105 protein-coding genes, 1 other RNA gene and 1 riboswitch (2 of these 107 running past the window's edge) are annotated in these 112,705 nt (G+C 62.3%); of the genes, 68 read left to right on the top strand and 38 right to left on the bottom strand.

The genetic code is table 11. The features are described 5' to 3' along the window. Positions 1 to 1,175, top strand: partial view of a dihydroxy-acid dehydratase gene (ilvD, locus tag AACH87_RS13660; protein WP_338795009.1) — the 3' portion only. It extends 685 nt beyond the left edge of the window; the window shows 1,175 of its 1,860 coding nt (coding positions 686–1,860); its start codon lies beyond the left edge, outside the window; the stop codon is at positions 1,173 to 1,175. Positions 1,176 to 1,413: 238 nt separating this feature from the next. Here the strand turns inward: ilvD and bfr are convergent, their stop codons facing one another. Continuing rightward, positions 1,414 to 1,890 carry a bacterioferritin gene (gene bfr, locus AACH87_RS13655; RefSeq protein ID WP_338795007.1) on the bottom strand — a complete coding sequence of 159 codons (477 nt, stop codon included), beginning with the start codon at positions 1,888 to 1,890 and terminating at the stop codon, positions 1,414 to 1,416. A 200-nt stretch (positions 1,891 to 2,090) separates the two neighbouring features. On the opposite strand from bfr, the gene lgt reads away from it, so the two are divergent. The 8 genes from lgt (at position 2,091) to AACH87_RS13615 (ending at position 11,355) form a co-directional block, all read left to right on the top strand. After that, complete coding sequence (gene lgt, locus AACH87_RS13650) at positions 2,091 to 2,912, top strand: prolipoprotein diacylglyceryl transferase (RefSeq protein ID WP_338795006.1); 822 nt, start codon at positions 2,091 to 2,093, stop codon at positions 2,910 to 2,912. Between the two features lie 293 nt (positions 2,913 to 3,205). Beyond that, positions 3,206 to 3,874: a GntR family transcriptional regulator gene (locus AACH87_RS13645; protein ID WP_338795005.1), complete on the top strand. Its 669-nt coding sequence runs from the start codon at positions 3,206 to 3,208 to the stop codon at positions 3,872 to 3,874. Next, the gene (locus AACH87_RS13640) at positions 3,871 to 5,370 is read left to right on the top strand and encodes a malonyl-CoA decarboxylase (RefSeq protein WP_338795004.1); all 1,500 of its coding nucleotides are present in this window, start codon (positions 3,871 to 3,873) and stop codon (positions 5,368 to 5,370) included. Before AACH87_RS13645 ends, AACH87_RS13640 begins: the two co-directional genes overlap by 4 nt. Positions 5,371 to 5,508: 138 nt before the next feature. Continuing rightward, entirely contained in the window at positions 5,509 to 6,507 is a 999-nt protein-coding gene (locus AACH87_RS13635; RefSeq protein WP_338795002.1) for a tripartite tricarboxylate transporter substrate binding protein, read from the top strand. Between the two features lie 141 nt (positions 6,508 to 6,648). Next, positions 6,649 to 7,452 (top strand): enoyl-CoA hydratase/isomerase family protein, encoded by an 804-nt coding sequence (locus AACH87_RS13630; protein ID WP_338795001.1) that lies wholly within the window; start codon positions 6,649 to 6,651, stop codon positions 7,450 to 7,452. Between the two features lie 76 nt (positions 7,453 to 7,528). Further along, positions 7,529 to 9,082 (top strand): malonyl-CoA synthase, encoded by a 1,554-nt coding sequence (locus AACH87_RS13625; RefSeq protein ID WP_338795000.1) that lies wholly within the window; start codon positions 7,529 to 7,531, stop codon positions 9,080 to 9,082. A 505-nt stretch (positions 9,083 to 9,587) separates the two neighbouring features. Further along, positions 9,588 to 10,664 carry a Shedu immune nuclease family protein gene (locus AACH87_RS13620; protein WP_338794998.1) on the top strand — a complete coding sequence of 359 codons (1,077 nt, stop codon included), beginning with the start codon at positions 9,588 to 9,590 and terminating at the stop codon, positions 10,662 to 10,664. A 250-nt stretch (positions 10,665 to 10,914) separates the two neighbouring features. Then, positions 10,915 to 11,355, top strand: coding sequence for a hypothetical protein (locus tag AACH87_RS13615; protein WP_338794997.1), 441 nt, complete (start codon positions 10,915 to 10,917; stop codon positions 11,353 to 11,355). A gap of 137 nt (positions 11,356 to 11,492) precedes the next feature. Here AACH87_RS13615 and AACH87_RS13610 read toward each other — a convergent pair whose 3' ends face one another. Further along, positions 11,493 to 12,500 carry a LysR substrate-binding domain-containing protein gene (locus AACH87_RS13610; protein ID WP_338794996.1) on the bottom strand — a complete coding sequence of 336 codons (1,008 nt, stop codon included), beginning with the start codon at positions 12,498 to 12,500 and terminating at the stop codon, positions 11,493 to 11,495. Between the two features lie 237 nt (positions 12,501 to 12,737). On the opposite strand from AACH87_RS13610, the gene AACH87_RS13605 reads away from it, so the two are divergent. The 6 genes from AACH87_RS13605 to AACH87_RS13580 all read left to right on the top strand — a co-directional run bounded on the left by AACH87_RS13605 (position 12,738) and on the right by AACH87_RS13580 (position 18,567). Next, entirely contained in the window at positions 12,738 to 13,970 is a 1,233-nt protein-coding gene (locus tag AACH87_RS13605; protein WP_338794995.1) for an amidohydrolase family protein, read from the top strand. 30 nt (positions 13,971 to 14,000) lie between these two features. Next, a complete protein-coding gene (locus AACH87_RS13600) occupies positions 14,001 to 15,221 on the top strand; it encodes an ABC transporter substrate-binding protein (protein ID WP_338794993.1) in 1,221 nt (406 codons plus the stop codon). A 96-nt stretch (positions 15,222 to 15,317) separates the two neighbouring features. Further along, positions 15,318 to 16,193, top strand: coding sequence for a branched-chain amino acid ABC transporter permease (locus AACH87_RS13595; protein WP_338794992.1), 876 nt, complete (start codon positions 15,318 to 15,320; stop codon positions 16,191 to 16,193). 12 nt (positions 16,194 to 16,205) lie between these two features. Beyond that, positions 16,206 to 17,096 (top strand): branched-chain amino acid ABC transporter permease, encoded by an 891-nt coding sequence (locus tag AACH87_RS13590; protein ID WP_338794991.1) that lies wholly within the window; start codon positions 16,206 to 16,208, stop codon positions 17,094 to 17,096. Next, positions 17,093 to 17,857 carry an ABC transporter ATP-binding protein gene (locus AACH87_RS13585; RefSeq protein ID WP_338794990.1) on the top strand — a complete coding sequence of 255 codons (765 nt, stop codon included), beginning with the start codon at positions 17,093 to 17,095 and terminating at the stop codon, positions 17,855 to 17,857. Before AACH87_RS13590 ends, AACH87_RS13585 begins: the two co-directional genes overlap by 4 nt. Continuing rightward, on the top strand, positions 17,854 to 18,567 hold the full coding sequence (locus AACH87_RS13580; protein WP_108625129.1) for an ABC transporter ATP-binding protein: 714 nt from the start codon (positions 17,854 to 17,856) through the stop codon (positions 18,565 to 18,567). Before AACH87_RS13585 ends, AACH87_RS13580 begins: the two co-directional genes overlap by 4 nt. A gap of 170 nt (positions 18,568 to 18,737) precedes the next feature. Here AACH87_RS13580 and AACH87_RS13575 read toward each other — a convergent pair whose 3' ends face one another. Next, a complete protein-coding gene (locus AACH87_RS13575) occupies positions 18,738 to 19,181 on the bottom strand; it encodes a universal stress protein (protein WP_338794989.1) in 444 nt (147 codons plus the stop codon). A 101-nt stretch (positions 19,182 to 19,282) separates the two neighbouring features. Here AACH87_RS13575 and AACH87_RS13570 point away from each other — a divergent pair, with 101 nt between their 5' ends. The 9 genes from AACH87_RS13570 to AACH87_RS13530 all read left to right on the top strand — a co-directional run bounded on the left by AACH87_RS13570 (position 19,283) and on the right by AACH87_RS13530 (position 27,437). Further along, complete coding sequence (locus AACH87_RS13570; RefSeq protein ID WP_338794988.1) at positions 19,283 to 21,823, top strand: cation-translocating P-type ATPase; 2,541 nt, start codon at positions 19,283 to 19,285, stop codon at positions 21,821 to 21,823. After that, positions 21,823 to 21,960, top strand: a complete 138-nt coding sequence (gene ccoS / locus AACH87_RS13565; RefSeq protein ID WP_338794987.1) for a cbb3-type cytochrome oxidase assembly protein CcoS — start codon at positions 21,823 to 21,825, stop codon at positions 21,958 to 21,960. The genes AACH87_RS13570 and ccoS overlap by 1 nt, the downstream gene beginning before the upstream one ends. Before the next feature lie 64 nt (positions 21,961 to 22,024). After that, a complete protein-coding gene (gene ccoN / locus AACH87_RS13560; protein WP_338794985.1) occupies positions 22,025 to 23,464 on the top strand; it encodes a cytochrome-c oxidase, cbb3-type subunit I in 1,440 nt (479 codons plus the stop codon). A gap of 16 nt (positions 23,465 to 23,480) precedes the next feature. Next, positions 23,481 to 24,113: a cytochrome-c oxidase, cbb3-type subunit II gene (ccoO, locus tag AACH87_RS13555; protein WP_338794984.1), complete on the top strand. Its 633-nt coding sequence runs from the start codon at positions 23,481 to 23,483 to the stop codon at positions 24,111 to 24,113. A gap of 12 nt (positions 24,114 to 24,125) precedes the next feature. Further along, positions 24,126 to 24,263 carry a cbb3-type cytochrome c oxidase subunit 3 gene (locus AACH87_RS13550; protein WP_121455861.1) on the top strand — a complete coding sequence of 46 codons (138 nt, stop codon included), beginning with the start codon at positions 24,126 to 24,128 and terminating at the stop codon, positions 24,261 to 24,263. A 24-nt stretch (positions 24,264 to 24,287) separates the two neighbouring features. Next, complete coding sequence (gene ccoP, locus AACH87_RS13545; protein ID WP_338794983.1) at positions 24,288 to 25,196, top strand: cytochrome-c oxidase, cbb3-type subunit III; 909 nt, start codon at positions 24,288 to 24,290, stop codon at positions 25,194 to 25,196. A gap of 107 nt (positions 25,197 to 25,303) precedes the next feature. Beyond that, on the top strand, positions 25,304 to 26,755 hold the full coding sequence (gene ccoG / locus AACH87_RS13540) for a cytochrome c oxidase accessory protein CcoG (RefSeq protein WP_338794982.1): 1,452 nt from the start codon (positions 25,304 to 25,306) through the stop codon (positions 26,753 to 26,755). Positions 26,756 to 26,800: 45 nt separating this feature from the next. Further along, a complete protein-coding gene (locus AACH87_RS13535) occupies positions 26,801 to 27,076 on the top strand; it encodes a FixH family protein (protein ID WP_338794981.1) in 276 nt (91 codons plus the stop codon). A gap of 67 nt (positions 27,077 to 27,143) precedes the next feature. Further along, positions 27,144 to 27,437, top strand: coding sequence for a hypothetical protein (locus tag AACH87_RS13530; protein ID WP_338794980.1), 294 nt, complete (start codon positions 27,144 to 27,146; stop codon positions 27,435 to 27,437). An 81-nt stretch (positions 27,438 to 27,518) separates the two neighbouring features. Here AACH87_RS13530 and fnr read toward each other — a convergent pair whose 3' ends face one another. Next, the gene (gene fnr, locus AACH87_RS13525) at positions 27,519 to 28,241 is read right to left on the bottom strand and encodes a fumarate/nitrate reduction transcriptional regulator Fnr (RefSeq protein WP_338798959.1); all 723 of its coding nucleotides are present in this window, start codon (positions 28,239 to 28,241) and stop codon (positions 27,519 to 27,521) included. Between the two features lie 189 nt (positions 28,242 to 28,430). Between fnr and hemN the strand changes: the two genes are divergently transcribed. The 4 genes from hemN (at position 28,431) to AACH87_RS13505 (ending at position 34,586) form a co-directional block, all read left to right on the top strand. Continuing rightward, positions 28,431 to 29,813, top strand: coding sequence for an oxygen-independent coproporphyrinogen III oxidase (gene hemN, locus AACH87_RS13520; RefSeq protein ID WP_338794979.1), 1,383 nt, complete (start codon positions 28,431 to 28,433; stop codon positions 29,811 to 29,813). A gap of 3 nt (positions 29,814 to 29,816) precedes the next feature. Further along, a complete protein-coding gene (locus AACH87_RS13515; RefSeq protein WP_338794978.1) occupies positions 29,817 to 30,548 on the top strand; it encodes a sulfite exporter TauE/SafE family protein in 732 nt (243 codons plus the stop codon). A gap of 310 nt (positions 30,549 to 30,858) precedes the next feature. Then, positions 30,859 to 32,178, top strand: coding sequence for a DUF3391 domain-containing protein (locus AACH87_RS13510; protein WP_338794976.1), 1,320 nt, complete (start codon positions 30,859 to 30,861; stop codon positions 32,176 to 32,178). 32 nt (positions 32,179 to 32,210) lie between these two features. Continuing rightward, positions 32,211 to 34,586 carry an EAL domain-containing protein gene (locus AACH87_RS13505; protein WP_338798958.1) on the top strand — a complete coding sequence of 792 codons (2,376 nt, stop codon included), beginning with the start codon at positions 32,211 to 32,213 and terminating at the stop codon, positions 34,584 to 34,586. A 74-nt stretch (positions 34,587 to 34,660) separates the two neighbouring features. Here AACH87_RS13505 and AACH87_RS13500 read toward each other — a convergent pair whose 3' ends face one another. From AACH87_RS13500 to AACH87_RS13490, 3 genes are all read right to left on the bottom strand, one after another. Further along, positions 34,661 to 35,476: a sulfite exporter TauE/SafE family protein gene (locus AACH87_RS13500; RefSeq protein WP_338794974.1), complete on the bottom strand. Its 816-nt coding sequence runs from the start codon at positions 35,474 to 35,476 to the stop codon at positions 34,661 to 34,663. A 357-nt stretch (positions 35,477 to 35,833) separates the two neighbouring features. Then, positions 35,834 to 36,190 carry a cell division protein ZapA gene (locus tag AACH87_RS13495; protein ID WP_338794973.1) on the bottom strand — a complete coding sequence of 119 codons (357 nt, stop codon included), beginning with the start codon at positions 36,188 to 36,190 and terminating at the stop codon, positions 35,834 to 35,836. Then, a complete protein-coding gene (locus tag AACH87_RS13490) occupies positions 36,187 to 36,423 on the bottom strand; it encodes a DUF904 domain-containing protein (protein WP_338794972.1) in 237 nt (78 codons plus the stop codon). The genes AACH87_RS13495 and AACH87_RS13490 overlap by 4 nt, the downstream gene beginning before the upstream one ends. Before the next feature lie 334 nt (positions 36,424 to 36,757). After that, positions 36,758 to 36,998: riboswitch (cobalamin riboswitch) on the top strand. A gap of 84 nt (positions 36,999 to 37,082) precedes the next feature. Here AACH87_RS13490 and AACH87_RS13485 point away from each other — a divergent pair. From AACH87_RS13485 to bluB, 8 genes are read left to right on the top strand one after another with little or no spacing between them, the layout of a single operon-like run. Beyond that, positions 37,083 to 38,972, top strand: a complete 1,890-nt coding sequence (locus tag AACH87_RS13485; RefSeq protein ID WP_338798957.1) for a TonB-dependent receptor — start codon at positions 37,083 to 37,085, stop codon at positions 38,970 to 38,972. Further along, a complete protein-coding gene (locus AACH87_RS13480) occupies positions 38,969 to 40,354 on the top strand; it encodes a cobyrinate a,c-diamide synthase (protein ID WP_338794971.1) in 1,386 nt (461 codons plus the stop codon). The genes AACH87_RS13485 and AACH87_RS13480 overlap by 4 nt, the downstream gene beginning before the upstream one ends. 8 nt (positions 40,355 to 40,362) lie before the next feature. Continuing rightward, on the top strand, positions 40,363 to 40,956 hold the full coding sequence (gene cobU, locus AACH87_RS13475) for a bifunctional adenosylcobinamide kinase/adenosylcobinamide-phosphate guanylyltransferase (protein WP_338794970.1): 594 nt from the start codon (positions 40,363 to 40,365) through the stop codon (positions 40,954 to 40,956). Further along, a complete protein-coding gene (locus AACH87_RS13470; protein WP_338794969.1) occupies positions 40,953 to 41,939 on the top strand; it encodes a helical backbone metal receptor in 987 nt (328 codons plus the stop codon). Before cobU ends, AACH87_RS13470 begins: the two co-directional genes overlap by 4 nt. 43 nt (positions 41,940 to 41,982) lie before the next feature. Then, positions 41,983 to 43,020, top strand: coding sequence for an iron ABC transporter permease (locus AACH87_RS13465; RefSeq protein WP_338798956.1), 1,038 nt, complete (start codon positions 41,983 to 41,985; stop codon positions 43,018 to 43,020). 44 nt (positions 43,021 to 43,064) lie between these two features. Continuing rightward, positions 43,065 to 43,859, top strand: coding sequence for an ABC transporter ATP-binding protein (locus tag AACH87_RS13460; protein ID WP_338798955.1), 795 nt, complete (start codon positions 43,065 to 43,067; stop codon positions 43,857 to 43,859). Beyond that, a complete protein-coding gene (cobO, locus tag AACH87_RS13455; protein ID WP_338794968.1) occupies positions 43,849 to 44,418 on the top strand; it encodes a cob(I)yrinic acid a,c-diamide adenosyltransferase in 570 nt (189 codons plus the stop codon). Before AACH87_RS13460 ends, cobO begins: the two co-directional genes overlap by 11 nt. A gap of 17 nt (positions 44,419 to 44,435) precedes the next feature. Next, a complete protein-coding gene (gene bluB / locus AACH87_RS13450) occupies positions 44,436 to 45,140 on the top strand; it encodes a 5,6-dimethylbenzimidazole synthase (protein ID WP_338794966.1) in 705 nt (234 codons plus the stop codon). A 43-nt stretch (positions 45,141 to 45,183) separates the two neighbouring features. Here bluB and AACH87_RS13445 read toward each other — a convergent pair whose 3' ends face one another. From AACH87_RS13445 to AACH87_RS13425, 5 genes are all read right to left on the bottom strand, one after another. Beyond that, entirely contained in the window at positions 45,184 to 46,047 is an 864-nt protein-coding gene (locus AACH87_RS13445) for a TIGR00730 family Rossman fold protein (RefSeq protein WP_338794965.1), read from the bottom strand. 92 nt (positions 46,048 to 46,139) lie between these two features. Further along, positions 46,140 to 46,523 (bottom strand): fluoride efflux transporter CrcB, encoded by a 384-nt coding sequence (crcB, locus tag AACH87_RS13440; RefSeq protein ID WP_338794964.1) that lies wholly within the window; start codon positions 46,521 to 46,523, stop codon positions 46,140 to 46,142. A 64-nt stretch (positions 46,524 to 46,587) separates the two neighbouring features. Continuing rightward, positions 46,588 to 47,892 (bottom strand): TRAP transporter large permease subunit, encoded by a 1,305-nt coding sequence (locus AACH87_RS13435; protein ID WP_338794963.1) that lies wholly within the window; start codon positions 47,890 to 47,892, stop codon positions 46,588 to 46,590. 15 nt (positions 47,893 to 47,907) lie between these two features. Further along, positions 47,908 to 48,417, bottom strand: coding sequence for a TRAP transporter small permease (locus tag AACH87_RS13430; RefSeq protein WP_338794962.1), 510 nt, complete (start codon positions 48,415 to 48,417; stop codon positions 47,908 to 47,910). 10 nt (positions 48,418 to 48,427) lie between these two features. Continuing rightward, complete coding sequence (locus AACH87_RS13425; protein ID WP_338794961.1) at positions 48,428 to 49,411, bottom strand: TRAP transporter substrate-binding protein; 984 nt, start codon at positions 49,409 to 49,411, stop codon at positions 48,428 to 48,430. Between the two features lie 176 nt (positions 49,412 to 49,587). Here AACH87_RS13425 and AACH87_RS13420 point away from each other — a divergent pair, with 176 nt between their 5' ends. The 3 genes from AACH87_RS13420 (at position 49,588) to AACH87_RS13410 (ending at position 55,016) form a co-directional block, all read left to right on the top strand. Next, positions 49,588 to 50,136 carry a winged helix DNA-binding protein gene (locus tag AACH87_RS13420; RefSeq protein WP_338794960.1) on the top strand — a complete coding sequence of 183 codons (549 nt, stop codon included), beginning with the start codon at positions 49,588 to 49,590 and terminating at the stop codon, positions 50,134 to 50,136. A 39-nt stretch (positions 50,137 to 50,175) separates the two neighbouring features. Beyond that, on the top strand, positions 50,176 to 51,177 hold the full coding sequence (locus AACH87_RS13415; protein ID WP_338794959.1) for a TRAP transporter substrate-binding protein: 1,002 nt from the start codon (positions 50,176 to 50,178) through the stop codon (positions 51,175 to 51,177). Between the two features lie 164 nt (positions 51,178 to 51,341). Beyond that, positions 51,342 to 55,016: a hydantoinase B/oxoprolinase family protein gene (locus tag AACH87_RS13410; protein WP_338794958.1), complete on the top strand. Its 3,675-nt coding sequence runs from the start codon at positions 51,342 to 51,344 to the stop codon at positions 55,014 to 55,016. A gap of 111 nt (positions 55,017 to 55,127) precedes the next feature. Here the strand turns inward: AACH87_RS13410 and mnhG are convergent, their stop codons facing one another. From mnhG to gyrA, 16 genes are all read right to left on the bottom strand, one after another. Continuing rightward, the gene (mnhG, locus tag AACH87_RS13405) at positions 55,128 to 55,505 is read right to left on the bottom strand and encodes a monovalent cation/H(+) antiporter subunit G (protein ID WP_338794957.1); all 378 of its coding nucleotides are present in this window, start codon (positions 55,503 to 55,505) and stop codon (positions 55,128 to 55,130) included. Then, positions 55,502 to 55,780 (bottom strand): K+/H+ antiporter subunit F, encoded by a 279-nt coding sequence (locus tag AACH87_RS13400; protein ID WP_338794956.1) that lies wholly within the window; start codon positions 55,778 to 55,780, stop codon positions 55,502 to 55,504. The genes mnhG and AACH87_RS13400 overlap by 4 nt, the downstream gene beginning before the upstream one ends. Then, positions 55,777 to 56,268, bottom strand: coding sequence for a Na+/H+ antiporter subunit E (locus tag AACH87_RS13395; protein WP_338798954.1), 492 nt, complete (start codon positions 56,266 to 56,268; stop codon positions 55,777 to 55,779). The genes AACH87_RS13400 and AACH87_RS13395 overlap by 4 nt, the downstream gene beginning before the upstream one ends. Before the next feature lie 8 nt (positions 56,269 to 56,276). Continuing rightward, positions 56,277 to 58,031: a monovalent cation/H+ antiporter subunit D gene (locus tag AACH87_RS13390; protein ID WP_338794955.1), complete on the bottom strand. Its 1,755-nt coding sequence runs from the start codon at positions 58,029 to 58,031 to the stop codon at positions 56,277 to 56,279. Further along, complete coding sequence (locus AACH87_RS13385; RefSeq protein WP_338794954.1) at positions 58,028 to 58,414, bottom strand: Na+/H+ antiporter subunit C; 387 nt, start codon at positions 58,412 to 58,414, stop codon at positions 58,028 to 58,030. The genes AACH87_RS13390 and AACH87_RS13385 overlap by 4 nt, the downstream gene beginning before the upstream one ends. Further along, on the bottom strand, positions 58,414 to 61,434 hold the full coding sequence (locus AACH87_RS13380) for a monovalent cation/H+ antiporter subunit A (RefSeq protein WP_338794953.1): 3,021 nt from the start codon (positions 61,432 to 61,434) through the stop codon (positions 58,414 to 58,416). The genes AACH87_RS13385 and AACH87_RS13380 overlap by 1 nt, the downstream gene beginning before the upstream one ends. 95 nt (positions 61,435 to 61,529) lie before the next feature. Further along, a complete protein-coding gene (locus AACH87_RS13375; RefSeq protein WP_338794952.1) occupies positions 61,530 to 61,859 on the bottom strand; it encodes a helix-hairpin-helix domain-containing protein in 330 nt (109 codons plus the stop codon). Positions 61,860 to 61,870: 11 nt separating this feature from the next. Beyond that, positions 61,871 to 63,028: a lipopolysaccharide assembly protein LapB gene (gene lapB, locus AACH87_RS13370; RefSeq protein ID WP_338794951.1), complete on the bottom strand. Its 1,158-nt coding sequence runs from the start codon at positions 63,026 to 63,028 to the stop codon at positions 61,871 to 61,873. Beyond that, a complete protein-coding gene (locus AACH87_RS13365; protein WP_338794950.1) occupies positions 63,018 to 63,341 on the bottom strand; it encodes a LapA family protein in 324 nt (107 codons plus the stop codon). The genes lapB and AACH87_RS13365 overlap by 11 nt, the downstream gene beginning before the upstream one ends. Positions 63,342 to 63,609: 268 nt before the next feature. After that, positions 63,610 to 63,930: an integration host factor subunit beta gene (locus AACH87_RS13360; RefSeq protein WP_338794949.1), complete on the bottom strand. Its 321-nt coding sequence runs from the start codon at positions 63,928 to 63,930 to the stop codon at positions 63,610 to 63,612. A gap of 122 nt (positions 63,931 to 64,052) precedes the next feature. After that, positions 64,053 to 65,753 carry a 30S ribosomal protein S1 gene (gene rpsA / locus AACH87_RS13355; RefSeq protein ID WP_338794948.1) on the bottom strand — a complete coding sequence of 567 codons (1,701 nt, stop codon included), beginning with the start codon at positions 65,751 to 65,753 and terminating at the stop codon, positions 64,053 to 64,055. A gap of 161 nt (positions 65,754 to 65,914) precedes the next feature. Continuing rightward, positions 65,915 to 67,945 (bottom strand): bifunctional 3-phosphoshikimate 1-carboxyvinyltransferase/cytidylate kinase, encoded by a 2,031-nt coding sequence (locus AACH87_RS13350; protein ID WP_338794947.1) that lies wholly within the window; start codon positions 67,943 to 67,945, stop codon positions 65,915 to 65,917. Next, positions 67,946 to 68,830, bottom strand: coding sequence for a prephenate dehydrogenase/arogenate dehydrogenase family protein (locus tag AACH87_RS13345; protein WP_338794946.1), 885 nt, complete (start codon positions 68,828 to 68,830; stop codon positions 67,946 to 67,948). Between the two features lie 12 nt (positions 68,831 to 68,842). Beyond that, positions 68,843 to 69,940, bottom strand: coding sequence for a prephenate dehydratase (pheA, locus tag AACH87_RS13340; protein WP_338794945.1), 1,098 nt, complete (start codon positions 69,938 to 69,940; stop codon positions 68,843 to 68,845). Between the two features lie 22 nt (positions 69,941 to 69,962). Further along, entirely contained in the window at positions 69,963 to 71,072 is a 1,110-nt protein-coding gene (serC, locus tag AACH87_RS13335) for a 3-phosphoserine/phosphohydroxythreonine transaminase (protein WP_338794944.1), read from the bottom strand. Between the two features lie 121 nt (positions 71,073 to 71,193). Then, positions 71,194 to 73,851: a DNA gyrase subunit A gene (gene gyrA / locus AACH87_RS13330; protein WP_338794943.1), complete on the bottom strand. Its 2,658-nt coding sequence runs from the start codon at positions 73,849 to 73,851 to the stop codon at positions 71,194 to 71,196. 223 nt (positions 73,852 to 74,074) lie between these two features. Between gyrA and ompA the strand changes: the two genes are divergently transcribed. From ompA to ssrA, 4 genes are all read left to right on the top strand, one after another. Next, entirely contained in the window at positions 74,075 to 74,719 is a 645-nt protein-coding gene (gene ompA / locus AACH87_RS13325; RefSeq protein ID WP_338794942.1) for an outer membrane protein OmpA, read from the top strand. A gap of 140 nt (positions 74,720 to 74,859) precedes the next feature. Next, positions 74,860 to 75,570: a bifunctional 2-polyprenyl-6-hydroxyphenol methylase/3-demethylubiquinol 3-O-methyltransferase UbiG gene (ubiG, locus tag AACH87_RS13320; protein WP_338794941.1), complete on the top strand. Its 711-nt coding sequence runs from the start codon at positions 74,860 to 74,862 to the stop codon at positions 75,568 to 75,570. A 9-nt stretch (positions 75,571 to 75,579) separates the two neighbouring features. Further along, positions 75,580 to 76,245 carry an HAD-IA family hydrolase gene (locus AACH87_RS13315; protein WP_338794940.1) on the top strand — a complete coding sequence of 222 codons (666 nt, stop codon included), beginning with the start codon at positions 75,580 to 75,582 and terminating at the stop codon, positions 76,243 to 76,245. Positions 76,246 to 76,257: 12 nt separating this feature from the next. After that, positions 76,258 to 76,644, top strand: a transfer-messenger RNA (tmRNA) gene (gene ssrA, locus AACH87_RS13310). Between the two features lie 265 nt (positions 76,645 to 76,909). Here the strand turns inward: ssrA and AACH87_RS13305 are convergent. Next, on the bottom strand, positions 76,910 to 77,458 hold the full coding sequence (locus AACH87_RS13305) for a phasin family protein (protein ID WP_338794939.1): 549 nt from the start codon (positions 77,456 to 77,458) through the stop codon (positions 76,910 to 76,912). Positions 77,459 to 77,655: 197 nt separating this feature from the next. On the opposite strand from AACH87_RS13305, the gene AACH87_RS13300 reads away from it, so the two are divergent. From AACH87_RS13300 to AACH87_RS13215, 18 genes are all read left to right on the top strand, one after another. After that, on the top strand, positions 77,656 to 78,612 hold the full coding sequence (locus AACH87_RS13300) for a histone deacetylase (RefSeq protein WP_338794938.1): 957 nt from the start codon (positions 77,656 to 77,658) through the stop codon (positions 78,610 to 78,612). Between the two features lie 7 nt (positions 78,613 to 78,619). Continuing rightward, complete coding sequence (locus AACH87_RS13295) at positions 78,620 to 79,084, top strand: thioesterase family protein (protein WP_338794937.1); 465 nt, start codon at positions 78,620 to 78,622, stop codon at positions 79,082 to 79,084. Positions 79,085 to 79,355: 271 nt separating this feature from the next. Beyond that, positions 79,356 to 80,585 carry a nicotinate phosphoribosyltransferase gene (gene pncB / locus AACH87_RS13290; protein WP_338794936.1) on the top strand — a complete coding sequence of 410 codons (1,230 nt, stop codon included), beginning with the start codon at positions 79,356 to 79,358 and terminating at the stop codon, positions 80,583 to 80,585. Positions 80,586 to 80,676: 91 nt separating this feature from the next. After that, entirely contained in the window at positions 80,677 to 82,095 is a 1,419-nt protein-coding gene (locus AACH87_RS13285) for a sodium:proton antiporter (RefSeq protein WP_338794935.1), read from the top strand. Positions 82,096 to 82,270: 175 nt separating this feature from the next. Then, positions 82,271 to 83,260: a D-glycerate dehydrogenase gene (locus tag AACH87_RS13280; protein ID WP_338794934.1), complete on the top strand. Its 990-nt coding sequence runs from the start codon at positions 82,271 to 82,273 to the stop codon at positions 83,258 to 83,260. Between the two features lie 76 nt (positions 83,261 to 83,336). Then, positions 83,337 to 85,187: a DNA recombination protein RmuC gene (rmuC, locus tag AACH87_RS13275; RefSeq protein WP_338794933.1), complete on the top strand. Its 1,851-nt coding sequence runs from the start codon at positions 83,337 to 83,339 to the stop codon at positions 85,185 to 85,187. Beyond that, the gene (locus AACH87_RS13270; protein WP_338794932.1) at positions 85,184 to 86,368 is read left to right on the top strand and encodes an MFS transporter; all 1,185 of its coding nucleotides are present in this window, start codon (positions 85,184 to 85,186) and stop codon (positions 86,366 to 86,368) included. The genes rmuC and AACH87_RS13270 overlap by 4 nt, the downstream gene beginning before the upstream one ends. A 5-nt stretch (positions 86,369 to 86,373) precedes the next feature. Next, positions 86,374 to 87,393: an adenosylcobinamide-phosphate synthase CbiB gene (cbiB, locus tag AACH87_RS13265; protein ID WP_338798953.1), complete on the top strand. Its 1,020-nt coding sequence runs from the start codon at positions 86,374 to 86,376 to the stop codon at positions 87,391 to 87,393. Beyond that, positions 87,386 to 88,483 (top strand): aminotransferase class I/II-fold pyridoxal phosphate-dependent enzyme, encoded by a 1,098-nt coding sequence (locus AACH87_RS13260; protein WP_338794931.1) that lies wholly within the window; start codon positions 87,386 to 87,388, stop codon positions 88,481 to 88,483. The genes cbiB and AACH87_RS13260 overlap by 8 nt, the downstream gene beginning before the upstream one ends. Before the next feature lie 63 nt (positions 88,484 to 88,546). Next, positions 88,547 to 90,031, top strand: coding sequence for a cobyric acid synthase (locus AACH87_RS13255; RefSeq protein WP_338798952.1), 1,485 nt, complete (start codon positions 88,547 to 88,549; stop codon positions 90,029 to 90,031). 76 nt (positions 90,032 to 90,107) lie between these two features. Further along, on the top strand, positions 90,108 to 91,169 hold the full coding sequence (gene cobT / locus AACH87_RS13250) for a nicotinate-nucleotide--dimethylbenzimidazole phosphoribosyltransferase (protein ID WP_338794930.1): 1,062 nt from the start codon (positions 90,108 to 90,110) through the stop codon (positions 91,167 to 91,169). Between the two features lie 200 nt (positions 91,170 to 91,369). Continuing rightward, positions 91,370 to 92,266: an alpha/beta fold hydrolase gene (locus tag AACH87_RS13245; protein ID WP_338794929.1), complete on the top strand. Its 897-nt coding sequence runs from the start codon at positions 91,370 to 91,372 to the stop codon at positions 92,264 to 92,266. A gap of 178 nt (positions 92,267 to 92,444) precedes the next feature. Then, a complete protein-coding gene (locus tag AACH87_RS13240) occupies positions 92,445 to 93,527 on the top strand; it encodes an ABC transporter ATP-binding protein (RefSeq protein ID WP_338794928.1) in 1,083 nt (360 codons plus the stop codon). A gap of 60 nt (positions 93,528 to 93,587) precedes the next feature. Next, positions 93,588 to 94,901 carry a PotD/PotF family extracellular solute-binding protein gene (locus AACH87_RS13235; protein WP_338794927.1) on the top strand — a complete coding sequence of 438 codons (1,314 nt, stop codon included), beginning with the start codon at positions 93,588 to 93,590 and terminating at the stop codon, positions 94,899 to 94,901. A gap of 179 nt (positions 94,902 to 95,080) precedes the next feature. Next, positions 95,081 to 95,995, top strand: coding sequence for an ABC transporter permease (locus tag AACH87_RS13230; protein ID WP_338794926.1), 915 nt, complete (start codon positions 95,081 to 95,083; stop codon positions 95,993 to 95,995). Between the two features lies 1 nt (position 95,996). Continuing rightward, positions 95,997 to 96,890, top strand: a complete 894-nt coding sequence (locus AACH87_RS13225) for an ABC transporter permease (protein WP_338794925.1) — start codon at positions 95,997 to 95,999, stop codon at positions 96,888 to 96,890. 13 nt (positions 96,891 to 96,903) lie between these two features. Further along, the gene (locus AACH87_RS13220; RefSeq protein WP_338794924.1) at positions 96,904 to 97,668 is read left to right on the top strand and encodes a GntR family transcriptional regulator; all 765 of its coding nucleotides are present in this window, start codon (positions 96,904 to 96,906) and stop codon (positions 97,666 to 97,668) included. 23 nt (positions 97,669 to 97,691) lie between these two features. Further along, positions 97,692 to 98,438, top strand: a complete 747-nt coding sequence (locus AACH87_RS13215) for an aspartate/glutamate racemase family protein (RefSeq protein WP_338794923.1) — start codon at positions 97,692 to 97,694, stop codon at positions 98,436 to 98,438. Between the two features lie 147 nt (positions 98,439 to 98,585). On the opposite strand, the gene nth is transcribed toward AACH87_RS13215, so the two are convergent. Then, complete coding sequence (nth, locus tag AACH87_RS13210; RefSeq protein WP_338794922.1) at positions 98,586 to 99,224, bottom strand: endonuclease III; 639 nt, start codon at positions 99,222 to 99,224, stop codon at positions 98,586 to 98,588. A gap of 215 nt (positions 99,225 to 99,439) precedes the next feature. On the opposite strand from nth, the gene AACH87_RS13205 reads away from it, so the two are divergent. From AACH87_RS13205 to AACH87_RS13195, 3 genes are all read left to right on the top strand, one after another. Continuing rightward, positions 99,440 to 100,417 (top strand): tripartite tricarboxylate transporter substrate binding protein, encoded by a 978-nt coding sequence (locus tag AACH87_RS13205; RefSeq protein ID WP_338794921.1) that lies wholly within the window; start codon positions 99,440 to 99,442, stop codon positions 100,415 to 100,417. 121 nt (positions 100,418 to 100,538) lie between these two features. Next, positions 100,539 to 101,729, top strand: a complete 1,191-nt coding sequence (locus AACH87_RS13200; RefSeq protein ID WP_338794920.1) for a PLP-dependent aminotransferase family protein — start codon at positions 100,539 to 100,541, stop codon at positions 101,727 to 101,729. 3 nt (positions 101,730 to 101,732) lie between these two features. Beyond that, complete coding sequence (locus tag AACH87_RS13195) at positions 101,733 to 101,960, top strand: SlyX family protein (RefSeq protein ID WP_338794919.1); 228 nt, start codon at positions 101,733 to 101,735, stop codon at positions 101,958 to 101,960. A gap of 85 nt (positions 101,961 to 102,045) precedes the next feature. On the opposite strand, the gene AACH87_RS13190 is transcribed toward AACH87_RS13195, so the two are convergent. Continuing rightward, positions 102,046 to 103,287 (bottom strand): sensor domain-containing diguanylate cyclase, encoded by a 1,242-nt coding sequence (locus tag AACH87_RS13190; protein WP_338794918.1) that lies wholly within the window; start codon positions 103,285 to 103,287, stop codon positions 102,046 to 102,048. 208 nt (positions 103,288 to 103,495) lie between these two features. Further along, positions 103,496 to 104,758: a DEAD/DEAH box helicase gene (locus AACH87_RS13185; RefSeq protein WP_338794917.1), complete on the bottom strand. Its 1,263-nt coding sequence runs from the start codon at positions 104,756 to 104,758 to the stop codon at positions 103,496 to 103,498. Positions 104,759 to 104,929: 171 nt separating this feature from the next. On the opposite strand from AACH87_RS13185, the gene AACH87_RS13180 reads away from it, so the two are divergent. Genes AACH87_RS13180 through AACH87_RS13170 form a run of 3 tightly spaced genes read left to right on the top strand, consistent with a single transcriptional unit; the run spans position 104,930 to position 105,991 of the window. Further along, entirely contained in the window at positions 104,930 to 105,385 is a 456-nt protein-coding gene (locus AACH87_RS13180; protein ID WP_338794916.1) for a DUF2721 domain-containing protein, read from the top strand. A gap of 2 nt (positions 105,386 to 105,387) precedes the next feature. Then, positions 105,388 to 105,759 (top strand): translation initiation factor Sui1, encoded by a 372-nt coding sequence (locus tag AACH87_RS13175; protein WP_338794915.1) that lies wholly within the window; start codon positions 105,388 to 105,390, stop codon positions 105,757 to 105,759. Between the two features lie 19 nt (positions 105,760 to 105,778). Continuing rightward, a complete protein-coding gene (locus AACH87_RS13170) occupies positions 105,779 to 105,991 on the top strand; it encodes a DUF3820 family protein (protein ID WP_338798950.1) in 213 nt (70 codons plus the stop codon). Between the two features lie 130 nt (positions 105,992 to 106,121). Here the strand turns inward: AACH87_RS13170 and AACH87_RS13165 are convergent, their stop codons facing one another. Both AACH87_RS13165 and ytfE read right to left on the bottom strand, forming a co-directional pair. Beyond that, positions 106,122 to 106,547, bottom strand: a complete 426-nt coding sequence (locus AACH87_RS13165; RefSeq protein ID WP_338794914.1) for a group III truncated hemoglobin — start codon at positions 106,545 to 106,547, stop codon at positions 106,122 to 106,124. A gap of 17 nt (positions 106,548 to 106,564) precedes the next feature. Beyond that, positions 106,565 to 107,290, bottom strand: coding sequence for an iron-sulfur cluster repair protein YtfE (gene ytfE / locus AACH87_RS13160; protein ID WP_338794912.1), 726 nt, complete (start codon positions 107,288 to 107,290; stop codon positions 106,565 to 106,567). Between the two features lie 90 nt (positions 107,291 to 107,380). On the opposite strand from ytfE, the gene AACH87_RS13155 reads away from it, so the two are divergent. Beyond that, entirely contained in the window at positions 107,381 to 107,866 is a 486-nt protein-coding gene (locus AACH87_RS13155; RefSeq protein ID WP_338794911.1) for an Rrf2 family transcriptional regulator, read from the top strand. Positions 107,867 to 107,968: 102 nt separating this feature from the next. Here the strand turns inward: AACH87_RS13155 and serB are convergent, their stop codons facing one another. From serB to mfd, 4 genes are all read right to left on the bottom strand, one after another. Beyond that, positions 107,969 to 108,682 carry a phosphoserine phosphatase SerB gene (gene serB, locus AACH87_RS13150; protein ID WP_338794910.1) on the bottom strand — a complete coding sequence of 238 codons (714 nt, stop codon included), beginning with the start codon at positions 108,680 to 108,682 and terminating at the stop codon, positions 107,969 to 107,971. Positions 108,683 to 108,765: 83 nt separating this feature from the next. Next, positions 108,766 to 108,954, bottom strand: coding sequence for a DUF3149 domain-containing protein (locus tag AACH87_RS13145; RefSeq protein WP_338794909.1), 189 nt, complete (start codon positions 108,952 to 108,954; stop codon positions 108,766 to 108,768). 117 nt (positions 108,955 to 109,071) lie between these two features. Further along, positions 109,072 to 109,740 (bottom strand): energy-coupling factor ABC transporter permease, encoded by a 669-nt coding sequence (locus AACH87_RS13140; RefSeq protein WP_338794907.1) that lies wholly within the window; start codon positions 109,738 to 109,740, stop codon positions 109,072 to 109,074. A gap of 14 nt (positions 109,741 to 109,754) precedes the next feature. Further along, on the bottom strand, positions 109,755 to 112,705 hold the 3' portion of the coding sequence (gene mfd / locus AACH87_RS13135; protein ID WP_338794905.1) for a transcription-repair coupling factor. Its footprint extends 535 nt past the window's final position; 2,951 of the gene's 3,486 nt are visible here — the last part of the coding sequence; its start codon lies off the right edge, out of view; the stop codon is at positions 109,755 to 109,757.

Here is a 112,705-nt window from a genome sequence, read left to right as displayed (position 1 = left end):
CTACCCACGCAGACCGTGAACAGCTCTTCAAGCGCGCAGGCCGCCTGGCGGTGGAACTGTGCAAGCGCTACTACGAAGAAGAGGACGCCACTGTGCTGCCGCGCTCCATGGGCTTCAAGGCCTTTGAGAACGCCATGACGCTGGACATCGCCATGGGCGGCTCCACCAACACCATCCTGCACATCCTGGCCATTGCGCAAGAGGCCGAGATCAACTTCACCATGGCGGACATCGACCGCCTGTCGCGTTCGGTGCCCCAGCTGTGCAAGGTGGCACCCAACACCAACAAGTACCACATCGAAGACGTGCACCGTGCAGGCGGCATCTACGGCATCCTGGGCGAGCTGGACCGTGCGGGCAAGCTGCACACCGATGTGCCCACCGTGCACAGCAAGAGCCTGAAGGAAGCGCTGGACGCGTGGGACATCAAGCGCAACCCGTCTGATGCGGTGAAGACCTTCTACATGGCGGGCCCCGCAGGCATCCCCACCCAGGTGGCGTTCAGCCAGAGCACCCGCTGGCCCAGCCTGGATACCGACCGTGCCGAAGGCTGCATCCGCGCCTACGAACACGCTTTCTCGAAGGAAGGCGGCTTGGCCGTGCTGACTGGCAACATCGCCAAGGACGGCTGTGTGGTCAAAACAGCGGGCGTGGACGAATCCATCCTGGTGTTTGAAGGCCCCGCCCACGTTGTCGAGTCGCAGGACGAAGCCGTGGCCAACATCCTGGCTGACAAGGTCAAGGCAGGCGATGTGGTGATCGTGCGCTATGAAGGCCCCAAGGGCGGCCCCGGCATGCAAGAGATGCTGTACCCCACCAGCTACATCAAGTCCAAAGGCCTGGGCAAAGCCTGCGCGCTGCTGACAGATGGCCGCTTCTCTGGCGGCACATCGGGCCTGTCCATCGGCCACTGCTCGCCTGAGGCGGCTGCCGGTGGTGCCATCGGCCTGGTGAAGAACGGTGACCGCATCCGCATCGACATCCCTAACCGCAGCATCAACGTGCTGGTGTCTGACGAAGAACTGGCCAAGCGCCGCGCCGAGCAGGACGCCAAGGGCTGGAAGCCCGCACAGCCACGTTCACGCAAGGTGTCCGCCGCACTCAAGGCCTACGCCAAGCTGGTCATGTCGGCCGACAAGGGCGCTGTGCGCGATCTGTCGTTGCTGGACGACTGAGAGGCTCGCTCTCGGCAGTCATAGGCTCCAGCCATCGCCACCAGCGCAGCGGCGCACTTGTGGTGGCTTGGCTGGATGCACTGACCCAATGCAAAAGGCCGCCAGGCATCACTGCCTGGCGGCCTTTTTTTATGGTTTTGCTATGGATTCAATAGCTGCTTGCGCTTGATTGGAGGGTGCCAGAGCACGATTTGACCAAAACCTGCGAAGAGGTCGGGTGTGCCTGGGCTCAGGCCCTTCAGGCCGCAGTTCGCGACTGGCTCTGCAGGTAGTTGGGCAAGCCCATCTTCTCAATCAGTCCCAGTTGCTTTTCCAGCCAGTAGGCGTGGTCTTCCTCGGTATCGCGCAACTGGGCCAGCAGCAGGTCGCGGCTCACGTAGTCGCGCACGCTCTCGCACAGCTCCATGCCTTTTTGCAGGGCATCGCGCACTTCGTATTCCACAGCCAGGTCTTTTTGCAGCATCTCCACCACCGTGGTACCGGGGGTAAAGGGGTGGGGGCGCATATCAGGCATGCCACCCAAAAACAGGATGCGGCGCAGCAGGGCGTCAGCGTGCTGGGTTTCCTCCTGCATTTCGTGGTCCAGGCGCTCGTACATCTTCACCAGGCCCTGGTCTTCGTAGATGCGGGAATGGATGAAATACTGGTCGCGCGCTGCCAGTTCGCCGCGCAGCAGGTTCTTGAAATATTCGATGACTTGTGGGTTTCCCTGCATGGTGATTCCGTTCTTGTAAGGGGGCGAGTATCGCGCCTGCCGCTGGGGTTATGGACCATAACCCCGCATCTCACTCTGCATGCGAACCGGCATCATTAGCGCTTGCGTTGCTATCACTTTGATGGCATTGCGACCGGCGTATGCGCAATCCCAGTGCGAGAACAGAAGTTTCATGCGTTGCGGGCACAATACCGCCCACCATGCTGACTTACCCCCACATTGATCCCGTTGCCCTGCAGTTGGGCCCTGTCGCCATCCACTGGTATGGCATTACCTACCTGGTGGCCTTCGGGCTGTTCATGTTTCTGGGAACACGGCGGCTGCGGCATGAGCCGTTTGCCTCGATGTCTGGCGCGCAGGCGTGGAGCCGCCGCGATGTGGAAGACATCCTTTTTCTGGGGGTGGCGGGCGTCGTCATCGGGGGCCGCTTGGGCTACTGCCTGTTTTACAAGCCCGGCTACTACCTTACCCACCCGCTGGAGATTTTTGCGGTGTGGCAGGGCGGCATGGCGTTCCACGGCGGCCTGCTGGGGGTGATTGCCGCCATGCTGTGGTTTGCCCATTCGCGCAAACGCCCCTGGCTGCAAGTGGCTGACTTTGTAGCGCCTTGCGTGCCCACCGGGCTGGCTGCAGGGCGGGTCGGCAACTTCATCAACGGCGAACTGTGGGGCCGCTTTGCCAGCCCCGATCTGCCCTGGGGCATGGTGTTTGCGCACAGTGGTTCCCTGCAGCCGCGCCACCCTTCGCAGGTGTACCAGTTCTTGATGGAGGGGCTGCTGCTCTTCGTGCTGCTGTGGCTGTATGCGCGACGTGAACGCAAGCAGGGCCAAGTCGCTGCCGCCTTCCTGGTTGGCTACGGAGTGTTTCGCTTCATTGCCGAATACTTCCGCGAGCCTGACAGTTTCCTGGGCCTGCTCTCGCTGGGCATGAGCATGGGCCAGTGGCTGTGCGTGCCCATGGTGGCCGCAGGCATCGCACTGTGGGTGTGGGCGCAACGCCAGCCCGCCACCAAGACCGCCTGAGCTTTTGCTCCTGAAAATATAGCTGCCAGCGCTTGCTGTTCAAGCGCTGGCAGCTTTTTTTATGGGTGAATGAAACGAGGATGCCAAGCCTGTGGGGGAATGCACGCGCCCCGTGCCCGTTGCGCTCAGGCCGCAAATCCCCGTGGAGAAGGTGCGGTCTAGGGGTTTCCACCTTGTGATTTCCCATAATTATGAGAAATTACGGCTCATGCGGTGCCCGGTTCGCCCGTGCCTCAGGTGCAAAGCAGCCCGGTGCAGTCCAGCGTTTTCACACTTCAGGAGCAGCCCTTTCCATGCGTTCGGTTCCTAACTCCCTGCACGATGAAGTCGCCTCGCGGCTGCGCGAGCAGATTTTTGGTGGCGTGTTGCCGCCCGGGAGTTTTGTGGACGAAGTGGCCTTGTGCGAGCGGCTGGAAATCTCGCGCACCCCGCTGCGTGAGGCGCTGAAGGTGTTGGTGGCCGAAGGCCTGCTGCGCCACGAGCCGCGCCGGGGCTGCTTTGTGGCCGAGGTCACCGAGCGCGATCTGGACGAGATTTTTCCTGTCATCGCCTTGCTGGAAGGGCGCGCCGCGCACGAGGCCACCCTCAAGGCGGGCAGTGCCGATGTGGCTGCGCTGGAGGCCCTGCACCTGCGCCTGCAGCAGTGCGCGCAGGAAGGGCGCATTACCGATTACTACGAAACCAATCACACCATCCACGAGGCCTTCATCACCCTGGCCGACAACCGCTGGCTGGCCCAGGTGATTGGTGACTTGCGCAAGATCCTGCGCCTGGCCCGCCTGCAGCAACTGCATGCCCCTGGTCGCCTGCAGCACAGCCTGCAAGAGCATCTGGCCGTGTTTGCCGCACTCAAGGCAGGCAACGGCAGTGCGGCTGAAGAGGCCATGCGCAACCACCTTCTGCGCCAGCGCGATGCGCTGCGCGATGTTGCCCGTAACCACCAATCGAGGTTGACCCCATGAACAGCACCGCCGAATGGATCTCACGCAGTGTGTCCCGCCTGCGCGCTGCAGCACCTGCAGCCCAGAAAGAGGGCGGCAAGGGCCCTGACAAGCTGGCGCGCGTCAGCGCCGACAAATCGGGTGTGACCGATGTGGTCGCCAAAGTGGCCGCGCCCCGGCCCACCCACGAGCGGCTGCAGGCCACCCTCCGGCGCGGGCAAGAGGCCTTGTCGCCCCGCGCGCTGCGCAAGCTGCTGGCCGACCTTCAGGCCGTGGTGGCCCCCCAGGTGAGCGAGGTGGAAGGTGGCAGGCGCGCGCAGGCCGTGGCCCAGTGGTACGCCGAGGCAGGCGCAGAAGAGCGGCGCGACATGTGGCTGCTGCTGTGCGAACAGTTCACGCCCGATGCCGACAAGGTCAAAACCGCCCGCCAGCGCTACGAAGCCGCTGCAGGCACGGCAGACGAAGGGCAGGCCGAAATCTCGCTGCGCCGTGCGCTGGTTTCGCCACGCACCCGGCTGCTGCAGCGCTTTGCCGTGTTCCCGGACGGCATGCGTTTTCTGGTGGACCTGCGTGCCGAACTGCTGCCCCTGCTCAAAAGCGACAAGCGCCTGCTGGCGCTGGACGCCGAGCTGGAGCACCTGTTTTCCACCTGGTTTGACGTGGCTTTTCTGGAGCTGCGCCGCCTGTCGTGGGATTCGCCCGCGTCGCTGCTCGAAAAGCTCATCAAGTACGAGGCCGTGCACGACATCCGCAGCTGGGCCGACCTGAAAAACCGGCTGGACAGCGACCGCCGCTGCTACGGCTTCTTCCACCCCCGTCTGCCCAACGAGCCGCTGATTTTTGTGGAGGTGGCGTTGCTCGACAAAATCTCCTCCAGCATCACCCCCTTGCTGGACGAGGCCGCCGCGCCCGCAGACATTGCCCGCGCTACCACTGCCATCTTCTACTCCATCAGCAACACCCAGACGGGCCTGCGCGGCGTGAGCTTTGGCGACTCGCTCATCAAGCATGTAGTGGAAACGCTGACGCAGGAGTTTCCGCGCCTGCGCACCTTTGCCACGCTCTCGCCCATCCCGGGCTTCCGCGCGTGGCTGTCCAAGCATGCCGGTGCCATGCTGGAGCGGCTGGACGAAAAACGCCTGGCCGAACTGGGCCGGGCGGTGGGGTTTGAGCCGCCCCAGGCCACGCATTTTCTGGGCGCGCTGGAAAAGCCTCTGGAGCTGGACGCCAAATCGCCCGTGCGGCAGATGCTGCTCGAATGCGCCGCCCATTACCTGGGCCGCGAGTTGCAGGAAGGCAAGCCGGTGGACGCCGTGGCGCGCTTTCACCTGGGTAACGGTGCCAGGGTAGAGCGGTTGAACTGGGCGGGTGATCCCTCTACCAAAGGTTTGAAACAATCGTATGGTCTGATGGTGAACTATCTGTACGACCTGAAGCGCATCGACAAGCACCGCAGCCTGCTTGCGCAGGGCAAGGTGCCCGTGTCGGGAGACATCGACAGCCTTTGCCGCAGTTAACATTTTGTGCAGGCAACCCCTCTGCCATGGCTGGGTTGCCATTGATGATTTCAGTGTTTTTCAGCATCGGTCGGCGCTATCCAGCGCTTCTCAGGGACGGACTTTCCTACTTTTCATAACGACGACAGGAGACAAGGAATGACGAGAGACAACGATTTGCAGCGCCGCAGCCTGCTGCGCATGGCCGCAGGCTCCAGCCTCGGTTTGCTGGGTGCTGGCACGGCCTGGGCACAGGCCTCAGCCTGGCCCACCAAGCCGGTCACGCTGGTGGTGCCATTCCCGGCAGGTGGGGGCACCGATGCGTTTGCACGGCCGCTGTCTGCCCAGTTCTCCAAGTCCACCGGCAAGATGCTGGTCATTGACAACCGCGGTGGCGCGGGCGGCACCGTCGGGGCCAGCTTTGCAGCCAAGGCCGCGCCAGACGGCTACACCCTCTTCATGGGCGGTGTGCACCACTCCATCGCCCCGGCCATGTACCCCAAGCTCGATTACGACATCGAGAAAGACTTCATCCCCTTGGCCCTGCTGGCCCGCGTGCCCCAGGTGCTGGTGGTCAACCCCAAGATTCCGTCTGCCAACTTCAAGCAGTTTCTCGACCACGTCAAAAAGAACCCCGCCAAGCTCAACTACGGCTCTGCGGGCGCAGGCACATCGCACCACCTGGCGGGCGAGCTGTTCAAGCTGCAAACGGGCACCTTCATCACCCACATTCCGTACCGCGGCGCGGGCCCCGCGCTGCAAGACCTGATTGCCGGCAACGTGGACATGATGTTCGACGGTCTGGGCTCCTCAGCCACCCACATCAAGGGCGGGCGCATCAAGGCGCTGCTGGTGTCGGGCACCAAGCGCAACCCCGCCTTCCCCGATGTGCCCTGCGCCGCCGAAGTGGGCCTGCCCGACTACACCGTCAGCACCTGGTACGGCCTGTGGGCCCCCAAGGGCACACCCGCCGATGTGCAGACCCGCATCGTGGATGAAATCAAGCGCCTGGGCACGGCCGAGGAACTCAAGACCATCTGGGCCAGCAACGGTGCCGACTACGGCGGCATGACGCAGCCGCAGTTTGCCGCCTTCGTCAGCAGCGAGGTCAAGCGCTGGTCTGAGGTGGTCAAGGCCTCGGGCGCAAAACTTGACTGACCCCCTGAGACGCTTCGCGCCTTCCCCCTGAAGGGGGACGCCACCCGTGGCCTGGCAGAGCCAGTTCCACAGTGGCCATGGCGATGGTGCTGCGCCGGTTTTTGCTGCCAATGGACTTTGCAAACGTGATGGGCTTCGAATATGACAGGTGAGGTGGTAACGCATGTCGGTGAGGGCGGTGTGGTGCATGTCACCCTGCGCCACACCGGGCGGCTCAATGCCATGTCCCGGCCCATGTGGCGGCAACTGCGTGCGGTGTTTGAAGACCTGCAGCGCCGCCCCGATGCGCGCTGCGTGGTGATCGCAGGCGAGGGCAGTGCTTTTTGCGCCGGGGGCGATATCTCCGAATACCCCGGCTTTCGCTTTGACGCCGCTGCCCTGCGCGACTTTCACGAAAACGATGTGTGGGGCGGGTTGAATGCCATGCTCCAGTGCGACGTGCCCATCGTGGCCGCCATCAGCGGTGCGTGCATGGGCGCGGGGGTTGAGATTGCCAGTTGCTGCGATGTGCGCGTGGCCGGGCAATCGGCCCGCTTTGGGGCTCCCATCGCCAAGCTCGGCTTTCCCATGGCCCCGCGGGAGGCCCAACTGGTGGCAGGCGCGGTAGGCGAAACCGTGGCCCGCCAGATGCTGCTGGAAGCCGCCACCTTCAGCGCGGCAGACCTGCTGGCCCGGGGCTTCCTCAGCCGCGTGGTGGGCGATGAAGCCGTGGCGGCAGAGGCCCTGGCCAGCGCCACCCGCATCGCCGCCCTGGCACCCCAGGCCGCCCGCCTCAACAAGCAGACGCTGCGGGCATTAAAAACACATGTAGCGCCCGTCGATAAAGCGCAGGCAGCTATCGAAACGATAGTGCATGCTGCTGCCGACCCCTATGCCTACGCAGCCAGCGCCGAGCACCGCGAAGGCATTACCGCCTTTCTGGAAAAGCGGCCGCCCCGGTTTTAAGGCGCTTCATGCAAGCCTCTCTGATTTCTTCACCGTTCACCTCTCAACCGCTCACCTTCGTTACTCCTGAATAGCCATGAGCCAACACAACCTCTTCAGCGCCCTGCGCGCAGCCTTCCCGTCTGACCTGGACAGCACCGCCGTAGAAACCACCGCCGCAGACGGCACGCCGCTGTACTACACCTGGCGTGACCTGGACCGCGCCAGCGCCCGCATCGCCAACCTGCTCGCATCGCTCAAGCTGCCCGAAGGCAGCCGCATTGCCGTGCAGGTGGAAAAGTCTGTCGAAGCCATGGCGCTGTATCTGGCCACGCTGCGCGCGGGCTACGTGTTCTTGCCCCTCAACACCGCCTACCAAAGCGCCGAGATCGAGTACTTCATCGGCAACGCCGAGCCCGCCGTGGTGGTGTGCAGCCCCGGCAACTTTGGCTGGGTCAGCAAAATCGCCTTCACCCTGGGCACGCAGCATGTGTTCACCCTGGGTGACGACCGCACCGGCAGCCTGCTCGAGCGTGCCACCCACCACAGCGATGAGCACACCCCTGCTGTGAAGGCCTCCGACGACCTGGCCGCCATCCTCTACACCAGCGGCACCACCGGCCGCAGCAAGGGCGCCATGCTCACGCACGGCAACATGCTGAGCAACGCTGTGATGCTCAAAGAATACTGGGGCTGGAAGAAGGGGGACGTGCTCATCCACGCGCTGCCCATCTTCCACGTCCACGGCCTGTTTGTCGCCATCCACGGCGCGCTCATCAACGGCAGCAAGATGATCTGGATGGCCAAGTTCGACTCCAAGGCCGTCATCGCCGCCATGCCCCGCGCCACAGTGTTCATGGGCGTGCCCACGCTGTATGTGCGCATGCTGGCCGAGGCAGGCTTGAACAAACAGGCCGTGAAGAACATGCGCCTGTTCATCGCAGGCTCTGCGCCGCTGCTCATCGAAACCTTCAAGGAATGGCAGCAACGCACCGGCCACACCATTCTGGAACGCTACGGCATGAGCGAAACCATCATGCTCACCAGCAACCCCTACAGCGCTGACAAGCGCTACAAGGGCCAGGACGAACGCCGTGGCGGCACCGTCGGCTTCCCCCTGCCGGGTGTCAGCCTGCGCGTGCAGGGCGACGACGGCAAAGACCTGCCCGTGGGCGAGATCGGCGGCATCCAGGTCAAGGGCCCCAACGTGTTCAAGGGCTACTGGCGCATGCCTGAGAAGACGGCGGAAGAGTTCACCAAAGACGGCTACTTCAAGACCGGCGACGTGGGCAAGGTCGATGAACGCGGCTACGTCCACATCGTGGGCCGCAGCAAAGACCTGATCATCAGCGGCGGCTACAACGTCTACCCCGCAGAGATCGAGGGCTACATCAACGAAATGCCCGGCGTGGCCGAAAGCGCGCTGGTCGGCGTGCCGCACCCAGACTTTGGCGAAGTGGGCGTGGCCGTAGTCATTGCCAAGCCCGGCGCCCAGCTGGATGCCGATGCCATCGTGGCCCAGCTCAAGTCACAGCTGGCCAACTTCAAGATTCCGAAGAAGTGTTTCGTCGTGGCTGAATTGCCGCGCAACACGATGGGGAAGGTGCAGAAGAATTTGCTGCGGGATCAGTACAAGGGGTTGTTTGCTTGAATGTAAGGCCGGCATCCGGTCCCGCTTTGGCGGGGCTTGATCAGCGCAAACACCGGAATGCATCCATCCGCGAAATTTTAGGTTTGCCTAAAAATGGGGAGGTGCATAATGTCAGGAAAGTATTCGTGTCGAAATACGTTATCAGGCCTCTGTTGATTTGACTGTCGTCGTCTAAATCTAGTTAGCGTTAAAAATTATTTGAGGAACATATGTCTCATATGTGCTGATTCAATCATCCGCGTTGCTCAAGCGGCTGGAGGTCCAATCGTTATTGGCGAAAGTTTGAGTGCAGATTCAGTTATTCGCGTTATTCAAAGCACCGCTGCTCCAGTTACTGTCAAGGCTGGCGGGAGATCCGCAGATTCACTCATTCGTATTGTCCAAGCAGGTGGCAAACGCGTAACCATCGACTTCAGCTAAAGCATTAAATCTTTGGTACTGCTGCTAAACCGTCGCTCAAGCCGAACCGCATACTGCAGGCGGCTTACTTTGTTAGTTATACGTCATGAAAATACTCGATATAGTCCATAGCTTCCACGATGGAAAAAACCGCGTCAGTCGCGGATTGTGCAGAGTACGTTCATTTGTTGGCCAATCTGGCACTACGGTCTTGCTAACCGATCTTGGTGATAAGAACGACGGTCAGTCAGTGACGAATGCTGTTGAGACAGTCATAGATTCGCTTCTCCGCCAAGGTCTTGTTCTGGAGCCCGCGATCTTCATTGAACACTACGAGCGCGACACTCCTCTATCCGACACTTTCGACAGGATCACACTGCATCCCAAAACGGATTGGTCGAAGCTGTCGCGCGATGAAGCGCTAGCAATGTTGGGGTGCGATCCAACTGAACTGGATGACAGAAGTGTCTTGAACAGAAGAATAGTTGAGCAGGCGGACAGCCTAAGATTTCAGAGAAATCCATTCGTAGATTCAAGATTCACAGACAGCAATGAGGTCATTGCCCGTAAGTTAAAAATTAACGCGGGCATGATATCGAAAAGCAGCATTGAAACATTGATTCAGTCGGGTGCCGGAGAGCAAGAAATTCAGCGGCTCTTAAAAACTGATCTCTCAATTTTTGGAGAAGCCTATGCGAAGCCGGACGATGAATACATTTGCTTCTCAGAATACCCCGTTGCTGACGGATCAGTTGACTTTGTCGTATTTACTGGTCGGTCAAGGATGGACATTGTCCTGATAGAGGTGAAGGGATCGGAGTTCAACCTTATTAACTCGAATCACTACAAAGAGTTTAATCACAAAGTTCTTGAGGCAGCCGGCCAAATTCGTACTCGTCTTGGTGTTATCTATCGCTCCCTTGATTCATTTCGAAAGGAAGCGCATCAAATTCGCGCTCGCGCAGAGAAAGGCGAGAAGATTCATAACGCGTTGCTTGGCCCCTACTTCAAACTTCATGTTGATCCAGATAAGGACATAAATATTAGAACCGTGGTGATCGGTGGTCGCACACAGAACGATCTCGAAGAAAGTGCGAAACGGCAGGACTACGAGAGTAGGTTTACTCCGCCAATAAGGATTGAGTCTTGGGACACTTGGTTAAGGCGGTTGCAGAGAGCGTGACGTATAACTCGACAGTCAACCGGACCTGAAGTATGGCTGGGGTTCGGTCTTGCCTTTTGTCACACGTTCTAAGAGCGAACAATCCCAAGGCCTGTGGTCCGGCCCCAAGGCTGTCCGGTTGGCCGATTTTCCGTTTTAGCTCTGATCAAAGATGACAGCAAAACATTGTCCGTAGCGTCAGATGCGGTACACCAAATGTCGTCGGTGGTAATGTGAAATTGGTCTATTCCAGCCTCGTCAGACCTCTCCAATGAATCGCCGCATCCTCGCCATCCCCCTCGCAATCGCCTTGGCCGTGATCATTGGTGCATCCCTTGCCCCTGTCTTTCTGACTCCTCCAACCACCCCATGTGCCTACCTCAGCACACCGGTGCGGTTCCTCAAAATTGACAGCCGCCCCGTGCAAGTAGGCCGAGGCATTCGCCAGTTCACTGGTCAGTTTCCGGTTGTGGAGTACAGCTACGTTGTCTCCGGCAAGAGCTACACCAGCACCCGAATGTTTTGCAGAGACAGCGAGAGCTTCAAGGTGGAATGGTCCAAGGTCGACCGCTTCTTTCACGATGCTGAAAACGGCGCGGAGGTGGTGGCGTGGTTTGCACCCTCATCGCCAGAGTCGGCGTGCATTTCCATCAATGCGGAGTTTGATTACTCCGTGGTGTCCGGCACCTCGTCTCAATGCAGGGCCCAGTGAGGCCTGTCTTGGCTGCTGGATGCAAAAGTCAGTTGCTATTTAATTGATAGCTGCTTGCGCTTTATCTATAAGCGCTAGAGCCATATTTTATAAAAGCTGTTTGCTCAACGCCCGGCGCTACCATCGCGCTGGCTCAGTCAACCCGCCATGGCTGCAGCCGTGGTGGTGGCGTTGGCACTGCTTGCCCCTTGCTGCGGCGCGCAAAAAATGCAGCCCGACCCAGCCTCTGCAGTCGCAGGCGCAGCAGCCCCTTCCGCATGGTTGCAGCAATGCTCCAGCCACCCGGCCACCAGCCGGTACACCGACAAATTGGTGCGGGCCGTGGGCGCGCACAGGTAGTAGCCCAGCGGGCTGTCAAAGCGGTCTTTCAGGGGCTCGACCAGCGTGCCTGCCTGCAGTTCGTCTTCCACCAGGCAGGTGGGCACGATGCCCACGCCAAAGCCTGAAACGGCGGCGCGGATGATGAGCGAGTAGAGGTTGAAGCCTGGCCCGAAGCGGCTGGCGCTGGTGTCCAGGCCGTTCGCTTCCATCCAGTCTTGCCAGGCCAGGGGCACTTCGATGTGTTGCAGCAGCGTGGCGCGCAGCAGGTCTTGCGGGGTGCGCAGGGGCAGGGCGTCGCGCAGTTGGGGGCTGCAGACGATGCTGGTTTCTTTGCCAATCAGGTAGCGCGCATTGGCGCTGGGCCAGTTGCCGTAGCCGTACTGGATGGCGGCGTCGAACTCGTGCGGCGTCGCAAAGTCGTGCGCGTGCTGGTAGCGCACAAAGTTCAGCGACACCTGCGGCAGCGTGCGCTTGAAGTGCCCCAGGCGCGGAAACAGCCACTGCGCAGCAAACGTGGGCGGCACCGACAGGTTGAGCGAGCCGCCATCGCCCCCGTACGACATGAGCTGTGCCGTGGCCGATTCCAGCGCGGCCATGGCGGGGCGGGTGGCGTTGAGGTAGGTGGCGCCCGCCTCGGTCAGCTCCAGCCCGGTGGCCTTGCGGATGAACAGCTTCTGGCCCAGGTAGTCCTCCAGCGCGGCAATGTGGCGGCTGATGGCGCTTTGCGTCACGCACAGCTCGCGCGCGGCCATGGTGAAAGCGAGGTGCTTGGCGGCAGAGTGAAAGGCGTTCAGCTCTGAAATCGTGGGGCAGAGGCGGCGCATAGGGTTATCCCTCGGTATGAGTAGTACTCATGGGTGGGTGAGATTTTAGGCGTTGCGGCCAAGGGCGATTGGCCTGATAAATGCATCTTGTGACATATCGATGTCATGGATTTGCCTCTGAGGGATGGTGCGTTGCACCAGTTTGAGGCCATGACATTCGCGCCCTGAAACCCGTGGCTTGCATTTTGTGGGCCATGAGTATTCCGGAAGTCCTTCGACACCTTCTTGACCTTGCTCATGACCACTTTGTTGATTGAAAACAGCCGCGTTCTGGATGTGCATGCCCTGACATTGCGCGCGGGCCTGTCCGTTCTGGTGCAGGACGGGCGCATTGCTGCGGTGGGTGCCAACCTGCAGGTGCCCGAGGGCACCACCACGCTCGACGCCAAGGGCATGACGCTGATGCCCGGCCTGATCGATTGCCATGTGCATGTGGTGGCCTCGTCGTTCAACCTGGGCACCGTGGCCAAGATGCCCAATGTGTTCACCATGCTGCGCTCGCTGCCCATCATGAAGGGCATGCTCGACCGTGGCTTCACCACCGTGCGCGATGCGGGCGGTGCCGATTGGTCTCTGGCCGAGGCGGTGCGCACAGGGCTGGTGCAGGGGCCGCGCATCTTCCCTTCGGGCAAGGCGCTGTCGCAAACCGGTGGGCATGCGGACTTTCGCCAGCGCAACGATGACCTGGATGTGTGCTCGTGCGCGTACAAGCTGGGCAACATTGGCCGCGTGGTGGACGGGGTGGACGCCTGCCGCCTGGCGGTGCGCGAAGAAATCCTGAAGGGCGCCACGCAGATCAAGGTGATGGCATCGGGCGGCGTGGCCTCGCCCAACGACCCGATTGGCAACCTGGGCTACTCCGAAGCCGAGCTGCGCGCCATTGTGGAAGAGGCCTCCAACGCCAACACCTACGTGATGGCGCACGCCTACACGCCCCGCGCCATTGCCCGCGCCGTGCGCTGCGGCGTGCGCACCATTGAGCACGGCAATCTGGTAGATGCGCCCACGGCCGAACTCATGGCCGAGCTGGGTGCCTTCATGGTGCCCACGCTCATCACCTATGAAGGCCTGGCCAACGAGGGCGAGCGCTATGGCCTGCCTGCTGCGTCCGTCGCCAAGATCGACAGCGTGCGCGGGCAGGGCAAAGAGGCGATCAAGATTTTGGCCAAGGCGGGCGTGAAGATGGGCCTGGGCAGCGACCTGCTGGCCGAAACGCATTACCTGCAGTCTGACGAGTTGCGCCTGCGCGCCGAGATTCTGGGCAACGGCCCGGTGCTGCAGCAGGCCACGCTGATTGGCGCGGAGATTCTGGGCCAGCAAGGCCAGCTGGGCGAGATCACTGCGGGTGCCATTGCCGACCTGCTGCTGGTCGATGGCGACCCGCTCGCCGACATCGCCTGCCTGCTGGGCCAGGGCGAGCACATCCGCGCCATCGTCAAGGACGGCGCTTTCGTCAAGAACACCCTCTGAATTCCAACCCTGACCTGACCGGAGATCACCATGCAACGTAGAAATTTCGTCAAGCTCGGCGGTGCCGCAGCGGCTCTGCAGCTCCTTCCCTCCATCGGCTTCAGCCAGCAGGGCGATGTGTTCCGCATCGGCTCGCTCACGCCCATCACCGGCGCAGGCAGCCCTTACGGCCCGGGCATGCAGCAGGCCATTCGCATGGCGGTGGACGAGGTCAACGCCGCTGGCGGTGCCGGTGGCCGCAAGCTGGAGCTGTACACCGAAGACGACCAGACCAAGCCCGACGCCGCCGTGCTGGCAGCCAAGAAGCTGATCGAGGTGAACAAGGTGCAGGCGGTGCTGGGCACCTGGGCATCGGGCGTGACGCTGGCGGTGATGCCGCTGACGGATGCCGCAGGCATCATCCAGATGAACGTGTCGGGCGCGCCCACCATCTCTACGCTGGACACGAAGGACCTGGTGTGGCGCTTTCAGGCCACCAACGACCGCTTTGGCGCGGCCTTTGCCGAGATCTGCACCAAGCGCGGCTTCAAGCGCCCTGCCACCATGGCGTTCAACAACGCATCGGGCCTGGGCAATGTGGAAGGCTTTACCAAAGCCTGGGAAAAGCGCGGCGGCAAGGTGGCGGCACACGTTACGTACGAACCCAACCGCCCCAGCTACCGCAGCGAGCTGCAGAAAATTCTGGCCGCCAAGCCTGATGTGATCGTGATGGGCTCGTACCTGCCCGACACCACCATCATCCTGCGCGAGTGGTTCCAGTCGGGCGCGGATACCAAGTGGATCATTCCCGGTTGGGCTGCCAACCCCGATCTGGTCAAGGCCCTGGGTGCAGAGGTGTGCGAAGGCATTATTTCGGTGGACACCGTGTCCAACGAAAAGAGCGCTTCGTATGCGCAGTTTGACGCAGCTTTCACCAAGGCCACCGGCAAGGCGGCATCCACCAACATCTACGCCGCCATGGCGTACGACATGGTGATCTCGCTGGCCCTGGCCATGGAGGCTGCGGGCCCCAAGGCCACGGTGGAGCAGATCAACGCAAAGATGCGCGATGTCTCCAACGCGCCCGGCACGGCCGTGTTCACCTTTGCCGAAGGCAAGGCGCAACTGGCCAAGAAGGCCAAGGTGAACTACGAAGGCGCATCGAGCAAGCTGGACTTTGACAAGGCGGGCGATGTGACGCCGGACTTTGGCGTGTTCGTCATCGAAAAGGGCCAGCTGGTGCGGCGCGACGTGGTGTCCATCACGATGTAATCAACGTGCCCGGCGTGCCGCAGGGGCGGGTGCCGGGCTTTGTATTTTTTTGACGGCGCAGGGCAACCACATGCGAGATGTGCACGGAATGACGCAATGACCTGGATCGATTTTGTAAACCTGCTGATCAATGGATTGATCGAAGGCCTGGTGGTGGCATTGCCCGCGCTGGCCATGACCCTGGTGATGGGCGTCAACCGTTTTCCGAACGCCGCTGCGGGCGACATGATGACCACGGGGGCCTATGCCGCCGTGGCCGTGCAGTTGCTGACGGGCTGGCCGCTGTGGGTGGCTGCGCTGGGCAGCATGGTGATCACAGCCATGGTGTCGGCGGGCTCGTACCAGCTGATTTTTCGCAAGCTGGCCGGGCGGCCCATGGTGTCGTCCATGCTGGCGGCCATTGGCCTCGGGTTTTTGCTGCGCAGCCTGATTGGCTTTTTTGCCGGGCACGACCAGCGCACGTTTGACTTGCCCCTGGTGCGCGCCTGGAACTTTGGCGGCATCCGTGTTTTGCCTACCGATCTGGCGATTGCCGCCGTGGCGGCAGCGTGTCTGCTGGTGGTGTTTGTGCTGATCTACCGCACCAGCTTTGGCCGCCAGTTGCGCGCCGTGGCCGACAGTGCGGATCTGGCACGCGCCAGCGGCATCCGCGCTGGCGGGCTCATGCTGAGCCTGTGGCTGCTGGTGGGGGCGTTGTCATCACTGGGCGGCGTGCTGCTGGGCATGAAGGCCGTGGTCAGCCCCGAGATGGGATGGGAGAGTTTGATTCCCGCCTTTGCGGCCATGGTGCTGGGCGGCATTGGCAGCCCGGTGGGCGCAGTGCTGGGCGCGCTGCTGCTGTGTGTGGCGCAAGAGCTGGCGGTGCCGCTGATGGGGCCGTCGTACAAGCTGGTGCTGTCGTTTGTGGTGCTGGCGCTGGTGCTGCTGGTGCGCCCGGCAGGCATCATGGGCCGCGTGCAACTGGTGCGGTAAGGAGTCCGATTCATGATTGCTTACCTCTGTGCCATTGGCATCGTTGCCCTCATTTACTGCCTGTTGGCGCTGGGGCTGAACCTGCAGTTCGGCCTGACCCGGCTGGTCAACTTTGGCGTGGTGGCGTTCTTTGCCGTGGGCGCCTACACCTCGGGCCTGTTGGCGCTGCAAGGCGTGCCGCTGGTGCTGTGCTTTGTGGCGGCGGGCGTGCTGGCTGGTGTGCTGGCGCTGCCCATCGGCTTGCTGTCGCTGCGCCTGCGGGATGACTACCTGGCTATCGTCACGCTGGGTTTTTCGGAAGCGGTGCGCATTTCCATCCAGCAAGAAAGCTGGCTCACCAAGGGGGTGCAGGGCCTGCCGGGCCTGCCCAAGCTGTTTGCATCGTGGGGCAGTGGTGTGTCAGACGTGGCGATTTTTGCCACGCTGCTGGCGCTGGTCGCCCTGGTGGCCTGGGGCACGGTGCGCCTGGCGGCCAGCCCGTTTGGCCGCTTGCTCAAAGCCATTGGCGATGACGAAGCCGCCTTGTCTGCGCTGGGCAAAGACCCGGCCTGGTTCAAGGTGCAGGTGTTCATGCTGGGGGCTGCGTTGGCCGGGCTGGCGGGGGCGTTTTATGCGCACTTCATCACCTTCATCACGCCAGAGCAGTTCATTCCGCTCATCACCTTTTATGTGTGGATGGGGCTGGTGATGGGCGGCTCGGGCACCGTGCGCGGCGCGGTGTTTGGTTCGCTGCTGCTCATGGTGTTTCTGGAAGGCTCGCGCTTTGCCAAAGACTGGGTGCCGGGTGTGTCTGAAGTCGGCATGGCCAGCCTGCGTTTGGCGGCGGTGGGCCTGGCGCTGATTCTGGTCACGCTGTACAAGCCCAACGGCCTGTTCGGTGGCTCGGCAGGGAGTGCCAAATGACAACGATGCTGAAAGTCGATGCCGTCACGCGGCAATTCGGGGGCTTCAAGGCGGTGGACGGTGTGTCGCTGCAACTGGGGGCGGGCGAGATTCTGGGCATTGCAGGCACCAACGGTGCGGGCAAGAGCACGCTGTTTGCGGCCATTGCCGGGCAGCAGCCCGCGGATGCAGGGCAGATCCAGTTTGATGGGCAGGACATCACGCGCATCCCGCCGTACCGCCGCGCGCGGCTGGGGCTGGTGCGCACGTTCCAGATCCCGCGTGAGTTCAAGAGCCTTACGGTGCACGAAAACCTGATGGCCGCAGCTGCCAACCCGCAGGGGGAGCGGCTGCTGAACGCCTTCTTCCAAACCCGCGCCCGCCGCGAGCATGAGGCACAGCTCTCCATCAAGGCCGACCGCATCCTGCAGTTTTTGAACCTGGCGCGGGTGCGCGATGTGAAGGCGGGTGGCCTCTCGGGCGGGCAGAAGAAGCTGGTGGAGCTGGGCCGGGTGCTGATGCTGGACCCGCGCTGCATCTTGCTGGACGAGCCGTTTGCCGGGGTCAACCCGGTGTTGATCGAAGAGATTTGCGACCGCGTGCGCGAGCTGAACGGGCAGGGCATTGCCTTCATCGTGATTGAGCACCACCTGCAGGCGCTCAAGTCGCTGTCGCACCGCATGATCGTGATGGACCGGGGTGCGATTCTGGCCGAGGGCGACCCGCACACCGTGCTGGACGACCCGCGCGTGCAGGAAGCCTACATGGGAGGGGTGGTATGAGCGGCGCAGACAACTTGCTGCAGATCGCGCAGTTGCGTGGCGGGTATTCCGAGGTGGACATCATCCACGGCATTGACCTGGCCGTGGCACCGGGCGAGATCGTGACGATTGCGGGCACCAACGGCGCGGGCAAATCCACGCTGGTGAAGGCGTTGCTGGGCTTGCTGCCACGGGTGGCGGGCACCATCCACCTGGGCGGGCGCGACATCACGGCCTTGTCGGCCGAAGACCGCTTTGACGCCGGGCTGGCCTATGTGCCGCAGGTGGCGAACGTGTTCCCGTCGCTCACCGTGCGCGAGAACCTGCAGGTGGTGCGGGGCGTGAAGCACCTCAAGCAGCGCATGGACGAGGTGCTGGCGGACTTTCCCGCGCTGGTGGAGCGCCTGCCGCAGCCCGCCAGCAACCTCTCCGGCGGCGAGCGCCAGCAACTGGCCTTTGCCCGCGCCCTCATGCCGTCGCCGCGCATCATGGTGCTGGACGAACCCACGGCAGCGCTGGCGCCTTCGCTGGTGGGCAAGGTGTTTGACATGGTGCAGAAGCTGCCTGCTGCAGGCGTGGCGGTGCTGATGGTGGAGCAGCGCGCACGCCAGGCGCTGCAGATCAGCCAGCAGGGCTACATCCTGGACCAGGGGCGCTGCGTGCTGCAGGGCCCGGCGCAGGGGCTGCTGGCCGATGAGCGCATGGCGCAGTTGTATCTGGGCAACCATTGACTGCGCCAAGAACCTGCTCAAAGGCCCGCGTAGCGTGCTGCCACTGCGCGCGTGTGGCGAGACCGCGACGTCCATAAAAAAACCGAGCAGACAATCGTCTGCTCGGTTTTTGCTATGTATTTGATAGCTGCTTGCGCTTTATTGATAAGCGCTACAAGGCTTTTGAGGCCTTAACGCAGCACCAGCACAGGAATGTGCGAATGCGTCAGCACATGCTGGGTTTCGCTGCCCAGCAGCAGGCGCTTGAGGCCCTTGCGGCCGTGCGATGCCATCACGATCAAGTCGCACTTGTGCTTTTTGGCTGCGGCAATCACGGCCTCGGCCACCATGTCGGACTTGGCCGTCACGGCTTTCACCGTCACGCCATGTTCAGTGCCCTTGGCCTTCACCGCATCTACCAGGGCCTGGGCTGCATCGCCCCACTGGCCTTCGATGCGCTTGATATCGCCCGCGTCCACGGGCAGGCCACCTTCAAAGTAGCTGCGGGGGTAGCGGGGCACCACCTTGAGTGCGACGACCGAGGCGCCAGTCAGTGCGGCCAGGGAAAGGCCACTGTCCACGGCTTTGTCCGAGAGGGGAGAGCCGTCGGTTGCGATCAGGATGCGTTTGTACATGAAGTGCTCCTCAAAGTGATGGAACAAGCTTAGGATGCATCATCTTTTCGGACTTGATCCAGGTCAATAAGCATGTCACGTTGCACGGATAGGCTTGAACCATGTCAATGTTTCGCTCCGGTGCGCCGGAACCTCTGGTGACGGTTGCTGCCGACACGCATTCCGCCGACACCCTGTCTGAGCCGTCGGAGCAGGTGTCTGCGGCTGCCACGCTGCTGGATGATCCGCAGGAGTGGCTGGGGTTTGGCAGGCCCTGCACGCCAGCGGGCCAGGCCATAGAGCTGCCCGCGGGCACAGACCCCGCCAGCTCAACCTGGGATTCGCATGTGGTGCTGGACGGCATGCATTGCGCAGCGTGCGCGCTGACCATTGAGGATGCCCTCAAAGCCGTACCCGGTGTGCTGGAGGCAGACGTGAGTGCCGCCACCCGCCGTGCCCGCGTGGTGTGGCAGCCGGGGCGCGTGTTGCCCTCGCAGTGGATGGCCGCTGTGGCCCAAGCCGGGTACCGCGCCATGCCCGCCATGGACGCCTTTGTGCGCAACCAGCGGCAGACCGAAAGCCGGCGCGCCCTGTGGCGCTGGCTGGTAGCCGGGTTCTGCATGATGCAGGTGATGATGTACGCATGGCCCGCCTACGTGGCGCAGCCCGGCGACTTGTCGCAAGAGATGGAGACCCTGCTGCGCTGGGCGTCGTGGGTCATCTCTCTGCCCGTCATCTTTTTTGCCTGCGGGCCTTTCTTCAGCAGTGCGCTGCGCGACGTGCGCCTGCGGCGCGTGAGTATGGACCTGCCCGTGGCACTGGGCATGGGCATCACCTTTGTGGTGAGTACCGCGGGCACGTTTGACCCCAACGGCATTTTTGGGCGCGAGGTGTATTTCGACTCGCTCACCATGTTTGTCTTCTTTTTGCTGACGGGCCGCTGGCTGGAATTGCGGCTGCGCGACCGGACTGCCGGAGCGCTGGAGGCCGTGCTCAACCGCTTGCCCGATAGCGTGGAGCGCTTGCAGCCGGACGGCAGCTTTGCCCGCGTGGCGGTGCGGCGGGTGGCGGTGGGCGACACGGTGCGCGTGCTGCCCGGCGAGGCCTTCCCCGCAGACGGCCACATCACCCGTGGCAACACCCAGGTGGACGAAGCGCTGCTCACCGGCGAATCCACCCCCGTGCAACGCGGCGAGGGCAGTGGGGTGACGGCAGGCAGCTACAACCTGCAGGCCCCTGTGGAAGTGCGGGTGGACGGCGTGGGGGCGCAGACGCGGTTCGCTCAGATCGTGGCCCTGATGGAAAGCGCCGCGCTGCAAAAGCCCCGGCTGGCCCAACTGGCTGACCGCATTGCCCGGCCGTTTCTGGTCGCTGTGTTGCTGGCGGCCATCGCTGCAGCCGCCTGGTGGTGGCCCAAGGATCCTGGTCATGCGCTGATGGTGGCGGTGGCTGTGCTGATCGTGACCTGCCCCTGTGCGCTCTCGCTCGCCACCCCGGTGGCCATGCTTACGGCTGCGGGCACCCTGGCCCGCAGTGGTGTGCTGGTGCGCAACCTGCAAGGCCTGGAGGCGCTGGCGCAAGTGGATACGGTGGTGTTCGACAAAACGGGCACCCTGACCCGTGATGCCATGGCCCTGCAAACCGTGCAGGTGGCGCCTGGGGTGGATGGTGGTTGGGACCAGCAGACCGCACTGGCAGTGGCGGCGGCGCTGGGACAGCATTCGCTGCACCCCGCCTCGCGTGCTTTGGCTACGGCGGCCCAGGCTTGCGCTGCAGATGTGGGGCGCTGGGTGGTGGAGGATGTGAAAGAGGAGGCGGGCCTGGGCCTGTGTGCCCGTGTGCTGGACCGCTCGGGGTCAATGCAGCCCCGCCTGCTGCGCCTGGGGTCTGCCTTGCACACGGGTGCTGTGCCTCAACAGCGTGCCTCGGATTCAGCCGCTACCGGGGCTGACGCAGCCCTGTGGGTCATGCTGGCAGAGCAGGGCAGTGACGGGCGCATGGGCGAGCTGGCTCGCTTTGGCCTAGTGGAGGATTTGCGCGCAGAGGCGGCAGAGGTCGTCCGCTCTCTGGCCCATGCTGGCATTGCAGTGCAAATGCTGTCGGGCGACCGGCCCGAGGCGGTGCAGCGTGTCGCGGCGCAGGCGGGCATTGCCCAGGCGCGTGGTGCATGCACGCCGCAGGACAAACTGGTCGCGCTGCAGGGCCTGCAGTCGGCAGGCCGCCATGTGGCCATGGTGGGCGATGGGCTGAACGACGGCCCCGTCATGGCAGGTGCCCATGTGTCTTTTGCTTTTGGCCGCGCAGTGCCTCTTGCGCGTGCCCGGGCTGATTTTGTGGTGCTGGGCGACAGCCTGGCGCTGGTGCCACAGGCCGTGCTGCTGGCACGCAAGACGCTTGCTATCGTGCGGCAGAACCTGTGGTGGGCCGCTGGCTACAACGCGCTTTGCGTGCCCTTGGCTGTGGTGGGCTGGATGCCTGCGTGGCTGGCCGGGCTGGGCATGGCGCTGAGCTCTTTGCTCGTGGTGCTGAATGCGGCTCGGCTTTCCGTGGGGCTGCCCCCAGCAATACCGGGTGCACAGGGCACTCCGTCTTCCTCGTCAGCAACTGGCGTGTCTGCGCTGGCAACTGCTGCCCCTTCTCTCAACACCGTGGAGCCTGCCTGATGGACATCCTTTACCTACTCATTCCGTTGTCTGTGGTGCTGGTGCTTTTGATCCTGGCGGGCCTGTGGTGGGCGGTGTACCGCGGGCAGTTCGAAAGCGTGGAGCAAGAGGGGGAGCGGATTCTCCGGGACGGTTGACTTTCGTCAATAACCGCAAGGCTGGTCTGGTTAAAACTTGTATCGCAATACAAAGAGGTGCCCGATGGATTTTCCAAAAACAAATACTGCGCACTACAACGACACTGTTGTGCGGCAGTTTTCTATCATGGCCGTGGTGTGGGGGGTAGTGGGCATGCTGGTGGGCGTCATCATCGCCGCCCAGCTGGCCTGGCCTGAACTCAACCTCGGCATTCCGTGGCTCAGCTATGGCCGCTTGCGTCCTCTGCATACCAATGCAGTGATCTTCGCGTTTGGCGGCTGTGCGCTGTTTGCCACCAGCTACTACGTGGTGCAACGCACCAGCCAGGTCCGGTTGTTTGCGCCCGCGCTGGCCTCCTTTACTTTCTGGGGCTGGCAGCTGGTCATTCTTGCTGCGGTCATCAGCTTGCCGCTGGGCTATACATCGGGCAAGGAATACGCTGAGCTTGAGTGGCCTATCGACATCCTGATCACTCTGGTGTGGGTGTCCTACGCCATCGTGTTCTTCGGCACGGTGGGTACGCGCAAGGTCAAGCACATTTACGTAGCCAACTGGTTCTTCGGCGCGTTCATCCTGGCCGTGGCCATCCTGCACCTGGTCAACAGTGCTGCAGTGCCTGCTGGCTTCATGAAGAGCTACTCTGCCTACGCCGGTGTGCAAGACGCCATGGTGCAATGGTGGTACGGCCACAATGCCGTGGGCTTCTTCTTGACCGCTGGTTTCCTGGGCATGATGTACTACTTCATCCCCAAGCAGGCTGGCCGCCCCGTGTACTCGTATCGCCTGTCGATCGTGCACTTCTGGGCCCTGATCTTCACTTACATGTGGGCAGGTCCTCACCATCTGCACTACACCGCGCTGCCTGACTGGACCCAGTCCGTCGGCATGGTGTTCTCTCTGATCCTGCTGGCCCCCAGCTGGGGCGGCATGATCAACGGGATCATGACCCTGTCGGGCGCATGGCACAAGCTGCGCGACGATCCTATCCTGCGCTTCCTGATCGTGTCGCTGTCGTTCTACGGCATGTCCACGTTCGAAGGTCCGATGATGTCCATCAAGACCGTGAACGCACTGAGCCACTACACCGACTGGACTGTGGGCCACGTGCACTCTGGTGCCCTGGGCTGGGTGGGGCTGATCTCCATGGGCTCGCTGTACTACCTGGTGCCCCGTCTGTTTGGCCGCGAAAAGATGCACTCCATCAAGGCGATTGAGCTGCACTTCTGGATGGCCACGATCGGCATCGTGCTGTACATCGCTGCGATGTGGATTGCCGGTGTGATGCAAGGCCTGATGTGGCGCGCTGTGAACCCTGACGGCACGCTCACCTACACCTTTGTCGAGAGCGTGAAGGCTACTTACCCCTTCTACGTGATCCGTGTGGCTGGCGGTCTGCTCTACCTGGGCGGCATGCTGGTGATGGCATGGAACGTGTGGGCCACTGCAATCTCTGGCCGTTCGGTCAAGGTGGCGATTCCCGCTGTGAACGCAGCCCACGCCTGAGCCTCAAGGAGCGAACATGTCTCAAAACAACAACCAAGCTGCGGCCGGTTTCTCCCACGAGAAGATTGAAACCAACAACTTCCTGATGATCGTGCTGATTCTGCTGGTGATCGCCATTGGTGGTCTGGTGGAAATCGTGCCCCTGTTCTTCCAGAAGTCCACCACTGAGGCTGTAAAGGGCGTGGAGCCCTACACCGCAGTGCAGCTGATGGGCCGCGATGTGTACATCCGCGAGGGTTGCTACAACTGCCACTCGCAGATGATCCGCCCCTTCCGCGCTGAAACCCTGCGCTATGGGCACTACTCGGTAGCTGGTGAATTCGTGTACGACCACCCCTTCCAGTGGGGCTCCAAGCGTACTGGTCCCGATCTGCACCGTGTGGGCGGCAAGTACAGCGATGAATGGCATCGCATCCACTTGACCAACCCCCGCGATGTGGTGCCAGAGTCCAACATGCCCGCCTACCCATGGCTGGAGAAGACTGCGGTCAACCCATCCGATGTGGCGCCTCGCATGAAGGCTCTGCGTGTTGTGGGCGTGCCTTACACCGACGAGCAGATTGCTGCCGCCGCTGAAGAGGTCAAGGGCAAGACGGAGCTGGATGCACTGATTGCCTACCTGCAGGTCATGGGCCGCGCGCTCAAGTAAAGGAGAGCAGCAATGGACATCACCACCATGCGCATTGTGGCCACGTTGGCCTCCATGGCCTGCTTCATTGGCATCTGGGTGTGGGCCTACATGGGCCGCAACCGTGCCAAGTTTGATGAAGCTGCTCGCTTGCCGTTTGAGCAAGAATGAACTCCACCAGAATGAGAGAAACCCATGAGTGACTTCACCAGCAATTTCTGGTCGGTCTTTGTGACCGCGCTGACCTTGGTCGGCATCATTGGTTGTGCCTTGCTGCTTTGGATGGCAGGGCGCAAGAAGGTTGTGGCAACCGCCGACAACACTACAGGCCATGTCTGGGACGAAGACCTGGTTGAGATGAACAACCCCCTGCCACGCTGGTGGGTGTGGCTGTTCGTCATCACCATCATCTTTGGCCTGGGTTACCTGGCGGCATATCCTGGTCTGGGCAGCTCTGCTGGCAAGCTGGGCTGGAGCCAGAAGGGTGAGTACGAGGCTGAAGTGGCAAAGGCCAACAAGGAGCTGGAGCCTCTGTACGCACGCTTTGCTGCCATGACGCCCGAAAGCATCGCTGCAGACCCACAAGCCAAGGCGATTGGCGAGCGCCTGTTCATGAACAACTGCGCGCAGTGCCACGGATCTGACGCTCGCGGCAGCAAGGGTTTTCCTAACCTGACAGACAACGACTGGCTCCACGGTGGCACACCCGACAAGATCTTGGAAACCCTGCAAAAGGGCCGTATCGGCAACATGCCTCCCATGGCTGCAGCTGTGGGTTCGCCTGAAGACGTCCGCAACCTTGCGCACTATGTGCTGAGCTTGTCTGGCAGCCCCCACGACTCTCTGCGGGCCTCGCTGGGCAAGTCCAAGTTCACTGCCTGTGCTGCCTGCCACGGCATGGACGGCAAGGGTAACCAGGCACTGGGTGCACCCAACCTCACCGACGATATCTGGCTGCATGGCTGGGGTGAGGGTGCCATCACCGCCATGATCAACAACGGCAAGGTCAACCAGATGCCCGCACAGGCAGAGAAGCTGACCGAGTCGCAGATCAAGGTACTGGCCTCGTATGTCTGGGGTTTATCCAACAACAAGGCGCCTTGATATGACAGGCAGGGCGGTTCCCTCGGGCACCGCCCTTTTGCCTTTTGTGCTGTGCAATCTGTAATTCGTTCTCGTTTGAAGTTTCCATCCGTTAGAAGAGCGCGCTTATGAATCCCCCCAGCGAGTCCCCTCGCAAGGTAATTCCCATCGCTCCCGCCCCGGCCGACAGTGCTGAGGGCAGCAGCCAGGTTGAGATCATCTCCCTGTACGAGGCGCAAAAGAAGATCTACCCGCGCTCTATCAGCGGCATGTTTTCACGGTGGCGCTGGGCCATGGTGCTTCTCACCCAGCTGGTCTTTTACGGCTTGCCCTGGCTGGAGTGGGGGCAGCGCCAGATGGTGCTGTTCGACCTGGGCGCCAGGCGCTTCTATATTTTTGGATTGGTGCTGTACCCGCAGGACTTTATCTACCTGACGGGCTTGCTCATCATCTCGGCCCTGTCGCTGTTTCTGTTCACGGCGGTAGCGGGGCGCTTGTGGTGCGGTTTCGCATGCCCACAGACGGTGTATACCGAGATATTCATGTGGATTGAGCACAAGATCGAAGGGGATCGCAGTGCACGGCTGCGTCTGGATGGCGGGCCATGGAATTTTGAAAAAATCCGCAAGAAGTTCTTCAAGCAGACCGTGTGGATTGCTGTGGCCTTGTGGACTGGGTTCACGTTTGTGGGCTACTTTGTGCCGATCCGTGAACTGGGTGCAGAGCTGCTCGCCTTTCAGGGCAGCTGGCAGATTTTTTGGGTTTTCTTCTACAGCTTTGCCACCTACGGGAACGCAGGCTTCATGCGGGAGCAGGTCTGCAAGTACATGTGTCCTTATGCCCGCTTTCAGAGCGCGATGTTTGACAAGGACACCCTCATCGTCAGCTATGACGTGGAGCGTGGTGAACCGCGTGGTCCTCGCGGCAAGAATGTGGACCACAAGGCCAAGGGTTTGGGCGATTGCATTGACTGCACGCTGTGCGTGCAAGTGTGCCCGACCGGCATTGATATCCGCAAGGGGCTGCAGTACGAATGCATAGGCTGCGGCCTGTGTGTGGATGCCTGCAACACCGTGATGGACAAGGTGAAGTACCCCCGCGGGCTGATCCGTTTCACGACCCAGAACGGGGTGGTCAAGCGTTGGACTCAATCCCAGATCCTGCGCCGTGTTCTGCGTCCTCGGGTATTGATTTACAGCGCTGTGCTGGTGGCTTTGTGTGTGGCGATGCTGGCCAGCTTGGTAATGCGCACCCCGCTGAAGGTGGACGTGGTGCGCGACCGTGCGGCCTTGTCGCGCATCGTGGCAGGGGGTAAGCTGGAAAACGTCTACCGTATCCAGATCATGAATGCCACTGAGGCGCCACAGCGCTATCGCATTGGCGCCAAGGGGCTGGAAGGCTTGGAAGTGGCCTCTGAGACAGAGGTGGAGATCGAGCCCGCCCAGTCGCGCTGGGTGGCTGTGCGGCTCCAGGTGCCTTATGGCTCTGCCTCGCCCGGCTCCCATCCGATCACGGTAGAGATTGGTGCTGAAAGTGGTGCCCACGTGGCAGAGAAAACAGTATTTTTGGTTCCCAGGTAAGCAGCGGAGCTTAGGCTTGCAAGCCTGAATGTGAAGGAGATGAATATGTCAGCAGTTTCTTCGGCAGCCCCTTCGGGTTCGGCACCTTGGTGGAAGTTTGGCCACGTCTGGCTCGTGCTGGCAGGGCCAGCATTGGTGGTCGTTGCCGGGTTTGTTACGCTGTGGATTGCCATGTCCAGGCCCGATCCGGTGGTGGCAGAGGACTACTACCAGCAAGGCATCGATATCAACAAGACGCTGGAGAAGGCAGACCCCAGCATGTTGCCTGCCGTGAAGGGCCGAAACCACGCGCTAACCCCCTTGAAGGACCAGCCGCGCTGAGTTAAGTTGGTCCCGATGCTCTTTGTGAAGAGCTCAGCCTGAAGCCAAGCAGCAAGGAGACAGAACGATGTGGACGCAACGCCTGATGTGGATTGCATGGCCCGCCTTCCTGGTGGCGGGCGGCCTGGAGATGCTGGTATTTGCCTTGGTGGACCCGGAGGATCTGCACTGGTTTGGTCACCCTCTGGGGCTGTCGCGCAGTGGTGTTTACACGGTCGTTTTTTTTGCGTTCTGGATACTCACCATGGTTTCCAGTGCGTTGACGACACTGCTGGCCATGTCGCCGTTTGAATTGAATCGCTGCCCTGTACCTGAGCACGATCGCCCGGACGACTGCCGCAAGACGCCTTCCTGCTCTTGATAACAAAAATCCCTTCCGCGTTGCGATAACGGGGAAGGGATTGTGTGTTGAACGCAGCTGGTTACTGCTCCGTCAGTGGGCCTAGTGGCAGGCCTGCTGGTTGTTGACAATGCGTCGCAAGGCGTCGGTGTCGAGAATCCTGACGTGACGCTGTCGCACTTCCACAGTGCCTTCTTCCACAAATTTGGAGAAAGTGCGGCTGACAGTTTCAAGCTTCAAACCCAGATAGCTGCCAATCTCTTCACGCGTCATGCGCAGCACCAGTTCAGACTGGGAAAACCCGCGCGCATGCAGGCGCTGCACCAGATTCAGCAAAAAGGCCGCAAGGCGCTCTTCAGCACGCATGCTGCCCAGCAGCAGCATTACCCCGTGTTCGCGAACGATTTCGCGGCTCATGATCTTGTGGACGTGGTGCTGCAGGGCAGTCACTTCGCGCGACAGCTCTTCAATGCGGTCAAACGGCATGACGCACACTTCAGCGTCTTCCAGTGCCACGGCATCGCAGGTGTGGTGTTCATTCACGATGCCATCGAGACCAATGATTTCACCAGCCATCTGGAACCCGGTCACCTGATCGCGGCCATCTTCCGTCGCCACGCAGGTTTTGAAAAAGCCCGTGCGAATGGCATACAGCGATGTGAACGCCTCACCATTGCGAAAAAGGGTGCCGCCACGCTTGACCTTGCGGCGCACTGCGACCACCTCGTCGATGCGCTGGAGCTGTTCTTCGTTCAGGCCGACAGGCATACAAAGTTCTCGCAGATTGCAGTTTGAGCAAGCGACTTTGATGGTGAGCGGATTCATGGCACAGATACCTGGATGTAGTTCGGACATATCGTGCCCGACGAGGGAGGCCGGCATGCCTCGGTCTGCGAGTAGTAGCAGATGATATGCATCAAATTGTCGCTCCAGTGGAGATCGTTTCACTTGATGCAGGTCAAGGACGCAAAAAGAAGGCTGCGGCACAGTAAGCCAGTACGCAAGGATATCCCCATGACCGCAGTAACCCCAGAACTACTCACCCGGTTTGATGTGCCGGGCCCCCGATACACCTCCTACCCCACGGCGGACCGTTTCGTGGAGGCTTTCGGGCAGGAGGACTACACGCTGGCCCTCGCACAGCGGGGGCTGGGTACCGGTGCCAAGGCGATGCCACTGTCTTTGTATGTGCACATTCCTTTTTGCGAGTCGCTATGCTACTACTGCGCCTGCAACAAGATCATTACCAAACACCATGATCGCGCCGATGTTTATCTGCGGTACCTGAGCCGGGAAATTGACCTGCACACGGCCCAGTGTGGTGTAGGGCAGGTGGTCAGCCAGCTGCATCTGGGGGGCGGCACTCCAACGTTCCTTTCCGACGTTGGGCTGCGTGAGTTGATGTCCATGCTCAAGCGCAGCTTTACCCTTGCGCCAGGCGGTGAGTATTCGATTGAGGTGGACCCCCGCACTGTCAACGCCGACAGGTTGGCTTTGCTGGCTGAACTGGGCTTCAATCGGCTGAGTTTCGGTGTGCAGGATTTCGATGCAGAAGTGCAGAAGGCTGTGCACCGGGTGCAGCCTGCCGAGCAGGTGTTTGCCTTGGTCGAGTCTGCACGATCCATCGGCTTCGACTCCATCAACGTCGATCTGATTTACGGCTTGCCGCGGCAAACTCCTGAGTCATTTGATCGCACGCTGAAGCAGATTGCACAGCTGCGCCCTGACCGCATCGCGTTGTACGCCTACGCCCATTTGCCCGAGCGCTTCAAACCCCAACGGCGCATCATCTCAGCGGAACTGCCAACAGCAGGCGCCAAGGTGTCCATGCTGGCCCGCTCGCTGGACGCGTTTCTGGAGGCCGGTTACGTCTATGTGGGGATGGATCACTTTGCCCTGCCTACAGATGCCCTTGCAATTGCCAAGCGCCAGGGGCGCCTGCATCGCAACTTTCAGGGTTACAGCACGCAGCCAGACTGCGACCTGATTGGCCTGGGGGTATCGGCGATTGGCCGGGTGGGGGCCACCTACAGCCAGAACGCCAAGACTCTGGAAGAGTATTACGACTACCTCGATCAAGGGCGCTTGCCCGTGGTGCGTGGTCTTGCGCTGAACCGTGATGACTTGGTGCGGCGCGCCGCCATCATGGCCTTGATGTGCCAGGGCGAGCTGTTGATTGAGCCCATGGAGCAGGCATGGCTGATCGATTTCCGTCGCTATTTCGCTGCGGAACTTGAGCGCCTAGAGGAGATGCAGGACCAGGGACTGGTGGAGCTGGGTGATGAGGGGGTGCGGGTCACCTCCATGGGATGGTTTTTCGTTCGTGGCATTGCCATGGTTTTTGACCGCTATCTGCAGGCCGATCGCACACGTGCACGGTTTTCGCGCATCATCTGATTCATGCTGACTACCGTTGCCTGGACTGCACTGATCATGGGCCTTGCTGGGGGCGGGCATTGTGTTGCGATGTGCTCAGCTCCCTGTGCGGCAGTCACGGGTGCGGGGCAGGGAGTAAAGCCGGTTGCCGGGGCAGAGCAGTCTGTGGTCTGGCAAATGCACCGCACGCGCCAGGTGTGGGTTCGCCCCCTCACTTTTCATGTGGGGCGGCTGGCCGGATATGCCTCGATGGGGGCGCTGGCCGCTTGGGCGATGGAAAGCCTCGCCTGGGTCTCCCAGCAATCCATGGCGCTGCGGCCCGTGTGGACCTTGATGCATGTGGCAGTGCTGGGCTGGGGACTGATGATGATGGTGCAATCTCGTCAGCCTGTGTGGGTGGAACAGGCCGGTCGTGCCGTGTGGAGCAAGGTGGGCCCTTGGGTCGGAAGCCCTGGCGGGGCAGCCACTGCAGGGGCCCTTTGGGCTCTCATGCCTTGTGGCCTGCTTTATTCGGCATTGCTGGTAGCTGCACTCAGTGGAGGTTCTGCACAGGGTGCCTTGACCATGGCTTTTTTTGCTCTGGGCAGCGGGGTGTGGTTGGCGGGCGGGCCGCTGGTTTGGAAGTGGGCCCAGGGACATCTGCGTGCTTTGCGAGGTCAGTGGGGCACCCGTATCAGCGGCGGGCTTTTGTGTGGCGTAGCCGTGTGGGCTTTGTGGATGGATCTGGTCTACAAGCCCTCCCTCTGGTGCCGTTGATCCGGCTTTGACCACGCTGCTTTGGGGCTGGCCCGGACAGTGCAAAGCTGTTGATCCGGCACGTTGTTTTTTTGCACGCTTACAAAGTGCTCGGCCCGGGCTGGTGCGTAGCTAAATGTTGTGTTTTGAGTGCAGTTGTTGCATTCGCTGCTTGGCGCTACCGTGTAGTTCTGATCAACAACGGGTGCGCGGGGCACACCTGAATAAGTGCAGCAGTCGCTCACATCATCGGTGAGCAGGGGAGAACTGGTGATAATGGTCTCTCACAAATGTCGCTCTATTGTTACTCCCCCCTCCTGCTCGTCGTGTCGTGAACACCGCTGTTCTTATCGATATCAGCCAGCTGCGCATTGGCATGTACATCCAGCTCGATTTGGGCTGGATGCATCATCCTTTTCCGGTCAGCAGCTTCAGAGTCGGGTCCGCGGAACAGATCGCGACTTTGCGTGAGCTGGGTCTTAGTCAGATCAAGTACATACCTAAAAAAAGCGACCCCGAGTTCAGGGATGGCATCCCTGCATCAGCAATCTCTGCAGCTCCCTCTCCTCAAGACGCCATCAGCGAAGCGAATGCTGGCGCTGTAACTGCGCAGGAAAAGCCCCAGCCAGACAACGCTGCGCTTCGTCGTCGGGCTTTGTTGGCCGCCCAGAATGTATCCCTTGAGGCATGTGACCGAAGATTCCGGCTCGCAACCCGCCAATATGTGGCTTTGGAAAAGCTGGTTGGTGACCAGCCCCAGGTAGCCTATGCGGAAGGCGAGGCTCTGGTATCGGAATGCGTGGCGGACCTGCTGGAAAACGGTGATTCAGCCATCCGCTTGTTGTCTGAGGGCGTCGGAGAGCCTGGGGCCTTGCATCAGATCAATGTGATGGTGCTCAGCCTGCTGCTCGGCAAGGCACTCGGCATGAAAAGCGAGGAGTTGCATGACCTGGGGGCCGCTGCTTTGCTGCACGACATCGGCAAGGTAGGAATGCCTCTGCAGCTGGCTTATGCATCACCTACGATGACTTTGGCCGAGCGTTCGCGTTATGAAAGTCATGTGGCGGCCTCTGTAGCGCTGGCGACGCGAATGGGGTGGAGCAAGCAGGTGCTGGCCACCATTGCGCAACACCATGAAATGGTGGATGGCTCAGGCTTTCCGCTGCGCCGTGGTGCCAAAGAGCTGGACCGTGCGAGTCAGGTTGTGGCGCTGGTGAACCATTACGATCGCATGTGCAGCCCCGCCGGAGGTGGTGGCAGCACGCCCCACGAAACCCTCTCCATCATTTTTGCGCAGCACAAGGCGCGGTTTGACTCCGTGGTGCTGGGGGCTTTCATCCGCATGATGGGCGTATATCCCCCCGGTTCTGTGGTGCAGCTGGTCAATGACCGCTATGCGATTGTTGTATCGGTGAACTCCTCGCGCCCGTTGCGGCCCCGTGTCATCGTGCACGATTCCCGCGTTCCCAAAGACGAAGCCCCTATCCTGGATCTGGAGACGGTTCCGGAGTTGGGCATCCGTCGCAGTCTCAAGCCTTCGCAGCTACCCCGCGATGCGCTGGACTATCTGTCTCCGCGCAAGCGTATCTGCTACTTTTTTGAGCGAGCTGTCGGCACTGAAACAGTTGAGGCAGAGGTTCGTCCGTCGTGAACTACCCGCTGCCCCAGCCTTGGCTGGATGCAATGCTGGAGGCCGTCTGCCTCGTCGATGAGAAATCCCTGTGCGTCATTGCTGCAAACCGGGCGGCCCAGGCGCTGCTTGCGATGCCTGAGTGTGAGCTTGTAGGGGCAGGTGTTCAGCAGTTGTTTGCGACGCCCCAGGACCTTGCATTTTGGGCGCAGCCGGTCGATGTGATTGCCGAGGGGATTCATTCAGATACCCGTATCTTGCGTGCTGACGGTACGTTGCTACATGTGGAGCGCAGGGTATCGCGTATCCAGTTGCCAGAGGGGGGCACTGCATTTCTGTTGGCCATGCTGGACCGATCTTCGCAGCACGCCACGGAACGTGAGCTGGAAACCTTGCTGTCTGAGCTGCGTGCAACCCTGGACTCTGCAGCTGACGGCATGCTGGTTTGTGCCATGGATGGGAGCATCCGCGCTTTCAACCAGCGGCTGGTGAAGCTATGGCGTATTCCTGCAAACTTGCTGACCCATCGCGATGACCCCGCCGTGTTCGCCCACATGGCGGATCAGGTTCGCGATCTTTCTGCCTACGCGGACAGACTGGCGCAGATCATGGCGGATCCCGTGAATGAAAGCGTCGATGTTCTGGAGTTGTCCACTGGGGTCGTACTTGAGCGGCGATCTGTACCGCAATTCATCCGTGGCCTGCCATTAGGGCGCGTCTACTCGTTTCGCGACATCACGCGGCAGACAGAGGCGCAGGCAAGCCTCAAGCTGGCAGCCAGGGTGTTCGAATCCAGCCTGGATGCGATCTTTATTGCGGACAGCCAGCACAACGTCCTGCGCATGAATCCTGGTTGCGCAAAACTCATGGGCGTCGAAATGGGGGCCTACGACGGGGCTCCCACAGAATCCTTGTTCCTTGCAGATACCCGAGGGAATCTGATGGACCGGGTGTTGCCTACGTGGAAAGAGACTGGCTTCTGGGAAGGGGAGCTGTGGCTGCCTCGTTTGAATGCAGAGCCGTGTGCAGTTCAGCTGTCATGGGTGGCCTTGCACGATGAGGCTGGGCGTGTCATGCAGAGCATCGGATTCATGCGCGACTTGACTGCGCAACATGCGGCGCAGAAACGCATTGAAGAACTGGCCTACAGCGATGCTCTCACCGGTCTTCCCAACCGCCTGATGCTCAGCAAAAGGGTGGAAGAGGCGATTGCCTCGACTCAGGGCCGTGAAGTGGAGTTTTCCATTCTGTTCCTGGATCTGGACCGCTTCAAAATCATCAATGACTCTCTGGGGCATCCCTTCGGGGATCGGGTGCTGCGCCTGGTGGCCGAAAGGCTGCAGACTTGTTTGCGCCAGACGGATCTGCTGTGCAGGCTGGGCGGCGATGAGTTCGTCATCTACCTGCATGAAGGCTCCGCCAGTGTTGCCGAAGCCGTGTGCCGTCGCATCCTTGATGAAATGCTCAGGCCGTTTCGCTTGGACGAAATGGGATTCTCCATCCAGTGCAGCATTGGTATTGCCCTGTTCCCGGCTGATGGTGCAGGGCTGGATGACCTCATCCAGCAGGCAGACACGGCGATGTACCGGGTCAAAGATCGGGGACGGGGAAGCTATGGTTTCTACCAGCCTGCGATGAACGCCGATTTGCTCTCCCGCATGCGGCTGGAGCATTCCATGCGGCAGGCGCTGGGGTTGGGGCAGATGTCCCTGCACTACCAGCCACAGGTAGAGATCACCACAGGCCGCATTACGGGAGCGGAAGCTTTGATCCGCTGGCACGACCCCGAAGCTGGCTATGTATCGCCAGCTACGTTCATTCCGCTCGCGGAGGAGTCCGGCTATATCGTCACGCTAGGGGCCTGGGTGATGGAGCAGGCCATCCAGGAGGCGTCACGCTGGCAGCGCTCGGGGTCTCCTGTCGTGGTTTCTGTCAACGTTTCTGCCCTGGAGTTTCGTCAGCCTGATTTTGTTGACCGGCTGGTCAACCTCTTGTCGGCATATGCATTGCCCGCCACCTTGCTCGAACTGGAACTGACCGAGAGCATCCTGTTGCAGGATGCCCTGGAGACCGAGCAACGCTTGCATAGCCTTGCCAGGTTGGGGGTCAGCATGGCGATTGATGACTTTGGGACAGGCTATTCCAGCCTGGGGTATCTCAAGAAGCTGCCTATTCACAAACTCAAGGTAGACCAGTCTTTCGTCAAGGGTCTGCCGGGCGACAGTGGTGACCGTGCCATCGTGAGTGCGGTGGTCAGCATGGGGCATGCACTGGGCATTCAAGTGGTGGCTGAAGGCGTGGAAACCACAGAGCAGAAAGCCATGTTGCAGCAACTGGGCTGCGATCATTTCCAGGGCTTTCTGTGCTCCGCCGCGTTACCTGCAGAGGCGTTCAGTGCCCTGCTCAAAGATGCCCTTGTAAGGACGTAGCGCGGACGGATTGAACATTCGGCGGGAGATGCCCGTATGTGCCGGTGGAGACATAAGTCGGGGACATAAGCCCATCAGGCCGTCATGACCCCTTTCCAGAACATGTAGGCCGCCAAGGCAAAAAGCAGGCTGGCGAACACGCGTTTGAGCTTTTTGACAGGAAGGTTGTGAGCCGCTTTCGCTCCCAAAGGCGCGGTGAGCACACTGCAAGTGGCAATCACACCCAACGCCGGCAACCACAGATAACCCAGCGAACCGGCGGGCAGATCGGCAACCGACTGCCCGCCCACCACATAGCCCACCACATTGGCCAGTGCGATGGGAAAACCCAGTGCTGCACTGGTTGCCACCGCGTTATGAATGGGGACGTTGCACCATGTCATGAAGGGCACGCTGACAAAGCCCCCTCCTGCACCCACCAGCCCTGAAAGAAAACCAATCACGCCCCCGGCGCCCAACTGGCCTGCTGTGCCTGGCATCTGGCGGCTGGGCGCGGGCTTCTTGTCCAGAAACATTTGCGTGGCAGAGAAGCTGACGAACAGGCCAAAGAAGACTGCCAGGAAAGAGCCTTTGAGCAGTGCGAACACGCCCAGACTTGCTGCAAACCCGCCGAGCACAATGCCCGGTGCAAGCTTGGTCACGATGTCCCAGCGAACCGCTCCGCGCTTGTGGTGTGCGCGGACGCTGGATACCGAGGTGAACACGATGGTGGCCATGGATGTGGCAATCGCCATCTTCACTGCCAGGTCTGGGGCAACCTGTCTGGCACCGAGGATGTATGTGAGGAAAGGCACCAGCAGCATGCCTCCGCCAATACCCAGCAACCCTGCCAGAAAACCCGTGCACAGGCCCAGTGCGCCCAGTTCAATGATCAAGAGGGGATCGAGCATGGCAGACCTGCAGAGGCTGAGGGAACTGCTGCCGCAGAACTGACGGATGCAGGGGCAGCAATGGATGAAATAAGGTGTCTGCGGACGCCACCGGACCGGCATCCTGAACCGGGGGTTCAGGTGGGCGAGGGCAGTCTGACGTTGGGTTCATCTGACGCGAGACGATCACGCTCATCAGGCGATGTACCAAGCCCGTGCTCAGTGAGCATTGGTTCAAGGAAATATAAAGCCCGGCAACGCCGCAGACGTTGCCATTGTAGGTCTTTCACAGGGCGGGTGGCGGCAAAATCTGCGTTGACCGTGCAGGCTTTGTGAACGCCGTGTCTTGCGCCAGCACCCGCCTTTGCGGGAGCCGGTTCAGAGCAACTGGCCGTCTTGCTCCAGCGCTTGGTCCAGGCGCGCCAACAAGGAGTCGAGCCGCGCCTGTTCCTCTGCACTTGGCGTGGACGTCACGGCACCGGGGTTGAACTGCGCTGCTGCCGCAGGCGAAGGCGCTGCCGCCAGGGCCGCAGCGTCCCGGTCCGCAATTTCGAAGGCCAGATTCAAGGCCGCCAGCACGGCGATGCGTTCACGGGCCCGCACCTTGCCTGCGTCGCGGATGCGGGTCATGGCCGTGTCCACCCTTTCCACGGCGTCGAGAAGGCGAGACTCTTGTCCCTCCGGACAGGCCAGCAGGTAGCTTTGCTGGAGGATCTGCACCTCGATCTGCTTCATTCAGGGTCCTTGGGTGTGAGGGGGGCTGGCGCTGTGGACGAGGGCAGGCGCTCCAGCAGCGCATCCACGCGCGCACGCGCGGCATTCAGGCGCGACTTGAGCGAGTCCCGTTCCTGGGTGAGGGTGCGCACCTGATCGGACAGCAACGCATTGGTGCGCTGCAATTCAGCGTGTCGCAACAGCAGGCGCTCAACACGCTCTGCGATCTGATCGGTGGTGGAGGGTTCTGCCATACAACCCTCGATTGTAGAGTCGTCCGTTTCCAGCCGTACCCATCGAGGCCCTAAGAACCTGTTCAAAATCTTTTTGGGGATCGCATTGGAGTGCAATCGGGATGAGTGGATGCAACGGATGCGCCGCATGGGCTCGTGCCCATGCAAGCAGCCGGGGCGTCCAATCGCCCAATTTCACTCCAACCCTTCGGGCAAGTGGCTTGCCGGGCGGTCTGCGTTGTTGCACCGCTTGCCAATAGCACGGGCTATTGGCGGCGCGCTGCGCCTAGCAGCCCATCCCCTAGCCGGGCGCCCGGCAAGACACTTGTGCGACCCCAAAAAGATCTTGAACAGGTTCTAGAATCGGCGAGTTGGTGCTCGCAGACTGGTTCACAGGCTGCAGTTCAACGGGAAGCAGGAAGGTTTGCCCGCACCATGGGATGCCCGGCCTGCGCTGCCCCCGCAACGGTCAGCGGACGGATCGATTGATCCTCTCTTCACACATCACGCCACTGGGTGCCTTGAACAAGCGTCTGGGAAGGCGGTGGAGGGTGTTTCCGCCAGCCCGGATACCGGCCAACACGGTGGCTGCGTCGATGCAATGCATCACAGCGCAGCCGTATCACCCACATGCTGGCGGGGAGGCCGGCACGGGTTGTTTGTCGTTTGTGTTTCCCATGATGAAGTTCTCTACACCTTGCGTTCGCACCCAGGTGCTTCCGTCCCTGCGTCCCTTGTGGTTCGCCCTGGCATCTGCGGGGCTGTGCGCAGCGTCCCTGACTGTCCACGCCCAGAACGTTTCCGAAACAGTCCAACTGGCTCAAAACCTGCGTTCGCCATCGATGTCTGAAATGGTGGTGGCTGCTACACGCACCGAGCAGCCATTGTCTGACCTGGTGGCGGATGTCTCCATCGTGGACCGTGACAGCATCGAGCGCAGCGGTGCCACTGGTCTTGGCGATTTGCTGGCCCGTCTGCCTGGGGTAGAGATGTCCCGCAATGGTGGCCCAGGCACGACCACCAGCCTGTTCCTGCGTGGCGCTGAAACCCGCTTTACTGCTGTCTACATCGATGGCGTGCGCATGGATTCGCAATCCACCGGCGGCGCCGCCTGGGAGACGATTCCACTCGGGTTGATTGACCGCATCGAAGTGCTGCGGGGGCCTGCTGGCGCGGTTTACGGGTCTGACGCCATGGGTGGGGTGATCCAGATTTTTACCAAGCGTGGCGAAAAGGGCGTCGCGCCTTTCGTTTCCGTGGGTGTGGGTAACCGTGCCACCACCAAGCTGGAAGCCGGTGTGAGTGGCGCCAGCGGCACGGTGGACTACTCGCTGGGGCTCATGCGCGACGAAAGCGATGGCTTCAATGCCCGACCCGTTGCAGGCCAGAACCCCGACAAGGACGGTTACCGCAACACGGCCGGCAATGCACGCCTCGGTCTGCAATTGAACTCGGCCCACAGGCTTGAAGGCTCGCTTATGGTGGGCGACACCAACAGCGGATACGACAGCGGCCTGGGCAAGGATGACCGCAACCTGCACACCATGCACGCACTGGGTCTGAACTGGCTCGCGCAGTGGAGCACTGCTTACAAGACCCGCCTGAGCATCACCGACTCGCGCGACAAGTACGAAACAACACCCACGGTCTACCTGTCGGATACCCGCCTGCGCGGCTATCTGTTCCAGAACGAATGGCGCCAGGGCGCGCACCTGATCACCGCGGCTTTGGAGCGCCGTGAAGACCACCTGGAGAACAAGCCCATCGACCGCGATCGTTCGCAAAACGCACTGGCTTTGGGTTATGGCTTCAATGCGGGGGGGCACACCATCCACGTCAATGCCCGGCATGACGATGACAGCGAGTTTGGTGGCAAGAACACCGGCAGCGTAGCCTATGGCTACGCCATCACGCCCCAGTGGCGTGCTACGGCCTCGGTGGGCACGGCCTTCCGTGCGCCCACGTTGTACCAGCGCTTCAGCCAGTACGGCGTTGCCTCGCTGCGGCCAGAGTCTGCGCGCAATGCGGAACTGGGCTTGCGTTACGCGCAGGGGGACAGCAGCTTGTCGGCCGTGGCCTATCGCAACCGCGTTACCAACCTGATCAGCTTTGTGGGCGCATCGGCATGCTCGCCGCTGCAAACTCAGGGCTGCTACGCCAACACCGCCCGTGCCGAATACAAGGGCGTGACGCTGGCAGCGTCGCACCGTATCGGCACCGTGCAACTGCACGGCTCGCTTGACCTGCAGCGCCCGCGTGATCTGGACACAGGCAAGCAACTGGCCCGCCGTGCCAAGCACCACGGCACCTTCGGGGCAGACACGGTGATCGCTGGCTGGACGCTGGGGGCCGAAGTGCAGGCGTCGGGCCGCCGCTATGACACGGTGGCCAATACCAACGTGCTGGGTGGCTACACCCTGATCAACCTGTATGCCAGCACCCGCATTGCGCGCGACTACACCTTGCTGGCCCGCGTGGACAACCTGACCGACAAGGACTACCAGCTGGCCCGCACTTACGCCACCCCCGGCCGCACGCTGTTTGTGGGCCTGAAGTGGGCACCGCAGTGACATCCTCCGCTCCTTTGCAGGCCGCTGCCCGCTGCCCCGCCTTGTTGATTGCCGCCCCGGCCTCGGGGCAGGGCAAGACCACGGTGACGGCCGCGCTGGCGCGCTTGCATACGCGCCGGGGCCTGCGCGTGCAGGTCTTCAAGTGCGGGCCGGATTTTCTGGACCCGCACTGGCATCAGCTCGCGAGCGGCCAGCCAGTGCACCAGCTCGATCTGTGGATGAACGGCGAGGCCGACTGTCGCCAGCGTCTGTATGCCGCAGCGCAGAGCAACGACCTCATCCTCATCGAAGGTGTGATGGGGCTGTTCGACGGCACCCCCAGCGCGGCTGACCTGGCCCAGCACTTTGGCGTGCCGGTGCTGGCGGTGGTGGACGCATCGGCCATGGCGGGCACCTTTGGCGCGCTGGCCTTTGGCCTGCAGCATTACCGCCCTGGCATGCCCTGGGCGGGCGTGTTGGCCAACCGCGTGGGCAGCGAGCGCCATGCGCAGATGCTGCGCGACGGCCTGCGCGACAGCGCCGATTGGATGGGCGCACTGATGCGCGTGAGCCACGGCGATGCCGCCCCTGCCAGCAAAAAAGGCGCAGCCCTGCTGCCCGAACGCCACCTGGGCCTGGTGGCTGCGCATGAATTGGCCGACAGCGCCCAGCGGCTGGACGCCGCCGCCGATGCACTCGCTGCCACCCCGCTGGGCCAGATGAGCCCGCAAGACCTGCAGCGCTGGGCGGTGGATTTCCCTGCACCAGAAGACATTCAGCATGTGTCGCCCTTGCTGCAGGGCCGCACCGTGGCGGTGGGGCGCGATGCCGCGTTCTGCTTTACCTACGCCGCCAACCTGCAGACGCTGGAGCAACTGGGCGCGCGCGTGGTGTTCTTCTCTCCGCTGGATGACGCTGCCTTGCCCGACTGCGACGCCGTATGGCTGCCCGGCGGCTATCCCGAACTGCACGCCGACCGCATTGCCGCCAACACCGGCATGAAGGCCAGCCTGATGGCCCATGTGCTGCAGCGCAAGCCACTATGGGCCGAGTGCGGCGGCATGATGGCGCTGTTCGAATCCATCACCCATACCGATGGCACCCAGCATCCTGTCTGGGGCCTGCTGCCCGGCCACGTCACCGTACACCCACGGCTGGCAGCGCTGGGCCCTCAACAACTGGTGGTAGACGGGCACACCCTGCGCGGGCACACCTTCCACTACTCCACTGCGCAAAGCGATGCCCCGGTGGTGGCGCGCACCTCGCGGCCTGATGAGCCCGTGGCAGCCGATGCGGGTGAGGCGCTGTACCGCCTGGGCAGCATCCACGCCAGCTACTTCCACGCATGGTTCCCGTCCAGCCCCGTCGCTGTGGCGCGCCTGCTGGGTGGAGTGGCTGCGTGAGCCCTGCCATGCCAAACAGCGAATCAGAGCTGATCCTGGGCGGCCAGAAAAGCGGCAAGTCCCGCCGTGCCGAGCTGCTGGCGCGTGACTGGCTGGCCCAATCACCCGCGCACGGCGCTGTGCTGATCGCCACCGCCCAACCGTGGGACGACGAGATGCGCGAGCGCATTGCCCGCCACCAGCGCGACCGGGCCGAGCGCGTGCCCGGCCTGCAAACACTGGAAGAACCCCGCGACCTGGCCGCCGCCCTGGCCCGGCACAGCACCGCACATACGCTGGTGGTGGTGGACTGCCTTACGCTGTGGCTGACCAACTGGCTCATGCCTGCGGGCGACGACGCGCTGGATTCAACACAAAAAAAGGCTCTAGCGCTGGATTGGAAAGCGCAGGCAGCTCACTTTTTGATAGCAATCGAAAGGGCTCCTGGCCCCGTGGTGCTAGTGGGCAACGAGATTGGCCTGGGCGTCATCCCCATGGGCCGCGAAGTGCGCGCCTTTGTCGATGCGCTTGGCGTGCTCAACCAGCAGGTGGCGCAGGTGTGTGACCGCGTCACGCTCATGGCGGCCGGCCTGCCCCTGACTTTGAAAGAACCTTTGCCATGAAACCCACCCCCGTGCGCCGCATCCTGATGGTGCTGGCCATTGTGCTGTTGCTGCTGGTGCTCATGGTGTCGTTGGCCCGTGCGCAAGGGTCATCTCAGGGGGCGTCGTCTGCGGTCAGCACCGCTGTGCGCGTGACGGACGACCGGGGCCGCACCATCACCTTGCCCCGGCCGCCCCAGCGCATCGTGAGCCTGCTGCCCTCGCTCACCGAAACCATTTGCGCGCTCGATCAATGCCACCGTCTGGTGGGCACTGACCGCTACTCCAACCACCCCGCCAGCGTGCAAAAGCTGCCCAAGGTGGGTGGCGGGCTGGACCCGAGCATCGAATCTGTGGTGGCGCTGCGTCCCGATGTGGTGGTGATGTCTGTCTCGTCCCGCGCGGGCGAGCGGCTGGAGGCACTGGGCATTCCCGTCGTCACGCTGGAGCCCAAAACCCACGCGGATGTGCAGCGCGTGCTGGTCAAAATGGCCCAGCTGCTGGGGCAACCCGACGATGCGGCGCACAAGGTGTGGCGCGTGATTGATGCTGCCGTGTCGGCCGCCGCCCAAAGCCTGTTGCCGGAGGCCCGCAACGCGCGGGTCTACTTTGAAGTGAGCCGGGGGCCGTATGGCGCGGGTGAGTCCTCGTTCATCGGCGAGACGCTCACGCGCCTGGGTGTCAAGAACGTCATTCCCGCATCGCTGGGGCCGTTTCCGCGCCTGAACCCCGAGTTTGTGGTGCGCGCCAACCCCGACCTCATCATGATGGGCAACCGCAGCATGCAGGCCGCTGCGTCCTACCCCGGCTGGAACACCCTGCAGGCCGTGCGCCTGCAGCGCCTGTGTGTGTACGGGCCTGAAGAATCTGACGCCGTGGTGCGCCCCGGCCCGCGCATGGCCGAGGCTGCGCGCATCATGGCCCAGTGCATCAACGACAAGATGGCCCGCAAGGCGCCCGCTGCGCCATCGACCCTGCCTCAGGCTTCCAGCCCCAAGCCTTGAATATTCGCCCATGAGCCCGCTTCCCGATCCCGCCATGGCCGACATGCCCACGCGCAGCGCCACCGCCCACACACGTCTCACCACCCCGCGCCAGCGCGCAGCGTGGCTGCTGCTGGCGCTGGCCGTGCTCACGGTGCTGCTCACCGCCCTGGGGGCCAGCGTGGGCAGCACGGGTTTTGACAGCGTGCTGCGCCTGGCTGACGACCCCATGGCCGCCCGCATCGTGTGGGACATTCGCCTGCCGCGCAGCCTGGGGGCCTGGCTGGCAGGCGCACTGCTAGGCTTGTCGGGCGCGGTGGCGCAAGGCCTGTTCCGCAACCCGCTGGCCGAGCCGTTTTTGCTGGGCAGCGCCTCGGGCGCATCGCTGGGCGTAGCTTCCGCCCTGGCTCTGTTTGGTGTGGCCCCCGCCACCGCGTGGCTGGCCAAGCTGGGGCTGACGGGGGCTGCTTTTGTGGGCGCCGTCGTGGCGGTGCTGCTCACGCTGCAACTGGCGCGTGGGGTGCAGCACACGCTGCGCCTGCTGCTGGCCGGGGTCATCGTAGGCGTGGTGCTGGGCGCTATCAAAGACCTCATCACCCTGGCATCCCCCGACATCATTGCCGCCATGCAGGGCTTCAACCTGGGCAGCGCAGGCTTTATCGGCTGGGCGTCCTGCGTGCTGATGCTGCTGGCGTGGTGCGTGTGCATGGCCGGGGCCTGGGTGTTCAGCCGTGCGCTGGATGGCCTGAGCCTGGGCGAATCCACCGCTGCCAGCCTGGGCTTGCCGCTGGTGCCCATGCGCGTGGCGCTGGTGGCCGTGCTGGCTCTGTCTACCGGCACGGCGGTGGCGCAGACGGGGCTTATTGCCTTTGTGGGCCTGGCCGCGCCGCATCTGGTGCGATCCATGGTCAAGGTCACCCACGCGTGGCTGGTGCTGCTGGCCAGCCTGATGGGCGGCGTGCTGCTGCTGGGGGCTGATGTGCTGGCACGCTGGGTGATTGCGCCGCAAGAGCTGCCTGTGGGTGTGCTCACCGCCGTGCTGGGTGGCGGCTACCTGCTGTGGCTGATGCACCGGCGCACGGGGCAGGGGGGCGTGCTGTGAGTTCGGTACATGCTCCTGAGTTGATAGCTATCTATGCCCATCAGATGGGCGCTAGCGTAGGGCCATGCCCTGTGCTGCAAGACATCCATCTGCCCCTGCTGGCCGGATGCTGGACGAGCATCGTCGGCCCCAACGGCGCGGGCAAATCCACCTTGCTGCGCGCGCTGGCGGGGCTGATGCCGCACACCGGCACCGTGCGCCTGCTCGGGCGCGACCTGGCCGACTGGCCCCGGCGCGACAAGGCGCGGGCCCTGTCGTGGCTGGGGCAGAACGAGGCTGCGGCGGATGACCTCACGGTGTACGACGTGGCCATGCTGGGCCGCCTGCCGCACCAGCCCTGGCTGGCCCCGCCCAGCGCGGCCGACCATGCCGCCGTAGAGCAAGCCCTGCGCGCCACCCACGCGTGGGACTGGCGCCAGCGCACGCTGGGGGGCTTGTCGGGTGGCGAGCGCCAGCGCGTGCTGCTGGCCCGTGCCCTGGCCGTGCAGGCCCAGGTGCTGCTGATGGACGAACCCCTGGCCAACCTGGACCCTCCGCACCAGGCCGACTGGCTGCTGCTGGTGCGCGCCCTGGTGGCCGAGGGCAAGACGGTGGTGAGCGTGCTGCACGAGGTATCGATGGCGCTGCAGGCCGACCATGTGACCGTGCTGGCGCGTGGCCGCGTGGTGCACCACGGCGCAGCGGCCGACCCTGCCACCCACCGCGCTGTCGAACGCGTGTTTGACCGCCGCATTGCCATCCACAGCGTGGCCGGGCAATGGATGGCGCTGCCGCAGTTGCACGCCACGCCCGCACGGCCTCCTAACGATCTGAACGAGAACCCAACCGATGCAAATTGAAGCCGCACCTACCGAAAAACGCTACGAAAAGCCCGAAGGCGAACGCCGTGGTCTCATCATCGTCAACACCGGCGACGGCAAGGGCAAAAGCACGGCCGCCTTTGGTCTGGCCCTGCGCGCCCATGGCCGGGGCAAGGCCGTCAAGATCTACCAGTTCATGAAAGTGCCCACCGCCCGCTTTGGCGAGCACCGCATGTTCGAGAAGATCGGCATCCCCATCGAAGGTCTGGGCGATGGCTTCAGCTGGAAGAGCCAGGACCTGGAACATTCCGCCCAACTGGCTCGCGACGGCTGGGAGAAGGCCCGCGCCACCATCATGGGCGGCGAGCACTTCTTGGTGGTGCTGGACGAGATCACCTACCCGCTGATTTACGGCTGGCTGCCCCTGGAAGGTGTGCTGCAAACCCTGCGCGACCGGCCCAAGGACGTGCACGTGGTGCTCACCGGCCGCCGCTGCCCCGAAGAGATCATCGAGCTGGCCGACACGGTGACCGAGATGAAACTCATCAAGCACGCCTTCCAGGCCGGGGTGCCAGCGCAGCGCGGTATTGAAGACTGAACCTGCGGACGGCGTGCATGCCCGCGACTGAACCCTCCACCACCACCGTGGCCGCCCAGCCCTACACCGAGGCCGAGCGCCGTGCGGTGTACCGCGCCATTGACGAGCGGCGCGACATGCGCCACTTTGCGGGCGGGGTTGTCGCGCCCGAGGTGCTGCAACGGCTGCTGCGGGCGGCACACCATGCACCCAGCGTGGGCTTCATGCAGCCGTGGCGCTTTGTCCGCATTACGCGGCCTGTACTGCGCCAGCAATTGCATGAGGTGGTAGAGGCTGAACGCCTGCTCACCGCCGATGCCCTGGGCATGCGGCGCGAGGAGTTCATGCGGCTCAAGGTACAAGGCGTGCTCGACGCGGCCGAGCTGCTGGTGGTGGCCCTGGCCGATGGGCGCGAGGCCCACATCTTTGGCCGCCGCACCTTGCCGCGCATGGATCTGGCGTCTGCCGCCTGCGCCATCCAGAACCTGTGGCTGGCTGCCCGCGCCGAAGGGCTGGGCATGGGCTGGGTGTCGATTTTTGACCCGGCTGCCGTGGCCGCCCTGGTGGGCATGCCTGCAGGGGCCGAGCCCATCGCTTTGCTGTGCCTGGGGCCGGTACACGGCTTTTACGAAGAGCCCATGCTCCAGCAAGAGCGCTGGGCCCAGCGTGCGCCCCTGGGCGATGTGGTGTTTGACGACGCTTGGGGCGTTGCGTCGTCCGTAATTGCAGCAGCGCAGGGCTAGACCCTGGGCTGAGTCCGGCCCATGTGCCGCACAGCGGCGGCGCTCAGAGCTGGTAGAACGCCTTGATGTAGTCCCAGGCTTCCTGCGGGTCGTCCGTGTAGTGGAAGAGCTTGAGGTCTTGCGCCGAGATGGTGCCTTCTTCGACCAGCGCTTCGAAGTTGATGAGCTTCTTCCAGAACGCGGTGCCGCACAGCACGATGGGCACGGGCTTGGCCTTGCCGGTTTGCACCAGGGTCAGCACTTCAAACAGCTCGTCCAGCGTGCCAAAGCCACCGGGGAAGGCGACCAGCGCCTTGGCGCGCATCATGAAGTGCATCTTGCGCAGCGCGAAGTAGTGGAACTTGAAGCACAGCGAGGGCGTGATGTAGGGGTTACCGCTCTGCTCGTGGGGCAGGGCAATGTTCAGGCCCACGTTCAGCGCGCCTTCATCGTGTGCGCCGCGATTGGCGGCTTCCATGATGCCGGGGCCGCCGCCGGTGCAGATGTACAGGCGCTCGGACTCGGGCTTGCCATTGCTGTATTGCGCCACCAAGCGTGAGAACTGGCGGGCCAGGTCGTAGTGCTGTGCGTTGCGTACGGCCTGCTTGGCGCGGGCAATCAGCGCGGTGTCGCCACTGGCTTCGGCATCAGCCAGTTGCTTTTGCGCGGCCTCGGGGTCGACAAATCGGGCGCTGCCAAACACGACCACGGTGTTTTCAATGCCCTGGTCGGCCTGACCCAGGTCGGGCTTGAGCATTTCCAGCTGAAAGCGGATGCCCCGCGTCTCGCGGCGAAAGAGGAACTCGGGGTCGGCAAACGCCATGCGGTAGGCGTCAGAGTGCAGCGGGTTGCCGTTGGTAGCGTGGGTGTGCAGTTCGGCCCAGGCATCGGCCAGGCGGCGTTCGTTGAGTTGGGTGTTGGCTTCCATGGTTTTTCTTCCGGGTGATCGGTTTTGCAGGCTGCGCCGCAAATGCAAAGGAAAGTGTGGTGTGAGTCAAATCATGCTCTGGCGCTTATTCATCAAGCGCGAGAAGCTATTAAAAATGTAGCGTTATGCATGCCGATGACGGTGAGCAGCAGCGAGCCCAACAGATGCACAGCGGTGGTGCCCAAGGCCAGCAGGTAGCGCTGCTGCTGCAGCATGCCTACGACTTCTGCGGAGAAGCTGGAGAACGTGGTGAGTGCGCCCAGAAAGCCTGTGACCAGCGCCAGACGCCAGGCCGGATCCAGCTGTGGCAGGGCCTGGAACACCGCAACACACACACCGATGAGGTAGCCGCCAATGAGGTTGGCCGCGAGGGTACCCCAGGGAATCAGCCCACCAGGGTTGAGCCACAGGCCCAGTTGCCAGCGGGCCAGCGCGCCCACACATGCCCCGGCGCAGATCGAAATAACTTGCCACATGCCGTCACTGTAGCAGTGCGGCATGGGGCATTGGTGACAGCCTGACGGTATCGCGCAATATCTGTCAGCGCGCAGCCATTTGCTGTGGCAGCCACGTCACGATGCCAGGAAAAACGTAGATCAAGGCCACAGCACCGCACATGAGCAGGAACATGGGCATGGCAACTTTCGCAATCCAGGGCAGCTGGCGTCCGGTCATGCCCTGCAGCACGAACAGGTTGAAGCCGACCGGGGGGGTGATCTGCGCCATCTCGACCACCAGCACGATGAAGATGCCGAACCAGATGGTGTCGATGTCAGCGGCCTGCACCGTGGGCATGAGCACGCCCATGGTCAGCACGACCATGGAGATGCCATCCAGAAAACAACCCAGCACGATGTAGAAAATGGCCAGCGCAATGATGAGTTGCGCCTGGTTCAGCCCCAGCGATGCAATCCACTCGGCCAGATGGCGGGGCAGGCCGATGTAGCCCATGGCCAGGGTCAGGAAGGCGGCCCCGGCCAGGATGAGCGCAATCATGCAGTACAGGCGCGTGGCACCCATCAGCGATTCCTTGAAGGCGCTCCAGCTCATGGATCCCTGCACAGCCGACAGCACCAGCGAGCCCACCACGCCCACGGCGGCGGCTTCCGTTGCGGTTGCAAAGCCGGTGTAGATGCTGCCCAGCACCGCTGCGATGAGCAGCACCACGGGGATCAGGCTGCGCGATTCCGAGAGCTTTTGCATGAAGCTCATGCGCACATCCGCAGCGGGCACCTGCTCAGGATGGCGCAGCGCCCAGACCATGATGTAGCCCGAGAACAGGGCTGCCAGCAGAATGCCGGGCAGCACGCCTGCAATGAACAGCTGCGAGATGGAAACCTCTGCCGAGACGCCATACACGATCATGATGATGGACGGCGGAATCAGCAGCCCCAGCGTGCTGGCCCCGGCCAGCGTGCCCACCACCATGTGCTCGGGGTAGCCACGCCGCGTCAGCTCTGGCAGGGTCATCTTGCCAATGGTGGCGCAGGTGGCGGCGCTGGAGCCCGACACGGCGGCAAAGATGGTGCAGCCCACCACATTGGTATGGAGCAAGCGCCCAGGCAGGCTTTGCACCCAGGGGGCCAGACCCTTGAACATGTCTTGCGACAGCCGGGTGCGAAAAAGGATTTCACCCATCCAGATGAACAGGGGCAGGGCCGTAAGAGTCCAGCTGGAGGCACTGCCCCAGATGGTGACGGCCATGGCATCGCCTGCAGGGCGCGCAGAAAAGAGCTGCATGCCTATCCAGGCAACGCCTGAGAGCGTGAGCCCGATCCAGACGCCGCTGCCCAGGATCAGGAACAGCGAGAGCACCAGCAGGCCGGTAATGGCGATATCACTCATGGTGTGCAATCCGTGTCATTCGTTGCGCAAGGCTTCGCTGCTCTGGCTGGCCTCGCGCCGTCCCAGAATTTCCAGCACCAGTTCGTCGAGAAATGCGATGGCGAGAACCACGGTGCCCAGGCCCATGGCGATCTGCGGAATCCACAGCGGAGTCGCGTCGGAGCTGGTGGAGATGTCATTGAACTCGTAGGACTGCCAGGCCAGCTTGCAGCTGTAGATGGCAAACAGCAGGGACAGCAATGTCGCAATGGCCAATGCCCAGATTTCAAAGGCCCGCTTCAGGCCACCCTTCAGTGCATTGAGCAGCAGCGTGACGCGGATGTGCTCGCCGCGCTTGAGCGTGTGCGCCAGGGCGAGAAAGCCTGATGCAGCCATCAGGTAGCCCGCATAGGCGTCGGTGCCGGGCACATGAAAGTGCAGCTGGCGGCTGACGATGGACAGCAGCACCATGCCCAGCAAGCCCACCATGAAAAGCGCCGCCAGGGCGGCGGCGCTGTTGTAAATGAAGTCCAGCAGACGGCGCATGGCGTCGTTCTTACTTGCGGTAGGCGTCGACCAGTGCCTTGCCTTCAGGACCGGCTTTTTCCAGCCATTCCTTGAGCATTGCATCACCCACCTTGGCCATATCGGCCTTGAGGGCTGCAGGAGGCGTCTCAATGCTCATGCCATTGGCCTTGAGCTTGGCGATGGTGTCTGTGTTGACCTTGGCGCTTTGGGCCCAGCCACGGGCCTCTGCATCTGCCGCTGCCTTGAGCAACGCCTCTTGCGATGCCTTGTCCAGCGCGTCGAAGGCCTTCTTGTTCACCATCACGGCGTTCTTGGGCAGCCAGGCCTGTGTGTCGTAGTAGTACTTGAGGCTTTCGTACAGCTTGCTGTCTACGCCGGTGGCCCCTGATGTCATGGTGGCTTCAATCACGCCGGTGGCCAGGGCTTGCGACAGCTCTGCCTGCTGCACGGTGACTGGCTGCGCGCCCACCAGCTCGGCAATGCGTGCCGTGGCCGGGCTGTATGCGCGCCATTTGATGCCTTTGAGGTCAGCCGCGTTGGCCAGCGGCTTCTTGGTGAAGATGCCTTGCGGAGGCCATGGCACCGAGTACAGCAGCTTCATGCCCTGGTCGGCCAGCTTCTTTTCCAGAAAAGGCTTCTGGGCGTTGTAGAGCTTGCGGGAGGCGTCGTAGCTGTCGGCCAGAAAGGGCAGGCCATCGGCACCGAAAAGCTGCCATTCGTTCTGGAAGTTGGCCAGCAGGATTTCACCCATCTGGGCCTGGCCCCCTTGCACGGCACGCTTGATTTCAGGGGCCTTGAACAGTGCAGCGTTGGCATGCAGCGTGATCTTGAATTTGCCGCCGGTAGCCTTATCCACGTCACTGACCAGCTGCGCGAGGTTTTCGGTATGGAAGTTGGTAGCTGGGTAGGCGGTGGCCAGATCCCACTTGGTCTGTGCCGATACCGAGCTGAACGACAGACCGCAAGCGAGAGCCACCCCGAAGGTGGTGACGGAAAAGGTGCGACGCTTCATGGAAGATCTCCGTGAGGTTGGGTCAATGAAAAGTGACGAGTGACTGTATCGGATGCACCCATGGTCGGGCTAGGTGTTTTGCCTGAACGTTGACAAATTGACGTCAATTTATTGCCAACGTGCCTACAATGAAACGGCATGCACATCTTGTGCCAGAACGATGACGAGGGGGTCTCATGCCAGCCAAGCCAGCCGCCACAGCCAAACTCCAGCCTCGCGCGCAGCCCAAGCCCATCGTCTCTTCGGCCCACCTGGTATCTGATCGCAGTGCCGAGATGAGCGAGTTCGAGTTTGGTCTCATCGTGGCGGGCAACGCCTTTCACCGCTGGGTGGTGCACTGCATGTCTGCCGCGGGACTCAAAGATCTGACGCCCCTGGATGTGTTGGTGCTGCACCACGTTACGCACCGTGCGCGGGACAAGCGGCTGGCCGATATCTGCTTCATCATGAATGTGGAAGACACCCACCTGGTGAACTACTCGCTCAAAAAGCTTCAGGGGCTGGCCGTGGTGGCATCACGCAAGAACGGCAAGGAAGTGACTTATGCAGCGACGGACCTGGGGCGCGCCTACGTGCAGCGCTACAGGGATATCCGTGAGTCGTGCCTGATTGACGCATTGAACGCAGACGATGCACTGAACAAGGACATTGGTGAGCTGGCCCGATTGCTGCGTGTGCTCTCGGGCATGTATGACCAGGCCGCTCGTTCAGCTGCATCGCTGTGAGAGAACGGTTTCTTTTTTTATTGATCCGGGAGTTGAAGAATGCAAAGACGTGATTGGATGGGGGCTCTGGGAGGAGCTGCTGCACTGGGTGCCGTGGGCGGATTGGCTGCGGGGGATGCTCGCGCTGCCACCCAGTGGAAGCTGGCCACCGGCTACAAGCCCGAAACCCTGCATACGCAGAACATCGAGCAGTTTGCGCGCGAGGTGGAGAAGGCTTCCTCGGGTGATTTGAAGATCACCGTGCACCCGAACAACAGCCTGGTCAAACTGCCAGAGATTCTGGGCGCGGTGCAGGCCGGGAAGGCCGAGGCAGGCGAGATGCTGATGTCTGCGATGGTGAAAGATGTGCCTTTGGCAGGGGCTGATTCGGTTCCCTTCATCGTGTCCACCTACAAGGATGCACGCCGCCTGTGGCATTACCAAGCCCCATTGCTGGAAAAGGCCCTGCTGGACAAGGGCTTGGTGCCGTTGTATGCCGTGCCCTGGCCGCCGCAAGGCTTGTTCACGGTCAAGCCCGTGCGCAACAAGTCGGACTTTCAGGGCCTCAAGATGCGGACCTACAACGCCACCACCGTGCGCATCGCAGAGATGCTGGGCGCGCAGCCCGTGGATGTGGCTACCGCAGACATCCCCAAGGCGCTGGCATCGGGTCAGATCGATTCCATGATCACCTCCTCGCTCACAGGGGTGGAGAGCCAGATCTGGACACACACCAAGTACTACTACGAGCTCAATGCCTGGATTCCCAAGAACCTGGTCTTTGTGCAGAAGAAGGCGTTGGACGCGTTGTCGCCCGCCACACGCAAGGCCGTACTGGATGCCGCCAAGGCGGCGGATGAAAGAGGGTGGTCCCTCAGCGAGGCTGCGCTGAAAGCTTCCGTCAACGAGCTGAAAAGCCACGGCATGACCATTGACCGCATCACGCCAGAGCTGGCCAAGGACATCAACCGTTTTGGCGAGCGATTCTCGCGGGAGTGGGTGCAGACCGTGGGGAATGATGCGACCCGGCTCTTTGTTCCTTTCTACACCCAGTCGCAATAAGAGCGGCGATCACAACCCGTTTGGCTTCTTCGTTCTGTACGGTGGCACGTGCCGTACTGCCTGTGACGGAATACCTGGGCGGGGCCGTCTGGCTGGGTTGTGTGAGCTGCTCTCCTATCGACCTGGCCACCGCACTTCACCGCACTCACTAGCGCATCATGAGCATGACCCGTTCCTCAGAGACTGCTTCTTCATCCTCCACGCCATCACATCGCGATCAACGTTGGCAGTTCTGGATCGACCGGGGCGGCACCTTCACCGATGTGGTGGGCAAGCGGCCTGACGGTACGCTGGTCACGCACAAGCTGCTGTCCGAGAACCCTGAGCAGTACAAGGACGCGGCCGTGGCCGGCATTCGCCACCTGCTGGGCCTGAAGCCCGGCGAGCCCGTGACGCCTGACTTGGTGGAGTGCGTGAAGATGGGCACCACGGTGGCCACCAACGCGCTGCTGGAGCGCAAGGGCGAACCCACGCTGCTCATCACCACGCAGGGCTTCAAGGACGCGCTGCGCATTGCGTACCAAAACCGTCCGCGTTTGTTTGACCGCCACATCGTGCTGCCCGAGCTGCTGTACGAGCGCGTGGTCGAGGCGCAGGAACGCATGGGTGCGCACGGTGAAGTGATCGAGCCGCTGGACGAAGCGCACCTCAAGGAGCGCCTGTGGGCCGCGTACGACGCAGGCCTGCGCAGCGCAGCCATTGTGTTCATGCACGGCTACCGCTATACCGCGCACGAAGAGGCGGCGGCCCGCATCGCGCGGCAGATTGGCTTCACGCAGGTGAGCGCATCGCACGCCACCAGCCCCATGATGAAGCTGGTGAGCCGCGGCGACACCACGGTGGTCGATGCCTACCTGTCACCCATCCTGCGCCGTTATGTGGACCAGGTGGCGAGCGAAATGCCGGGCGTGAAGTTGTTCTTTATGCAGTCGTCGGGTGGGCTGACCGATGCCCAGGTGTTCCAGGGCAAGGACGCGATTTTGAGCGGCCCGGCGGGCGGCATCGTCGGCATGGCGCGCACCGCCGGGTTGGCGGGGCACGACAAGGTCATAGGCTTTGACATGGGCGGCACTAGCACCGATGTGAGCCACTACGCCGGCGAGTTTGAGCGCGAGTTCGAGACTCAGGTGGCGGGCGTGCGCATGCGCGCCCCCATGATGAGCATCCACACCGTGGCGGCGGGTGGGGGCTCCATCCTCGGGTTTGACGGCGCACGCTTTCGCGTCGGCCCCGAAAGCGCGGGCGCCAACCCCGGCCCCGCCAGCTACCGCCGGGGCGGCCCGCTGGCCGTGACCGATGCGAACGTGATGGTGGGCAAGATCCAGCCCGCGCATTTCCCCAAGGTGTTTGGCCACGCGGCCAACGAGGCGCTGGATGGTGATGCGGTGGCGCAGAAATTTGGCGACCTGGCCTCGCAAACGGGCCGCAGCGCCGAGGACGTGGCCCACGGCTTTATCCAGATCGCCGTGCAGCAGATGGCCAACGCCATCAAAAAAATCAGCGTCGCGCGCGGCTATGACGTGACGCGCTACACGCTGCAGTGTTTTGGCGGCGCGGGCGGCCAGCACGCGTGTTTGGTGGCTGATGCGCTGGGCATGACGCGCGTGTTTGTGCATCCGCTGGCGGGCGTGCTCAGTGCCTACGGCATGGGGCTGGCCGACCAGAACGTGATCCGCGAACAGGCCGTGGAAACGAAGCTGGTGCCTGAGGCACTCGCGGGCATCGAGGCCACGCTGGATCAACTTGCCACCACCGCCCGCACCGAGCTGGAGCGCCAGCAGGTGGGCGCAGGCACAGCCGTGGTGCACCGCCGCGTGCATGTGCGCTACGAGGGCAGCGACTCGGCGCTCATCGTGCCGTTCGGCTCGTTGGCCGAGATCACCGCTGGCTTTGAAGCGGCCTACCGCCAGCGCTTTGCCTTCCTCATGCAAGGCAAAGGCCTGATGGTGGAAGCGGTCTCCGTCGAAGCCGTGGTGCCCGGCGATGCTCCCGAGGAGTCACGTCATACCCTGCAGCCCGCGCGCGAGGTGCCGCGCCGCAGCACCGTGCGCATGTACACCGGTGGTGTGGACGGCGTGCCCGCCTGGCACGACGCGGCGCTGGTGGTGCGCGAGGACCTGCGCCCCGGCGATGTGATCCTCGGCCCGGCCATCATTGCCGAGAAGAACGCCACAACAATAGTCGAGCCCGGCTGGGAGGCCGCGCTGACCGACCTGGACCACCTGCTGCTCAACCGCCGCGTGGCCCGCGCCGTGCAGCATGCCGTGGGCACCACGGTGGACCCGGTGCTGCTGGAGGTGTTCAACAACCTGTTCATGAACATTGCCGAGCAGATGGGCCTGCAGCTGCAGAACACGGCGTACTCGGTGAACATCAAAGAGCGGCTGGACTTCAGCTGCGCGTTGTTCGATGCCGAGGGCAACCTGATCGCTAACGCGCCCCATATGCCGGTGCACCTGGGATCCATGGGCGAGAGCATCAAGACCGTGATCCGCGAGAACGCAGGCCGCATGCAGCCCGGCGACGTGTTCGTGCTCAACGACCCGTACCACGGTGGCACGCACCTGCCGGACATCACCGTCATCACGCCGGTCTACATCGCCGATGAAGCGACACCCACGTTCTATGTGGGCAGCCGGGGCCACCACGCGGATGTGGGCGGCACCACGCCGGGGTCGATGCCGCCGTTCTCCACGCGCATCGAAGAAGAGGGCGTGCAGATCAACAACGTGAAGCTGGTGGAGCGCGGCGTGCTGCGCGAGGCGGAGATGGTTGCGCTGCTGGAGAGCGGCGAATACCCATCACGCAACCCGCAGCAGAACATGGCGGACTTGCGTGCGCAGATCGCAGCGAACGAGAAGGGCCAGCAGGAGCTGCGCCGTATGGTGGGCGAGTTTGGCCTTGACGTGGTGCAGGCCTACATGCGCCATGTGCAGGACAACGCCGAGGAATCCGTGCGCCGCGTCATCACGCGGTTGAAGGATGGCAGCTTCACGCTGCCGCTGGACAACGGCGCGCAGATCAGCGTGGCCGTGAAGGTGGATGCCACCAGCCGCAGTGCCACCATCGACTTCACCGGCACCAGCCCGCAGCAGACCAACAACTTCAACGCGCCCACGGCGGTGTGCATGGCGGCGGTGCTGTACGTGTTCCGCACTCTGGTAGATGACGACATTCCGCTGAATGCCGGGTGCCTCAAGCCGCTCAACGTCATCATCCCCCCCGGCAGCATGCTCAACCCGAATCCGCAGGCCTCGGTGGTGGCGGGCAATGTGGAGACCTCCACCTGCATCACCAACGCGCTGTACGGCGCGCTAGGTCTGATGGCGGCGGGGCAGTGCACCATGAACAACTTCACCTTTGGCAGCACGCGCTACCAGTACTACGAGACCATTTCGGGCGGCAGCGGCGCGGGCGGCGTGTGGGATGCGAACGGGCAACTGGCGGGCGGTTTTGACGGCACCAGCGTCGTGCAGTGCCACATGACCAACTCACGCCTCACGGACCCCGAGGTGCTGGAGTTCCGCTTTCCGGTGCGGCTGGAGGGCTATGCCATCCGCAAGGGCTCGGGCGGGGCGGGGCGGTGGAGAGGCGGCGACGGCGGCGTGCGCCGCGTGCGCTTTCTGGAGCCGATGACGGCCAGCATTCTCTCCAACGGACGGCAGCAGCCAGCTTTTGGCATGGCCGGGGGGCTCCCTGGCGCGGTGGGGGTGAACAAGGTGGTACGCAGCGATGGGCGCACGGAGCTGCTGGGCCACATCGGGCAGGTCGAGATGCAGCCCGGCGACGTGTTTGAGATCCATACGCCGGGTGGCGGCGGGTTTGGTTCTCTTGGATAAATGCCAATAGAAATGGCTGCTAGCGCTTATGAATAAAGAGCAAGCAGCTATGGAAAATGTAGCATTAGGAGTGTGAGGATTTGCGTGAAGGCAGCCCGCGCTGTCGCCGCGTCAGATGCTCTTTTGGGGGCTGTCCTGTGGCGTGCTCAGGCTCGGGGGCACGTTGCGCCCCGCTTGCCGGGCTCTGAACAGCGCAGCGCGCATGAGGAAGATGGTGGATACGGGCACCGTCATGGCGACGAACAGGGCAATGAGGATGGCGTGCAACGCCACCTCGCCGCTGGCTACCGAGAAGTACAGCACGGTGGCGTGCATGATGCACCAGCACCCCATGGTGGCGATGATGGAAGGGGTGTGTACCCGTTCAAAAAAGGTGCGCAGGCGCAGCAAGCCCAAGGACCCCAGCAGCGCCAATGCAGCGCCCAGCAGCACCAGGGCGGCTACCACCACCTCCAGCCACAGGGGCAGCGCCGAGACTTCACCCGTCATTCGATCACCTCGCCACGCAGCAGAAATTTGGCCATGGCCATGGTGCCCACAAAGCTCAGCAGTGCGAGCAAAAGTGCGGCTTCAAAGTAATTCTTGCTGCCATACAGCAGCCCTAGCACCAGCATGAGCAGCATGCCGTTGAGTGCCATGCAGTCCAGCGCCAGCACGCGGTCCTGGGCGGAGGGGCCCTTCAGCACGCGCACCAGGGCGCATGCCATGGCCAGCACCAGCAGGACGAGGGCCAGTGGCAGGGCCCATTGCAGAACAGGGGTCATTCAAAGATCTCCATCAGCGGGCGTTCGTACCGCTGCTTGATATGGGCCGTGATGGCGGCGGCATCGTCCAGTTCCAGCACATGCAGCAGGAGCACGCTGCGGTCCAGCGCCAGCTCTGCCCAGGCGGTTCCGGGGGTGATGCAGACAATGGTGGCCAGCAGCGCCAGCGCGTTCGGGTCGCGCACATCCAGCGGGATGTGTACAAACCCCGAGGGGTGCCGCCGCCGATGGGGAGCCAGCAACAGACGCGCAACGGCGAGGTTGGACTGCACGGTGTCCGCCATCACCGTGAGTGCCAGCCGCAGCAGTGCGCCGGGGCGACGCACCCGCACCGGCAGCGGGCGCAGGCCCGCCGTGACGTGGGGAATGGCCAGTGCCAGCAGCGTGCCCAGCAGCAGGTGCCCGGCACTGAGCGAGCGGTTCAGCAGCAGCCACACGCCTAAAAGGGCCACCGAGAGAAGGGGGGCACGCACGAGCCTGCGCAGCAAGGGCTTCTTCATGGCTGCCCCTCCTGCAGGGAGGGGGCATTAGGCAGCGTGGGCCTGGCTGGCGCAGCAGAGGGGCCCGCTGCGGCGGGTGCTGGCACGGGGCGGGCAGACATCACGGCATCCATGTACAGCCTGGGCTGGTGCAAGGCGTCTGCCGCAGCCTGGGTGAAGCGCAGCACAGAACCTGCCTGAAACGCCAGTGCTCCGCACAGCAGCAGCAGGGCTGCCACGGGTACGCCTTCCAGCACCAAGAGCTTGGGGGCTGCCCGGTCATGCGCAGACCAGAAGTGCAGAATGCCTGCCCGGGTGAGCGCTACCAGCCCCAGCAGGCCCGATGTGACCAGGGTGGCGATCACCGTCCAACCCACCAACCCGGGCCCTGCGGAGGCCGCGCCCAGGCCCAAGGGGTTGAGCAAGGCGTGGATCATGGCGAACTTGCCCACGAACCCGGGCAGCGGGGGCAGTCCGGTGATGACCAGCGTGCAGGCAATGAAGGACAGCCCCAGAAAAGCTGCTGCGGCGGGAATAACTTCGCCTGCCAGACCTTCTTCCCTGTCGTCCAGATTCAACTTTTCCTGGAGGACCAGGTCTGGCGAAAGGAAGGGGGCGTCATCCGTGCGGGCGTGCGGAGCCAGATGCAGGCCGTCATTGCGCCAGCGTTCGAGCAGGTCGGTCAGCATGAACAATGCACTGACAGCCAGTGTGGAGCTGAGCAGGTAGTACAGCAGCCCAGCCGTCAGAGGGCTTTGCCCCAGCCCCGTGGCCGCCAGCAGCGTGCCAGACGACACAATGGCCGCAAAGCCCGCCAGATAGCCCAGCCGCTGTGAGCCCAGCATGCCTACGGTACCAAACACCACCGTGACCAAGCCGCCTGCGACCAGCCAGGCGCTGCCAAACTGGGCTGAAGCTCCGGCGTCGGCACTGAACAGCAGCGTCCACAGCCGCAGGATCACGTAGACCCCCACCTTGGTCATGAGTGCAAACAGGGCCCCGACCGGGGCCGTGGCGGCGCTGTAGGCGGGAACCAGCCAGAAGTTCAGGGGCCAGACCGCCGCCTTGATCAGAAAGGCCACGCCCAGAATGGCGCAGGCGGCATGCAGCAGGCCGCGGTCGCTGGCGGCCACGTCCGCAATGCTGCGCGCCAGGTCGGCCATGTTGAGGGTGCCGGTGATGCCGTACAGCATGGATACGCCGATCAGGAACAGCGAAGACGCTGCCAGATTGATGGCGATGTAGTGCAGCCCCGCGGCGACGCGAGGACGCCCGGACCCATGCAGCAGCAGCCCGTAGGAAGCGGCCAGCATGATCTCGAAGAAAACGAAGAGATTGAACAGGTCGGCTGTGAGAAAAGCCCCCGCCAGACCCATGAGCTGCAGTTGGAACAGCGGGTGAAAGTGCACCCCGGCCCGGTGCCAGCGGGCGCTGGCATAAAGGGCTGCAGCCAGGGCCACACACGAGCACAGCACCAGCATCATGGCCGAGAGCCGATCCAGCGCCAGCACGATGCCAAAGGGCGCGGGCCAGTTGCCCGGCAGGTAGATGCCCAGCCCGCCAGGCACACCCGATTTGTGTGTGATAAACAGCAGCAGACCTGCGATGACCAGCCCCAACAGGGTAGAGCCCAGGTTGAGCAGGATTTTGAGCCGCTGCTTTTCCTCACGCAGCAACAGCATCAGACCTGCGGTGAGCAAGGGTAAAACGATGGGGGCCAGGATGAGGTGCGGCATCCAGTGTGCGGCCAGGTAGGCGGTCAGCGTACTCATGGCGTTCCCTGGTGCGAGTCTTGCCAGTCTGGCGCATCCTTGGCGCGGGTGCCGTCTACATGGTCGGTGCCCGTCATACCGCGTGAGGCCAGCAGCACCACGAGAAACAGCGCTGTCATCGCAAAACCGATCACGATGGCGGTCAGCGTGAGCGCTTGTGGCATGGGGTCGGCATAGTGGGCCAGGTCCTGGGGAAGGCCGGGTTGCAGCACGGGTTCCTTGTCAATCGCAAGGCCCAGGCGGCCCATGCTGAAGATGAACAGGTTGACTGCGTACGACAGCAACGACAGGCCCATGATGACCTGGAAGGTACGGGGGCGCAGCAACAGCCACACGCCCGAGCCTGTGAGCACGCCGATGGCGAGGGCAAGAACGATTTCCATCACTGGGCTCCTTGGTGTGGTTGCGGCTGTTGCGGCCGTTTGGCTGTTTGCGCTGGGGTTGCCGTGGAGGCAGATGCATTCAGCCGTGTGGCGGTATCGGTATCTTCCGGTGCGAGGGCCTCCTCCATCGCGCGTTGGTGAAAACGGTGGCTGCGCACCGACTGGTGGGCAATGGCCGTGAGGATGAGCAGCGTGGAGCCCACCACCAGGGTGAATACGCCGATGTCGAAGAACAACGCGCTGGCGATGTGCAGATCGCCCACCCAAGGAAGGTGCAGGTGGGCGGTGTGGCTGGTAAGGAACGGATAGCCAAACCACAGCGAGCCGATGCCCGTTGCCAAGGCCACCAGCATGCCTGCGCCAATCCAGCGCCGGGGATAGAGCGGAAGGTGCGCCTCCACCCAGGTGGTGCCTGACACGATGTATTGCAGCAGCAGCGCTACCGAGAACACCAGCCCGGCCACGAAGCCGCCACCGGGCTCGTTGTGCCCACGCATGAAGAGGTAGACAGCGACCAGTGTCGCAAACGGCAGCAGCAGCCGGACCAGCACGGCAGGCACCGTCAGGTAGCCAATGGCGGTATCTGCCACCTGGCGTGGGTGTGCAAGGTCGGTCGCCACATCGGCAGGCAGGGCGCGTTGCTGGGGGGGCAGGTCCATCACCTCGCGGGCAGGCCTGAAGCGCCGCAGCAGGGCATAGACCGTGAGCGCGACGATGCCGAGCACGATGATCTCGCCAAAGGTGTCAAAGCCACGGAAGTCCACAAGCATCACATTGACCACATTGGTGCCGCCGCCCTCGGTGAGTGCGCGTTCCAGAAAGAACGTGGACGTGCTTTCAGGGAAGGGCCTGCGCATCATGGCCAGCGAGAGCAGGGCCATGCCCCCGCCTGCAATCAACGCTACCGCCAGGTCACGCCAGCGGCGCAAGCGGGTCTGATATCCCTGTGCCCTGGCTGGGGGGCGCAGGCTTTCATCGCGCTTGGGGAGCCAGCGCAGGCCCAGCAGGATGAGGATGGTGGTGACTACCTCCACCACGATCTGTGTCAGCGCGAGATCAGGGGCAGAGAACCAGAGGAAGGTGATGCACACGCACAGCCCGGTGGCCCCCAGCAGTGCCAGTGCGGCCAGGCGGTGGTACTTGGCTTGCCAGGCGCCTGCCAGCGCACTGATGCCGCCGGCAATCCACAGCAAGGCAAAAGTGGGTGACAGGGGGAGCCCGACCCGCTCCCCCAGGTGCAGACCACGCAACCACAGCGGCCAGGTGCTTGCAACCACCGCCGCGCACACCAGCCACAGCATTTGCCATTGCAGCCGCTGCGTGCCCAGCGCTCTGCGCGCGCCTCGGCCTGCCCAGCTGACGCGGGTGAGCCAGCTCTCGAAAAGTTGCTTGCCACTCAGGTGCCGCATCAGCGGGGGAGCATCGACCCTGCCGTGTGCGCGCTGGTTGCGCAGCAGCAGGTACAGGGCCGTGCCTCCAGCCAAGGCAATCAAGCTCATGATCAGGGGCTTGTTGACCCCGTGCCAGATGGCCAGGCTGTACGTGGGCAAATCCCCCCCCACCACAGGTCGGGCAGCGGTTGCCAGGTAGCTGCCCACGGACCAGGCGGGCAGTGTGCCCACCACCACGCAGGCCAGCACCAGCAGCTCCACAGGCACCCGCATCCAGTGGGGGGGCTCATGCGGGGTGTGGGGGAGGTCGGTGGCAGCGGGGCCCCAGAAAACATCCACGGTAAAGCGCAGCGAGTAGGCCACACTGAACATGCCTGCCACAGTGGCCGCCACGGGCAGCAGCCATTGCAGCCAGGGCGTGGCATCGACCAGCACAGCCTCCGCAAAGAACATTTCCTTGGAGAGAAACCCGTTGAGCAGTGGCACACCCGCCATTGCAGCGCTGGCCACCATTGCCAATGTGGAGGTCATGGGCATCATGCGCCGCAGCCCGGAAAGCCGCCGAATATCCCGGGTGCCGCTTTCATGATCGATGAGGCCCGCAGCCATGAACAAAGACGCCTTGAAGGTGGCGTGGTTCATGATGTGAAACACCGCCGCCACGGCCGCCAGAGGACTGTTGAGGCCCAGCAGCAGCGTGATCAGCCCCAGGTGCGAGATGGTGGAGTAGGCCAGCAGGCCCTTGAGGTCGTTCTGGAACATGGCGGCATACCCGCCAATGAGCAGAGTGAGGAGACCCGCACCGCCCACGATCCAGAACCAGGGCTCGGTGCCGCTGAGCACAGGCCAGAGTCGTGCCAGCAGAAACACCCCCGCTTTCACCATGGTGGCTGAGTGCAGGTACGCCGAGACCGGCGTGGGCGCGGCCATGGCGTGGGGCAACCAGAAGTGGAAAGGAAACTGGGCGCTCTTCGTCAGCGCCCCCAGCAGGATGAGGACCAGTGCAGTCAGGTACAGCGGATGGGCCTGCACTTTGGTGGCCGATGCCAAGACCTTTTCCAGCTCATAGCTGCCAACCATGTGCCCCAGCACCAGCATGCCAGCCAGCATGCACAGCCCGCCTGTTGCCGTCACTGTCAGCGCCATGCGCGCGCCACGCCGGGCATCTTTGCGGTGATGCGAGTAGCCAATGAGCAGGAATGAAAACAGGCTGGTCAGCTCCCAGAACAGTGCCAACTGGATCAGGTTGCCCGACAACACTACCCCGACCATGGCACCCATGAACGCCAGGAAAAATGAAAAGAAGCGCGGAACCGGGTCTGCCGCCGACATGTAGTAGCGGGCATACAGCACCACCAGACTGCCCACGCCCAGCACCAGCATGGAGAACATCCATGCGAACCCATCCATCCGCAACACCAGATTCAGCCCCAACTGGGGAATCCAGACCAGAGTCTGCGAGGGGATATGGCCCGCAGCTACCTCTGGAAAGTACAGGGCAACCTGAACAGTGCAGAACACCGCAATCAGGCCCGCCAGGGTGGACTCGGTATTGCGGGCGTTGGTGGGCAGCACTGCGGCGAGCAGGCTGCCAATGAAGGGAAGGAGGACGAGGGTGATCAGGGGCATGTGCAACCCATTCTAGGGCGCTGACCCGTTGATACCCCTTATTCACGCAGGGGTGTTTGTGCCTTTTTGCCAGAGCATCGCTTGTGTTGCGGTGTTCACGGCGCAGATGTTGCGTCTTCCAGGCCTGTGGGTGCTTTTGTTTGAAAAGGGGATCCCTGCACGGTGAGGCCGCCATCCGAGAACTTCGAGGCGGTGCGTGCGCGAATGCCTTTGACGCGCTGCATCAGGTCCTGCCAGTCTTTGAAAGGCCCTCGGGCACGTTCGTTCAGGATTTTTTCTGACAGCCCCGGACCGATGCCCAGAATACTGTTGAGTTCAGCCTCGTTGGCCTGGTTGACTTCTACGGCTGCATGCGCATGGAGTGCACTGAAGGCTGCGAACAGGGCTGCGACTAGCCACCGCTGGAGCGTCCAGTTTCTTGGCATACGGCGCTGTCTCACAGTTCCTCGACCCGGCGGGCTGGATAGCTGTCCCAGGTCTGGCAGCCGGGGCATTGCCAGAAGTGCTGGCGTGCTTCAAAGCCGCAGGCAGCGCATCGGTAACGGGTCAAGGGCTTGACGGCATGGTCCAGCGCCCGTTGGATTTGCGGGTGGAATTGTTCGTGTTCCAGCTTCTCTTCTGCCAACCACTTGGCTGCAGCGACAAGGGAGCGTTCCTTGTCCAGATGCTGAACATAGCGCTGGCGTGCCGTGGCTTGCAATGAAGGCTGTGCGTTTTCTAGCGCGACGATGCTTTCAAGAACATCCAGACTGGGGGAGTGGGTGTAATGAGACAGTAAAAGCTGGTGAACTTCTTCCCGCCTGGACGATGCGTTTGCGGCTTCCACCATCAGCGCAGATGCCAGGGGCAGGGCAGCGGGGTTGCGCTCGCCCATGGCGCGCAAGGTGCTGAGCACAGCATCATGCTGCCCCATGAGTTGAAAAAGCCGAGCCAGCTCGATGCGGGGGCGGGCTGCATCGGGGGCGGCAGCCACGGCTTGTTCCAGCAGGGCTTTGGCTCCGGGTCGGTCGCCTTGCGCGCTCAGTGCAAGAGCTTGCTCGCACAGGTAATGAGCCTGCCTTGTACTGAAGTCACCTTGGTCGGCGCCGTGCATTTTGCTGGCGATGGCTGCAGCGTGTTCCCAGTCGCGAGAGCGCTCATAAATGGCCAGCAGGGCAAGGCGGGCTTGCGCCTCGTAGGCTGTGTCTTCCAGGCGATTGAGTGCGTCTTCTGCGCGATCCAGAAGCCCGGCTTTGAGGAAATCCAGCGCCAGCGCGTGTTGGGCGCGGTCACGGTCAGACGTGCTCAGGTCGCCCCGTGACAGCAGGTGTTCGTGCACCCGAACAGCCCGGTCGTATTCGCCTCTGCGACGGAAAAGGTTGCCCAGGGCAAAGTGCAGTTCAGAGGTATCCGGATCGTTCTGGACGGCTTCAATGAAGGCATCAATGGCCTGGTCCTGCTGCTCGTTGAGCAGGAAGTTCAGGCCTTTGAAATATGCCTTGGGAGCGCTGCGGTTTTCCGCACGCAGTTGCCGCAAATCCAGCCGGGAGGCCAGCCAGCCCAGCACAAAAGCCAGGGGCAGGCCCAGCAGCATCCAGGTGGGATCAAATTCCATGGACGGGAGGGTAGTCGTTGGTGGGGGAGGGCGGGGTGCCAGGGCCAGAAGTCTCTGGAGTCTTGGGGTCAGGCGTCTGAATCTGCTGTTGCGCCTTCAGGGCCAGGCTGCGATGCCGCCACCAGCGGGGCACCATGCCCAGCACGCCAGTCACCAAACCCGCCGCAAATGCCGTCAGCACTACCAGCACCAGCGGCGCACGCCATTGCGTTCCGAAGAAGAAGTGAACCGTAGCGTCTTGCTGGTTGTTCAGCGCAAACGCAAACAAGGTAAAGAAAATGGCCGCCTTGAGCAGCCACAGGAGGTATTTCATGGTATCCCCGATGGTGGGGCGATTCTAAGAGCTTGTACGCGCTGTGTCGGTGCGTTGCATGGGAGCGGCGTGTAGCGCCATGTGCGGCTCACGTTGTTGCGGTAGACCTGTCGAGCCATATGCCCTTATGTGGGGCTGCAGCCCATCTGTAAAGCGCAAGCTGCTATGAAAAGTGAAGCGCTTCTGGGTGTGCTGGAGCTCTTATGTGAGCAGTCAACATGTGGGAGAAAGGCAGCACTTTGTGCCCTGACCGCTTTTGCTGAAATCTTCAGCCCTTCAGTTCCATCTCCGCAGTGCGCTGGTCCACAGACTCTCGCAGCGCTTTGCCGGGTTTGAAATGGGGAACGCGCTTTTCCGGAATGGCCACGGCTTCGCCGCTGCGGGGGTTTCGACCCATGCGAGGGGGACGGTGATTGACCGAAAAGCTTCCGAAGCCGCGTATTTCGATACGGTGCCCTTTGACCAGTGCATCACTGACCGCATCCAGAATGGTCTTCACGGCGAACTCGGCATCCTTGTGGGTGAGTTGGCTGAAGCGTGCGGCCAGCTCTTCCACCAAATCAGATCGGGTCATGGAGTCTTGGGACATGGCTGAATCAACAAGAAAGGGCGCACAAGAAACCCGATAGGCGAGCTACTGAAACTTCGCTCGCGTACCGGGCGCTCATGCGCCCATTGCTTTACTGACCGGTAACCCGGTCAGCTACTGGCTTACTTTTCGGAATTGTCCAGCTTGGCGCGCAGCAGGGCGCCCAGGCTAGTCGTACCGGCGCTTTCGCGAGCCGACTGTTGCGACAAGGTAGACATTGCTTCTTGCTGGTCTGCCATGTCCTTGGCCTTGATCGACAACTGGATGTTGCGGGTCTTGCGATCCACGTTCACCACCACGGCAGTGACTTCGTCGCCTTCCTTCAGCACGTTGCGAGCATCTTCCACGCGGTCGCGGGAGATTTCGGAAGCGCGCAGGTAGCCAACGATGTCATCGCCCAGGTCGATTTCAGCGCCACGAGCGTCCACAGTCTTGACCTTGCCGGTCACTGTCTGGCCCTTGTCGTTCACGGTCACGAAGGTCGTGAATGGGTCGCCGTCGAGTTGCTTGATACCCAGGGAGATGCGCTCACGGTCCACGTCCACAGCCAGAACGATGGCTTCGACTTCCTGGCCCTTCTTGTAGTTGCGCACGGCGGATTCGCCGGGCTCGTTCCAGGACAGGTCGGACAGGTGCACCAGGCCGTCGATACCGGCAGCCAGACCCACGAACACGCCGAAGTCGGTGATGGACTTGATGGGGCCCTTCACGCGGTCGCCGCGCTTGGTTTCCTGTGCAAACTCTTGCCATGGGTTGGCCTTGCACTGCTTCATGCCCAGGCTGATGCGGCGCTTGTCTTCGTCGATCTCGAGGACCATGACTTCGACTTCGTCACCCAGCGACACGAGCTTGGAAGGAGCGATGTTCTTGTTGGTCCAGTCCATTTCGGAGACGTGCACCAGACCTTCGATACCTGGCTCCAGCTCGACGAACGCGCCGTAGTCGGCAATGTTCGTGATCTTGCCGAACAGGCGGGTACCTTGTGGGTAGCGGCGGTTCACGCCCATCCATGGGTCGTCGCCCATTTGCTTCAGACCCAGAGACACGCGGTTCTTCTCGGTGTCGAACTTCAGGATCTTGGCAGTGATTTCCTGGCCAGCGGTCACCACTTCGGAGGGGTGACGCACGCGGCGCCATGCCATGTCGGTGATGTGCAGCAGGCCGTCGATGCCGCCCAGGTCCACGAACGCACCGTATTCGGTGATGTTCTTGACCACGCCCTGAACGATGGAGCCTTCCTTCAGGGTTTCCATCAGCTTGGCGCGCTCTTCGCCCATGGAGGCTTCCACCACAGCGCGGCGGCTCAGCACCACGTTGTTGCGCTTGCGGTCCAGCTTGATGACCTTGAATTCCATGGTCTTGTTTTCGTACGGCGTCAGATCCTTGATCGGACGGGTATCGATCAGCGAACCGGGCAGGAATGCGCGGATGCCGTTGACCAGGACAGTCAGACCGCCCTTGACCTTGCCGCTGGTTGTGCCAGTGACGAACTCGCCAGATTCCAGGGCCTTTTCCAGGCTCATCCAGGAAGCCAGACGCTTTGCGGTGTCACGCGACAGGATGGTGTCGCCGTAACCGTTTTCGATGGAGCCGATGGCCACCGAAACGAAGTCACCGACTTGGACTTCGACTTCGCCCTTGTCATTCTTGAACTCTTCCAGCGGCACGTAGGCTTCAGACTTGAGGCCAGCGTTGACCACGACGAAGTTGTGTTCCACGCGCACGACTTCGGCGGTGATCACTTCGCCTGGGCGCATTTCCGTACGCTGCAGGGATTCTTCAAAAAGGGCGGCAAAAGATTCGGACATGTGTTTCCTTGCCACAAACAGGATTCCGATAGCACTATTGCTATCGTTTTTATAGCTGCTTGCGGTGGTTTTGTGCGGCAAAGCCGCGGTTTAAGTTAAAAGAACCATGCTGCCGATGCACTGACGCGCGAGGTGGGCTGCATGGGCCTGTTCGCCTGGGCTGGGCCCCAGGCTCATCAGCCGTGCCCGAGCTGGGCAAAAGGCTGACGCTCTAGCCACCAGGTCAGCACCTGATCGACGGCTTGTTCAATCGTCAATGAGGAGTTGTCCAGGACCAAAGCATCTTGTGCGGGCTTAAGAGGAGCGACGCTGCGGGTACTGTCCCGTGCATCACGTGCTTCCAGATCCGCACGAAGGTCATCAATATTAGCTTGAAAACCCTTTGAAATCAACTGTTTATAGCGTCGCTCCGCTCTGCATGCTGCGCTGGCGGTCAAAAACACCTTGAGGGGAGCCTCCGGGAAGATCACGGTACCCATGTCCCGTCCATCCGCTACCAATCCAGGCAGGCGCTGGAAGCTATGCTGAAGATCCACCAGAGCCGCACGAACTGCAGGCAATGCAGACACGCGCGAGGCATTCATCCCTGCATCTTCCGTGCGGATGGCCTCGGTGACGTTGGTGTCACCCAGGAAAATCTGCCCGCCAGCAAACCGCACTGGCAAGGTCCGCGCCAGATCGGCAATGCGGGTTTCATGGGCTGTATCGATTTGCAGGCCAGCCTGTAGTGCCGCGTAGGCCGTAATGCGGTACATCGCGCCAGAGTCCAGAAACCCATAGCCCAGCCTCCGTGCCAATTCAGCAGCCACCGTACCTTTGCCGGATGCGGTGGGGCCGTCAATGCAGATCACCGGAATGCGCGAAGTCGGTAGCTTTGCAGTGCTGAAAAAAGCTTCGAAATAGTCGGGGAAGGTTTTTGCCACACATTTCGGGTCTTCAATGCGAACCGGTAACCTGGCCGGATTGAAGGTTGCGAGAGAGAAGCACATGGCAACCCGGTGGTCGTCATAGGTGTGGATGCTCGCGGCTTTCCAGTCTTCTGTTTGTGCGGGGGGGGTGACCTGGATGAAGTCCTCACCCTCGATCACGGTGGCCCCCAGCTTGCGCAACTCCTTGGCCATGGCGGCAATGCGGTCCGTTTCCTTCACGCGCCAGCTGGCAATGTTGCGCAGTGTTGTCGTACCTTCTGCGTACAAAGCCATCACTGCCAAGGTCATGGCGGCATCCGGGATGTGATTGCAGTCCAGATCAATCGCCTTGAGGGGCCACGCACCGCGCTGCACTTTCAGCCAGTTGGGGCCCCCGGTGACCTGGGCCCCCATGGCTTGGGCTGCTTCCACAAATCGGATGTCACCCTGGATGGATTGGAGTCCTACACCCTGAATGGTGATGCTTTCCCCATGCTCAGCGTTGGAAGCAATGGCTCCGAGTGCAATGAAGTAGCTTGCCGATGAAGCATCGGCCTCGACATGGATGGTGCCGGGCGACTGGTATCGGCTGCCGGCAGGAATGGTGAAGCGTTGCCAGTTGTCATTGCTGACATGGATGCCAAAGCGCTCAAGCAATTGCAATGTGATGGCAATGTAGGGCTTGGAAATCAGTGCGCCTACAACTTCGATATGTATGGCGCTTTGCGATGCGACCAAAGGTAGCGCCATCAGAAGCGCAGTCAGAAACTGGCTCGAGACGTCCCCACGCACCTGGATGGGTTTATCCAGAGCCAGCGCAGGTACACCCTGGACATGCGCGATGCGCAGGGGCGGGTAGCCCGGGTTGCCCAGATACTCAATCTGGCAGCCCAGCTGGCGCAATGCATCCACCAGATCGCCGATGGGGCGTTCGTGCATGCGAGGCACACCTGACAATTCAAACTGCCCACCCAGCAGTGACAGCGCTGCCGTCAGCGGGCGCATGGCGGTACCCGCATTGCCCATGAACAAGGCGCTTGGCGAGTTCGGTGTGCGTCCACCGAGTCCGGTGATATGGACCGTGCTGCCTTCTTCCTTCACGCCGCACCCGATCTGGCGCAAACCATCCAGCATGACCCGTGTGTCGTCGGATGCGAGCACATCGTGCACTGTGGTGGTTCCCACGCTCAAAGCTGCAAGCAGCAAAACCCGGTTGGAAATGCTCTTGGAGCCTGGCAAGAGCACTTCGCCCCCCGCTGCGTCCAGAGCGGGGATGTCTAAGAAAGCTGTGGTGAACATTTAACGTGGTTTGGAAGTGCGCTGGGCACCCATGCGCCAATGGGCGCGGGTTTCGCTGGCAAGGGTCAGCATGTCCTCAAGGGCCTGGGAGTTGCCCGTGGAAATGGCTTGCTCAAATTGAGCCAGCGTTTGCTGGAACAATTTCGATTGCGCCAAGAGTTCTTCGCGGTTGGCCAACATGATGTCGCGCCACATCTTGGGCTCACCTGCAGCGATGCGGGTGAAATCACGAAACCCTGGGCCTGCCAGTGACAGGAACTCGTCTCCCTCAGGTTGACCAGTCAGGCTGTTCATCATGGCAAACGCCAGCAGATGCGGAAGATGGCTGACGGCTGCGAATGCACCGTCGTGTGACTCTGGCGACATGGTGCTGACACGACATCCCAGTGCCTGCCACACTTCCTGCGCTCGCAACAGTTGCGCGGTCAATGTGCGTTCTGTGGGGGTCAGGATGACCTGTCTGCCGTAGTAGAGCTCTGCATCTGCATGCTCCACTCCAGAGACTTCACGGCCAGTGATGGGATGTGCTGGCACAAAGGACCCCACCTGGTCGCGCAGCGAACGTCTTGCTGCCTGAACCACATCGGCTTTGGTGGAGCCTACGTCCATGATCAGCATCTGTGGTGTGACGAGATGCTTGATGGCTTTGAGCGTGGCTTCGGTCGCTGCGACTGGAACAGCAACCAGCACGATATCTGCACCCGCAACCGCCAGCAGGGCGGAGGGCGCTTCCACATCAATCACGCCAAGCTGGCGCGCGCGATCTGTGGTGGAGGGGGACTTGCTATAGCCCACCACTCTTTTGACCAGACCAGCCTTCTTCAGCGCTAGCGCGAAAGAGCCGCCCATCAGGCCGCAGCCAATCAGTCCCAGTTGTTCAAACATGGCTACGCCCCCTCACGATGCGACCGGATAGGTGCCCAGAACCTTGTAGAAGGCGCACAGGCCCCGCAATTCCTCCAGCGCCAGGGTCACGTGCTGCTGGGCAGGGTGCCCGTCAATGTCGATGTAGAAGTAATACTCCCACTGCCCGGTTCGCGCGGGGCGGGACTCAAAGCGAGTCATGGACACGCCGTGCTTTTTGAGCGGGACCAGCAGGTCGTGCACTGCCCCAGGTCTGTTGGGCACGGACACCACCAGACTGGTGCAGTCTTTGCCCGAGGGCGGCGGCGTCTGGAGTGTGTGCGGCAGGCAGATGATGGCAAACCGTGTACGGTTGTAGGCATCATCCTGAATGGCGTGAGCGACGATATGCAGACCAAACTGAGTGGCTGCGCGTTCGCTCGACAACGCAGCCCAAGCCGGGTTGGTGGTGGCTAGCCGGGCTCCTTCGGCGTTGCTGGACACAGGCCGCCGCTCTGCATGCGGCAGGTGCTTGGATAGCCAAGCCTGGCATTGGGCCAGAGCCTGCGGATGGGCGAGCACGACTTCGATGTTGTCCAGCGAGTTGCTGGTGCGCAGCAGGTTGTGGCGCACCAGCAGGCTGACTTCTCCAACCACGTGGGTAGGCGTATGCAGGAAAAGATCCAGAGATCGGGTGACGACCCCCTCTGTGGAATTTTCGACGCCAACCACCCCATACTGGGCACTGCCCGCAGCCGTAGCGTGGAAGACTTCGTCGAAGTTGGCGCAGTACATCAGGTCGGCGGCACCGCCAAAAAACTCGATGGCGGCCTGCTCGCAGAAAGTGCCTTCCGGCCCGAGTACGGCCACCCGCTGAGGCGATTCCAGGGCGAGGCATGCGGACATGATTTCGCGCCAGATGGCTGCCACGTGCGCGCCCTTCAGGGGGCCGGGGTTGGCAGTTTGGATCTTGTCGATGACCTGTGCCACGCGGTCAGGCCGGAAGAATGGGGTTCCTTCGCGCTTTTTGACTTCACCCACCCGCTCGGCCACCAGCGCACGCTGGTTCAGCAGCGTGAGCAGTTGCTGGTCGATGTTGTCGATCTGGACGCGCAGACTGGCGAGATCGGGAGATGCTTGCGGAGTAATCATGGATGGGCGTGGACTCACGCGCTCAGGCGTGTTTTAGTTCAAATTCTCGCATGTAGGCTACCAGCGCCTGTACGCCTTCGATCGGCATGGCGTTGTAGATGCTGGCGCGCATGCCGCCCACGGACTTGTGGCCCTTGAGTTGCAGCAATCCCCGCTCTTTCGCTCCGGTCAGGAACGCTTCATTGCGGCTTTCATCGCGCAGGAAGAATGGAATGTTCATGCGCGAGCGGCAGTTCACTGCGACCTTGTTCACGTAGAACTGCGACTGGTCAATGGCTTCGTACAGCAACCGTGCCTTGGTGATGTTGCGCTGTTCCATGGCAGCCACACCACTGAGCGAGCCTTCGCGCTGGCGCTTGAGCCACTGGAAGGTCAGCCCTGCCATGTAGATCCCCCATGTTGGAGGCGTGTTGTACATGGATTGGTTTTCGGCAACGATCCGGTAGTCGAACGCGCTGGGGCAGGTGGGCAGTGCATGGCCCAGCAGATCTTCCCGCACCACGACCAGTGTCAGGCCGGCAGGGCCAAGGTTCTTCTGGGCACCGCCAAAGGCAACGCCGACCTTGCTCCAGTCCACGCTACGCGATGCGACATGCGACGAAAAATCAATGACCAAAGGCGCATCGCTCCCCAGGGCTGCAAGGTCGGGCAGTTCCTGAAATTCCACACCATGGATGGTTTCGTTGCTGCACAGGTGAACGTAGCTTGCACCTTTGCTGAGTTGCCAGGTTTCGGGGGCTGGAAGGGTGGTAAAGCCCGAGTCCTGTCCCGACGCAACGATGCGTGACTCGGCTGCGTACTTGGCGGCTTCTTTCTGGGATTTCTGGCTCCAGCTACCCGTCACCACAAAATCCACCGTGCCTGCCCTGGAGAGGTTGAGTGGGACGATGGCGTTCTCGGCCAGGCCCCCGCCTTGCATGAACAGGATCTTGAAATGCGCAGGAATCGCCAGAAGTTCGCGCAGATCGGATTCAGCCTGTTCGTAGATGGAGAGGAATTCCTTGCCGCGGTGGCTCATCTCCATTACCCCCATCCCGCTGCCGTGCCAGTTCAGCATTTCGGCTGCAGCCTGTTCGAGGACTTCGGCGGGAATGGCTGCGGGGCCGGCAGAGAAGTTGTAAGGACGGTTCATGGATATTTGGAGTTGAAATGGCTTCTAGCGCTTGTTGTGTGAGCGCAGGAAGCTCATATTTTGATAGCGAGCCACTGCTGCGTCTGCGGTGTCAGGCAGTGGCTCGCGTGTGGTTGCAGTTTCAATCGCTCGTGCCTTCAGCAGCCTCACCGTTATCGGTGCCGCTCTCTGCGTCGCCGGATGCATCGGCAACATTGGCATCGTTTTCCACAATGCGCTGCAGACCGCTCAACTTGGAACCTTCATCCAGAGAAATCAGCGTCACCCCCTGGGTTGCGCGACCCAGCTCCCGAATTTCCGAAACCCGTGTGCGGACCAGCACACCCTTGTCGGTGATCAGCATGATTTCGTCATCAGCGTGCACCAGTGTGGCGGCGACCACCTTGCCATTGCGTTCGCTTTGCTGGATGGCGATCATGCCTTTGGTACCCCGGCCATGGCGGGTGTATTCGACGATGCTGGTGCGTTTGCCGTAGCCGTTTTCTGTGGCGGTCAATACGCTTTGTGTTTCGTCTTCGGCCACCAGCATGGCAATCACGCTCTGGCCTTCTTCCAGCGTCATGCCGCGCACACCACGGGCTTGGCGGCCCAGGGGGCGCACGTCGTTTTCATCAAAGCGCACGGCCTTGCCGCCGTCGCTGAACAGCATCACATCGTGCTTGCCGTCCGTCAGCGCCGCACCAATGAGGTAGTCGCCGTCGTCCAGGTTGACGGCAATGATGCCGCCCTTGCGGGGATTGCTGAACTCGTCCAGCGCAGTCTTTTTCACGGTGCCCATGCTGGTCGCCATGAACACATAGCGATCAGCGGGGAAGGTGCGTGCTTCACCCGTCAGGGGCAGCACCACGTTGATCTTTTCGCCTTCCTGCAGCGGGAACATGTTGACGATGGGGCGACCCCGCGAGCCGCGCGAACCTGCAGGAACTTCCCACACCTTGAGCCAGTACAGACGCCCCCGGTTGGAGAAGCACAGGATGTAGTCGTGTGTATTCGCAATGAAAAGCTGGTCAATCCAGTCGTCTTCCTTTGTCGCGGTGGCCTGTTTGCCTCGGCCACCCCGTTTTTGAGCACGATATTCGGACAGCGGCTGGCTCTTGATATAGCCCGTGTGGCTCAGCGTGACGACCATGTCGGTCGGAGTGATCAGATCTTCGGTGGAGAGGTCTTGTGCGCTGTATTCGATCACCGAACGACGAGCGCCCAGCTTGTGTTGACCAAACTCCTGCTTGAGTGCCGTCAGCTCGTCACCAATGATGGTCGACACACGTTCTGGCTTGCTCAGAATGTCCAGCAGGTCTTCGATGACCGCCATGACTTCCTTGTACTCAGCCACGATCTTGTCCTGCTCCAGCCCTGTCAGGCGTTGCAGACGCATTTGCAGGATTTCCTGAGCCTGTGTTTCCGAAAGGCGATACAGGCCATCCTGACCCATGCCGAACTCGCGCTCGAGGCCTTCTGGGCGGTAATCATCGGCGTTGACCACGCCTCCGTCTGCACGTGTGCGGGTAAGCATTTCACGCACGAGCTTGCTGTCCCAGGCCCGTGTCATCAGCTCTGCCTTGGCTACTGGTGGGGTGGGGGCGTTGCGGATGATGGCAATGAAGTCATCAATGTTGGCCAAGGCCACTGCCAGGCCTTCCAGCACGTGACCACGATCCCGGGCCTTGCGCAGTTCGAACACGGTACGGCGTGTTACCACTTCGCGGCGATGCTGCAGGAAAACGCTGATCAGATCCTTCAGATTGCACAGGCGGGGTTGTCCGTCCACCAGTGCCACCATGTTCATGCCAAAGGTGTCCTGCAGCTGCGTCTGCTTGTACAGGTTGTTCAGCACCACTTCAGGCACTTCGCCGCGCTTGAGCTCAATCACCAAGCGCATGCCCGATTTGTCGGACTCGTCCTGGATGTGGCTGATTCCCTCGATTTTCTTTTCGTGAACCAGTTCAGCCATGCGCTCTTGCAGCGTCTTTTTGTTGACCTGGTAGGGCAGCTCATCGACGATGATGGCTTGGCGCTGCCCTTTGTCGATGTCTTCAAAGTGGCATTTGGCACGCATGACCACCTTGCCGCGTCCCGTGCGGTAGCCATCTTTTACGCCATTGATACCGTAGATGATGCCCGCTGTCGGGAAGTCTGGCGCAGGGATGATTTCCATCAGTTCATCGATGGAGGTCTCAGGGTTGCGCAGCATGTGCAGGCATGCGTCCACCACCTCATTCAGGTTGTGTGGCGGAATGTTGGTTGCCATGCCCACGGCGATACCTGCAGATCCGTTGACCAGCAGGTTGGGCAGCTTGCTGGGCAATACGAGTGGCTCTTTCTCGCTACCGTCGTAGTTGGGCCCGAAATCGACCGTTTCCTTGTCGATGTCGCCCAGCATTTCTTGCGCAATCTTGGCCAAGCGGATTTCTGTGTATCGCATGGCCGCAGCGTTATCGCCGTCCACCGAGCCAAAGTTGCCTTGCCCATCCACCAGCATGTGGCGCAACGAAAAATCCTGCGCCATACGCACGATGGTGTCGTACACGGCAGAGTCTCCGTGCGGATGGTACTTACCGATCACATCACCAACGATACGCGCCGACTTTTTGTAAGGTCGGTTCCAGTCGTTGTTGAGTTCGTGCATCGCATATAGCACGCGGCGATGAACAGGCTTCAGTCCGTCACGTGCATCGGGCAGAGCCCGGCCCACGATCACGCTCATCGCGTAATCGAGGTAACTGCGCCGCATTTCTTCTTCAAGACTGATCGGCAGGGTTTCTTTGGCAAACTGATTCATGGGCGCGGCTCTAGCGGCAAGGGAGAGTCATTTTAGGCGTAGATGCTTGTCGCGCCCGTGCAACATATCCGGGCTATTGCGGTTTTGTCCTACGGTACGTTATGCGGTAGAGCCGCTTTTCGTCTGTTACGTATGGCACAATCGTTTTAACGTTTTTGGTGGTGGTCACCCTAAACGTCCCCATTCGCAGCGCGGCTGCGGCTTTTTCCCCAAGAGGAGAACCATGAAGAAACTGAACAAAGTGGCGATGTTGTTTGCCTCTGCAGCGCTCGCAACCGCCGCTGGCGCTCAAACTGTTGACAACTGGAAGAACGGCTCTGGCGAGCTGGTCTGGAAGAACGGCACGAACGAACTGTGCTGGCGCGATGCCAACTGGACTCCTGCCACTGCAGCTCCTGGCTGCGATGGCGCTATTGCCGCTCCCGCAGCAGCCCCTGCAGCTGCCCCAGCAGCAGCTCCTGCAGCTCCTGCAGCCGCTGCTCCTGCCGCAGCAGCTCCAGCTGTTGCCGCTCAAAAGGTTACCTACGCTGCTGACGCTTTCTTCGACTTCGACAAGTCTGTCCTGAAGGCTGAAGGCAAGGCCAAGCTGGATGATCTGGTCTCCAAGGTCAAGGACATCAACCTGGAAGTGATCATCGCCGTGGGTCACACTGACTCCGTGGGCTCCGATGCTTACAACCAAAAGCTGTCTGTGCGCCGCGCAGAAGCCGTGAAGGCTTACTTGGTGTCCAAGGGCATCGAAAAGAACCGCGTGTACACCGAAGGCAAGGGTGAAAAGCAACCCGTGGCCGACAACAAGACTGCCGAAGGCCGTGCGAAGAACCGTCGCGTGGAAATCGAAGTGGTCGGTACCCGCGCCACCAAGTAATCCTTGGATTACTCATGAAAAAGCCCCGCAAGGGGCTTTTTTTATGCCCATGCGATCGCAGAGCCGTCCGCAAGACATGGCTAATTCGCGGGGACTAAACTGAGCACTTCTGATTCTCACATTCTAGGAACGACATCTTCATGATCGATTCTGTCAATGCAGACCCTGCCGAACTGGCTAAGTTTTCTGAACTGGCCCATCGTTGGTGGGACCCTGAAAGCGAATTCCGTCCTCTGCATCAAATCAATCCGCTACGACTGGATTGGATTCAATCCATGGCCGAGTTGTCCGGGGCGAATGTGCTGGATGTGGGTTGCGGTGGTGGGATCCTGGCTGATTCCATGGCACGTAAGGGGGCGGACGTTTTGGGAATTGACCTGGCGGGCAAATCCTTGCGAGTGGCTCAGTTGCATGCTCTCGAAAGCGGAACGCCAAATGTTCGTTACCGAGAGGTCAGTGTAGAGGCCCTGGCAGATGAGCAGCCCAGTTCCTTCGATGTGGTTACCTGTATGGAAATGCTGGAACATGTACCTGATCCGAGTTCCGTGGTCAGTGCGTGCAGTCGCTTGGTACGCCCAGGGGGATGGGTCTTTTTTTCAACATTGCACCGCAACGCGAAAGCTTTCCTGCATGCGATCGTTGGGGCTGAATATCTGCTGAACATGCTTCCCAGAGGCACCCATGAGTACGCCAAGATGATTCGTCCCAGCGAATTGGCTTGGAGCTGCCGTCAAGCGGGGCTGGACGTTATGCACTCCAGGGGGCTGGAATACAACCCCATCAATGGTCGATACCGGCTGAGTGCAGACACCAGCGTGAACTACATGCTGGCGACTCGAAAGTTTGGGTGAAAGGCTTCCATGTTCCATAACGTGCAGGCGGTACTTTTTGATCTGGATGGCACGCTGATTGATAGCGCCCCGGACCTGGGAGCTGCCGCTGACAAAATGCGTACGGACAGAGGCATGTCGTCGCTGCCCTTGGATGTATATCGGCCCATGGCAGGGGCGGGGGCGCGGGGGATGCTGGCCAAAGCCTTTGCAATGACCCCAGAGCATCCTGACTTTCCAGCGATGCGGGAAGAGTTCTTTGTGAATTACGAGCGTCGCATGACACAGCTGACTTCTATTTTTGAAGAGATAGAGCCGATGCTGCTTGCGCTGCAGCGCGCACACCTGACCTGGGGCATTGTGACGAACAAGTCCAAGCGGTTCACGGAGCCTTTGGTCAGTTCCATGGTGCCGCTATCGACAGCCGCAGTGGTGATCAGCGGAGACACGACACCTTTTTCCAAGCCTCATCCCGAGCCCTTGCTGGAAGCGGCACGTCGGCTGAACGTCGAGCCTCGTTACTGCGTCTACGTGGGAGATGACGAGCGTGACATCATTGCAGGTCTTGCTGCCGGTATGACCACGGTTGCTGCAAGCTATGGCTACTTGGGTGCCAAGGCAGACACGCAGGCCTGGGGGGCTCACGCCTCAATTAATTCTCCGTCCGAGCTCTTGCAATGGATCGGGCTGGCCTAAAATAGAGTTCACGGGGCTGTCCTGGTTTCGACGTGGGTGCGGAATCGGTGTGGTGCATGTCGAGCTTGAGTCACGCTCGTAAATCTCGATTTAACAAACTAACTGCAAACGACGAACGTTTCGCACTCGCTGCTTAATTGCCAGTGAGCCTTGCAACAGTTGGCCTATGGGCTGGGCAAGGGGGTCCTGGGTAACCAGTGCCTCCCGGCTGCAAGGTTAATTACATGGGCTGGCCTTGATCCGGGTACCTTGGGTCAGGGCGAGACAAAAGGGTACTGGCCTGTGTTGTAGCGTGCGACTGCGCGATGACATGGGTGAGATTCAAAACAGACCGCTAAACATGTAGATCTGCTCGACGAAGGCTTACGGACGCGGGTTCAATTCCCGCCAGCTCCACCACCCAAGACACCGCCACACACTGGAAACCCCAGAGTGTGGCGGTTTTTCTTTGTGCCCTTGGGGAAGTCCACACGTTTCTCAGCCTCCGCAGTTTGGCTTTGTTCCCTCGGAGCCTTGATCCCTTTCTGGAATACATCAACGTTGGTATTGGACATAAAAAAAGCCCGGCATATGCCGGGCTTGAAATGGATCCCTGAAACTGGGTTTCGAGAGGATCCAAGGAGACAACTGGGTCGAGAAGCGCGAAGGCTCCTCGGGTAAAAGCTCAGCGCTTGCGGGGCGCAGCCGTCTTGGCGGCGTTCGCTGCGGTGTTGGCCACGGCGTTGAAGTTGGCTTCGGCCACGTCGCTGGCTTGCTTCACGGCCTTTTGCACGGATTCAAAAGCGTTGTTGGCAGCGGAGACAGCGCTCTTCATCACGGCCACTGCGGTTTCAGAACCGGCGGGAGCATTCTTGGCGGCGCTGTCCACCAGGTTGGTGAAGGCTTTTTGTGCGTCGGTGGCCTGGGCTTCAAAAGCCTTGCCGAATTCAGCGCTGGTGCCGGAGGCAATGTCGTACAGGTGGCGGCTGTAGGCAGTGGTCTTCTCGGCCAGAGGCTGGAAGAGGGCAGCTTGCAGGGCCAGCAGCTCTTGTGCGTCCTTCACGCCCAGCACGGCTTGGGTGTGGGTTGCTGCTTCAGACAGAGCGGCACGTGTGGCTGTCACGTTCAACTCCACCAGCTTTTCCACGCCTTCGAAGGCTTTGCTGGTCAGGCCAAACAGGGTTTCGATGTTGGCTTTGTGGGATGCCAGGATTTGTTCTGCAGTCAGCGTCATGTGATATCTCCCAAAAAAGGTGGTTTGAACAACCGGGTACTTACAGACATCTGCGCTGACGTTGACTTTGAAGTCATGTTGCAGTGCAGCATGGGTTGAATTTTAGGCCGCTGGACCGTGATTGCAAGTGCTTTTTGTTGCGCTGCAGCAAATTAGAGTGAATGCTCCAGGAATTGGTGCCTTGCCACAATGAGGCCATGGATGCCTTTTACGCCGATCAGTTTGTCCTTCCCTTGCCGGAGGGGCACCGTTTTCCGATGGTGAAGTACCGCATGCTGCGCGACTTGATTGCGCAGGAACTCCCGCAGGCGGCGCTGCGGGAGGCTCCAGCGGCATCCGATGAGCAGTTGTTGACGGTGCACTCTGCAGAGTATGTGGAAGCCGTCGCCCATGGCAGTCTGACTCCTGCAGCACAGCGGGAGATCGGTTTTCCCTGGAGCGAAGCAATGGCCGAACGTGCGCGCCGCTCGGTGGGTGGCACGCTGGCTGCCTGCCGATCGGCGTTGCAAGCTGGCCTGGCGGGCTCACTGGCGGGCGGCACGCACCACTCGTATGCGGATAAAGGCAGCGGGTTCTGCGTCTTCAATGACGTGGCGGTGGCGGCGCGACTGGTTCAGTCTTTGCTGGCAGGCGAGGGCGGTGCGCACAGTGGCGCAGTTTTGCCGCAAATCGCAGTGATCGACCTGGATGTGCACCAGGGCAATGGCACTGCGCATATTTTTCGTGACGACCCCAGCGTCTTTACCCTCTCCCTGCACGGTGCGCGCAACTTCCCCTTCCGCAAGGAGGCAAGTGACCTCGATGTGGAGTTGCCCGATGGCTGTAGCGATGAAGAGTATTTGCGTGCCCTTGATAGCGCATTGCGTACGCTGGAGCAGCGTTTTGCGCCTGCCTTTGTCCTCTACCTTGCCGGTGCAGACCCGCACGAAGGCGACAGGCTGGGCAGGCTCGCCGTGACTTATGAAGGTCTGGAGGCCCGTGATCGCCGCGTCTTTGAATGGGCGTGGCAGCGGCGTGTACCCATGGCGTTCTGCATGGCTGGGGGATATGGCAAAGACATTGCCACCACACTGCAGGCCCAGCTCAACACCTGGCGTCTGGCTCTGGAATACCACGCCCGCTGGCAGAATGCGGCAGACCCTTACAAGCCCTAAACCCGCCATGAGCCAGCCTGCACCTCCCGCCTCCGTCCCACGCCCTGCGCCGCAGCCCCGCTCTGCCTACCGCGCCTTTCGTTCCATCACCACCCGCTGGTCTGACAACGACGTGTACGGGCATGTGAACAATGTTGTGTACTACAGTTGGTTTGATACGGCGGTTAACACCCATCTGATTGAGCAGGGGGTGCTCGATATTCACGCTGGCGCCACCATTGGCCTGGTGATCGAGACCCAGTGCAATTACTTCGCGCCGTTGGCCTTTCCACAGACGGTCGAGGCCGGAATCCGCGTGGCGCGACTAGGCGGCTCTAGCGTTCGCTACGAGGTGGGTTTGTTTGCGCAAGGCGAGGAGCTCACTGCTGCAGCAGGTCACTTTGTGCATGTGTACGTTGACCGTGATACCCGCCGCCCTGTGCCTGTGCCCGAGGCGCTGCGTGCCGTATTGCAAAAGCTGGTGGTTTCCTGAAGTTAGTTTGCTACTAAATTTGTAGCTGGTTGCGCCATATTTACGGACGTTAGAACCATTTTTGATAAAGAAAATCAGGCTTGAAAAGCCTGTCTTCATCTGCCAGGGGGCATCAGCCTTGTGCCAGCGGCTCCCTTGCTGCAAACGCTACACTTTCACGCCTTGCGTTAAGAACCTGTTCACATTCTTCCGGGATGCGGTGTGACGGCCCCTTGCCGCAATTGCAGCGTTGAAACTCCAGGGCCGTTTTTCCGATGGCTTCGCCCCGCTCATGATCATCACCAGCCTGCTCGATACCGACCTGTACAAGTTCACCATGATGCAGGTGGTGCTGCACCAGTTCCCCGGTGCCCAGGTGGAATACCGCTTCAAGTGCCGCAACCCTGGCGTGCAGCTGGCTCCCTTTGTGGGGGAGATCCGGGACGAAATCCGCTCGCTGTGCAGTCTGCAGTTTCAGGATGCCGAGCTGGCCTACCTGCGGTCGCTGCGCTTCATCAAGAGCGATTTTGTGGACTTCCTGGGGCTGTTTCGCCTCAACGAGAAGTACATCACCGTCACGCCCCAGGCCAGTGGCGAGATCGAAATCACCATTCGCGGGCCCTGGCTGCACACCATCCTGTTTGAAATCCCTGTCCTGGCCATCATCAACGAGGTGTACTTCCGCAACACGCAGAAGGTGCCCAACTTTCCCGAGGGCCGCCGCAGGCTGGACGCCAAGATCGACGCGCTGCGCGCCGAGGGGCTGTGCGACCTCAAGATTGCCGACTACGGCACGCGCCGCCGCTTCAGTCGTGCATGGCATGAAGAAGTGCTGCGCGTGCTGGTGGCCCGGCTGGGCACCGGTGACCGCCGCCCCGGCTCTTCCGGCCCCGCCAGCGGCCCAGGCCAGTTTGCCGGCACCAGCAATGTGCTGTTTGCAATGAAGCTGGGCCTGACCCCCTTGGGCACCATGGCGCATGAATACCTGCAGGCCTGTCAGGCGCTGGGCCCCCGCCTGCGGGACAGCCAGATTTTCGGATTTGAAATGTGGGCCAAGGAATACCGGGGCGACCTGGGCATCGCTTTGTCTGACGTGTACGGCATGAGTGCCTTCCTGCGGGACTTTGACCTGTATTTCTGCAAGCTCTTCGATGGTGCGCGCCACGACAGTGGAGACCCCTTTGCCTGGGGAGAGCGCCTGCTGGAGCACTACCGCAAGAACCGTGTCGATCCGCTGACCAAGACGCTGATCTTCAGCGACGGGCTGACCATCCCCCGCATCATCGAGCTGTACAACCAGTTCCGGGGGCGGTGTCAGCTGGCCTTTGGCATTGGCACCAACCTGACCAACGACCTGGGCGACGCGCCCGCGCACGAGCCGCTGCAGGTGGTGATCAAGATGACGCGCTGCAACGGGCAGCCCGTCGCCAAGCTCTCAGACACGCCGGGCAAAGGCATGTGCGACGACGAGAAGTACCTGGCCTACCTGCGGCAGGTGTTTGAAATCCCGACGCCGGTTTGAGTCCGCATGCCTCTCTGATCTCCATCAGGCGCAGACACTCCAGCTGCCCGCCCCGATCCCACCCATGAACAACAACGAGGAGACAAACCGAATGAAGATTTCTCGCCGTGTGGCCGCCTGCCTGATGGCTTTGGCCGCCGTGTTGCCCAGTGCCGCTATGGCTGCAGAGATCGACGGCAGCACGCTGGCTGTTTGGTGGGGTGTGCCGTTCGCGGGCATCCTGTTGTCCATTGCCCTCATGCCCTTGCTGGCCCCCATCTTCTGGCACCACCACTTTGGCAAGGTGGCGGCAGGCTGGGCGCTGGCGTTTCTGGTGCCTTTTGCGGTGGTGTTCGGGCCTGCGGCTGCGGGTGCCAGCTTTGTGCACGCACTGGTGGCGGAATACATTCCCTTCGTCATCCTGCTCACAGCCCTGTTCACCGTGGCTGGGGGCATCTACATCCGGGGCAACCTGCATGGCAGCCCGGGGCTCAACACGGCCATTCTGGCGATTGGCGCGGTGCTGGCCAGCTTCATGGGCACCACGGGGGCGTCCATGCTCATGATCCGCCCTCTGATCCGCGCCAACGACAACCGTAAACACGTCACGCATGTGGTGGTGTTCTTTATCTTCATCGTCTCCAACGCGGGTGGCTCGCTCACGCCGCTGGGCGATCCACCTCTGTTCCTGGGTTTTCTGAAAGGTGTAGATTTCTTCTGGACGATTGGGCACATCTTCCCCGAAACCCTGTTCCTGATTGGCACACTGCTGGCACTCTTTTTTGTGCTGGATTCCTGGTACTACCACCGGCGTGAGGAAGTCCTCAAGGTGGATCCCACGCCAGACACCAAGGCCATTGGCTTTGATGGCAAGGTCAACTTTGCGCTGCTGGCCGTGGTGGTGGCGCTGGTGCTGATGAGCGGGGTCTGGAAGTCGTCCGTATCGTTCACGGTGGCAGGTGCCGAGGTGGGCCTGCCCGGGCTGGTGCGTGATGTGGGGCTGATCCTGGTCACTCTGGTGTCCCTGCGCGTCACCCCCCGGCAGGTGCATGAAGACAACCAGTTCAGCTGGGGGCCGATGCAGGAGGTGGCCAAGCTGTTTGCAGGCATTTTCCTCACCATCGTGCCCGTCATCGCCATGCTCAAGGCGGGCGTAAACGGGCCGTTTGGTGCCATCGTCTCTGCAGTCACCCGGCCTGATGGAAGTCCTGATCCCGCCATGTACTTCTGGGCCTCCGGGGCGCTCAGTTCCTTCCTCGACAACGCGCCGACCTATCTGGTGTTCTTCAACACTGCCGGGGGCGACCCCGCCGTGCTGATGACCACGCTGGCCCCCACGCTGGCGGCCATCTCGGCGGGCTCCGTCTTTATGGGAGCCAATAGCTACATCGGCAATGCGCCCAACATGATGGTCAAGGCCATTGCAGAAGACCGGGGCGTGAAGATGCCCAGCTTCTTTGGCTACATGCTGTGGTCGGGTGGCATTCTGGTGCCGCTCTTTATCGTCATGACTTTCATCTGGTTTAGATAGTGAACATCCCCCTGAGCGGCTGCGCCGCTTCCCCCTTCTCTCGCACCGCTGCGCGCTGCGGGAAGGGGGACGCCGCCCTCGCTGCAGGGCGGCCTTTGCTCGGCGGCCACTGGCTTGGGCCACGCCAGTTTCATAGGCAGACGCGCCTTGTGAATAGTTTGGAGATTGAAGACTTATGAGCAAACCCCGCATCCTGGTCGCCCGTGCGATCTTTCCAGAGATCGTGGACCGTCTGCGCGAGCATTTCGACGTGCAGGACAACCCAGACGACGCCATCTGGTCCCAGCAAGAGCTGGCCGAGCGCTTGGCCGACAAAGACGGCGTGCTGACCACTGGCAGCCAGCGTGTGGATGCCGCGCTGCTGGCCGCCGCGCCGCGCCTCAAAATCTGCGCCAACATGGCTGTGGGCTACAACAACTTTGATGTGGACGCCATGACCGCCGCAGGCGTGCAGGGCACCAACACGCCCGATGTGCTGACCGAGACCACAGCCGACTTTGGCTTTGCATTGCTGATGGCCACGGCCCGCCGCATGACTGAGAGCGAGCATTACCTGCGCGCCGGGAAGTGGACCAAGTGGAGCTACGACATGTTTGCGGGCAGCGACATCCACGGCAGCACGCTGGGCATCATCGGCATGGGCCGCATTGGGCAGGGCATTGCCAAGCGCGGCGCGCACGGCTTTGGCATGAAGGTGATCTATCATAACCGCTCACGCCTCGCCCCCGCGCTGGAGGCCGAATGCAAGGCCACCTACGTAGGCAAGGAAGAACTGCTGCGCACGGCAGACCACGTGATGCTGGTGGTGCCCTACAGCGCGGCATCGCACCACACCATTGGCGCTGCCGAGCTGGCGCTGATGAAGCCCACCGCCACCCTCATCAACATTGCGCGCGGCGGCATTGTGGACGATGCCGCCTTGGCAGCCGCGTTGCGTGAGCAGCGCATCGCCGCAGCGGGCCTGGATGTGTTTGAGGGCGAGCCCAAGGTCCACCCCGATCTGCTCACCGTGCCCAACGTGGTGCTCACTCCGCACATCGCCAGCGCCACGGTGCCCACGCGCCGCGCCATGGCCAATCTGGCGGCAGACAACCTGATCGCGTTCCTGGGCGGGCGTGGCCCGCTCACCCCCGTCAACCGGCCCGTGCCCGGCCTGTGCGCCTGAGCTGTCTTGAGTGAAATTGGCCTCCAGCGCTTATGAATCAAGCGCTGGCAGCTATTAAAAAAATAGTAAATCTGCCTTGACTACCGATACCCTCGTTTTGCTGGCCGCCTTGGCCTTGGTGCTTGTTTTGCTGGTGATCGTGCTGCTGCGCCGCCCGCGGGTCGATTTGTCGCCCGAGTGGCTGGCCCGCCTGCAGGCGCTGGAGCACACCGCGCAGGCCACCCAGCTGGCCGTGGCCAAAAACGATGGCGCAATGGACGGCATGGGCCAGCAACTGCGCGGCTTCACGCAAACCACGCAGACCACGCTGGAAGGGCTGCGCGGCGCGGTGGACGAGCGTTTGGCACAGGCGGTGGCCGAATCGCGCAATGGCCGCGCTGAGCTGCTCAATGCCTTCACCGGGTTTGAAGGCCGCCTGGAGCAGCGCCTGACCGCGTTTGACGGAGCCTTGACCCAACGCCAGGCAGCGCAAGACGCCGCCCTGGCCCAGCGCTTTGATGCCCTGCAACTGGCCGTGGCCAGCCGCCTGGAAGAAAGCAGCAAGGCGCTGCTGGCCCATCTGGCCCAGGGGCAGGCCGATGCAGCGGCAGCGCGCAAGGAGCTGTCGGACACGCTCACCGGCTTCCGGGCTGAGCTGACCACCACCACGGCGGCGCTGGCGGCGGAAAGTGTTAAGTCCCGCGAGGCCATGGCCGAGAGCACCGCGCTGTTTGAAAAGCGCATTCAAGAGCGCTTCGAGGCCCTGCAGGCCGCCACGCGCCTCACGCTCGACTCGCTCAAGGGCGACATCCAGACGCAGCTGGGGGCCATGTCCACCGCGCTCAAAGACCAGCTCGAAGCCAACGGCTTCCAGATCAAGAACCAGTTCTCGGTGCTGCAGGATGCCGTCTCGCAGCAACTGGTGGGCATGGTGCAAGGCAGCCAGCAAAACGCCGAGCAACTGCGCACCGCGCTCAACGAACGGCTTGCAGCCATCCAGGCCGACAACGCCACCAAGCTCGAAGAAATGCGCCGCACGGTGGACGAAAAACTCCACGCCACGCTGGAGCAGCGCCTGGGCGAATCCTTCAAACTGGTCAGCGACCGGCTCGAACAGGTGCACAAGGGCCTGGGCGAGATGCAGACCCTGGCGGGCAGCGTGGGTGACTTGAAGCGCGTGATGACCAACGTGAAGACGCGCGGCACCTGGGGCGAAATGCAGTTGGGTGCCATCATCGACAACGTGCTCACGCCCGACCAGTTCGCGCGCAACGTCAAGACCGTGCCGGGCAGCGATGAGCTGGTGGAATTCGCCATCCGCCTGCCGGGCAAGCGCGAAGAGGAACCCGTGTGGTTGCCCATCGATTCCAAATACCCCGTGGAGCAATACCAGCGCCTGCTCGATGCGCAGGACGCGGCCGACAAAGCCGCCATCCAGTCGGCAGGCAACGCGTTTGAAAGCTCCATCAAGCTCGAAGCCAAGAAGATCTTCGCCAAGTACGTGTCGCCGCCGCACACCACCGACTTTGCGGTGCTGTACCTGCCCACCGAAGGCCTGTTTGCCGAAGTCATGCGCCGCCCAGGCCTGGTGGAAGCCGTGCAGAATGACTGCCGCGTGATGATCACCGGCCCCGCCAACCTGGCCGCCATGCTGAACAGCTTGCAAATGGGCTTCAAGACCCTGGCGATTGAAAAGCGCTCGTCCGAGGTGTGGAGCCTGCTGGGCGTGGTCAAGACCGAGTTCGCCAAGTTCGGCGATGTGGTGGAGGCGACCAAGAAGTCCATCGACGCCGCCGCCAAGAAGTTTGACGAGGTGGGCGTGCGCACCCGCGCCATCCAGCGCAAGCTGCGCGATGTGCAGGAACTGCCCGCGCCCGACGCCGCAACGTCTTCTGCCGTATCTGGCGCAACAGCATCGCTGCTGGGCCTGGAGGACGACGCCCCGTGAACATGGCGCTGGCCCGCCTGATTGCCGGGCAGATTTTTCTGCACGCCTGCATGACGGGCATGCGCATGGCCACGCCGCTGCTGGCCCTGCGCGAGGGCTACAGCGCTGCCGCTGTGGGGGTGCTGTTGGCGCTGTTTGCGCTCACGCAGGTGTTTCTGGCGCTGCCTGCGGGGCGCTATGCGGACCGGCATGGCCTCAAGCGCCCGGTGGGCATTGCGGTGGCCATGGCGTGTGGGGGGGCAGGGGCTTCGCTCGTCTTTCCCGTGTTCGGTGTGATGTGCCTGTCTGCCCTGCTCACCGGTGGTGCAGCGGGCCTGGCCATCATTGCGCTGCAACGCCATGTGGGCCGCGCCGCCCACGACACCACCCAGTTGCGTCAGGTATTCAGCTGGCTGGCCATCGGCCCGGCGGTGTCCAACTTCATCGGACCATTTTTTGCGGGGCTGATGATTGACCACGCAGGCAGCACAGAGGGCAGCACAGAAGGCTACCGCGCCGCGTTTGCTCTGCTCGCGCTCATGCCCCTGGCGACCTGGTTCTGGGTGCGCAAAACGGAAGAGCTGCCCCCCGTGATCGCTGCAGAAGGCGGTGCTCCCCAGCGGTCGTGGGATCTGCTCAACGATGCGCCGTTTCGGCGGCTCATCATCGTCAACTGGGTGCTGTCCTCTTCGTGGGATGTGCACACCTTTGTGGTCCCCCTCATCGGGCATGAGCGGGGGCTCTCCGCCTCGGTCATCGGCTCCATCCTGGGGGCCTTTGCCGTGGCAGCTGCACTGGTGCGGGTGTTGATGCCGCTGGTCGCCAAGCACCTGCGCGAGCACGCAGTCGTCACCGGTGCCATGGTGATCACAGCCGTGCTGTTTGGGGTCTACCCGCTGCTCACTTCGGCGCTGACCATGGGCGTGTGCTCGGTGTTGCTGGGCTTCACGCTCGGGTCGGTGCAGCCCATGGTGATGAGCCTGCTGCACCAGATCACGCCAGAACACCGGCACGGCGAGGCACTGGGCTTGCGCCTCATGGCCATCAATGCCTCCAGCGTCATCATGCCCATGCTGTTTGGCTCGGCCGGTGCGGTGATTGGAGTGGCAGGCCTGTTCTGGGTGGTGGGCGCAGCCGTGGGCCTGGGGGCGCGCACCGCCTGGGCCATGGCCCACAAGGGCGGCGACGGAGGCCATGGGTGATGGAGATGGGGTTGTGGGGGGCTGATGACTCGCTGGCGGGCTGGGCTGCCGTGTCTTCGGTGGCGCTGCTTTTGGCTCTGCTGGTGGACTGGCGCTGGGGCGAGCCACCCGTCAGCATCCACCCCGTGGTATGGATGGGGCGCTACCTGGGCTGGGCGGGGGCGCATGTCGCGCCGCTCACGCACGGCAGCCCGCCGCCGCACCTGCAAAGGCGCCGCTCCTTCTGGCTGGGCGCTTTGGCCTGGTGTGCGGGGGCCGGTGGGGTGGGGGCCTTAGCCTGGTGGTTGCAAAGCCAGTTGCTGCAGGCCCCTTGGTGGCTGGCCTGCACGCTGCTGGCCGTGCTGCTCAAGCCCATGCTGGCCTGGCGCATGCTGCACCGTGAGGTGGCTGCGGTAGAGCAGGCCTTGTCCCGTTCGTTGGCAGAAGGGCGCGAGCAACTGGCCCGCCTGGTCAGCCGGGATGTGAGCCAGCTTTCGGCGGCAGAGGTGCGTGAATCGGCCATCGAATCCCTGGCCGAGAACCTCAACGACTCGGTGGTGGCCCCCATCTTCTGGTTTGTGCTGCTGGGCCTTCCGGGCGCGGTGGTGTACCGCTTTGCCAACACGGCCGATGCCATGTGGGGCTACCCCGGCAGCCGTGGCGCGCGCTACTGGCAGTGGGCGGGCAAGTGGGCCGCGCGGGCGGACGACGTGCTTTCGTGGGTGCCGGCGCGCATTACTGCGCTGCTGCTGGCCGCGCTGCGCGGGGGGCTGGCCTGGGGCCAGCTGGCCCGAGAGGCGCGCAAGACCCCGTCCCCCAACAGCGGCTGGCCCATGGCCGCCATGGCCCTGGCACTGGACGTGCGTCTGGCCAAGCCAGGCGTTTACAGCCTGCACCCCGGCGGGCGTGCTGCCGGGCCGCTGGAAACACGGCGTGCCATCCAGTTGGGGCATAAAGTGGTGCTGGCGCACGCTGCACTTGCGGTGGCGGCTCATTTTTTCATAGCGGTCTGGTTGCAGGGCTGGGGCGGGGGCTTGCATGGCTGAGCGGGCCCATTCCCCGGCCAGCGCTGGTGCCTCAGGCACGGGGGCGGACCTGTCGGGTGCTTCCATCCACGGTGGGCCTGATGCAGCGGGCGTGCCGCTGCACGACTTCTCTACCAATAGTAACGCCTGCGGCCCGTGCCCCCCCGCCTTGCTAGCCGTGCAGCAGGCGGATTCGACCCGTTACCCAGACCCTGCCTACACCCGCTTGCGGCAGGCCTTGGCCGCGCTGCATGGGGTGGTGGCAGACCGCATTGTGGTCATGGGCAGTGCCTCCGAAGGCATCCACCGCCTGACCGCTCTGGCCGCCCAGCAGGGCATGGGCCAGGTGGTGCTGCCCCCCTACAGTTATGGCGACTATGCCCAGGCTGCCCAGGCACGCGGCCTGGCCGTGCTGCGCCGGGCCGACGGGGCCACTGCCGGCTTGAACGCAGCGCTGCACTGGGCTTGCGAGCCCGCCAGCCCCACGGGGCGGGACGATGCAGCACTGGCACGCTGGCTGGAAGTACCCGCGCCCGGTGGCAGCCTGCGCGTGGTGGACTGCGCCTACCGCCCCCTGCTGCTGGAAGACACCTTGCCCACCACGCTGGCGGGCGATGTCTGGCAGTTGTGGTCCCCCAACAAAGCCTTGGGCTTGACGGGCGTGCGTGCTGCCTATGCCATAGCGCCTGCAGGCGAGGGCGCTGCAGCGCAGGTGCAGGCCTTGCTGGCGCTGTCGCCCTCGTGGCCCGTGGGGGCGCATGGGGTGGCCATGCTGCAGGCTTGGGCCACAGCTGCCGTGCAGCAGTGGGTGACCCAGTGCCTGCCCACCTTGCGGGCCTGGAAGGCGCGGCAACTGGCACTGTGCCAGCGCTGGGGCTGGGCCGTGGTGCCCGGCAGTCTGGCCAACTATTTCGTGGCCGCGTTGCCGGTCTCTCATACCGGTGGCGCTGATCGTGTGCTGACTGACCTGCGGCAGCACGGCATCAAGCTGCGCGATTGCACCTCGTTTGGCCTTCATGGGCATGTGCGCCTCGGCGTGCTGCCCCCGGCCTCGCAAGATGCGCTGGATGCCGCCTGGCAGCAAGTGGCAGACGCTGCAGCGCGGTCTTGATATTTTGCGGATGACAATCCAGGCATGAATTCCAATCCCCCAAGGCCACTGGCCCGCTGCGTGATGGTGCTGGGCACCACCAGCGGCGCAGGCAAAAGCTGGCTTGCCACCGCGCTGTGCCGCTACTACAGCAACCTGGGCCTCAAGGTTGCGCCCTTCAAGGCGCAGAACATGAGCAACAACGCCCGCGTGGTGAGCAGCGCCACCGGGCAAGGAGAGATCGGCTCTGCCCAATACTTTCAGGCACTGGCCGCCCGCGCCGAGCCCGAGGTGCGCATGAACCCGCTGCTACTCAAGCCCGAGGCCGATACCCACAGCCAGGTCGTGCTGATGGGGCAGGTGAGTGCCGAGCTCACAGCCTTGCCCTGGCGCGGCCGCAGCGCCCTGGTGTGGCCGCAGATTGCCGCTGCGCTCGATGCGCTGCGGGCCGAGAACGATGTGGTCGTGATCGAAGGCGCAGGCTCACCCGCCGAGATCAACCTGCACGCGAGCGACATCGTCAACATGCGCGTGGCGCGGCATGTGGGGGCCGCCTGCCTGCTGGTGACGGACATTGACCGGGGCGGCGCCTTTGCCCACCTGTACGGCACCTGGGCGCTGCTGCCCGAGGACGAGCGCGCGCTCATCCACGGCTTTGTGCTCAACAAGTTTCGCGGTGACGCCAGCCTGCTGGCCCCGGCCCCGCAAATGCTGCAAGACCTGACCGGCGTGCCCACCGTGGCCACCATCCCCATGAACTGGCGTCATGGCCTGCCTGAAGAAGACGGCGTGTTTGACGACCGCACGCTGGCTGCAGGCACGGTGCACACCACGGTGGCCGTGGTGGCCTACCCGCGCATCAGCAACCTGGACGAGTTCCAGCCCCTCAAAAACGTGCCCGGTGTGCGCCTGCTGTGGGCCCGCAGCCCGGCTGACTTGGCAGGCTTGAAAACCAGCGACTGGGTGGTGCTGCCCGGTTCCAAGGCCACCGCGGCCGACCTGGCCTGGCTGCGTGCCCAAGGGCTGGACCAGGCCATTGCCCACCATGCAGGGCAGGGTGGCACCGTGCTGGGCGTGTGCGGAGGCCTGCAGATGCTGGGCGAGGCGCTGATCGACACCGCAGGCATTGACGGCAACGCCCCCGGCCTGGGCCTGCTGCCCCTGGTCACCACCTTTGAAGTGGCCAAGACCGTGCAGCGCACCCGTGCGCAGTTTGGCGCGGTGCAAGGCCCCTGGTCGGCGTTGGCCGGTGTGGCCGTGCAGGGCTACGAAATCCACCACGGCCAGACGGCCCAGCACCCCGCCATGGCCGCCAAAGGCGATGTCGCCCGCGAGGTGATCCCCGGCATGTGCTGGCAAAACCCGCAGGGCAACGTGCTGGGCCTGTACCTGCATGGCCTGCTGGAAGACCCCGCCGCCCTGCAAGCCCTGTTTGGCCGCGATGGCGCAGCCCCCGTGCCCACGCTGGACGCCGTGTTTGACGGCCTGGCCGCGATGGCGCAAACGCACTTTGCCCCCGGCTTCCTGCAGGGGCTGGTGGCACCGCACAGCGATCCGCGCCCGTCTTGACCTGTGTGCTTGCGCAGGTCCACTGCGCGGCGCAGCATCGGCCCCTGTTTTTGAATTCACCCAATTGCCAGACACCATGACGACTTTCACCTTGCCAGTCATTGCCGACCTGAACGACGCAGCCCTCACCGCCCGCCTGCAGCATGTGCTGGACCACAAGACCAAGCCATTGGGCTCGCTGGGCCAGCTCGAAGCCCTGGCGCTGCGCATCGGCCAGGTGCTGGGCACAGAGGCCCCCGTGCTGCAGCAGCCGCAAATGCTGGTGTGCGCGGGCGACCATGGCCTGGCGGCCAAGGGCGTGTCGGCCTTCCCCAGCGACGTGACCTGGCAGATGGTGGAGAACTTTTTGGCCGGTGGCGCCGCCGTGAGCGTGCTGGCCCGCCAACACGGCCTGGGCCTCACGGTAGTGGACTGCGGCGTGACCAAAGACATTGCCCCGCGCGACTCTGCCCCCGGCCAGCCCCGCCTGCTGCTGCGCAAAGTGGCCTCCGGCACGCAAGACGCATCCGCAGGCCCTGCCATGACCGAAGCCCAGTGCCAGCAGGCCCTGGCAAACGGGGCCGAAGTGGTGCGCAACCTGCCCGGCAATGCGCTGCTGCTGGGCGAAATGGGCATTGGCAACACCTCGGTCGCATCGCTGCTGCTGGCGCGCCTGGGTGGCTTGCCGCTGGCGGAATGTGTGGGCGCAGGCACGGGGCTGGATGCTGCTGGCATCGAGCGCAAGCGCGCCGTGCTGCAGCAGGCACTGGATGTGAATGCGCAAGCCACCACACCCCTGGCCGCGGTGGCCGCGCTGGGCGGCTTTGAAGTGGCCACGCTGACAGGCGCCGTGCTGCAGGCCGCTGCCGAGCGCCGGGTGATCGTGGTCGATGGCTTCATCACCAGCGCTGCCGTGCTGGTGGCCAGCCGCATTGCGCCAGCGGTGCTGCAGCGCTGCGTGTTTGCCCACCGCTCGGGCGAGCGCGGCCACACCCTGATGCTGGAACAGATGCAGGCTGAGCCCTTGCTGGAACTGGGCCTGCGCCTGGGCGAAGGCTCCGGTGCCGCCCTGGCCTGGCCGCTGCTGCAATCGGCCTGCGCGGTGCTGCGCGAGATGGCGAGCTTTGAATCTGCCGGGGTGGATGGGCAGGTGAAGTGAGCGGGGCGTGCGCGATGTCCTGCACATTTGGGGTATTTTTGGCCTGTAGCGCTTATGGGGTAAGCGCAGGCAGCTATTGAAATGATAGTGGCCGAGTTGGCTTGCGTGTCCGCCGCTCCATTCGCGTTCAAGGCGTTGGCCCCCTGCTGGGGCAGTGATTGCCACCAGCCGCTGCGCACGCGCTTTGTGGGGCGGCGGCCATGAAGGTTCGCCGCCGCGCTGCCATCGCTGCAGCCCTTGCCTTTGCGCTTGCCGTGGTTGCGTTGGGGGTGCTGTGGGCGGCAGGGCAATGGCTGAGCCAGCCTGCCGCCCGGGCCATTGGTGCGGCCCCGGCAGACTTTGGTGCACAGGTGGTGCGCATTCCTCTGCCTGTGTCTGAAGGTGCATTTGTCGCAGGCTGGTTCAAGCCGGGGCAGCCCCAAGGGGGCGCGGTGCTGTTGCTGCACGGCGTGCGCTCTGACCGTACTCAGATGTTGGCGCGCGCGAGGTTCCTGGCTGCTGCGGGCTACGCTACCCTGTTGATTGACCTGCCTGCCCATGGTGAGAGCAGTGGCGACCGCATCACCTTTGGCGCCCGTGAGGGCGAGGGCGTGAATGCCGCGCTGGCGTTTTTGCGTGCCCAGGCGCCGGGCGAGCGTGTGGCGGTCATCGGGGTGTCGCTGGGGGCGGCCTCCACCGTGCTGGCGTTGCCCCAGCCCGAGCCCGATGCGCTGGTGCTGGAGTCGATGTTTCCGACCATCGAAGACGCCGTGGGCAACCGGCTGGCGGGCATGCTGGGGCCTGCGGGCCGCCACCTTGCGCCCCTGTTGTTATGGCAGTTGCCCTTGCGCCTGGGCGTGCACACCGCAGATTTGCGACCCGAGGCGCGGTTGGCGCAGTGGCATGCGCCGGTGCTCATTGCTTCCGGCTCTGAAGATCGGCACACGCCTTGGCACGAAACCGAGCGCCTGTTTGCCGCAGCACCAGCGCCCAAGGCGCTGTGGAAGGTGGAGGGCGCCGCGCATGTGGACTTGCACGCCTTTGCCTCGGCGCAGTACGAGCAGCGGGTGCTGGCGTTTTTGTCGGCGCACTTGCGTGGGGCACCGGCCGCGCCTTGAGTTGGGGCGGGGCCGCGCTGGGGCTGGGGTAGGGCCGTGGTGAAGGCCCCCATGCCTGCTGGCAGTGCAAGCCGGGAGGCCTCTGACAGCGGGCGTTCCCGGTATCAGTGCATTTTGTATACAAAATGGTGCAAACATTGTGTGCAAAGCTGGCACGGCGCTTGCGTAAAGCATCGGCATGCAAGCCCACACCTCTGCACCCGCACCTTCGCAACCCTCTGCGCAAGCCACACCGGCACCCGCTGGCATTGAAGTCGTCGCGCTGACCAAGCGCTATGCCAGTGGCAAGCCTGCTGTGGATGCCATCAACCTGCGCATTGCCAGCGGCAGCTACTGCTGCCTGCTGGGGCCCTCGGGCTGCGGCAAGAGCACCACCTTGCGCATGATTGCGGGGCACGAGTCGGTGACCAGCGGCGACATCCTGCTGGAGAACCGCAACATCACCGATCTGCCCGCCGCCGCGCGGGGCACGGCCATGATGTTCCAGAGCTTTGCGCTGTTCCCGCACCTGTCGGCGCTGGATAACGTGGCCTTCAGTCTCAAGATGAAAGGCGTGGCCAAGGCCGAGCGCCAGGCCAAGGCGCGCGACCTGCTGGAGCGCGTGGCCCTGGGTCATTTGTCTGAACGTAAGCCCGCTGAACTCTCGGGCGGGCAGCAGCAGCGGGTGGCGCTGGCACGAGCCCTCATCACGCAGCCGCGCGTGCTGCTGCTTGATGAACCGCTTTCGGCCCTTGACCCCTTCCTGCGTATCCAGATGCGTGCCGAGCTGCGCCGCTGGCAAAAGGAGCTGGGCCTGACCTTCATCCATGTGACCCACAGCCAGGAAGAGGCCATGGCCCTTGCCGACACCATGGTGGTGATGAACCATGGCGTGATCGAGCAGGTGGGCAGCCCGCACGAGGTTTACAACCGGCCCGCCAGCGAGTTTGTGGCGCGCTTCATGGGTGGGCACAACGTGATCGACACGCCCGAAGGCAAGGTGGGCGTGCGCACCGACCACCTGCAGATCGCCCCCGCCCAGGCCGAGCTGCCCTGGGGCGCCCAGCGCATGCAGGCCGTGGTGACCGACGTGGAATACCAAGGCACCTACGTGCTGGTGGGCCTGCAAAAGCACGGCGCAGTTCTGTCGGCCAACGCCACGGCAGCCTATTCGGTCATGGTGTCAGAAGCCGCCTTTGCCGCGCAGCCCTACCAGGTGGGGCAGGGCGTGCAACTGCACTGGACGCCTGAGCAGGCGCATCCGCTGTCCGTGGCCGCCTGAGCGTATCGCCACCCATCCTCTTTTTCACCCGTTCCCTTCCGCAACCCAAGGAGTTTTCCCATGTCCGATGCTTCCCGTGCTGATTCCCCTGCTGTTGTCTCCGATGCCACTGGCGTTGTCCGTGAAGCCACTGGTGTGGCTCGCCGCTCGCTGCTCAAGGGCACGGCGGGCATCTTGGCCGCTGGCATGTTCCCGGCCGTGCATGCGCAAGAGAAGATCGTGCTGCGCTACCTGGGCACAGCGGTGAACCAGGACAAGGCGATTGCCGAAAAATTCAAGGCCGACACCGGTATCGAGATCCAGTACGTGGCGGTGACCACGGACGACGTGACCAAGCGCGCCGTCACGGCGCCCAACAGCTTTGACCTGATCGACACCGAGTACTTCTCGCTGAAAAAGATCGTGCCCACGGGCAACCTCAAGGGCATCGACACCAAGCGCATCAAGAACGCTGACAAGATCACCACGCTCTTCACCACCGGCATGGTGGCGGGCAAGGCCGTGGGCGACCAGGGCACCGCGCCCAAGAAGGTGATTTATCTGGAAGGCGAAAAGTCCAAGAAGTTTGCGACCGCGCCCACACAGTTCATGAGCCTGATCCCCACCGTGTACAACGCCGACACGCTGGGCATCCGCCCCGATCTGATCAAGCGCCCCATCAATTCGTGGGCCGAACTGCTGAACGCCGAATTCAAGGGCAAGGCGGCCATCCTGAACATTCCTTCGATCGGCATCATGGACGCTGCCATGGTGGTCGAGGCCATGGGCATCTACAAGTACCCCGACAAGGGCAACATGACCAAGAAGGAGATTGATCTCACGATCAAGACCCTGATCGAAGCCAAGAAGCAGGGCCAGTTCCGCGCGCTGTGGAAGGACTTCAACGAGTCGGTGAACCTGATGGCATCGGGCGAAGTGGTGATCCAGTCGATGTGGAGCCCAGCCGTCACCGCTGTGCGTACCAAAGGCATTGCCTGCAACTTCCAACCGCTGAAGGAAGGCTACCGCGCCTGGGCAGCAGGCTTTGGCCTGCCCACCACGCTGAGCGGCCGCAAGCTCGATGGCGCGTATGAGTTCATCAACTGGTTCTTGGACGGCTGGGCCGGTGCCTACCTGAACCGCCAGGGCTACTACAGCGCCGTGCTGGAGACCGCCAAGGCCAAGATGGAAGCCTACGAGTGGGCCTACTGGATGGAAGGCAAACCTGCCACGCAAGACATCAAGAGCCCGAACGGCGACGTGCTGGCCAAGGCTGGTGCGGTGCGCGACGGCGGCAGCTACGAGTCGCGCATGGGTGGCATTGCCTGCTGGAACGCGATCATGGATGAGAACAACTACATGGTCCAGAAATGGAATGAATTCGTGGCGGCGTAGTAGAGGTGTCACCCCCTGAGGCGCTGCGCGCCTTCCCCCTCTCTCTCGCATTGCTGCGCAATGCGGGGAGGGGGACGCCCCCGGTGCGGCGGGGCGGCCCTTGCACGGGGGCACTGGCCTCTGGCCGCGCCGGTTTCGAAGGCAGCGTGCGGCGCTGTTGATTTCTGAATGCAAACACCATGAGCACGACCACCCCACCATCCTTACCCGCTGCTGCCGTCCCTGGCCGCAGCATTGCCGCCTGGTGGCAGGCAGCGCCGTTCACGCTGGTGTTTGCGCTGTTCTTCATCATCCCGCTGGCGTTGATCGTGATGGTCAGCTTCTGGGATTTCAACGACTACGAGCTGCTGCCCGGGTTCACGTTCAAGAACTACGTGTCCATCTTTGATGGCTGTAGCGATATGTCAGACGGCCTGTGCGTCACGCTCAAGACGTATTACTCCACGCTCAAGTTCAGTTTTCTGGTGTGGCTCATCACGCTGGTGATCGGCTTCACCGTGGCTTATTTTTTGGCCTTCCATGTGCGCTCATCGGGCATGCAGACGCTGCTGTTCGTGCTGTGCACCATCCCGTTCTGGACCTCGAATGTGATCCGCATGATCTCGTGGGTGCCGCTGCTGGGGCGCAATGGTTTGGTCAACCAAACCTTGATTAGCATGAACCTCATCGAGACGCCCATCGAGTGGCTGCTGTTCTCGGATTTTTCGGTGGTGCTGGCCTTTGTGCATCTCTACACCATGTTCATGATCGTGCCCATCTTCAACAGCATGATGCGCATTGACCGCAGCCTCATTGAAGCCGCCAGCGACAGCGGCGCGAGTGGCTGGCAGACGCTGTGGAACGTGATCGTGCCGCTGTCCCGCACCGGCATCATCATCGGCTCCATCTTTGTGCTCACCATCGTGATGGGCGACTTCGTGACCATCGGCGTGATGGGCGGGCAGCAGATTGCGTCCGTGGGCAAGATCATCCAGGTGCAGACGTCGTACCTGCAGTTCCCGCTGGCGGCGGCCAATGCCGTGATCTTGCTGGCCGTGGTGCTGATGATCATCTGGGGCCTCACGCGCCTCGTCGATATTCGCAAGGAGCTGTGAGATGACCACCCGCATCCGTGAAGCCCGCCCCGCCAGCTTCTGGCCCCTGGCCATCGTCTTTGCGCTGTTCGTGCTCTTCATGTACGGGCCCATGTTCGTGATCTTCATCCTGAGCTTTCAGGGACCGGAAGGGGGGCTCACCTTTCCGATGCGGGGCGTGTCGCTGCACTGGTTCGCCAAACTGGCCGAAGGCCTCGGCGTGGTGGACATCGGCGCGGCGCTGTGGCGCTCGCTGGGCCTGGGCGTGGCCGTGATGCTGTGTACGGTGGTGCTGTCGGTGCTGGCCGGGCTGGCCTTTCGCAAGCGGCTGGCGGGCGGCAACACGCTGTTCTTCATCGTGGTGGCCAGCCTCATCATGCCGTCCATCATCGTGTCGCTGGGCATTGGGCTGGAGTTCCGGCTTATCGACAACGGCATCAAGGCCGTGCTGGAATGGCTGGGCATGGACAGCGCGCTGGAGGGCTATGGCACATCGCTGGGCCTGTTCACCTCGGCCCTGGGCGCGCACCTCACATGGACGCTGCCGTTCGGCCTGCTCATCATGTTTGCGGTGTTTAACCGCTTCAACCCTGCGTACGAAGAGGCTGCACGCGACCTGGGCGCCACACCCTGGCAGGGCTTTGCCCATGTGGTGCTGCCATTGATTGCGCCCTCGGTCGTGGGCATTGGCATGTTCGGCTTCACGCTCAGCTGGGACGAAATCGCCCGCACCTCGCAAGCCATTGGCGATGTGAACACGCTGCCGCTGGAGCTGCAGGGGCTGACCAGCACCGTGACCACGCCATCCATCTACGCGCTGGGCACCGTCACCACCGTGGTGTCGTTCGCAGTGATGGGCGTGACGCTGCTGCTGGTGTGGGCACTGGGCCGCAGGCGCAAGGGCCGTTCGGGTTAAAAACGGCACCCTTATGACGACTACCCTCCCCAAGCCCCGGCGCACGCGCGCTGCGGTTACCGAACCGCCCGTGCAGCCCGACACGACCGGCCAGCTCAGTGACAACGACATGTACGACCGCATGGTGTCGGCCATCCTGGACCACCGGCTGCCCCCCGGCACCAAGCTGGTGGAAGACAAATTGGCCGCTGCATTTGGCGTGTCACGCACGCGGGTGCGCCCTGTGCTGGTGCGGCTGGCCAATGAACAGGTGGTCACCCTCACACCCAACCGGGGCGCCTCCATCGCCCAGCCCACACCGCAAGAGGCGCTGGAGGTGTTCGAGGCCCGCCGCCTGTTGGAGCCGCGCCTGGTGGAACTGTTCATTGCCAACGCCACCGACGCCGACATCGCCGCGCTGCGCACCTGCATCGACGACGAAGAGGCCGCCCGCGCCAGCGGCGACATGCGCCGTGCCATCCGTCTGTCGGGCGACTTTCACCTGCACATCGCGCAGGCCGCAGGGCACCAGACACTGGGACGCATCCTGCGCGAGCTGGTGTCGCGCACCTCGCTCATCCTGATGACCTACAGCCCCAGCCACGCCCAGACGCGCGAAGAGGCCACGGCCTGCGGCTGCCGCGAGCACCGGGCGCTGATCGACGCGATTCGCCTGCGCGATGCGCGCGAAGCGCCCCGGCTGATGCTGGCCCACCTGGCGCGCATCGAATCGCAGCTGGAGTTCACGCCGCCCGCGGCAGAGGCGCCCGATCTGGCGCAGTTGCTGGGCGGGGCCTGACTCGCTTTTCACATCCTTCCTCCATGCGCCAACTGCTCGTCATCAACCCCAACATGTCGGCCCATGTCAGTGCCTTGCTGCAGCGGCATGTGCAGGCGGCTGCGGGCTCGCATGTGGCGGTGCGCACGGCCACGGCCCGCTTTGGCGCGCCGTACATCGCATGCGAGGCGAGCTACGCTGTGGCGGCCCACGCCGCGCTCGATGTGTGGGCGCATGAGATCGCACAGCCGCAGACCGCGCCCGGCGCGGTGCTGATCGGCTGCTTTGGCGACCCCGGCCTGATGGCGCTGCGCGAGAGCAGCCCGGTACCCGTCACCGGCCTGGCCGAGGCGTCATTCATCGAAGCCGCGCGCCATGGCCGCTTTGCCATCGTGACGGGCGGCGAGCGCTGGGGCCCCATGCTGCAGCGCCTGGCCCAGGCGTTGGGCCACGCCCACGCGCTGGCAGGCATCCACACCGTGGCCCCCACCGGCGCGCAACTGGCGGCGGACCCCGAAGCAGCCCGTGCCTTGCTGGCCCAGGCCTGCCGTGATGTGGTGCGGCAGATGGGCGTGCAGGCCGTCATCCTGGGCGGCGCCGGGCTGGCAGGCATGGCCGCCGCCGTGCAGCCCCAGGTGTCGGTGCCCGTGATCGACAGCGTGGTCGCCGGTGCCACCTGGGCGCTGCGCGCGCACCCCGTGCCGCCGGAGCGCAAGGTGGCTGGGTTTGATGTGGCCTGGGTGGGGGTGTCGCAGGAGATGGCGGCGCTGGGCACCCGCAGCGGTGCCTGATCCGGCCTCGCGGGCCGACGGTTGCGCAAGGGCTAGAAATCTCTGCCAAAGCACAGATTTCGAGTGTTTTTGGCTGGATGCGCTAGAGCAATTTGCCTCAGCTGCTATTAATTTTGAAGCGCAGTGCGTTCTATGCGTTCTGCACGTTCAGGGCGCCAGCGTCTTCGGCTTGTATTCGCAATACTCGCTCACCACGCATTCCCAGCAGCGCGGCTTGCGCGCCTGGCACACATAGCGGCCCAGCAGGATCAGCCAGTGGTGCGAGTCCACCGCGTAGGCCGCGGGCACGCGCTTCATCAGCTGCAGCTCCACCGCCAGTGGGTTCTTGCCCGGTGCCAGGCCTGTGCGGTTGCTCACCCGAAAGATGTGCGTATCCACCGCCATGGTTGGCTGGCCAAAGGCCACGTTCAGCACAACATTGGCCGTCTTGCGGCCCACGCCGGGCAGGGCCTCCAGCGCTTCGCGCGTGCGGGGCACCTGGCTGCCGTGCTGCTCCACCAGGATGCGGCAGGTCTCCATCAGGTTCTTGGCCTTGGTGCGGTACAGGCCGATGGTCTTGATGTAACCCTCCAGCCCCTCCAGCCCCAGGTCCAGGATGGCCTGCGGCGTGCCCGCCACGGGGAACAGCTTGCGCGTGGCTTTGTTCACGCCCACATCGGTGGCCTGGGCCGACAGCAACACAGCGGCCAGCAGCTCGAACACGGTGGTGTATTCCAGCTCGGTGTTGGGCATGGGGTTGGCGGCTTTCAGGGTGGCGAAAAATGGTTCGATGCTGGCGGTTTTCATCGTCAATCAGGATCTGTGGGGTGGTCTTTGTGGCCGTTGTGCACGGTCAGGCATTGTCCTGCAGCTTTCGTGGCCGTTGTGGGGCCGGCGGCCGTTGAGGTCGCTTCCTGATGGGCAGGTAGCATGAAGCACTGCGCACGGACCGTGATCACGCCTTGCTGCATGGCCCGTTCTTTGCGTTGCCCGTTTCTGAGCTTGTTCTGGAGAGCTTCATCATGCTGCGGTCCCGTTTTGTATCGACTTTGGTCGCCAGTACCTGTTTGCTGGCCCTCCCGGGCATTGGCCTGGCCCAGACCTACCCTGAGCGGCCCATCAAACTGGTCGTGCCCTTTGCGCCGGGTGGCGCGACAGACATCCTGGGCCGTCTGCTGGCGACAGCCTTGGGAGAACGCCTGGGGCAGCCGATGGTGGTGGAGAACCGGCCCGGCGCAGGCACCGTGGTTGCTGCTTCGATGGTGGCCAAAGCACCTGCGGACGGCTACACGCTTTTGCTGGGGTCGAACACCACCCTCACGATGAATCCTGCGATACGCAGCAGCCTGCCTTACGACCCCGTCAAGAGCTTCACGCCCTTGGCGCTGGTGGCTGACATGGGACTGCTTTTGGTGGCCAACAACGACACCCCCGGCAAAACACTCAAAGACATCGTGGCGCAGGCCAAGGCTGCGCCAGAGAAGTTCTCTTACGGCTCCTACGGAACGGGCTCTTCGGTGCACTTTGGAGCAGAAATGCTCAAGACCACGGTAGGGTTTCAGATGATGCATGTGCCGTTCAGTGGCAGTTCACCCAGCCTCACGGCCTTGATGGGCGGGCAGGTGCCTTTGGCGGTAGACACCGTGGTGGCCTCCACACCACTCATCAAGGCGGGCAAGATCAAGCCCATTGCGGTGTTGAGCCCGCAGCGCTTGCACCTGCTGCCGGATGTGCCCACCGTGGCAGAAAGCGGCTACCCCGGTTTTGACATGGGGTCGTGGTTTGCCTTTGTGGGGCCAGCGGGCCTGCCTGCAGCGGTGCAGAAAAAGCTGGAAAAGGCGCTGGCCGACACGATGGCATCGCCCGACTTCAAGAAGAAGATGGTGGATTTGGGGCTGACCCCGATTGGTGGCAACGGAGAAGCGTTGCGCATGCGTATCGAGCGCGAGCTACCGTTGATGCGGGCTGTGGCTGCGCGGGCCAGCATTCAGGCGGATTGATCGCCTGCCCGTGGCGGTACGGCGGCCTGTGTTCCAGCGGGCACCGTGGCGCACTGCAGGAAACCTGCGCGCCAATTGGCGACAATGCAGGGTCTCTAGCCATTTTTCATCCGCACACGCCATGCAATTTGCCGACCGCCTGAACAACGTAGAAACCTCCGCCATCCGCGAACTCTTCAAGCTGCTGGGCAAGCCCGGCATCATCAGCTTTGCGGGTGGGTTCCCTGACAGCGCCATGTTCGACGTGGATGGCATCCGCGCCGCCAGCAATGCTGCCCTGGCCGAAGAGCCCGGCGCTGCACTGCAGTACGGGGCGACCGAGGGCTACAACCCTTTGCGTGAGCAGTTGGCAGCCTTCATGACCAGCAAGGGCGCCAAGGATGTGGCGGCCGACAACCTGATCGTGACCACCGGCAGCCAGCAGGCGCTGGACCTGCTGGGCAAGACCCTCATCAGCCCCGGCGACAAGGTGATCGTGGAAGGCCCGACCTTCCTGGCCACCATCCAGTGTTTCCGCCTGTACGGCGCTGAACTGATCAGCGCGCCCATCGACGGCAACGGCGTGAAGACCGACGAGCTGGAGAAGCTGATCGCCGAGCACAAGCCCAAGTTTGTGTACTTGATCCCCACCTTCGGCAACCCCAGCGGCGCCATGCTGAGCCTGGAGCGCCGCAAGGCCGTGCTGGAGATGGCGGTGAAGCACAACACCCTGATCGTCGAGGACGACCCCTACGGCGACCTGTACTTTGGCGATGCGCCACCGCCCAGCCTGCTCAACCTGTCGGCCAGCGTGCCCGGCAGCCGCGAGCTGCTGGTGCACTGCGGCAGCCTGAGCAAGGTGCTGTCGCCCGGCCTGCGCGTGGGTTGGATGATTGCCCCGGCAGAGCTGCTGGGCAAGGCCACCATGTGCAAGCAGTTCAGCGACGCACACACCAGCACCTTTGCCCAGGCCACGGCTGCGCAGTACCTCAAGGCGGGCCGCATGCCCGCCACACTGGCCCATGTTCGCAAGGTGTATGCCGAGCGCGCCCAGGCCATGGGCGACGCGCTGCGCAAGGAGCTGGGCGATGCCATTGAGTTTGTGCAGCCCCAGGGCGGCCTGTTTGTGTGGGCGCGCCTGACGGGTGCGGGCGGCAAGGTGGCCGACGGCAACGTGCTGGCCAAGCGCGCCATCGAAAAGGGCGTGGCCTTTGTGCCTGGAACGCCGTTCTTCTGTGCCAACCCGGATCACGCCACCTTCCGCCTGTCGTTTGCCACTGCAGACGCCGACAAGATCCGCGAGGGCGTGGCGCGTTTGGGTCAGGCGATCTGAAAGATGTCAGAAACCAATGACCTCGATCAGGTGCATCAGCGCCTGGAAAGCCTGGAGATCAAGGCCAGCTACACCGAGGATCTGCTCGATCAGCTCAACATGACTATCTACCAACAGCAGCAGCTGATGGAGCGATTGGTAGAGGAGATCAAGCACCTGCGCCAGCAGATGCCTGAGGCAGGCACGGGCATGGTGCGCAACCTGCGTGACGAGTTGCCACCGCATTACTGATCTGCCTGATCCTGCCTGCTCTTGCTGCAGCCCCTGTGTACGCTGATTCTTCTGATCCAGTGGGCGGTGGCAGGGGGAGCAGGCTTCAGGAAGGCGACGATTCCGCCACTGCAATCTGATTACGCCCCCTGTTTTTCGCGTGGTAGAGGGCTTGGTCCGCGCGGTCCAGCATGTCCCGCAGGCTGCGGTCTTTGAGGCTGACGGTGCCCACCCCCAGGCTGGCGGTGATGCGGTAGGTCTGCCCTGATTCGTCCGCCAGCCGCAGGCCTGCCACACCATTCAAGATGCGACTGGCGATGGTGATGGCTTCTTCTGCCGACGTGTGCGGTAGCAGGACTGCAAATTCTTCTCCCCCCAGTCGTCCCACCATGTCCCCCGGGCGCACATGGGCTTTGACTGCGGTGGCAAACGCTACGAGTGCTTTGTCACCTTCCAGATGGCCTAGCCGGTCATTGATGGCCTTGAAGTGATCCAGGTCCAGCATCAGCAGCGCCAGGGGTTCGTTGTGCTGGCGTGCCCTTTCATACACTGCTTCCGCTGCCTCCAGAAACGCCCTGCGGTTGGCCATGCCGGTGAGCATGTCGGTCGTGGCCAGGCGCTGAAGTTCGCGTTCCAGGTTTTTGCGTTGGGTGACGTCGCGATAGATGCCTTCCACGCCCGCAAAGTTGCCCGCGTGATCGTAGAGGGCGTGGCTGCTGATGGAGATGTCGATCACGGTGCCATCGCGCCGCACCATCTGCCCCGGAAAGTCGGCTACCTCGCCTTTGGCCATGATGGCCGCCTTGAAGGCATCCCGGTCAGAGCTTTGCGGGTAGTACGACTCGGCGGTTCGGCCCTCGATTTCATGGGGCTCGTAACCCAGAACGCGCCGTACACCCGGCCCTACATGCTGAACCACTCCCTGCGCATCGGTGCGGTAGTAGACGTCCTGCATGTTTTCGAACAGGCGGCGGTAGTTCTGCTCGCTCTCGCGCAGCTGGGCCTGTATTTCGCCCTGATGTGTCATGTCCAGCCCGCACATCAGCAAGGCGGGCGAACCCTCCCACTCGATGGCGACGCTGGAGATCAACACCATGCGCAGATTGCCTTTGAGGGTGCGGATACGGAATTCGGAAGATTTGTTGGGGCGGCCCTCCTGCTCTGGGCGGGCTACCTGCTCTATGCGTTGGCTGGAGCGTGTCTGGTCCAGCGGGTGGACGAAATCTCCAGGTGGCCTGCCCAGAATGTCGGCTGCGCTGTTGGCCTCCAGCAGGCTGACTGAAGCCCGGTTGGCAAAGCAGATGACGCCATCGCGTGTGAGCAAAACAGCCCCAGGCAAAAGCTGCATCAAATCAAAGCTCTCAGGCATGGTGAACAGAATGCGCCACAAAAAGATTGTTGCATTTTGTCACCTGATGCTTTCAGTGAAAACTTTTATTGGCGCATGACTGTCCCCCTTCTGACTTTGATGCTCCGCTCTACCTCCTGTAGAGATTTTCTGTTTGCTGGGGGAGTAGAGCAGGGGAGGCGTCTTTCGGAAGGTGTCCGAGCGGGGTTCAGTCTGCCTCGTTGTTGGCTGTAGCAGCGGCGGCTTGAGCCGCCGCCCTCAGCTTGTCTTTTTTGCTGGGGCGTTTGCCTTTGATGCCACCGGTGGTTTGGGAGGCAGGGGCAGGTTGCTCGGTGGGCTCAAATCCGGCGATGACTTCCAGCGGAAGGTCCAGCTGGTAACGTTTCGAAATCAACCGGAAATGGGCCTGTGCATCTGCGGTGACAAAGCTCACAGCGACGCCTTGCTCGCCCGCGCGCCCCGTGCGGCCAATGCGGTGAACGTAATCGACGGCAGAGCGGGGCAGGTCATAGTTCACCACGGCGGGCAGTTGTGCGATATCAATCCCTCGCGCCGCAAGGTCGGTGGTCACGACAACCTGCCAGCGTTCATCCTTGAACTCCTGCAGCACCTGGTTGCGTGCCCCCTGGCTCAATCCGCCATGAAAGGGCGACGCAAAGATGCCCGCTTTGTAGAGCTTTTCGGCAATGTGCTCTGCCGCATATTGCGTGGCAACAAACACCAGCACGCGTGACCAGCCATGCTGCTGGACAAGGTGCTTGAGCAGTTGGGTGCGCCGTTTGGTGTCCACCGCAATCGCGCGCTGGGCAATGTCAGGCAGGGCTTGCTGCTCGGTCGATATCTCCACCCTTACCGGGTCGCGCAGAAGGCTTTGGGCCAGTGTCTGTACGGCAGGTGCAAAGGTGGCCGAGAAGAGCAGGGTTTGGCGCATCGAAGGCACCAGGGCCAGCACAGCCTGGAGCTCGTCGGCAAAGCCTGGGTCCAGCAAGCGATCTGCTTCGTCCAGTACCAGATGCTGCACATCGCCCAGCCGCAGGGCGTTGCTGCGGACTAGGTCCAGCAACCTGCCAGGCGTAGCGACCACGATGTCTGCGCCGCCCCGCAGTCGCATCATCTGCGGGTTGATGGAAACGCCGCCATACAACACAGCCGTACGGATGGGTGTCGGGAGCTTGTTTGCCAGGTTGGAGAGCACTTCCCCCACCTGCAGCGCAAGTTCACGCGTGGGAACCAGAACCAGGACGCGAGTGCCTTGCTGCTTTCGAGGGCTGGGCGTGTTGCATATCCTATCCAGCAAGGGCAGGGCGTAAGCCGCAGTCTTGCCAGAGCCGGTTTGCGCGCAGGCCCACAGGTCCCGCCCCTGGAGGATGAGGGCAACGGCTTGCAGTTGCACGGGGGTGGGTTCAACGAGCCCATTGGCATGGGCTGCCTGAACCAGGGAGGTGGACAGTCCGAGGGAGGAAAAGGACATAAGGTGCAGCGGGGCGAGACGTGGGAAATGATGTGAGCCGGGGCGGAGGCAGGAGTATCCCTGACTGCAGGGTTTTCGAGGCCTCGCCGGCCATCATTTCACGTCAAAACACGCGAAAAAGCGGCTGATAATCGCAACCCTCCGTTTTCAGGCTACTGAAAGAGCACCCCCATGACTCCCATAGAACCCAGCACCATCACCCATGGCATTCAGCTTGCCGTGGCTCCTGTTTTTCTGCTCACCGCCGTGGCGGGCATGATCGGCGCTGTGGCGGGACGCCTGGCGCGCATCATTGACCGGGCAAGAGTGGTGGAGGACCGGGCGCGGCATTCCAGCGATGCGGCACAGCACGACATGGCAATCCTGGAACTGGGTTACCTGCGCACCCGAGGCCGGCTTGCCAATGCCTGCATCGGGCTGCTGACGCTTTGTGGCTTCTTCATCGGTGTCACGATCGTGCTGCTGTTTCTGGGTGAGACGATGGACTTCCGGGGACACAGCTGGGCGGTGACGAGTTTTCTGACCGGTGTGGTCTCATTCCTCATGGCGCTGCTGTTCTTCTTTGCAGAGACCGTGATGGCGACACGGCTGCTGAATTTTCAACTCCTCAGCGCACAGGGAAAGTAGCGATGGCTTCTCTGCGTGATCTCAAGAGCCTGGGTGGCTTGGTCTATTCCACAGACCATGGTCGCATGTGCCCCGACTGTTCAAAGCCCAAGGCAGAGTGCATATGTAAGCTCAACAAGCCCTTGCCCACGGGCGACGGGGTGGTGCGTGTGTCGCGCGAAACCAAGGGGCGGGGTGGTAAAGCGGTGACCTTGATCAAAGGAGTGTTGCTTGACGACGCCGCCCTGGAGCAACTGGGAAAGAAGCTCAAGACGGCCTGCGGTACTGGCGGAACCGTGAAGGATGGCGTGATTGAAGTGCAGGGTGATCACATCGAGCGCGTGATGACCGAGTTGCAGAAGCTGGGGCACAAAGTCAAACGCGCCGGGGGATAAGGCCATGCATATTGATGGCATGGACCCACAGACGTTGCAGCGGCTTGTGACCGTGCAGATGCCTTACGGCAAACACAAGGGCTGTGTGATCGCTGATCTGCCGGGCAATTACCTGAACTGGTTTGCGCGGGAGGGGTTTCCGGCAAATGAATTGGGTCGGCTGCTTGCCCTGATGCACGAAATCGACCACAACGGCCTTTCTGCGCTGCTCGAACCCTTGCGAGGCCGCTGACTTGGGGCAGTTCACAAAAAATCACCGTAGTGGTTTTGGGTGGGTGCCGCTTCGCAGGCAGGACGCGGAGTACGACAAGATCCGGCAACGACGCCAGAAGAGTTTTGTGAGTTGATCTTTGAACAGGTTCTTAGGTAGCGGGTTCGGTGGAGTGACTGCGCGCTGCCTCAAAGGCAGGCGTATGTCCGAAGTAACCCCTGAATAGGTTGCGTGCCACCCCGTGCGCTGCCGCCTGCAGGCCATGTGCCACCTCGGGAGCAAACATGCGCGAGGTATGCCCATTCCACAAGTGCACCCAGGCAGCAAAGTGGGCAGGGGTCACGTCATGCAACTGCATGTGCTTGTCCAGCACATTGCCCTTGAAGGTGCGTGAACCCAGCAAAACCGTGCTCCAGAAATCCACCAGTCTTTGAAGGTGGGCGTCCCACTGGCCGTGCAGAGCCTTGTCAAACACCGGGCCCAGCAATGCGTCCTTGCGCACGTCGGCATAAAAGGCGCGGACCAGTTCGTCGATCGACTCGGGGTTGGGCGTTCGGTGGGTGGCAAGGGGCTGCATGGGCGAAGTGTGCATGCTCAATGGCAACCACAAGCTGATGTACCGCAAGTTTGTGCCCCGGCAGAGGACTCAAACGGAGGAAACAGCACGTTGTTCTCCAGGTGGATGTGGTTGATCAGGTCGTCATTGAGTTGCGCAATGCCTGCGTAGAGCGCACGCCAGGTATTGCATGCACCTTGGGGCGGGGTGGCGTCGTGGGTTAGCGCGTTAAGCCTGTCCAGTGCCGCGCCGTGATCTGTATGTTCTGCACGCATCATGCCTATGGGCTGCCCTACAAAAGGATTGCCTCCAGCCTTCAGCATGGGGAACAGGATGGCCTCTTCCTTGTGCATGTGCGACAGCAATTCGTCGTGCATGGCCTCCAGGGTGTCGGCCAGCCCTGCGGGGACTTCAGGATGGTCACGATGCACTGCTTCGACACGCCTTGCCATGCGGATCAGCTCTGGCAACTGGGCGCGATGTACGGCGTGGTAGCGCTCCAGGATATGGTCAATCAATTCGGAAGGAGATCCGGAGGCGGGGGCCTCATCAGAGCGCTGAAGGGTCGCGAGTTCAGCAAGGACAGCGTCCAGATCAAGCGATTTTTGGGTGACTGCTTCGCGCAGGCTGATGTTGCCACCACAGCAGAAATCAAGCTTCAGCCTGCGGAAGACAGCAGTTGCACCCGGCAACTGCACTGCAATCTGACCGATAGCTTGCTCGGGATTCAAGGCTGGCTGAGTTTCCTGCAGGCGGGCATTCATGATGGGTCCTTAAAGATGCATTTGATGTGAATATTTTATTCAATAAAATGCAAAGCACAAGCATGTTTAAATTGACCCAGGACAAACCCCATGCGCCTCACCCAATGGACGGACTACACCTTGCGTGTACTGATGTACTGCGCCGCCACGCGAGGACGGGAGCAGCCGGTCACCATCACTGAAGTGGCCGAGGGCTACGGTATCTCGCGCAGCCATTTGATGAAGATCGTGCAGGAGCTGGCTGCACAAGGCCTGCTGGAGACCACCCGGGGGCGCGGGGGCGGCATGCGGTTAATGAAAGACCCTGCCGAGATCAACCTCGGGGCAGTCGTCAGGCAAACGGAAACTGACTTCCACCTGGTGGAGTGTTTTGATCCTGCCGTCAATCAATGCCGCCTTACCGGCAATTGCCGACTCAAGGGCGCTTTGGGTGAGGCGATCAACGCCTACCTTGCGGTGCTGGATGGCGTGACGTTGGCTGACTTGGTGGATACGCCCAAGGCAGGCGCAGTCTCGCTGGTGAGGCGCAGCCCCCGCAGCAGCAAACCTGCGCTGGGTTTACCTGCCAAGGGTTAACGCGCCGAAATGCAGATTTGTGGGCCAGCGGTTGTACCCGAGGTCTGTAACGCGCTGGCGCATTCAAAAGGTTCAGAAGGTGGCTCAGTGTTCCCCAGTAAATTACTGGAAAATTTCCAGCAGGCGGTCTAGTCCCCCCTGCTGAATAGCCACCTTGGCCTGTGCGCGCACAGCAGGCTTGGCGTGGTACGCCACAGACAGGCCCGCGACACCCATCATTGGCAGGTCGTTTGCTCCGTCGCCCACGGCAATGGCCTGTGAGGGTGCGATGCCCATGAGTGAAGCCACTTCCAGCAGCGTGCGGCGCTTTTCGGCACCGTCGCAAATGTCGCCCCATGGCTGGTCCAGCATGCGGCCGGTGAGCACATCGTTCTCGATTTCCAGCATATTGGAGCGTGCAAAGTCAATGCCCAGCCCAGCCTTGACCCGGTTGGCAAAAAACGTGAAGCCGCCTGACACCAGCAATGTGGTCAGCCCAGCAGCTTTGGCTGCAGAGACCAGTTCCTTGGCACCGGGGTTGAAGCGCAGGCGCTGGCTGAATACCTCTTCCATGTGGGCCACTGTCACGCCCTTGAGCAGTGCCACGCGTTGCCGAAGGCTTTCCTTGTAGTCGGTGATCACACCCTGCATGGCCGCCTCGGTAATAGCGGCTACCTCGGCCTTTCTGCCTGCAGCATCAGCGATTTCGTCCACGCACTCGATGTTGATCAGGGTGGAGTCCATGTCAAAAGCGATGAGCTTGTAGTTCGACAGGGACTGAGGTGTTTCGATGCCCTGGACAAAAAGGCCAGGGGCAAATTCGGTAGCAAGGGTCATGGCAAAGACAGCGGTAAATAGCGGGTCACAGAACCCGCAATGGTATCGCCGTGCAGAACTCAGGACCCTGATGAGACCAGACCTTAATGGGCGGATGCCTGGGACTGCTTTCGTGCAGCCAGCGCTGCCTTGGCTGGATTGGGTTTGGGCGGCTCGCTCATCTTGACCAGAAACATGCGTATGAAGAAGACGGCCATGCCCAGCGTGATCGTGATGACGATGATGCTCATCAGGCCGTAGTCGGTATGCAAGAGATCGTTCAGCAACTTCATGAAACCCTCCTGTTGGTAATGAGTGGTGTCACTATCGCGCTGCCATCGTCTTTAACCCTTGCGCTGTATCAACCATTGCGATGAGGTGTGGCTCGCGCTCCTGACCATTGATTCGCATCATTTGGGCCGGGGGATGTAAAGCCTATCGGACCATGTAGCCAGCCATTCCGGTTTGAACGCCACGAAGATGGCTGTGAGCATGCCCGTGACAAATCCATCTCCCCAGGCCATGAGCCAGCGGGCCACCAAAGACAGCTCCCCTCCCACGCCAGGCAGCGCGTGACCGCTCCACTGAGACAGGAGCCCAGCCAGGAAGACGCATGCCACGGTGCCGAGAAAGGCCCGTCCAAGGACGTATACAAAAGGCTGGGTTCCCGTCAGCCGTCTCACCAGCGCGCCCAGCAAAAGCCCCAGGCTCGCGGGCACCACGCCCAGCCATGCGGTAGCACCGATGGCGTCGATCCAGTCCATCGCAGGCGAAAGCGTCCATGCCAATGCGCCCACTCCTACCAGTACCGGTATGGCCACAGGCCAGCCCAGCATGAGCACCACAAGGCATGCGCCTGACCATTGCAATTGCAACGGCATGCGATGCAGTGTAGGCAGGGCCCACATCCATGGCAGGACCACCAAGGTGGCAAGCAGGGGTGTCAGCAGCGCAGAGGGTTCGTGCCTACGGCGATCACCCGACTGAGCAGGGGCAGTAGCGCGCACCAGAAACCGCCAGGGTCGCAAGCCCAGCGAAATCACCAAGGCCAGGGCAACCAGGGTGATTTCGAGAACCATGTGAATGCTCCAGGCTAGGCCGCAACAGCCGTGTTGAGCGGTTGTCCGAGCGAGCGCAGCACATCGCGCACCATCTGTGCGCGGTCCTTGGGCTCCTGAAGCTCTCTTTCAATCCGCAGCTTCTCGTTGCCCGCCAGCTTGATGTGCTTGTTCTTCTGGATCAGCTCAATGATGCGCATCGGGTCCACAGGAGGCTGGGGCCGGAAGGTAATGTTGATCACACCAGGCGCAGCATCCACCTTCACCACCCCGTAGGGCTGGCTCAAAACCCGCAGGCGGTGCACGTCGATGAGCGTCTGTGCTTGCGGCGGCAGCTTGCCAAAGCGGTCTACGATTTCTTCCAGCAGGCCGTCGATCTGGTCGCTGGTCTTGGCTGTAGCCAGTTTCTTGTAGAACGACAGACGCAGGTGTACGTCGCCGCAGTAATCATCGGGTAGCAGCGCCGGTGCGTGCAGATTGATGTCGGTGGTGACTGACAGAGGTGAGAGCAGGTCCGGCTCTTTGCCCGCCTTCAGCGCCTTCACGGCTTCACTGAGCATCTCGTTGTAGAGCTGGAAGCCAACTTCCAGCATGTTGCCGCTTTGGCTCTCGCCCAGCACTTCGCCCGCACCCCGGATTTCCAGGTCATGCATGGCCAGGTAGAAGCCACTGCCAAGCTCCTCCATCTGCTGGATAGCTTCCAGACGCTGCTGCGCCTGCTTGGTCAATCCCTCCACATCAGGCACCATCAGGTAGGCATAGGCTTGGTGGTGGCTGCGGCCCACACGCCCGCGCAACTGGTGCAGCTGTGCCAGACCAAACTTGTCGGCGCGGCTCATGATGATGGTGTTGGCCGTGGGCACGTCGATGCCGGTCTCGATGATGGTCGAGCACAGGAGGATGTTGAAGCGCTGCGCCACAAAGTCACGCATCACACGTTCCAGTTCGCGCTCGGGCATCTGGCCGTGGGCCACGGCAATGCGGGCTTCGGGCAGGATTTCTTCTAGCTTCTGGCGGCGGTTTTCGATGGTCTCGACCTCGTTGTGCAGAAAGTAGCACTGGCCGCCACGCTTGAGTTCGCGCAGCACCGCTTCGCGGATCACGCCGGTGCCCTCGTTGCGTACGAAAGTCTTGATGGCCAGACGCCGCTGCGGCGCGGTGGCGATAACGCTCAGGTCACGCAGCCCTTCCAGCGCCATGCCCAGCGTGCGCGGGATGGGGGTGGCGGTGAGGGTGAGCACATCCACCTCGGCGCGCAGCTGCTTCATCTGCTCCTTGTGGCGTACCCCAAAGCGGTGTTCTTCGTCAATGATGAGCAAACCCAGGTTGGCGAACTTGGTGGACTCGGACAGCAGCTTGTGGGTGCCGACCACGATGTCCACCGTGCCATCGGCAATGCCCTTGATGGCGGCAGTGATCTCTTTGCCTGAGCGGAACCGGGAGACTTCGGCAATTTTCACCGGCCATTTGCTGAAACGATCCACCAGCGTCTGGTAGTGCTGTTCAGCCAGCAGCGTGGTAGGTGCCAGAAAAGCCACCTGCTTGCCCCCGGTTACCGCCACAAAGGCAGCGCGCAGGGCCACTTCCGTCTTGCCGAAACCCACGTCGCCGCAGACCAGCCTGTCCATGGGGCGCGGGCTGATCATGTCCTGGATGACAGCATGGATGGCCGCGTTCTGGTCGGCCGTTTCTTCAAAGCCGAAATCGTTGGCAAAGGTCTCATAGTCCTGCGGGCTGTAGCGGAAGGCATGGCCTTCGCGTGCGGCGCGGCGGGCGTAGATGTTGAGCAGTTCGGCCGCGCTGTCGCGCACCTGTTCTGCAGCCTTGCGCTTGGCCTTCTCCCACTGGCCGCTACCCAGCTTGTGCAGCGGGGCTTCGTCGGCGCTGACGCCCGTGTAGCGGCTGATGAGCTGCAACTGGCTCACAGGCACGTACAGAACAGCCTTGTCCGCATACTCCAGATGCAGAAACTCTTGCAGGGCGGGCGTACCGTCGGGGTTCTTGTTGCCCACGTCCATGTTGATCAGGCCGCGGTAGCGGCCAATGCCGTGCGCGCTGTGCACCACCGGGTCGCCCAGGTTCAGCTCCGACAGGTCCTTGATCAGCGCTTCCACATCGCTGACCTGCTCCTGCTTTTTACGGCGGCGTGTGGTTGGCCCTGCCGCAAACAGCTCGGTTTCTGTCACGAAATCGATGCCGTCCTCTACCCAGCTGAAACCCACCGTCAACCCTGCAGTGGCAATGCCTACCTTCTCGCTGCCATCGGCTTGAAATGCAGAAAGCGAATCGAATGCAGGGGGATTGACGCCACTGGCGCGCAGAAAATCGAGCAGACTTTCGCGGCGGCCATCGCTCTCGGCCAGCAACAAAACACGATGCTGCGTGTTGCGCAGGTGGGTATGCAGGCGAGCCAAGGGGTCTTCAGCACCACGCACCACCGACAGGTCCCCGAGCTTCTGGAAGTGGGGGTTGTCTTCTACGTCCTGCACACCGGGGCGCAGCGATAGCTGTGCGTGGTGATTGGCGCGCGTGTAGAACTGGTCGATGGAGAGGAACAGTGCCTCTGGCGGCAGGGCGGGGCGCTCGGGGTCTCCTTGCACCAAGCGATACCGCTCACGGGTGTCTTGCCAAAAGCGCTGGAACGCTGGCTCCAGATCACCATGCAGCACGACGGTGGCTTCTGCTCCGAGGTAGTCGAACACCGTTGCCGTGTCATCAAAGAACAATGGCAGGTAGTACTCGATGCCCGCTGTGGCCACGCCATTGCCCATGTCCTTGTAGATGCGGCTCTTGGTGGGGTCCCCCTCCAGCATCTCGCGCCAGCGGCTCCTGAACTTGGCCCGCGCGTCATCATCCATGGGGAACTCACGGCCCGGAAGCAGGCGCACTTCAGGCACCGGGTACAGGCTGCGCTGCGTGTCGGGGTCAAAGGTGCGGATGCTGTCGATCTCGTCATCAAACAGATCCACGCGGTAAGGCACCAGCG

This window comes from Acidovorax sp. DW039, assembly GCF_037101375.1.
Classification (GTDB): Bacteria; Pseudomonadota; Gammaproteobacteria; order Burkholderiales; family Burkholderiaceae_C; genus Acidovorax.
The sequence above is the reverse complement of the archived record's forward strand: the minus strand, read 5'-3'. Positions and strand labels throughout refer to the sequence as shown.

Excerpts from the sequence above, each read along its gene's own strand:
- bfr (WP_338795007.1), bottom strand. The coding sequence starts at position 1,890 with ATGCAGGGAAACCCACAAGTCATCGAATATTTCAAGAACCTGCTGCGC.
- lgt (WP_338795006.1), top strand. The coding sequence starts at position 2,091 with ATGCTGACTTACCCCCACATTGATCCCGTTGCCCTGCAGTTGGGCCCT.
- AACH87_RS13645 (WP_338795005.1), top strand. The coding sequence starts at position 3,206 with ATGCGTTCGGTTCCTAACTCCCTGCACGATGAAGTCGCCTCGCGGCTG.
- AACH87_RS13640 (WP_338795004.1), top strand. The coding sequence starts at position 3,871 with ATGAACAGCACCGCCGAATGGATCTCACGCAGTGTGTCCCGCCTGCGC.
- AACH87_RS13635 (WP_338795002.1), top strand. The coding sequence starts at position 5,509 with ATGACGAGAGACAACGATTTGCAGCGCCGCAGCCTGCTGCGCATGGCC.
- AACH87_RS13630 (WP_338795001.1), top strand. The coding sequence starts at position 6,649 with ATGACAGGTGAGGTGGTAACGCATGTCGGTGAGGGCGGTGTGGTGCAT.
- AACH87_RS13625 (WP_338795000.1), top strand. The coding sequence starts at position 7,529 with ATGAGCCAACACAACCTCTTCAGCGCCCTGCGCGCAGCCTTCCCGTCT.
- AACH87_RS13620 (WP_338794998.1), top strand. The coding sequence starts at position 9,588 with ATGAAAATACTCGATATAGTCCATAGCTTCCACGATGGAAAAAACCGC.
- AACH87_RS13615 (WP_338794997.1), top strand. The coding sequence starts at position 10,915 with ATGAATCGCCGCATCCTCGCCATCCCCCTCGCAATCGCCTTGGCCGTG.
- AACH87_RS13610 (WP_338794996.1), bottom strand. The coding sequence starts at position 12,500 with ATGCGCCGCCTCTGCCCCACGATTTCAGAGCTGAACGCCTTTCACTCT.
- AACH87_RS13605 (WP_338794995.1), top strand. The coding sequence starts at position 12,738 with ATGACCACTTTGTTGATTGAAAACAGCCGCGTTCTGGATGTGCATGCC.
- AACH87_RS13600 (WP_338794993.1), top strand. The coding sequence starts at position 14,001 with ATGCAACGTAGAAATTTCGTCAAGCTCGGCGGTGCCGCAGCGGCTCTG.
- AACH87_RS13595 (WP_338794992.1), top strand. The coding sequence starts at position 15,318 with ATGACCTGGATCGATTTTGTAAACCTGCTGATCAATGGATTGATCGAA.
- AACH87_RS13590 (WP_338794991.1), top strand. The coding sequence starts at position 16,206 with ATGATTGCTTACCTCTGTGCCATTGGCATCGTTGCCCTCATTTACTGC.
- AACH87_RS13585 (WP_338794990.1), top strand. The coding sequence starts at position 17,093 with ATGACAACGATGCTGAAAGTCGATGCCGTCACGCGGCAATTCGGGGGC.
- AACH87_RS13580 (WP_108625129.1), top strand. The coding sequence starts at position 17,854 with ATGAGCGGCGCAGACAACTTGCTGCAGATCGCGCAGTTGCGTGGCGGG.
- AACH87_RS13575 (WP_338794989.1), bottom strand. The coding sequence starts at position 19,181 with ATGTACAAACGCATCCTGATCGCAACCGACGGCTCTCCCCTCTCGGAC.
- AACH87_RS13570 (WP_338794988.1), top strand. The coding sequence starts at position 19,283 with ATGTCAATGTTTCGCTCCGGTGCGCCGGAACCTCTGGTGACGGTTGCT.
- ccoS (WP_338794987.1), top strand. The coding sequence starts at position 21,823 with ATGGACATCCTTTACCTACTCATTCCGTTGTCTGTGGTGCTGGTGCTT.
- ccoN (WP_338794985.1), top strand. The coding sequence starts at position 22,025 with ATGGATTTTCCAAAAACAAATACTGCGCACTACAACGACACTGTTGTG.
- ccoO (WP_338794984.1), top strand. The coding sequence starts at position 23,481 with ATGTCTCAAAACAACAACCAAGCTGCGGCCGGTTTCTCCCACGAGAAG.
- AACH87_RS13550 (WP_121455861.1), top strand. The coding sequence starts at position 24,126 with ATGGACATCACCACCATGCGCATTGTGGCCACGTTGGCCTCCATGGCC.
- ccoP (WP_338794983.1), top strand. The coding sequence starts at position 24,288 with ATGAGTGACTTCACCAGCAATTTCTGGTCGGTCTTTGTGACCGCGCTG.
- ccoG (WP_338794982.1), top strand. The coding sequence starts at position 25,304 with ATGAATCCCCCCAGCGAGTCCCCTCGCAAGGTAATTCCCATCGCTCCC.
- AACH87_RS13535 (WP_338794981.1), top strand. The coding sequence starts at position 26,801 with ATGTCAGCAGTTTCTTCGGCAGCCCCTTCGGGTTCGGCACCTTGGTGG.
- AACH87_RS13530 (WP_338794980.1), top strand. The coding sequence starts at position 27,144 with ATGTGGACGCAACGCCTGATGTGGATTGCATGGCCCGCCTTCCTGGTG.
- fnr (WP_338798959.1), bottom strand. The coding sequence starts at position 28,241 with ATGAATCCGCTCACCATCAAAGTCGCTTGCTCAAACTGCAATCTGCGA.
- hemN (WP_338794979.1), top strand. The coding sequence starts at position 28,431 with ATGACCGCAGTAACCCCAGAACTACTCACCCGGTTTGATGTGCCGGGC.
- AACH87_RS13515 (WP_338794978.1), top strand. The coding sequence starts at position 29,817 with ATGCTGACTACCGTTGCCTGGACTGCACTGATCATGGGCCTTGCTGGG.
- AACH87_RS13505 (WP_338798958.1), top strand. The coding sequence starts at position 32,211 with ATGCTGGAGGCCGTCTGCCTCGTCGATGAGAAATCCCTGTGCGTCATT.
- AACH87_RS13500 (WP_338794974.1), bottom strand. The coding sequence starts at position 35,476 with ATGCTCGATCCCCTCTTGATCATTGAACTGGGCGCACTGGGCCTGTGC.
- AACH87_RS13495 (WP_338794973.1), bottom strand. The coding sequence starts at position 36,190 with ATGAAGCAGATCGAGGTGCAGATCCTCCAGCAAAGCTACCTGCTGGCC.
- AACH87_RS13490 (WP_338794972.1), bottom strand. The coding sequence starts at position 36,423 with ATGGCAGAACCCTCCACCACCGATCAGATCGCAGAGCGTGTTGAGCGC.
- AACH87_RS13485 (WP_338798957.1), top strand. The coding sequence starts at position 37,083 with ATGAAGTTCTCTACACCTTGCGTTCGCACCCAGGTGCTTCCGTCCCTG.
- cobU (WP_338794970.1), top strand. The coding sequence starts at position 40,363 with ATGCCAAACAGCGAATCAGAGCTGATCCTGGGCGGCCAGAAAAGCGGC.
- AACH87_RS13470 (WP_338794969.1), top strand. The coding sequence starts at position 40,953 with ATGAAACCCACCCCCGTGCGCCGCATCCTGATGGTGCTGGCCATTGTG.
- AACH87_RS13465 (WP_338798956.1), top strand. The coding sequence starts at position 41,983 with ATGCCCACGCGCAGCGCCACCGCCCACACACGTCTCACCACCCCGCGC.
- AACH87_RS13460 (WP_338798955.1), top strand. The coding sequence starts at position 43,065 with ATGGGCGCTAGCGTAGGGCCATGCCCTGTGCTGCAAGACATCCATCTG.
- cobO (WP_338794968.1), top strand. The coding sequence starts at position 43,849 with ATGCAAATTGAAGCCGCACCTACCGAAAAACGCTACGAAAAGCCCGAA.
- bluB (WP_338794966.1), top strand. The coding sequence starts at position 44,436 with ATGCCCGCGACTGAACCCTCCACCACCACCGTGGCCGCCCAGCCCTAC.
- AACH87_RS13445 (WP_338794965.1), bottom strand. The coding sequence starts at position 46,047 with ATGGAAGCCAACACCCAACTCAACGAACGCCGCCTGGCCGATGCCTGG.
- crcB (WP_338794964.1), bottom strand. The coding sequence starts at position 46,523 with ATGTGGCAAGTTATTTCGATCTGCGCCGGGGCATGTGTGGGCGCGCTG.
- AACH87_RS13435 (WP_338794963.1), bottom strand. The coding sequence starts at position 47,892 with ATGAGTGATATCGCCATTACCGGCCTGCTGGTGCTCTCGCTGTTCCTG.
- AACH87_RS13430 (WP_338794962.1), bottom strand. The coding sequence starts at position 48,417 with ATGCGCCGTCTGCTGGACTTCATTTACAACAGCGCCGCCGCCCTGGCG.
- AACH87_RS13425 (WP_338794961.1), bottom strand. The coding sequence starts at position 49,411 with ATGAAGCGTCGCACCTTTTCCGTCACCACCTTCGGGGTGGCTCTCGCT.
- AACH87_RS13420 (WP_338794960.1), top strand. The coding sequence starts at position 49,588 with ATGCCAGCCAAGCCAGCCGCCACAGCCAAACTCCAGCCTCGCGCGCAG.
- AACH87_RS13415 (WP_338794959.1), top strand. The coding sequence starts at position 50,176 with ATGCAAAGACGTGATTGGATGGGGGCTCTGGGAGGAGCTGCTGCACTG.
- AACH87_RS13410 (WP_338794958.1), top strand. The coding sequence starts at position 51,342 with ATGACCCGTTCCTCAGAGACTGCTTCTTCATCCTCCACGCCATCACAT.
- mnhG (WP_338794957.1), bottom strand. The coding sequence starts at position 55,505 with ATGACGGGTGAAGTCTCGGCGCTGCCCCTGTGGCTGGAGGTGGTGGTA.
- AACH87_RS13400 (WP_338794956.1), bottom strand. The coding sequence starts at position 55,780 with ATGACCCCTGTTCTGCAATGGGCCCTGCCACTGGCCCTCGTCCTGCTG.
- AACH87_RS13390 (WP_338794955.1), bottom strand. The coding sequence starts at position 58,031 with ATGAGTACGCTGACCGCCTACCTGGCCGCACACTGGATGCCGCACCTC.
- AACH87_RS13385 (WP_338794954.1), bottom strand. The coding sequence starts at position 58,414 with ATGGAAATCGTTCTTGCCCTCGCCATCGGCGTGCTCACAGGCTCGGGC.
- AACH87_RS13380 (WP_338794953.1), bottom strand. The coding sequence starts at position 61,434 with ATGCCCCTGATCACCCTCGTCCTCCTTCCCTTCATTGGCAGCCTGCTC.
- AACH87_RS13375 (WP_338794952.1), bottom strand. The coding sequence starts at position 61,859 with ATGCCAAGAAACTGGACGCTCCAGCGGTGGCTAGTCGCAGCCCTGTTC.
- lapB (WP_338794951.1), bottom strand. The coding sequence starts at position 63,028 with ATGGAATTTGATCCCACCTGGATGCTGCTGGGCCTGCCCCTGGCTTTT.
- AACH87_RS13365 (WP_338794950.1), bottom strand. The coding sequence starts at position 63,341 with ATGAAATACCTCCTGTGGCTGCTCAAGGCGGCCATTTTCTTTACCTTG.
- AACH87_RS13360 (WP_338794949.1), bottom strand. The coding sequence starts at position 63,930 with ATGTCCCAAGACTCCATGACCCGATCTGATTTGGTGGAAGAGCTGGCC.
- AACH87_RS13350 (WP_338794947.1), bottom strand. The coding sequence starts at position 67,945 with ATGTTCACCACAGCTTTCTTAGACATCCCCGCTCTGGACGCAGCGGGG.
- AACH87_RS13345 (WP_338794946.1), bottom strand. The coding sequence starts at position 68,830 with ATGTTTGAACAACTGGGACTGATTGGCTGCGGCCTGATGGGCGGCTCT.
- pheA (WP_338794945.1), bottom strand. The coding sequence starts at position 69,940 with ATGATTACTCCGCAAGCATCTCCCGATCTCGCCAGTCTGCGCGTCCAG.
- serC (WP_338794944.1), bottom strand. The coding sequence starts at position 71,072 with ATGAACCGTCCTTACAACTTCTCTGCCGGCCCCGCAGCCATTCCCGCC.
- gyrA (WP_338794943.1), bottom strand. The coding sequence starts at position 73,851 with ATGAATCAGTTTGCCAAAGAAACCCTGCCGATCAGTCTTGAAGAAGAA.
- ompA (WP_338794942.1), top strand. The coding sequence starts at position 74,075 with ATGAAGAAACTGAACAAAGTGGCGATGTTGTTTGCCTCTGCAGCGCTC.
- ubiG (WP_338794941.1), top strand. The coding sequence starts at position 74,860 with ATGATCGATTCTGTCAATGCAGACCCTGCCGAACTGGCTAAGTTTTCT.
- AACH87_RS13315 (WP_338794940.1), top strand. The coding sequence starts at position 75,580 with ATGTTCCATAACGTGCAGGCGGTACTTTTTGATCTGGATGGCACGCTG.
- AACH87_RS13305 (WP_338794939.1), bottom strand. The coding sequence starts at position 77,458 with ATGACGCTGACTGCAGAACAAATCCTGGCATCCCACAAAGCCAACATC.
- AACH87_RS13300 (WP_338794938.1), top strand. The coding sequence starts at position 77,656 with ATGGATGCCTTTTACGCCGATCAGTTTGTCCTTCCCTTGCCGGAGGGG.
- AACH87_RS13295 (WP_338794937.1), top strand. The coding sequence starts at position 78,620 with ATGAGCCAGCCTGCACCTCCCGCCTCCGTCCCACGCCCTGCGCCGCAG.
- pncB (WP_338794936.1), top strand. The coding sequence starts at position 79,356 with ATGATCATCACCAGCCTGCTCGATACCGACCTGTACAAGTTCACCATG.
- AACH87_RS13285 (WP_338794935.1), top strand. The coding sequence starts at position 80,677 with ATGAAGATTTCTCGCCGTGTGGCCGCCTGCCTGATGGCTTTGGCCGCC.
- AACH87_RS13280 (WP_338794934.1), top strand. The coding sequence starts at position 82,271 with ATGAGCAAACCCCGCATCCTGGTCGCCCGTGCGATCTTTCCAGAGATC.
- cbiB (WP_338798953.1), top strand. The coding sequence starts at position 86,374 with ATGGGGTTGTGGGGGGCTGATGACTCGCTGGCGGGCTGGGCTGCCGTG.
- AACH87_RS13260 (WP_338794931.1), top strand. The coding sequence starts at position 87,386 with ATGGCTGAGCGGGCCCATTCCCCGGCCAGCGCTGGTGCCTCAGGCACG.
- AACH87_RS13255 (WP_338798952.1), top strand. The coding sequence starts at position 88,547 with ATGGTGCTGGGCACCACCAGCGGCGCAGGCAAAAGCTGGCTTGCCACC.
- cobT (WP_338794930.1), top strand. The coding sequence starts at position 90,108 with ATGACGACTTTCACCTTGCCAGTCATTGCCGACCTGAACGACGCAGCC.
- AACH87_RS13245 (WP_338794929.1), top strand. The coding sequence starts at position 91,370 with ATGAAGGTTCGCCGCCGCGCTGCCATCGCTGCAGCCCTTGCCTTTGCG.
- AACH87_RS13240 (WP_338794928.1), top strand. The coding sequence starts at position 92,445 with ATGCAAGCCCACACCTCTGCACCCGCACCTTCGCAACCCTCTGCGCAA.
- AACH87_RS13235 (WP_338794927.1), top strand. The coding sequence starts at position 93,588 with ATGTCCGATGCTTCCCGTGCTGATTCCCCTGCTGTTGTCTCCGATGCC.
- AACH87_RS13230 (WP_338794926.1), top strand. The coding sequence starts at position 95,081 with ATGAGCACGACCACCCCACCATCCTTACCCGCTGCTGCCGTCCCTGGC.
- AACH87_RS13225 (WP_338794925.1), top strand. The coding sequence starts at position 95,997 with ATGACCACCCGCATCCGTGAAGCCCGCCCCGCCAGCTTCTGGCCCCTG.
- AACH87_RS13220 (WP_338794924.1), top strand. The coding sequence starts at position 96,904 with ATGACGACTACCCTCCCCAAGCCCCGGCGCACGCGCGCTGCGGTTACC.
- AACH87_RS13215 (WP_338794923.1), top strand. The coding sequence starts at position 97,692 with ATGCGCCAACTGCTCGTCATCAACCCCAACATGTCGGCCCATGTCAGT.
- nth (WP_338794922.1), bottom strand. The coding sequence starts at position 99,224 with ATGAAAACCGCCAGCATCGAACCATTTTTCGCCACCCTGAAAGCCGCC.
- AACH87_RS13205 (WP_338794921.1), top strand. The coding sequence starts at position 99,440 with ATGCTGCGGTCCCGTTTTGTATCGACTTTGGTCGCCAGTACCTGTTTG.
- AACH87_RS13200 (WP_338794920.1), top strand. The coding sequence starts at position 100,539 with ATGCAATTTGCCGACCGCCTGAACAACGTAGAAACCTCCGCCATCCGC.
- AACH87_RS13195 (WP_338794919.1), top strand. The coding sequence starts at position 101,733 with ATGTCAGAAACCAATGACCTCGATCAGGTGCATCAGCGCCTGGAAAGC.
- AACH87_RS13190 (WP_338794918.1), bottom strand. The coding sequence starts at position 103,287 with ATGCAGCTTTTGCCTGGGGCTGTTTTGCTCACACGCGATGGCGTCATC.
- AACH87_RS13185 (WP_338794917.1), bottom strand. The coding sequence starts at position 104,758 with ATGTCCTTTTCCTCCCTCGGACTGTCCACCTCCCTGGTTCAGGCAGCC.
- AACH87_RS13180 (WP_338794916.1), top strand. The coding sequence starts at position 104,930 with ATGACTCCCATAGAACCCAGCACCATCACCCATGGCATTCAGCTTGCC.
- AACH87_RS13175 (WP_338794915.1), top strand. The coding sequence starts at position 105,388 with ATGGCTTCTCTGCGTGATCTCAAGAGCCTGGGTGGCTTGGTCTATTCC.
- AACH87_RS13170 (WP_338798950.1), top strand. The coding sequence starts at position 105,779 with ATGGACCCACAGACGTTGCAGCGGCTTGTGACCGTGCAGATGCCTTAC.
- AACH87_RS13165 (WP_338794914.1), bottom strand. The coding sequence starts at position 106,547 with ATGCAGCCCCTTGCCACCCACCGAACGCCCAACCCCGAGTCGATCGAC.
- ytfE (WP_338794912.1), bottom strand. The coding sequence starts at position 107,290 with ATGAATGCCCGCCTGCAGGAAACTCAGCCAGCCTTGAATCCCGAGCAA.
- AACH87_RS13155 (WP_338794911.1), top strand. The coding sequence starts at position 107,381 with ATGCGCCTCACCCAATGGACGGACTACACCTTGCGTGTACTGATGTAC.
- serB (WP_338794910.1), bottom strand. The coding sequence starts at position 108,682 with ATGACCCTTGCTACCGAATTTGCCCCTGGCCTTTTTGTCCAGGGCATC.
- AACH87_RS13145 (WP_338794909.1), bottom strand. The coding sequence starts at position 108,954 with ATGAAGTTGCTGAACGATCTCTTGCATACCGACTACGGCCTGATGAGC.
- AACH87_RS13140 (WP_338794907.1), bottom strand. The coding sequence starts at position 109,740 with ATGGTTCTCGAAATCACCCTGGTTGCCCTGGCCTTGGTGATTTCGCTG.